General features: G+C 73.8%; 92 protein-coding genes and 2 pseudogenes (1 of these 94 only partly in view). 40 read left to right on the forward strand and 54 right to left on the reverse strand.

The genetic code is table 11. From position 1 onward, the window contains the following. Window positions 1-2,076 carry the 3' portion of a SpoIIE family protein phosphatase gene (locus ACH4TG_RS12780; protein WP_398242236.1) on the forward strand. Its footprint begins 96 nt before the window's first position, so 2,076 of the gene's 2,172 nt are visible here — the last part of the coding sequence; its start codon lies beyond the left edge, outside the window; it ends in the stop codon at window positions 2,074-2,076. 66 nt (window positions 2,077-2,142) lie between these two features. Here ACH4TG_RS12780 and ACH4TG_RS12785 read toward each other — a convergent pair whose 3' ends face one another. Then, window positions 2,143-3,327, reverse strand: a complete 1,185-nt coding sequence (locus tag ACH4TG_RS12785) for a type III polyketide synthase (RefSeq protein WP_398242237.1) — start codon at window positions 3,325-3,327, stop codon at window positions 2,143-2,145. 359 nt (window positions 3,328-3,686) lie between these two features. Beyond that, the gene (locus ACH4TG_RS12790; RefSeq protein WP_398242238.1) at window positions 3,687-5,183 is read right to left on the reverse strand and encodes an MFS transporter; all 1,497 of its coding nucleotides are present in this window, start codon (window positions 5,181-5,183) and stop codon (window positions 3,687-3,689) included. Between the two features lie 174 nt (window positions 5,184-5,357). On the opposite strand from ACH4TG_RS12790, the gene ACH4TG_RS12795 reads away from it, so the two are divergent. The 3 genes from ACH4TG_RS12795 (at window position 5,358) to ACH4TG_RS12805 (ending at window position 8,473) form a co-directional block, all read left to right on the forward strand. Next, on the forward strand, window positions 5,358-5,729 hold the full coding sequence (locus tag ACH4TG_RS12795; protein ID WP_398242239.1) for a YciI family protein: 372 nt from the start codon (window positions 5,358-5,360) through the stop codon (window positions 5,727-5,729). Continuing rightward, a complete protein-coding gene (locus ACH4TG_RS12800) occupies window positions 5,726-6,970 on the forward strand; it encodes an RNA polymerase sigma factor (RefSeq protein WP_398242240.1) in 1,245 nt (414 codons plus the stop codon). Before ACH4TG_RS12795 ends, ACH4TG_RS12800 begins: the two co-directional genes overlap by 4 nt. 282 nt (window positions 6,971-7,252) lie before the next feature. Beyond that, a complete protein-coding gene (locus ACH4TG_RS12805; RefSeq protein WP_398242241.1) occupies window positions 7,253-8,473 on the forward strand; it encodes a 3,4-dihydroxy-2-butanone-4-phosphate synthase in 1,221 nt (406 codons plus the stop codon). 101 nt (window positions 8,474-8,574) lie between these two features. Here the strand turns inward: ACH4TG_RS12805 and ACH4TG_RS12810 are convergent, their stop codons facing one another. The 10 genes and pseudogenes from ACH4TG_RS12810 to ACH4TG_RS12855 form a co-directional block, all read right to left on the reverse strand. After that, a complete protein-coding gene (locus ACH4TG_RS12810; RefSeq protein WP_398242242.1) occupies window positions 8,575-9,918 on the reverse strand; it encodes a ricin-type beta-trefoil lectin domain protein in 1,344 nt (447 codons plus the stop codon). Window positions 9,919-10,256: 338 nt separating this feature from the next. Continuing rightward, on the reverse strand, window positions 10,257-11,027 hold the full coding sequence (locus ACH4TG_RS12815; RefSeq protein WP_398242243.1) for a hypothetical protein: 771 nt from the start codon (window positions 11,025-11,027) through the stop codon (window positions 10,257-10,259). A gap of 37 nt (window positions 11,028-11,064) precedes the next feature. Further along, the gene (locus ACH4TG_RS12820; protein ID WP_398242244.1) at window positions 11,065-13,545 is read right to left on the reverse strand and encodes a PQQ-binding-like beta-propeller repeat protein; all 2,481 of its coding nucleotides are present in this window, start codon (window positions 13,543-13,545) and stop codon (window positions 11,065-11,067) included. 238 nt (window positions 13,546-13,783) lie between these two features. Beyond that, the gene (locus ACH4TG_RS12825; protein ID WP_398242245.1) at window positions 13,784-16,864 is read right to left on the reverse strand and encodes a protein kinase; all 3,081 of its coding nucleotides are present in this window, start codon (window positions 16,862-16,864) and stop codon (window positions 13,784-13,786) included. 157 nt (window positions 16,865-17,021) lie between these two features. Beyond that, window positions 17,022-17,645, reverse strand: coding sequence for an RraA family protein (locus ACH4TG_RS12830; protein WP_398242246.1), 624 nt, complete (start codon window positions 17,643-17,645; stop codon window positions 17,022-17,024). Window positions 17,646-17,825: 180 nt separating this feature from the next. Beyond that, window positions 17,826-18,335 carry a MarR family winged helix-turn-helix transcriptional regulator gene (locus ACH4TG_RS12835; RefSeq protein WP_398242247.1) on the reverse strand — a complete coding sequence of 170 codons (510 nt, stop codon included), beginning with the start codon at window positions 18,333-18,335 and terminating at the stop codon, window positions 17,826-17,828. Between the two features lie 93 nt (window positions 18,336-18,428). Beyond that, window positions 18,429-18,878, reverse strand: a complete 450-nt coding sequence (locus ACH4TG_RS12840) for a winged helix-turn-helix domain-containing protein (protein ID WP_398242248.1) — start codon at window positions 18,876-18,878, stop codon at window positions 18,429-18,431. A gap of 214 nt (window positions 18,879-19,092) precedes the next feature. Continuing rightward, window positions 19,093-19,407, reverse strand: a pseudogene (locus ACH4TG_RS12845) (ABC transporter permease subunit); the annotation flags it as partial. 100 nt (window positions 19,408-19,507) lie between these two features. Further along, window positions 19,508-20,959, reverse strand: coding sequence for an MFS transporter (locus ACH4TG_RS12850; RefSeq protein WP_398242249.1), 1,452 nt, complete (start codon window positions 20,957-20,959; stop codon window positions 19,508-19,510). 140 nt (window positions 20,960-21,099) lie between these two features. Continuing rightward, entirely contained in the window at window positions 21,100-21,501 is a 402-nt protein-coding gene (locus ACH4TG_RS12855; protein ID WP_398242250.1) for a cupin domain-containing protein, read from the reverse strand. 225 nt (window positions 21,502-21,726) lie between these two features. On the opposite strand from ACH4TG_RS12855, the gene ACH4TG_RS12860 reads away from it, so the two are divergent. Beyond that, entirely contained in the window at window positions 21,727-22,665 is a 939-nt protein-coding gene (locus ACH4TG_RS12860; protein ID WP_398242251.1) for a helix-turn-helix transcriptional regulator, read from the forward strand. A gap of 38 nt (window positions 22,666-22,703) precedes the next feature. Here ACH4TG_RS12860 and ACH4TG_RS12865 read toward each other — a convergent pair whose 3' ends face one another. Both ACH4TG_RS12865 and ACH4TG_RS12870 read right to left on the reverse strand, forming a co-directional pair. After that, a complete protein-coding gene (locus ACH4TG_RS12865; protein WP_398242252.1) occupies window positions 22,704-23,177 on the reverse strand; it encodes a PPOX class F420-dependent oxidoreductase in 474 nt (157 codons plus the stop codon). Next, entirely contained in the window at window positions 23,174-23,767 is a 594-nt protein-coding gene (locus ACH4TG_RS12870) for a dihydrofolate reductase family protein (protein WP_398242253.1), read from the reverse strand. The genes ACH4TG_RS12865 and ACH4TG_RS12870 overlap by 4 nt, the downstream gene beginning before the upstream one ends. A gap of 90 nt (window positions 23,768-23,857) precedes the next feature. Here ACH4TG_RS12870 and ACH4TG_RS12875 point away from each other — a divergent pair, with 90 nt between their 5' ends. The 3 genes and pseudogenes from ACH4TG_RS12875 (at window position 23,858) to ACH4TG_RS12885 (ending at window position 26,278) form a co-directional block, all read left to right on the forward strand. Next, entirely contained in the window at window positions 23,858-24,310 is a 453-nt protein-coding gene (locus tag ACH4TG_RS12875; protein WP_398242254.1) for a winged helix-turn-helix transcriptional regulator, read from the forward strand. A 76-nt stretch (window positions 24,311-24,386) separates the two neighbouring features. Then, window positions 24,387-25,040: a CatB-related O-acetyltransferase gene (locus ACH4TG_RS12880; protein ID WP_398242255.1), complete on the forward strand. Its 654-nt coding sequence runs from the start codon at window positions 24,387-24,389 to the stop codon at window positions 25,038-25,040. A gap of 89 nt (window positions 25,041-25,129) precedes the next feature. Next, window positions 25,130-26,278 (forward strand): annotated as a pseudogene (locus ACH4TG_RS12885) (macrolide family glycosyltransferase). A 127-nt stretch (window positions 26,279-26,405) separates the two neighbouring features. Here the strand turns inward: ACH4TG_RS12885 and ACH4TG_RS12890 are convergent. Further along, window positions 26,406-27,989, reverse strand: a complete 1,584-nt coding sequence (locus ACH4TG_RS12890) for an APC family permease (protein WP_398242600.1) — start codon at window positions 27,987-27,989, stop codon at window positions 26,406-26,408. 312 nt (window positions 27,990-28,301) lie between these two features. Between ACH4TG_RS12890 and ACH4TG_RS12895 the strand changes: the two genes are divergently transcribed. After that, entirely contained in the window at window positions 28,302-29,912 is a 1,611-nt protein-coding gene (locus ACH4TG_RS12895; protein ID WP_398242256.1) for an SDR family oxidoreductase, read from the forward strand. 268 nt (window positions 29,913-30,180) lie between these two features. Beyond that, window positions 30,181-31,557, forward strand: coding sequence for a cryptochrome/photolyase family protein (locus tag ACH4TG_RS12900; RefSeq protein ID WP_398242257.1), 1,377 nt, complete (start codon window positions 30,181-30,183; stop codon window positions 31,555-31,557). Between the two features lie 40 nt (window positions 31,558-31,597). Here the strand turns inward: ACH4TG_RS12900 and ACH4TG_RS12905 are convergent, their stop codons facing one another. The 4 genes from ACH4TG_RS12905 to ACH4TG_RS12920 all read right to left on the reverse strand — a co-directional run bounded on the left by ACH4TG_RS12905 (window position 31,598) and on the right by ACH4TG_RS12920 (window position 36,266). Next, on the reverse strand, window positions 31,598-32,767 hold the full coding sequence (locus ACH4TG_RS12905; RefSeq protein WP_398242258.1) for an MFS transporter: 1,170 nt from the start codon (window positions 32,765-32,767) through the stop codon (window positions 31,598-31,600). 45 nt (window positions 32,768-32,812) lie between these two features. Beyond that, complete coding sequence (locus ACH4TG_RS12910; protein WP_398242259.1) at window positions 32,813-33,874, reverse strand: 2-dehydropantoate 2-reductase; 1,062 nt, start codon at window positions 33,872-33,874, stop codon at window positions 32,813-32,815. 154 nt (window positions 33,875-34,028) lie between these two features. After that, entirely contained in the window at window positions 34,029-35,150 is a 1,122-nt protein-coding gene (locus ACH4TG_RS12915; RefSeq protein ID WP_398242260.1) for a lytic polysaccharide monooxygenase, read from the reverse strand. Window positions 35,151-35,318: 168 nt separating this feature from the next. Further along, window positions 35,319-36,266 carry a DUF5996 family protein gene (locus ACH4TG_RS12920; RefSeq protein WP_398242261.1) on the reverse strand — a complete coding sequence of 316 codons (948 nt, stop codon included), beginning with the start codon at window positions 36,264-36,266 and terminating at the stop codon, window positions 35,319-35,321. Window positions 36,267-36,446: 180 nt separating this feature from the next. Between ACH4TG_RS12920 and ACH4TG_RS12925 the strand changes: the two genes are divergently transcribed. Together ACH4TG_RS12925 and ACH4TG_RS12930 are read left to right on the forward strand one after the other, a co-directional pair. Continuing rightward, window positions 36,447-37,235, forward strand: coding sequence for an oxidoreductase (locus tag ACH4TG_RS12925; protein WP_398242262.1), 789 nt, complete (start codon window positions 36,447-36,449; stop codon window positions 37,233-37,235). Between the two features lie 143 nt (window positions 37,236-37,378). Continuing rightward, window positions 37,379-37,921, forward strand: coding sequence for a hypothetical protein (locus ACH4TG_RS12930; RefSeq protein WP_398242263.1), 543 nt, complete (start codon window positions 37,379-37,381; stop codon window positions 37,919-37,921). 60 nt (window positions 37,922-37,981) lie between these two features. Here ACH4TG_RS12930 and ACH4TG_RS12935 read toward each other — a convergent pair whose 3' ends face one another. The 4 genes from ACH4TG_RS12935 to ACH4TG_RS12950 all read right to left on the reverse strand — a co-directional run bounded on the left by ACH4TG_RS12935 (window position 37,982) and on the right by ACH4TG_RS12950 (window position 45,494). Then, complete coding sequence (locus tag ACH4TG_RS12935; RefSeq protein WP_398242264.1) at window positions 37,982-39,238, reverse strand: globin domain-containing protein; 1,257 nt, start codon at window positions 39,236-39,238, stop codon at window positions 37,982-37,984. Window positions 39,239-39,328: 90 nt separating this feature from the next. Beyond that, on the reverse strand, window positions 39,329-39,772 hold the full coding sequence (locus tag ACH4TG_RS12940) for an RrF2 family transcriptional regulator (protein ID WP_398242265.1): 444 nt from the start codon (window positions 39,770-39,772) through the stop codon (window positions 39,329-39,331). 206 nt (window positions 39,773-39,978) lie between these two features. Then, window positions 39,979-42,621: a PA14 domain-containing protein gene (locus ACH4TG_RS12945; protein WP_398242266.1), complete on the reverse strand. Its 2,643-nt coding sequence runs from the start codon at window positions 42,619-42,621 to the stop codon at window positions 39,979-39,981. 338 nt (window positions 42,622-42,959) lie between these two features. Next, window positions 42,960-45,494 (reverse strand): CBM35 domain-containing protein, encoded by a 2,535-nt coding sequence (locus ACH4TG_RS12950; RefSeq protein ID WP_398242267.1) that lies wholly within the window; start codon window positions 45,492-45,494, stop codon window positions 42,960-42,962. Window positions 45,495-46,249: 755 nt separating this feature from the next. Between ACH4TG_RS12950 and ACH4TG_RS12955 the strand changes: the two genes are divergently transcribed. Genes ACH4TG_RS12955 through ACH4TG_RS12965 form a run of 3 tightly spaced genes read left to right on the forward strand, consistent with a single transcriptional unit; the run spans window position 46,250 to window position 49,985 of the window. Further along, a complete protein-coding gene (locus tag ACH4TG_RS12955; protein ID WP_398242268.1) occupies window positions 46,250-47,878 on the forward strand; it encodes a cytochrome bc complex cytochrome b subunit in 1,629 nt (542 codons plus the stop codon). Beyond that, window positions 47,875-49,599, forward strand: a complete 1,725-nt coding sequence (gene ctaD, locus ACH4TG_RS12960) for a cytochrome c oxidase subunit I (RefSeq protein WP_398242269.1) — start codon at window positions 47,875-47,877, stop codon at window positions 49,597-49,599. The genes ACH4TG_RS12955 and ctaD overlap by 4 nt, the downstream gene beginning before the upstream one ends. Further along, window positions 49,596-49,985, forward strand: coding sequence for a cytochrome c oxidase subunit 4 (locus ACH4TG_RS12965; RefSeq protein ID WP_398242270.1), 390 nt, complete (start codon window positions 49,596-49,598; stop codon window positions 49,983-49,985). Before ctaD ends, ACH4TG_RS12965 begins: the two co-directional genes overlap by 4 nt. A gap of 45 nt (window positions 49,986-50,030) precedes the next feature. Here ACH4TG_RS12965 and ACH4TG_RS12970 read toward each other — a convergent pair whose 3' ends face one another. Both ACH4TG_RS12970 and ACH4TG_RS12975 read right to left on the reverse strand, forming a co-directional pair. After that, complete coding sequence (locus tag ACH4TG_RS12970; RefSeq protein ID WP_398242271.1) at window positions 50,031-50,453, reverse strand: SsgA family sporulation/cell division regulator; 423 nt, start codon at window positions 50,451-50,453, stop codon at window positions 50,031-50,033. 882 nt (window positions 50,454-51,335) lie between these two features. Next, entirely contained in the window at window positions 51,336-52,253 is a 918-nt protein-coding gene (locus ACH4TG_RS12975) for an alpha/beta fold hydrolase (RefSeq protein ID WP_398242272.1), read from the reverse strand. Window positions 52,254-52,332: 79 nt separating this feature from the next. Between ACH4TG_RS12975 and ACH4TG_RS12980 the strand changes: the two genes are divergently transcribed. Continuing rightward, the gene (locus ACH4TG_RS12980) at window positions 52,333-53,004 is read left to right on the forward strand and encodes a TetR/AcrR family transcriptional regulator (RefSeq protein WP_398242273.1); all 672 of its coding nucleotides are present in this window, start codon (window positions 52,333-52,335) and stop codon (window positions 53,002-53,004) included. 146 nt (window positions 53,005-53,150) lie between these two features. Here the strand turns inward: ACH4TG_RS12980 and ACH4TG_RS12985 are convergent, their stop codons facing one another. Then, on the reverse strand, window positions 53,151-55,682 hold the full coding sequence (locus tag ACH4TG_RS12985; protein ID WP_398242274.1) for a glycoside hydrolase family 2 protein: 2,532 nt from the start codon (window positions 55,680-55,682) through the stop codon (window positions 53,151-53,153). A gap of 353 nt (window positions 55,683-56,035) precedes the next feature. Here ACH4TG_RS12985 and ACH4TG_RS12990 point away from each other — a divergent pair, with 353 nt between their 5' ends. From ACH4TG_RS12990 to ACH4TG_RS13015, 6 genes are all read left to right on the forward strand, one after another. Beyond that, on the forward strand, window positions 56,036-57,016 hold the full coding sequence (locus tag ACH4TG_RS12990) for an ROK family protein (RefSeq protein WP_398242275.1): 981 nt from the start codon (window positions 56,036-56,038) through the stop codon (window positions 57,014-57,016). A gap of 197 nt (window positions 57,017-57,213) precedes the next feature. Further along, on the forward strand, window positions 57,214-58,536 hold the full coding sequence (locus ACH4TG_RS12995) for an ABC transporter substrate-binding protein (protein WP_398242276.1): 1,323 nt from the start codon (window positions 57,214-57,216) through the stop codon (window positions 58,534-58,536). Window positions 58,537-58,669: 133 nt separating this feature from the next. After that, window positions 58,670-59,644, forward strand: coding sequence for a carbohydrate ABC transporter permease (locus ACH4TG_RS13000; protein WP_398242277.1), 975 nt, complete (start codon window positions 58,670-58,672; stop codon window positions 59,642-59,644). Then, window positions 59,641-60,504, forward strand: coding sequence for a carbohydrate ABC transporter permease (locus tag ACH4TG_RS13005; RefSeq protein ID WP_398242278.1), 864 nt, complete (start codon window positions 59,641-59,643; stop codon window positions 60,502-60,504). The genes ACH4TG_RS13000 and ACH4TG_RS13005 overlap by 4 nt, the downstream gene beginning before the upstream one ends. Window positions 60,505-60,869: 365 nt before the next feature. After that, window positions 60,870-62,453: a cellulose binding domain-containing protein gene (locus ACH4TG_RS13010; protein WP_398242279.1), complete on the forward strand. Its 1,584-nt coding sequence runs from the start codon at window positions 60,870-60,872 to the stop codon at window positions 62,451-62,453. Between the two features lie 282 nt (window positions 62,454-62,735). Further along, entirely contained in the window at window positions 62,736-63,152 is a 417-nt protein-coding gene (locus ACH4TG_RS13015; RefSeq protein WP_398242280.1) for an ATP-binding protein, read from the forward strand. A 101-nt stretch (window positions 63,153-63,253) separates the two neighbouring features. Here the strand turns inward: ACH4TG_RS13015 and ACH4TG_RS13020 are convergent, their stop codons facing one another. Continuing rightward, window positions 63,254-63,883: a TetR/AcrR family transcriptional regulator gene (locus ACH4TG_RS13020; protein ID WP_398242281.1), complete on the reverse strand. Its 630-nt coding sequence runs from the start codon at window positions 63,881-63,883 to the stop codon at window positions 63,254-63,256. A 129-nt stretch (window positions 63,884-64,012) separates the two neighbouring features. Between ACH4TG_RS13020 and ACH4TG_RS13025 the strand changes: the two genes are divergently transcribed. After that, on the forward strand, window positions 64,013-64,987 hold the full coding sequence (locus tag ACH4TG_RS13025) for a zinc-binding dehydrogenase (RefSeq protein WP_398242601.1): 975 nt from the start codon (window positions 64,013-64,015) through the stop codon (window positions 64,985-64,987). A gap of 28 nt (window positions 64,988-65,015) precedes the next feature. On the opposite strand, the gene ACH4TG_RS13030 is transcribed toward ACH4TG_RS13025, so the two are convergent. The 5 genes from ACH4TG_RS13030 to ACH4TG_RS13050 form a co-directional block, all read right to left on the reverse strand. Further along, window positions 65,016-65,288: a DUF6510 family protein gene (locus ACH4TG_RS13030; RefSeq protein ID WP_398242282.1), complete on the reverse strand. Its 273-nt coding sequence runs from the start codon at window positions 65,286-65,288 to the stop codon at window positions 65,016-65,018. 52 nt (window positions 65,289-65,340) lie between these two features. Then, on the reverse strand, window positions 65,341-66,051 hold the full coding sequence (locus ACH4TG_RS13035) for a ferredoxin reductase (protein ID WP_398242283.1): 711 nt from the start codon (window positions 66,049-66,051) through the stop codon (window positions 65,341-65,343). Continuing rightward, the gene (locus tag ACH4TG_RS13040; RefSeq protein WP_398242284.1) at window positions 66,051-66,659 is read right to left on the reverse strand and encodes a molybdopterin-dependent oxidoreductase; all 609 of its coding nucleotides are present in this window, start codon (window positions 66,657-66,659) and stop codon (window positions 66,051-66,053) included. Before ACH4TG_RS13040 ends, ACH4TG_RS13035 begins: the two co-directional genes overlap by 1 nt. A gap of 75 nt (window positions 66,660-66,734) precedes the next feature. Beyond that, window positions 66,735-67,208 carry a hypothetical protein gene (locus tag ACH4TG_RS13045; RefSeq protein ID WP_398242285.1) on the reverse strand — a complete coding sequence of 158 codons (474 nt, stop codon included), beginning with the start codon at window positions 67,206-67,208 and terminating at the stop codon, window positions 66,735-66,737. A 114-nt stretch (window positions 67,209-67,322) separates the two neighbouring features. After that, on the reverse strand, window positions 67,323-67,721 hold the full coding sequence (locus ACH4TG_RS13050) for a VOC family protein (RefSeq protein ID WP_398242286.1): 399 nt from the start codon (window positions 67,719-67,721) through the stop codon (window positions 67,323-67,325). A gap of 94 nt (window positions 67,722-67,815) precedes the next feature. Here ACH4TG_RS13050 and ACH4TG_RS13055 point away from each other — a divergent pair, with 94 nt between their 5' ends. Continuing rightward, window positions 67,816-68,862 (forward strand): helix-turn-helix transcriptional regulator, encoded by a 1,047-nt coding sequence (locus ACH4TG_RS13055; protein WP_398242287.1) that lies wholly within the window; start codon window positions 67,816-67,818, stop codon window positions 68,860-68,862. A 27-nt stretch (window positions 68,863-68,889) separates the two neighbouring features. Here the strand turns inward: ACH4TG_RS13055 and ACH4TG_RS13060 are convergent, their stop codons facing one another. The 4 genes from ACH4TG_RS13060 to ACH4TG_RS13075 form a co-directional block, all read right to left on the reverse strand. Continuing rightward, window positions 68,890-69,096 carry a hypothetical protein gene (locus tag ACH4TG_RS13060; RefSeq protein ID WP_398242288.1) on the reverse strand — a complete coding sequence of 69 codons (207 nt, stop codon included), beginning with the start codon at window positions 69,094-69,096 and terminating at the stop codon, window positions 68,890-68,892. Continuing rightward, entirely contained in the window at window positions 69,093-69,893 is an 801-nt protein-coding gene (locus tag ACH4TG_RS13065; RefSeq protein WP_398242289.1) for a COG4280 domain-containing protein, read from the reverse strand. Before ACH4TG_RS13065 ends, ACH4TG_RS13060 begins: the two co-directional genes overlap by 4 nt. Window positions 69,894-70,051: 158 nt before the next feature. Further along, window positions 70,052-72,019: an FAD-binding protein gene (locus tag ACH4TG_RS13070; protein ID WP_398242290.1), complete on the reverse strand. Its 1,968-nt coding sequence runs from the start codon at window positions 72,017-72,019 to the stop codon at window positions 70,052-70,054. A 3-nt stretch (window positions 72,020-72,022) separates the two neighbouring features. Beyond that, the gene (locus tag ACH4TG_RS13075) at window positions 72,023-72,742 is read right to left on the reverse strand and encodes a VIT1/CCC1 transporter family protein (protein ID WP_398242291.1); all 720 of its coding nucleotides are present in this window, start codon (window positions 72,740-72,742) and stop codon (window positions 72,023-72,025) included. Between the two features lie 252 nt (window positions 72,743-72,994). On the opposite strand from ACH4TG_RS13075, the gene ACH4TG_RS13080 reads away from it, so the two are divergent. Continuing rightward, a complete protein-coding gene (locus ACH4TG_RS13080) occupies window positions 72,995-74,677 on the forward strand; it encodes a M14 family metallopeptidase (RefSeq protein ID WP_398242292.1) in 1,683 nt (560 codons plus the stop codon). A gap of 600 nt (window positions 74,678-75,277) precedes the next feature. Here the strand turns inward: ACH4TG_RS13080 and ACH4TG_RS13085 are convergent. The 3 genes from ACH4TG_RS13085 to ACH4TG_RS13095 form a co-directional block, all read right to left on the reverse strand. Next, window positions 75,278-76,813: an amidohydrolase gene (locus ACH4TG_RS13085; protein WP_398242293.1), complete on the reverse strand. Its 1,536-nt coding sequence runs from the start codon at window positions 76,811-76,813 to the stop codon at window positions 75,278-75,280. Then, window positions 76,806-77,435 carry an FMN-binding negative transcriptional regulator gene (locus ACH4TG_RS13090; RefSeq protein WP_398242294.1) on the reverse strand — a complete coding sequence of 210 codons (630 nt, stop codon included), beginning with the start codon at window positions 77,433-77,435 and terminating at the stop codon, window positions 76,806-76,808. Before ACH4TG_RS13090 ends, ACH4TG_RS13085 begins: the two co-directional genes overlap by 8 nt. A 255-nt stretch (window positions 77,436-77,690) precedes the next feature. Next, on the reverse strand, window positions 77,691-79,337 hold the full coding sequence (locus ACH4TG_RS13095; RefSeq protein ID WP_398242295.1) for a PucR family transcriptional regulator: 1,647 nt from the start codon (window positions 79,335-79,337) through the stop codon (window positions 77,691-77,693). Between the two features lie 262 nt (window positions 79,338-79,599). On the opposite strand from ACH4TG_RS13095, the gene ACH4TG_RS13100 reads away from it, so the two are divergent. The 7 genes from ACH4TG_RS13100 (at window position 79,600) to ACH4TG_RS13130 (ending at window position 87,318) form a co-directional block, all read left to right on the forward strand. Beyond that, a complete protein-coding gene (locus ACH4TG_RS13100; RefSeq protein ID WP_398242296.1) occupies window positions 79,600-81,213 on the forward strand; it encodes an ABC transporter substrate-binding protein in 1,614 nt (537 codons plus the stop codon). A 36-nt stretch (window positions 81,214-81,249) separates the two neighbouring features. Next, window positions 81,250-82,179: an ABC transporter permease gene (locus tag ACH4TG_RS13105; RefSeq protein ID WP_398242297.1), complete on the forward strand. Its 930-nt coding sequence runs from the start codon at window positions 81,250-81,252 to the stop codon at window positions 82,177-82,179. Then, the gene (locus ACH4TG_RS13110) at window positions 82,172-83,101 is read left to right on the forward strand and encodes an ABC transporter permease (protein ID WP_398242298.1); all 930 of its coding nucleotides are present in this window, start codon (window positions 82,172-82,174) and stop codon (window positions 83,099-83,101) included. The genes ACH4TG_RS13105 and ACH4TG_RS13110 overlap by 8 nt, the downstream gene beginning before the upstream one ends. Next, on the forward strand, window positions 83,098-84,156 hold the full coding sequence (locus ACH4TG_RS13115) for an ABC transporter ATP-binding protein (protein WP_398242299.1): 1,059 nt from the start codon (window positions 83,098-83,100) through the stop codon (window positions 84,154-84,156). The genes ACH4TG_RS13110 and ACH4TG_RS13115 overlap by 4 nt, the downstream gene beginning before the upstream one ends. Further along, window positions 84,153-85,166 carry an ABC transporter ATP-binding protein gene (locus tag ACH4TG_RS13120; protein ID WP_398242300.1) on the forward strand — a complete coding sequence of 338 codons (1,014 nt, stop codon included), beginning with the start codon at window positions 84,153-84,155 and terminating at the stop codon, window positions 85,164-85,166. Before ACH4TG_RS13115 ends, ACH4TG_RS13120 begins: the two co-directional genes overlap by 4 nt. A gap of 217 nt (window positions 85,167-85,383) precedes the next feature. Further along, on the forward strand, window positions 85,384-86,667 hold the full coding sequence (locus tag ACH4TG_RS13125; RefSeq protein WP_398242301.1) for an MFS transporter: 1,284 nt from the start codon (window positions 85,384-85,386) through the stop codon (window positions 86,665-86,667). A gap of 237 nt (window positions 86,668-86,904) precedes the next feature. Further along, window positions 86,905-87,318: a VOC family protein gene (locus ACH4TG_RS13130; protein ID WP_398242302.1), complete on the forward strand. Its 414-nt coding sequence runs from the start codon at window positions 86,905-86,907 to the stop codon at window positions 87,316-87,318. Window positions 87,319-87,364: 46 nt separating this feature from the next. On the opposite strand, the gene ACH4TG_RS13135 is transcribed toward ACH4TG_RS13130, so the two are convergent. After that, window positions 87,365-88,402, reverse strand: a complete 1,038-nt coding sequence (locus tag ACH4TG_RS13135; protein WP_398242303.1) for an NAD-dependent epimerase/dehydratase family protein — start codon at window positions 88,400-88,402, stop codon at window positions 87,365-87,367. 26 nt (window positions 88,403-88,428) lie between these two features. Then, window positions 88,429-88,770, reverse strand: coding sequence for a 3-keto-5-aminohexanoate cleavage protein (locus tag ACH4TG_RS13140; RefSeq protein ID WP_398242304.1), 342 nt, complete (start codon window positions 88,768-88,770; stop codon window positions 88,429-88,431). A 205-nt stretch (window positions 88,771-88,975) separates the two neighbouring features. Here ACH4TG_RS13140 and ACH4TG_RS13145 point away from each other — a divergent pair, with 205 nt between their 5' ends. The 3 genes from ACH4TG_RS13145 (at window position 88,976) to ACH4TG_RS13155 (ending at window position 90,711) form a co-directional block, all read left to right on the forward strand. Continuing rightward, complete coding sequence (locus ACH4TG_RS13145; RefSeq protein ID WP_398242305.1) at window positions 88,976-89,425, forward strand: SRPBCC domain-containing protein; 450 nt, start codon at window positions 88,976-88,978, stop codon at window positions 89,423-89,425. Next, entirely contained in the window at window positions 89,422-89,760 is a 339-nt protein-coding gene (locus ACH4TG_RS13150) for an ArsR/SmtB family transcription factor (RefSeq protein ID WP_398242306.1), read from the forward strand. Before ACH4TG_RS13145 ends, ACH4TG_RS13150 begins: the two co-directional genes overlap by 4 nt. A 138-nt stretch (window positions 89,761-89,898) precedes the next feature. Next, window positions 89,899-90,711: an SDR family NAD(P)-dependent oxidoreductase gene (locus ACH4TG_RS13155; RefSeq protein WP_398242307.1), complete on the forward strand. Its 813-nt coding sequence runs from the start codon at window positions 89,899-89,901 to the stop codon at window positions 90,709-90,711. Between the two features lie 34 nt (window positions 90,712-90,745). Here ACH4TG_RS13155 and ACH4TG_RS13160 read toward each other — a convergent pair whose 3' ends face one another. Next, window positions 90,746-91,798 (reverse strand): YihY/virulence factor BrkB family protein, encoded by a 1,053-nt coding sequence (locus tag ACH4TG_RS13160; RefSeq protein WP_398242308.1) that lies wholly within the window; start codon window positions 91,796-91,798, stop codon window positions 90,746-90,748. A gap of 84 nt (window positions 91,799-91,882) precedes the next feature. Next, the gene (locus ACH4TG_RS13165; protein ID WP_398242309.1) at window positions 91,883-92,443 is read right to left on the reverse strand and encodes an NADPH-dependent FMN reductase; all 561 of its coding nucleotides are present in this window, start codon (window positions 92,441-92,443) and stop codon (window positions 91,883-91,885) included. Between the two features lie 132 nt (window positions 92,444-92,575). On the opposite strand from ACH4TG_RS13165, the gene ACH4TG_RS13170 reads away from it, so the two are divergent. Further along, window positions 92,576-93,058, forward strand: coding sequence for a MarR family winged helix-turn-helix transcriptional regulator (locus ACH4TG_RS13170; RefSeq protein ID WP_398242310.1), 483 nt, complete (start codon window positions 92,576-92,578; stop codon window positions 93,056-93,058). 77 nt (window positions 93,059-93,135) lie between these two features. On the opposite strand, the gene ACH4TG_RS13175 is transcribed toward ACH4TG_RS13170, so the two are convergent. The 7 genes from ACH4TG_RS13175 to ACH4TG_RS13205 all read right to left on the reverse strand — a co-directional run bounded on the left by ACH4TG_RS13175 (window position 93,136) and on the right by ACH4TG_RS13205 (window position 103,511). Continuing rightward, complete coding sequence (locus tag ACH4TG_RS13175) at window positions 93,136-94,323, reverse strand: GDSL-type esterase/lipase family protein (protein WP_398242311.1); 1,188 nt, start codon at window positions 94,321-94,323, stop codon at window positions 93,136-93,138. Window positions 94,324-94,626: 303 nt separating this feature from the next. After that, window positions 94,627-95,196 (reverse strand): TetR/AcrR family transcriptional regulator, encoded by a 570-nt coding sequence (locus ACH4TG_RS13180; protein WP_398242312.1) that lies wholly within the window; start codon window positions 95,194-95,196, stop codon window positions 94,627-94,629. Between the two features lie 160 nt (window positions 95,197-95,356). Next, on the reverse strand, window positions 95,357-96,502 hold the full coding sequence (locus ACH4TG_RS13185) for a PP2C family protein-serine/threonine phosphatase (protein ID WP_398242313.1): 1,146 nt from the start codon (window positions 96,500-96,502) through the stop codon (window positions 95,357-95,359). A 231-nt stretch (window positions 96,503-96,733) separates the two neighbouring features. Then, the gene (locus ACH4TG_RS13190) at window positions 96,734-100,123 is read right to left on the reverse strand and encodes a S8 family peptidase (RefSeq protein ID WP_398242314.1); all 3,390 of its coding nucleotides are present in this window, start codon (window positions 100,121-100,123) and stop codon (window positions 96,734-96,736) included. Between the two features lie 133 nt (window positions 100,124-100,256). Then, window positions 100,257-101,279, reverse strand: a complete 1,023-nt coding sequence (locus tag ACH4TG_RS13195) for a TrmB family transcriptional regulator (protein ID WP_398242315.1) — start codon at window positions 101,277-101,279, stop codon at window positions 100,257-100,259. Between the two features lie 149 nt (window positions 101,280-101,428). Continuing rightward, complete coding sequence (locus ACH4TG_RS13200) at window positions 101,429-102,091, reverse strand: zinc ribbon domain-containing protein (RefSeq protein WP_398242316.1); 663 nt, start codon at window positions 102,089-102,091, stop codon at window positions 101,429-101,431. A gap of 319 nt (window positions 102,092-102,410) precedes the next feature. Then, on the reverse strand, window positions 102,411-103,511 hold the full coding sequence (locus ACH4TG_RS13205; protein ID WP_398242317.1) for a metallophosphoesterase family protein: 1,101 nt from the start codon (window positions 103,509-103,511) through the stop codon (window positions 102,411-102,413). A gap of 217 nt (window positions 103,512-103,728) precedes the next feature. On the opposite strand from ACH4TG_RS13205, the gene ACH4TG_RS13210 reads away from it, so the two are divergent. Continuing rightward, window positions 103,729-104,295 carry a GNAT family N-acetyltransferase gene (locus ACH4TG_RS13210; RefSeq protein WP_398242318.1) on the forward strand — a complete coding sequence of 189 codons (567 nt, stop codon included), beginning with the start codon at window positions 103,729-103,731 and terminating at the stop codon, window positions 104,293-104,295. A gap of 186 nt (window positions 104,296-104,481) precedes the next feature. Further along, entirely contained in the window at window positions 104,482-104,889 is a 408-nt protein-coding gene (locus tag ACH4TG_RS13215; RefSeq protein ID WP_398242319.1) for a BlaI/MecI/CopY family transcriptional regulator, read from the forward strand. On the opposite strand, the gene ACH4TG_RS13220 is transcribed toward ACH4TG_RS13215, so the two are convergent. Together ACH4TG_RS13220 and ACH4TG_RS13225 are read right to left on the reverse strand one after the other, a co-directional pair. Then, window positions 104,867-105,688 (reverse strand): polysaccharide deacetylase family protein, encoded by an 822-nt coding sequence (locus ACH4TG_RS13220; RefSeq protein WP_398242320.1) that lies wholly within the window; start codon window positions 105,686-105,688, stop codon window positions 104,867-104,869. The genes ACH4TG_RS13215 and ACH4TG_RS13220 overlap by 23 nt on opposite strands. Further along, entirely contained in the window at window positions 105,688-107,022 is a 1,335-nt protein-coding gene (locus ACH4TG_RS13225) for a glycosyltransferase (RefSeq protein ID WP_398242321.1), read from the reverse strand. The genes ACH4TG_RS13220 and ACH4TG_RS13225 overlap by 1 nt, the downstream gene beginning before the upstream one ends. Before the next feature lie 306 nt (window positions 107,023-107,328). Here ACH4TG_RS13225 and efeU point away from each other — a divergent pair, with 306 nt between their 5' ends. Both efeU and efeB read left to right on the forward strand, forming a co-directional pair. Further along, a complete protein-coding gene (efeU, locus tag ACH4TG_RS13230) occupies window positions 107,329-109,575 on the forward strand; it encodes an iron uptake transporter permease EfeU (RefSeq protein ID WP_398242322.1) in 2,247 nt (748 codons plus the stop codon). Then, a complete protein-coding gene (efeB, locus tag ACH4TG_RS13235; RefSeq protein WP_398242323.1) occupies window positions 109,575-110,867 on the forward strand; it encodes an iron uptake transporter deferrochelatase/peroxidase subunit in 1,293 nt (430 codons plus the stop codon). Before efeU ends, efeB begins: the two co-directional genes overlap by 1 nt. A gap of 141 nt (window positions 110,868-111,008) precedes the next feature. On the opposite strand, the gene ACH4TG_RS13240 is transcribed toward efeB, so the two are convergent. Then, window positions 111,009-113,846 (reverse strand): SCO7613 C-terminal domain-containing membrane protein, encoded by a 2,838-nt coding sequence (locus tag ACH4TG_RS13240; protein WP_398242324.1) that lies wholly within the window; start codon window positions 113,844-113,846, stop codon window positions 111,009-111,011. Between the two features lie 273 nt (window positions 113,847-114,119). Further along, a complete protein-coding gene (locus ACH4TG_RS13245) occupies window positions 114,120-114,257 on the reverse strand; it encodes a hypothetical protein (protein ID WP_398242325.1) in 138 nt (45 codons plus the stop codon). Window positions 114,258-114,350: the final 93 nt, after the last annotated feature.

Raw genomic sequence — 114,350 nt, forward strand, 5'->3', positions numbered from 1 at the left:
GTCAGTGCTGCCGCCGCGCAGAGTGAGAGCGCCGCCCAGCCGCCGAGCGGCACCAGCCTGGTGGCCGGCGACCCGGAGCAGATCCTCGGCGCGGTCAACCTGGACCGGGACCTGAGGGTCACCCGCAGCAACCTGGAGGCCCCGGCCTTCGCGGGGATGACGGCCGAGCCCGGCAGGCTGTTCGCCGACCTGTTGCCCTCCGGCGACGTGCCCACGGTCACCAGGCGGCTGCGGCAGGTCCTGGAGACCGGGGAGGCGCACGTCGCCCGGGTCCAGCGGCTGCGGCGGGACGACGGGACGGAGCTCGTCGTCTCGATGAGCATCCTGCCGGCCGCGGGGCCGCAGGACGCGCTGACCGTCTCCCTGATCGCGATGGCCAAGCGGCTGCACCTGTACGCCTCCGAGACCGCGATCGGCACGTCGCTGGACATCGGCGAGACCGCCCAGTCCCTGGCGCAGTCGCTGATGGCCTGGGGAGACGTGGCCGCGGTGGACCTGGACTACGCCGTGTGGACGGGTGAGGCGGTCACCGAGCAGGCGCAGCAGCGCATCAGGCTGCGGCGGGCCGCCCTGGTGCCGGACCGGGCGTGGCCCGACGGGTACCTGACGCCGGGCGACAACCTGCCGGGCGAAGCGAGCCGCCTGCTGTCCCTGGCGGTCAGGCGCGGCGACGTCGCCCAGGCCGTCGTCATCCCCGACCGCGGGACCATCGAGCGCGTGCTGCGCGATCCGCGGCTGGTGCGCGCCCTGGTGCCCGGCGACCGCCCCGCGAGCGTGGCGTGCATACCGCTGGTCCTGGAGGGCCTGGACGGCGAGCCGCCGGTGGTGCTGGGCATGGCGGAGGTCTGGCGGCGGCCGGACCGCCCGTTCCAGGACGGCGAGCTGCTCGACCTGCAGGAGCTGGTGGCCAGGACCGCCCACCACGTCGACCTGGCCCGCCAGCACCAGCGCGAGCACGCCCAGGTGCTGGCGCTGCAGCGCCGGCTGCTGCCGCGGGCCGGCGGCGACACCATCGAGGTGGCCAGCGTCTACCAGCCCACCACGCCGGACAGCGCGGGCGTCGGCGGTGACTGGGTGAACAGCTTTCCGCTGCCGGGCGGCCGCACGGCGCTCGTCGTCGGCGACGTCGTCGGGCACGGCCTGGGAGCCGCGGCGGCCATGGGCCAGCTGAGCATGGAGGCGCGGGCGCTGCTGTCGGCGGGCCTGGGGCCCGAGGAGGTGCTGGAGCACCTGGACGAGACGGTCACGATCCTCGACGACACGGACTCGGGCCTGGCGGCCGGCTACAGCGCGCTGGGGTCGACCTGCTGCATCGCCGTCTACGATCCCGTCAGCCACCAGGTGGTGGTGTCCAGCGCGGGCCATCTGCCGCCGATCCTCGTCCTCCCCGACGGGACCGGCAGGCCGCTCAGCATTCCGGCCCACCCCGGCCTGGGGGCCGAGTTCGCCCTGCGGGAGCCGTTCGACGTGCACAGCTTCGACGCGCCTCCGGGCTCGCTCCTCGCCCTGTACACCGACGGCCTGGTGGAGGACCCGGCGGTGCCGATCGACGAGGGCATCGGGCGGCTGGCGGCCGCCGTGAGCAGGGTGCATCCCTGGGACGACCTGCCGCAGGCCGCCCGCGGCGTGGTCGCCGACCTCGCCCCGGAGAGCCTGCGCGACGACGTGACCCTGCTGCTGGCCCGGATGGCGGGCTGCCGCCGGCGGGACACCGCGGCCTGGCGGCTGCCGGCCCGCGACGACGCGGCGGTGCGGGCGCGGGCGCTGACCGCCGGGCTGCTGGAGCAGTGGGGCACCAGGGACGACACCCGGTACACCGCGATGCTGCTGGTCAGCGAGCTGGTCACCAACGCCGTCCGGTTCGCCACCGGGCCGGTCACGGTCCGGCTGATCCGGGCCGGCCACAGCCTGCTGTGCGAGGTGGGCGACACCGGCAACGGCCGGCCGCGGCTGGGCCGCGTCGGCCTGCTCGACGACCGGGGGCGCGGCCTGCAGGTGGTGCACCGGCTGACCACGCGCTGGGGCGTTCGGTGGACCGACACCGGAAAGGTCGTCTGGGCCGAGCTCGCCCGCTGACGCCGGGCCGGTCCGGGCCGGCACCGGGCGGCGTGGACGCGGTGCCGGCGGCGGGGTGGTGCGGCCTTAGAGCCACTCCCCCTCGATGGCGGTGGCCGTGAGTCCCGGGGCCGCCGCGTAGAGCACCGCGCGGCTGCCCGGCTTCTGGCCGGCGTCGTGGGCGCGCCGCAGGATGTCGAACACGGCCGCACCGCCGCGGTTGCCCGTGGTGTAGCTCTCGCGGCTGTACGTCAGGAGCCCTTCCGGCCACTCCTGCGGCATGGTCTGCTCCATGTACTCCAGCACGCGGGTGCCGCCGGGGTGCGCGAGCAGCAGGTCCGGGTGCCAGGGCTGGGCGTCGCCCGCGTGGCGGCCCTGGAGCCACTCCCACATCGCGCCGACGGTGTCCTGTACGGCCCGCGGCCCGCGGCGGTCCATCACGAAGTGCGTGCCGTCGGCACGGGTCTCCAGCCGGTGCAGGTCGCGGGTGCCGGGCAGGGTGTGGTTCCAGGACGCGTCCAGCCGCAGCACGGACTCCGGCCGGGGGCGGCCCGTGACCACCGCGGCGACCGCGGTGTCGGCGAACAGCAGCCGGACGATCAGGGACTCCAGGGTGTCGTCGGCGGGCTGGTAGGTGGTGCTCAGCGCCTCGGAGATCACGACCAGGACCACCCGGTCGGGGTCGGCGGCCACCAGGTCGGCGGCCAGCGCGAGGGAGCGGGTGCCCGCTATGCACGCCCACTGCGTGGCGGGCAGCAGCAGCGTGTCCTCGCGCAGGGCGAGCCGGTTGGCCAGGGAGACGTCCAGCCCAGGCAGGGCGGGGGTGGTGGAGTGGCTGGTGATCAGGCAGTCCACGTCGGAGGCGTCCAGCCCGGCGATCTGCAGGGCGCCGCGCGCCGCGCGCTCGCCGTAGGCCTGCACGGCCTCCCAGGCGGGGGCGGTGCGCTCCTGGACCGTCTGCGGGGCCGGGATCGCCTCGAGGGCGGCGATCACGCGCTCCGCGTCCTGCTCGGTGAAGCCGTCGCGGGCCAGTGCCGCGCGGGCCCGGTCGGCGGCCTGCGGCGTCAGGGTGCTGCCGGCGCCGGGGGCCACGGCGTCCTCCAGCGGCACCATCCACCCGCGGGTGTCGATGCCGGTGCTGGCCGCGATGCTGTCGATCCGGGGCAGCCAGGGCACGTCCGGCAGGCGGTCGCGCACCTCCGCCACGATCTGGCTCGTCTCCACGGAGTGCTCGCCGTGGATCACCGCAGGGGGGCACAGGTAAGCGGCCACGATTCGTACCTTTCTACGCAGAACTGGAAGGATGCCCGAACAGTATGAGATAGGTCACTTCATCCGTTCATGGTCAAGTAAGTGACATTGAGCATGAGTTCGGACTTACGCTGGCAATTCGGATCATATGGGCCGACACGAAGCTCGCGCAGTGACGGAGGCCACGCCGAAGGCCACGAAAGGGCCAAAGTGACCGAGCACACACCAGATGCGACATGACGGCACGTCGGCTGACGCCACGTCAGACGGCCCGCTCTCGCACACCGGGCGAGAGCGGGCCATCTGTTCAGGCATATTCCAGTGGCACAGTCCAGTGGATGTGACGCCGTGTCAGCCCGGTCCTCGCCGGGCCCGCGGGGTCAGGAGCGCGTCGTCTCGTACTCGGGGACCGGGGCCGCGGCGGGGCGGGGGGCCGGGCGGCTCAGGACCAGGGTCAGCACGGCCAGGAAGGCGAAGATGGCGGCGGCCACGGCGCCGGTGACGTGCAGGGCGGCGGTGAAGGCGGCCCGAGCGGTGCGGAGCACTTCCGCGCCCTGGCCGGCGGGAAGGCGGTGGCCGGCCGCGACCGCTCCGGCCAGGGAGTCGGAGGTACCGTGCGTCCGGCTGCGGTAGACCACGGCGGCCAGCACGCCCAGCAGCGCGAAGCCGAGCGAGCCGCCGAAGTAGTTGCCGGTCTCGGACATCGACGCCGCCGAGCCGGCCCTCTCCGGCGGCACCGACCCGACGACCAGCCCGGTCCCCAGGGCGAACAGCGGGCCGGTGCCCAGCGCGAGGACGGTGATCCCGCTGATCACCAGGGGCAGCGCGTGCGCCCCGCCCGCGAAGGACAGCAGCAGGCCGCCCACCGCGGACAGCGCCAGGCCGCCGGCGATCGCGGTCGTCTGCCGCATCCGCCCGGCCAGCGAAGGAGCGGCCAGGGTGCCGGCGGCCACGCCCAGTCCCATGGGCGCGAACAGCACGGCGGACGCGGCCGGCGAGTGCCCGAGCACGTCCTGCAGGTACTGCGTCACCAGCAGGCCCGTGCCGGCCATGGCCATGCCGGCGAGGACCAGCCCGACGAGCACGGCGGTGAGCGGTCGGCTGCGCAGCAGCCGCAGGTCCAGCAGGGGCGCCTCCAGCCGCAGCTGCCGGCGGACGAACAGCACGCCGACGCCGGCGCCCGCCGCAAGCGCGATCCCCGGCGCCGCCGGCGCGCTCCCGACCGCCAGCTGCTTGATGCCGTAGATCACCGGCAGCACCGCCGCCAGCGACAGCGCGACGCTCGCCGGGTCCAGCCGGCCGGCCCGCTCGCTGCGGGACTCCGGCAGCAGCACCGGCCCGGCGACGAGCAGCAGCACCATCGCCGGCACCGAGACCAGGAACACCGATCCCCACCAGAAGTACTGCAGCAGGACCCCGGCGAGCACGGGGCCGAGCGCACCGCCGACGAACTGGCACGTCGCCCAGATCGCGATCGCCCTGCCGCGCCGCCGGTCGTCACTGAACAGCCCGGTGATCAGCGCGAGGGTCGAGGGAGCCAGCGTCGCGCCGGCGACGCCCAGCAGGGCCCGGGTGACGATCAGCATCAGCGGGTCGACCGCGAACGCGGCCACCACCGACAGCACCGCGAACGCGCCCGCACCGGTCATCAGCAGCCGGCGCCGGCCGATCCGGTCGCCGAGCGTTCCCATCGTGATGACCAGGCCGGCCACCGTGAAGCCGTAGCCGTCGCTGATCCACAACTGCTCGACGTCGCTCGCCCCCAGGTCGGCGCTCAGCCGCGGGAGCGCGAGCAGCAGCGCCGTGGTGTCCAGTGCGACGAGGAAGGTCGGCAGCATGAGGAGGCCCAGCCCCAGCCACGCCCGGTTGACTCGCATGTCCGCAACTCCTTGTGTTCTCGATGTCCTGCCCGGTGGTCGGAGCGGCGGAGCGGTTCTTGACACCGGATCCGTGCGAGATTTCTCCGCGGACGGTGTCAAGACCGCGGCGCCGGCGCCGACCAAGGGGTGACGGGCCCCCGCCGGGGGTTCGCGGACCACGAGGAGAACGCCATGAAGTTCCTGATCAGCCTGCACATCAACCCGGCCGTGCTGGACGCGCTGACCGACGAGGAGAAAGCCGCCCTCGGCGAGGGCCACGGCCGGTTCATCCAGGCGCTGAAGGAGTCCGGGGAGCTGATCACCACGCAGGCCCTCGCCGACCCGTCGCAGGCCGCCGTGGTGACCGTGCGCAACGGCCAGCCGGTGGTGACCGACGGCCCGTTCCTGGAGGCCAAGGAGCACCTGGGCGGCTTCTACCTGCTGGACTGCGAGGACCGGGCGCGGGCGATCGAGCTGGCCGGGCAGATCCCGGACGCCGCGATCGAGGGCCTGGGCGTCGAGGTGCGGCAGGTGATGTTCGCCGACGGACAATTGGAGGCATGACTCCACCGCACATCGAGGACCTGCTGCGCACCCTGGCCCCGCAGGTCCTCGGTGCGCTGGTCCGGCGCCACGGCTCCTTCGAGGACTGCGAGGACGCGGTGCAGGAGGCGGTGCTCGCCGCCAGCGTGCAGTGGCCGGCCGAGGGGCTGCCGGACCATCCGCGCGGCTGGCTGACGACCGTCGCCTCGCGCCGGCTCATCGACCAGATGCGCAGCGACCGGGCCCGCCGGGAGCGGGAGTCGGCGACCGCCGCGGAGCAGCCTCCCGCCGAGGTGCCGGGCACCGACGACACGCTCGTGCTGCTGTTCCTGTGCTGCCATCCGACGCTGACCGCGGCCTCGCAGACCGCCCTGACGCTGCGGGCGGTCGGCGGCCTGACCACGGCCGAGATCGCCCGCGCGTTCCTGGTGCCGGAGGCCACGATGGCGGCCAGGATCAGCCGGGCCAAGCAGCGCGTCAAAGCGGCCGGCAGCACGTTCGCCCTGCCGGAGGGCGCGGAACTCGACGCGCGCCTGCAGGTCGTCCTCCAGGTGCTCTACCTGATCTTCAACGAGGGCTACACCGCCTCGTCGGGCAGCGCGCTGCACCGCGCCGACCTGGCGCGCGAGGCGATCCGGCTGACCCGGACGGTGCACGCCCAACTGCCGGACGACGACGAGGTGTCGGGCCTGCTGGCGCTGATGCTGCTCACCCATGCCCGCCGCGCGGCGCGCACGACGGCGGCGGGCGACCTCGTCCCCTTGGAGGAGCAGGACCGCACCTTGTGGGACCGCGCGCTGATCGACGAGGGCACCGACCTGGTCAAGGCGTCGCTGGCCGGACCGGCACTGGGGCCGTACCAGTTGCAGGCCGCCATCGCCGCGACGCACGCCGACGCTGCCACGGCCGCGGAGACCGACTGGCGTCAAGTGCACGCCCTTTACCTGATCCTGGAGCGGATCGCGCCCAACCCGATGGTCACCCTCAATCGGGCGATCGCCCTGTCCGAGGCCGAGGGCCCGCGGGCCGGACTGGCCCTGCTGGCCACCCTCGACGGTGACGAACGGATCGCCGGCCACCACCGGTTGCTGTCGGCGCGGGCCCATCTGCTGGAGAAGACCGGCGACTTCGGCGAGGCGTACGCCTGCTACCGGCGTGCCGCGAAGGGCACCGCGAGCCTGGCCGAGCAGCGTTATCTGGAGACCCGCGCGGGCCGGGTGGCCCGGCTCGGCCCCGAGACGCCGCACGGGCGGCAGCCGTGAGAACGATGCGTGCCTCGCGCCCCGCGCCGGCCTGATTCCCCGGCCGTCCGGGCAGCGGGCCGGCGCGTCCCCGCTTGATCCCGCGACGCGCCGCGTGCTAGAAGGGGGCCGGTGCGATTCCAAGGTGCGGCGGTGAAAGCCCGCCGGTTCCGCTGGTGGCAGCGGGACGACCCGGTGTGATTCCGGGGCCACGCGGTGACACCCCGCCACCTCTCGGGCCCGACGGGCCCCTGCGTTCTTGGTGCGGCCGGGCCGTCCGGCCGCCGTCGAGAGGTGGTTGACGTGTTCACCGGACACATCCAGGAGATCGGCACCGTCGTCGAGGCAGGCGGGGACCGGTTCGCGATCCGCGCTCCCCGGGCCGCCGCCCGGACGCCGGGCACCGTCTGCGTGAACGGCGTGGGACTGGCCGTCGCGCCGGCCTCCGCGGCCGAGGGGGTGCTGGCCGCGTGCGTGTCCGCGGACACCCGCCGCAGGTCGACGCTCGGCCTGCTGCAGGCCGGGGCGCGGGTCAACGTCGAGGCGCCGCTCCGGCTCGGCGACCCCGGCGGCGGGCACCTGGTGCAGGGCGACGTCGAGGCCGTGGGCAAGGTGGTGCGGATCGACGACGTCGGGGTCACCCGGCGGATGTGGATCAAGCCGCCCGAGCGGTTCACCGCGCTGATCACCGCGAAGGCCCAGATCGCCGTCGACGGGGTCAGCCTGACCGTCGCCGAGGTGGCCCGCGACCGGTTCGCCGTGGCGCTCGTCCCGCTGACCCTGCAGGCCACCACGCTGGCGGAGCTGGCCGTCGGGGACCGGGTGAACCTCGAACCCGACCTGGTGACACGGCTGATGCGGCGCTGGCCCTGCGACGCGGGGAAGGCTGTGGCCGAGGTGGTCGCGGCGCTGCCGTGGGCCGGCCGGGTCACCGGCGCACGCGGGGTGCAGCAGGCGGTCGCCCAACTGGCCGCCGGCGGCGCCGTGGTGGTCTGGGACCCGGACCGGGAGTGCGAGGGCGACGTGGTGTTCGCGGGGGCCAGGCTGCGGCCGGAGGCGTTCACCTTCCTGCTCACCCAGGTGTGCGGCCATCCGACGGTGCCCTGCGCGCCGGAGGTCCTGGAACGCCTGGAACTCGGCCCCGTTCCCGGGCCGGGCGACCGGCACGGCACCCGGCCGCACATCCCGGTCGACCTGGCTGCGGCCACCGGCACCGGCGTGTCGGCAGCCGAACGTGCGGCCACCGTACGGCGGTTGGCGCATCCCGACGCCCGCCCTGACGACTTCCTGCGCCCCGGGCACGTCTTCCCGCTGGCGGCCCGCCCCGGCGGGCTCGCCGAGCGGGCGGGCCACACCGAGGCCACGGTCGCGCTGTGCGCGGCGGCCGGGCTGCCGCCGGTCGGCGTGTGCTGCGAGGTGATGAACCAGGACGGCACCATGGCCGTGGCCGCGGACCTGGAGGTCGCCGCGCTGCGCTGGGGTCTGCCGCTGCTGGACATCGCCGACCTCACTGCGCACCTGTAACGCCGGACCGGACACGCTTCACGGAACCGCCGGCCGAGCGGTGGCCGGAAGCGTTTCCGGTGGCCCGTGGCGCCCGGTCGGGCTGCCACGGGCCGCGATCGTCAACTCGGGATGCTCCACTGCTGGTTGGCGCTGTCGAAGCAGGTCCAGATCTGCAGGCGCGTGCCGTTGGCGGAGCTGGGACCGGTGGCGTCGAGGCACTTGCCGGAAGTCGGGTTGACCAGCTCGCCGTTGGACTGGTGCTGCCACACCTGCGCGCCGGTGCCGTTGCAGTCGTACAGCTGCACCTGGGTGCCGTCGGCGGTGCCGGCCGCGGTGATGTCCATGCACTTGCCGAGGGCCTTCAGGGTGCCGTCGGACCCGACGGTCCACTGCTGGGCCCCGGTGCCGTTGCAGTCGTACAGCTGCACGGCGGTCCCGTTGGCGCTGCTGGCACCGGCCACGTCCACGCACTTGCCGCCGTAGCCGGTTATCTGGCCGGTCTTGCCGGTACCGCCACCGCCGGTGCTGCCGGTGGTGAGCTGGTTGAAGATCCGGGAGTAGGCGTAGCCCGTGGGCTTGTCGTAGGAGTCGACCTCCCAGAAGGCCAGCTCCTGCACGCCGTTGGAGGCGGCGAATCCCTCCAGCGACTGGGCGTCGGACTGCGAGAAGTACTCGTTGTCGTCGTTCTGGCCCGCGATCGTGGTCAGGCCGATCCGGTTGTACGCGGCCGAGGTGGAGATGCCGTAGAGGCCGGCGAGCTGGCTCGCGGTGCCGCGGGCGGCGGACTCGGCGTCGGCCAGCGCGTTCTGGCCGTCCCCGAAGTCCATGGTCATGATGTTGACCGCGCTGACGTCGACGCCCTTGCTCTTGGCGTCGCTGAGCACCCCGTACTCCTGCGAGGGCAGGCCGCCGGGGTCGACCGCGAGCGTGTACGCCACCTGGACCGACGGGTTCTGCGCCTGGAGTGCGGCGAGCGCCTGGTTGCGGCGCTGGTTGGCGGCGCTGTCGCCCAGGGTGCCGCCCTCGATGTCGAAGTCGAGCCGGGTGATCCCGTAGGTGTTGACGATGTTGGCGTAGGCGGCGGTGAGCGAGGACACCGACGTGCAGGTCTGGGCGAGTTCGCCGCCCTCCGCACCGCCGAAGGAGATGATCGCGGTGCCGCCGGCCGCCTTGAGCGCGTTGATCTGCGAGGCGTACGCGCCGATGCCGTCGCCGCTGGCCTCCCACTGCGCGGTGCAGCCGGACTTCGGGATGAGGAAGGCGAGCGTGTAGTACTTCAGGCCGGTGGCGTTCATGTCGGCCGCCATGTCGTTGGCGGTGTTGCCGTCGATCTGCAGGTAGGGGGCCGCGAAGTGGGCGGGAAGTCCGGTGGCGGCGTGGGCCTGGCCCGCGGTGCCGAGGCAGGCGGCCGCGAGGGCGACGGCCGTCGTGGCGACAGGGGCTATGCCGTTTCTGAAACGCATGGGGGCTCCGTGTGAGGCCGGTGAAGTGGGGGGTGTTTCAGCTGGCCGAGCAGAGCGGAGTCTGCGCGCGTTCATGACATGCCGTCAAGACAAGGGACAGGAAACCTTCCTGATGGATCTTGGCGACCATCACCAGGGGTTCCGTACCCCGGCCCTGACCCGCGCGTTCGCAACTTGGAGACGGATTCAGCCAATCAGCGGGACAGGGTCCCCCTGACTGCAGAAGGTAAAGGTCCGGTCAGCCCAGCGGGGCCGCTGTGCCTCGCACGGCCTGTTTCAGAAACGCTCCGCCGTCCGGGGCCGGGGACGCACCACCGTGCGGGCCGGGCCGCACGGCATCAGGCGTCGAACCAGCTCCAGGGGAACGGGTACTCGCCCAGCGGCATCAGCGTCTGCCGGTCGAGCGTGCCGAAGGCGGCCACGGCTTCGTCGCCGTCGGCGTTGATCAGGGCCAGCAGTCCGGGGGCGACGTAGATGCTCTCTGAGGTGAACATGGGCAGGAACGGGCTGAGCGGGACGGGCCGCAGGACGTCCCGCAGCGGTGCGAGGCGGGATGTCGGCATCACCTTGGTCCACGCCTTGAAGGGCGCGGCCTGCTGGGTCTGGTAGAGGACGTACTGCAGCAGGAACCGGCTCAGCGGCTCCCGCTCCACGACCACCTCCGCGTCCGTGTCCGCGGTGGGCCGGTGGGGATCGAAGGTCATCCATACGGCCGGGTCGGCCTCGTGCGTGCCGTCCGCCGGCCACGGCACGGACCAGTCCCAGGAGCTCTGGGAATCCCCCGCGAAGACCAGCCGCTCACCGAGCGGCCCCGCGGCGCGCCGGGGCAGCCGTTCGAGGGGGGCGTGGAAACCGTGGAGCGCCGGACGCAGGCGGGTCAGGCGGTACAAGGCGCCGAGGGCCTCCGGCATCCCGCCGGAACCGTCGTCCGGGCTTTCCGCCCCGCCCCACACGTCCTCCTGGTCCTCCTCCCCGTCCGGGGCGGGGTACCAGCCGAGGACGAAGGCCGCGAGCGCCCGGATCGGATCGGAGTCCACGAGCGCCACCCACTCCGTACCGGGGAGCGGAACGCGGGCGTCGTCGAGCGGCTGAGCAGGCACGATGGTCACAGCGGCATCGTCGCAGACGGCCCGGCGGCGACCGCACTCAGGTCTGCACGGCGTAGACGAGACCGCTCTTGCTGCCCACGTAGGCGACGCCGTCCGCTACGGCCGGCGACCAGGCACCGCCGTTCGTGGGAAAGGCCCACCGCTGCCTGCCCGTCACGGCGTCCACCGCGTACAGGTGGCTGTCGTCGCTGCCGATGTACACCACGCCGTCCGCCACGGCGGGGCTGGAGTCGACGAGGTCGCCGGTGCGGAAGGCCCAGCGCTTGGCGCCCGTCCTCGCGTCGAGCGCGTACAGGCGCTCGTCGTCGGCACCGAAGTAGACGGCCCCGCCGGCGACCGTGGGCGTGGAGTTGACGCCGTCCACCTCGAACGCCCAGCGCTTGCCGCCCTTGGCGGCGTCGACCGCGTACAGGTGGTGGTCGAGGCTGCCGAAGTAGACCACGCCGTTCGCGACCGTCGCCGACGAGCCGACGACGTCGCCCGTCCAGAAGGTCCAGCGCACCTTGCCGGTGGCGGCGTCCAGGGCGTACAGGAAGTGGTCCAGGGTGGCGGTGTAGACCAGGCCGCCGGCCACGGCGGGCGACACTTCGATCAGGCCGTCCCGCGGGAAATGGCGGCTCCAGCGCTTCTTCCCGGTGAGGGCGTCCACCGCGTACATGTTCGCGTCGGTGCTGCCGAAGTAGAGCAGGCCGTCGACGAGGGCGGGCGAGGAGTCGACGGAGCCGCCGGTGGCGAAGGCCCAGCGCTTCCTGCCCGTTGCGGCGTCCATGGCGTACAGGTTGCCGTCGGTGCTGCCGGCGTAGACCAGGCCGTTGGCGACGACCGCCGTCGACCGCATCAGGCCCTCGCCGGCGAAGGCCCAGCGCTGCTTGCCCGTTGCGGCGTCGACGGCGTAGAAGCTGTGGTCGTTGCTGCCGACGTACACGACCCCGCCGACGACGGTCGGCGTCGTCTCCACCTGATCGCCGGCGTCGAACTCCCAGCGCTTCTGGCCGGGTCGGAACGTCGGCTGCGGTGTGGAGGACGCCGGCCGGGTGGTCGCGGACCCGCCGGCGGCGGGCGAGCCGGCTGAGCGGGAGCCGTCACCGGTGGCCTTCCACAGGGCGATGCCCACTCCCCCGGCCAGCGCGGTGCCGGTCAGGGCGAGGAGGGCGCCGCGCCGGGAGAGGGGGCCGGGAAGGACGCCGGGGTACGCGATCACCGGTGGTGCGGGCTCGGCCGCCGCGTCGTCGGGCAGCGGGTCGGACGGCGCCGGATCGGACGGCGCCGGCGGTGGGACGAGGCCCGGGGTGGCCTGATCGCCGGTCTCGGTGAGGGCCTCGTGCAGGCCGGGGACGGGGGCGAGTGCCGGCGATGCGGCCGGAGCCGGCTGACCGGCGGCGGCGTGCACCGTCGGCGCGTGAGGTAGGTCCGGCGTCGCGGGAGGCGCGACCGGACTCCGCGGTGCCGCGGCGGCGTCGGCAACGGTGGGGGTGGGGCGGGGAGTCGGGGCCGGCGTCGGTGCCAGCACCGGGGCGGGGTTCCGCCCGGGGCCCGCGTTCGGGGCAGGGGTCGCGTTCGGGGCCGTCGCCGGGCCCGGATCGGGAACCGCGGCCGGTTCGGCGGCCGCGTTGCGGGGCAGCCCGGTCGCGGTGCGGTCCCGGACGAGGCGGTTGACCGCCTCCGGCATCCAGCCCTCGGTCAGCAGCAGCGTCGCGTCGGACGCCGCCCTGTCGCCCCGCGTGCCCATCAGGTGGAGCAACTCCCCCACCGACGGCCGCTCTTCAGGCCGCTTCGCCAGGCAGGCCGCCACCAGGTCGCGCACCTCGGCCGGCAGGGCGTCGAGGCCGGGCTCCTCGTACACCGCCCGGAAGTGCAGGGCGTGCGGGGTGCCGGTGCCGAACGGGCCCACGCCGGTGGCGGTGAACGCCAGGACCGCGCCGAGCGCGAAGACGTCGCTGGCCGGGCCGACCGGCGCGCCGGTGAGCTGCTCCGGCGACATGAAGCCGGGGGTGCCGATCGTCATGCCGGTGTGGGTCAGCGCGCTGGCCTCGCTCGCCGACGAGATGCCGAAGTCGATCACCCGCGGGCCGTCGGGCGCCAGCAGCACATTGGACGGTTTCAGGTCGCGGTGGACGACACCGGCCGCGTGGATCGCCTCCAGGGCCTCGGCGAGGCCCGCGCCGAGCGCCAGGACCGGCTCGGCGGGCCAGGGCCCGTGCACGGCCACCGCCTCGCCCAGGGAGACCCCGGCGACGTAGACGGTCGCCAGCCACGCGGGCGCACCGTCGGGGTCCGCGTCGACGACGCCCGCGGTGAAGGCCCCGTTCACGCGCCGGGCAGCCGTCACCTCGCGGGCGAAGCGGCGCCGGAAGTCACCGTCCCCGGCCAGTTCCGGCCGGACGACCTTCACCGCGACGGGGCGCCCGCCGGGCGAGCGCCCCAGGAACACCTGCCCCATGCCGCCCGCGCCGATCCGCGCGACGATCCTGTACCGCCCGACCTGCTCCGGGTCCTCCGGTCCCAGGACGTCGAACACGGCTCGCTCCTCCCTGTGACATCACCGATCTCCCCGGCCACTGACAGCGCATCATGCCAGAACGGCCCTGTGCGCCCGCCCCCACGGCAGTTGGCCGGTGGAACGGGCCGTGGAACCGCCCGCCGCTGCCGCTCGCCCACCGGGCGGGTGCGGTCAAGTGCCGTTCGGAGGCACTGAGTCGGCGGCGGTTCGGTGCCCCGGGACGGGGGGCGCTCATGCACAGGGACCAGGTGCTCCTTCAGCCTGCGGTCCGGGTGTCCTGGGCCAGCAGCGCGAGGAGCGTGCGGGCCTGAACCACCGCGGGGTGGCCCTGGCCCAGCACGGACGCCGCGTCCCGGACGAGGGCGCCTAGCCGGTCCGCGCTGCCGGGATCCGCGCTCAGCAGGGCAGTTGACAGGTCCAGTCGCAGGGTCAGGGGGTGCCGGGCACCGAGCAGGGTGCGCGCCTCGTCGCGGAACGCGGCGCACTCCCGCCGTACCCGGGCGGAGTCGTCGCTGCGGGCGCCGTCCTTCTCCCAGCGCTGGATGCGGACGCCGAGGTCGCGGGCGATCCGGCGGGTCGCCTCGCGCGCGGACTCGGGTGCCGCCCTCAACTCGGCGCTGCCCGGGGCGTCCTGGACGGCGTGCTCCTCCTGCGGCACGGCGTCGCGGATGCCCGCCGGGACGGCGTCGCGCGCGTCCTGCTGAACCTGCTCGTCCTGCTCGTCCTGCCGTTGCTGCGCGGACGCGCCGCGCACCTCCGCCGGGACGGCGTCCCGTACCTCGTGCCCGGAGGCGTCCGGCTGCCCGCCTTCGCCGCCCGCGCTCCGGCCGGCCGTGGCCGCGACCGGGCGGGCGGCGTGCTCGCGGATGAGGCCCCGGGCCCGGTCGGGCAGCGGGGGCGCCGCGATCCGCTCGGCCGGGGTGCCGGGCAGCAGTGCCTGCGCCACTTCGGCGGGCGTGGGCCGCTCGGCGGGGTCCCGCCGCAGGCAACGGCGGACGACGGACGCCAGCCCCGCCGGCATCCCAGCGAGGTCCGGTTCCCCCGAGCAGATCCGCACGATCAGCTCGACCGCCTCCCCGCCGCCCCACGGGTTGCGGCCGAGCGACAGCTGGGCCAGCAGCGTGCCGAGCGAGAACACGTCGCTCGCGGGCGTGAAGTGCTCCTCCTCGCGCAACTGCTCGGGCGAGGCGTACGGGTAGGTGCCGGCAAAACCCTGCCTGGGCGCGGTCAGCCGCGCGATCTGGGCGATGCCGAAGTCGATGACGCGCGGACCGTCCTCCGTCATCAGCACGTTGGCGGGTTTGAGGTCGAGGTGGACGATGCCCTGGGCGTGGACGGCCGTCAGGGCGGTGGCGATGCCGGCACCGACCGCGCGCACGCTCGCCTCATCCAACGGGCCGGTCCGCGCGATGAGTTCGCGCAGCGACGGCGCCGCCACGTAGGGGACCGCCATCCACGGCGTGGCGGCGTCGGTGTCCGCGGCGACCACGGGCACGGTGAACCGCCCTTCCACGCGCCGCGCGGCCCGCACCTCGCGGGCGAAGTCCTCCCGCAGTTCGGGGTCGGCGGCGTACTCGGCATGGAGGGTCTTGACGGCCACCAGGATCCCGTCGCCGTCCTGGCACAGGTGGATCCGCCCGAAGCCGCCCTCGCCCACGAGTTCCATGACCTGGTACGGGCCGAAGGCCGCCGGGTCGTCCGCGGCCCGCGCCGGGAGCGCCCGCCGCACCTCGCGCCACGTACCGATCGCCACCGCACCAGAGTTGAACGGCATGGGGGCGCCGGCGCCGGCCGCGGCCGCCCGCCCGGCACCGCGGTCGGTGCGGGAGCCGGCGCCGCCCGCCCGCCGCGCGGCGGGCCCCCGGCCCGCGCCGGTACCGCCCTCCGCAGGCTCGCCGGACTCGACGACGACGTGCGCGGCGACCGGCTCGGCGCCGTCGAAGGCGTACCCCTCGGCGTGGACCGTGCCGTCCTCCCCGGCGGACGCGTACAGGCCGGGCAGTCCCAGGAGCGCCGCCAGCCGGGCGTCCCCTGGCGCCGGACGGCGGCCGGGCCGGGCCGTGTAGAAGGCGAGCGGCTGCTGCCCGCGGCGGGTGAACTCGCCGACGAGCGCGGCCCATTGATCCGGTCCGAGACCGTCCGGTCCGATGCCGCCGTCGCGGTCGCGCAGCACCTGGACGCGGGTGGTGGACCGGCTGCCCGGCGCGGACAGCAGGATGCCGAACGCGATGCCGGGCGCGGTCCGCACCTGGGCGGCGAGCGCGGCGGCCGCGTCCCGGGTGAGGCGGAGCGCGACCCGCCGCCCGGAGCGGGCCAGCCCGTCCCGCTGGTCGCTCAGCGCCTCGAACTCCGGTGTCCCCGGGCCGTTGCCGCGCAACTCCATGCAGTCCAGCACCCGTTGGAAAACCTCCGCGGCCTCGCCGAGAGCGCCGGAGGAGACAGTCGCCTGCGCCTGCGCGACCCAGGCGTCCAGCGCCTGGGAGCTTCCGACGCCGTACAGGTACTCGGACTTCTCGGCGATCCGCCCGTACATCCGGGCCGCGCGCGGCAGATCGCCGGAGCGTTCGACCTCCCCCGCGGCGGCCCGCAGGTCGCGCAGGCTGTCGTGGCCGCGGTCGTGGCCGAACGGCAGGTCCCCGGCGAGGGCGGCGTACTGCTGGCGCGCGATGGCCGCGGTGCCGTGTGCGGAGCCCAGCGCGCTCTCCGCGCTCTGGAGCATGCGGGTGAACGTGCGCAGGGCGGAGGCGGTGTCGCCGCCCTCCTGCTGCCAGTGGCCGACGTTGCAGAGCAGGTCGAGCGCGGTCTCGGTGCGGCCGGCCTGCTCGGCCTCCGCGTGCATGGCCGTGTAGCGGCGGACCGCTTCGTCGTGGCGGCCGGCCCGGCCGTACCAGTGGGCGAGCTGGTGGCGGGCCAGTTCGGTGTCCGCGTGGTGGGCGCCCTGGTGGGCCTCGCGGTCGGCGAGCAGCGCCGCGAACAGTTCCACGGCGGCGTCGGCCTCGCCGGACTCCCCTACCCAGTGCGCGAGTTGGTGGCGCATCAGGAGGAGCGAGCGGTCGTCCTCCGGCAGCCGGGTGGCAGCGTCCTCGACCAGGGCCCGGTAGCGGTTCGCCGCCTGGGCGGGGTGGCCCGCGCGGCCGAGGTGTTCCGCCTGGGCGGCGGCCGCCGTCAGCTGCTCCCGCAGCGCCTCGTCGGCCGTCCGGCCGTTCCGGCGTGCCGGCTCCCGTACCTGCCCCTGCCGTGGTGCCTGCGCGGGCCGCTGTCCCTGCCCTTGCCGTTGCGGCTGCCGGGGCTCCCGCTCCGGCTTCGCTGCCCGTCCCTTGCCGCGCCACCGCACCACTGCACCCCTACCTGCGGCCCGCCCCGAGCCGCCACCGCTGGTCCGCACTGCCGTCCTCCCCCACCACCACGCACGGCGGTCCCGTTCGGTTGCCGCACCTGCGTGCCCGTGCTGCACGGGACCACGCGAACGCCGAGCGGGGGGGCGGACGGCGGCGTCAGCCGGTCCAGCCGTTCTCCGCCAGGATCCGGTCGATGCGGGCCCGGTGCGCCCGCTCCCAGTCGTCCAGCGACTCGCCGGCCTCCTTGGCGAGCTTGGCCCGGGCGCCGTCGAGCACCTCCGCCGCGCGTGCGGCGGGAACGACGACCACGCCCTCCTCGTCGCCCACCACGACGTCGCCGGCGTCGATGCGCACGCCGCCGCACCGGATCCGGCCGCCCAGCGGCGCGACGACGGACTTCGCACCGGGGATCGGGACCACCCCGCGGGCGAAGACCGGAAAGCCCATCGCGCGCACCTCGGCGAGGTCGCGGATCACCCCGTCGACCACGAGCGCGGCGATCCCCCGGCGCTGCGCGACGGCGCACACGTTCCCGCCGGCGACCGCGTAGTCCACGTCGCCCGCCTCCACCACCAGCACCGAGCCCGGTTCCGCGCGGTGGACGGCGGCGTGCAGCATCAGGTTGTCGCCCGGCGCGCAGCGCACGGTGAACGCCGGCCCGGCGACGCGCGGGACGGGCGTCCACAGCGGGCGGATCCCGATGTCCATGACCTGCTCGCGGCTGAGCAGGTCGGCGAGGGTGGTCGGGGGGATCTCCTGGAACCCGGCGCTGTGGTCCATCGGCATCCTTCGCTCACGCCGCCTCCCCCGCCGGGATGCGGAATTCCGTGACCCGATCATGACGCACCGGCTCCGGCCCCGCAGGACCGGCCGCCCGGGCCGGATCCGCAGGCCCGTTCATGCCGGCCCGAGCCGCGGGCGCCGTCCGCCCGTCCGATGCGCGGGCTCCGTCCGCCGGGCTCAGTCCGCCGTGCCGCCCCCGGGCGGTTCGCCGAGGTACTCGGCCAGGTGGAACAGGGCGGGCAGGGCCGCGGCGACGGCCGCGCGCTCGTCGTCGTCGAGGGCGTGCACGGCCGCGTCCAGGCGGCGTTCGTGCGCCTGCGTCCAGGACGTGAGCTGCTCCCGCCCGGCCTCGGTGAGGGTGACAACCGAGGCGCGGCGGTCGGCGGGGTCGACCTCGCGGGCCACCAGGCCGGACGTGATCATCTGGCCGATCAGCCCGCTGACCGTGCTCGCGGCCAGCCGCTGGCGGGTGGCCAGGTCGCCGATCCGGGCGGGCGAGTGCTCCCCGAGCACCTGGAGCAGCTCCACCTGCGCCATGGGCAGCTTCTCCCACGGGTACTCGCTGCGGATGGACGCGCGCAGGGCGCGGCGCAGCCGGGTGACGGCGTCGGTGAGCAGGCGGGCGTCCGGAACCCGGTCCGCGGGGGCCTCCGGCGCGGAGACCTCGGGATGCGACTGCGAGGGCATGCCCCGAGGGTATCGGGCCGCGCGGTCTGCGCCGACCTGGCCGCAGCACGCCGGGGCAGGCCGCCCGGCGCCGGCGGGAAACCCGCCGGCCGTTCACTCCTGGCGGTCCTCCGGTTCGTCTTCCGCCGCGCGCGGCGGAGCGGCCGGGCGCGGGGGCGCCACGTCGAAGACGTAGCCGTACCCGCGCACTGTGCGCAGCCGGTCGCGGAGGGCCGGGTCGGCCGCGGCCAGGTGCTCGCGCACCCGCTTGATGTGGACCTCCAGGGTCTTGGTGCCGTCGGGATGGCCGACACCCCAGCAGGTGTCGAGGAGTTGGCGGCGGGTGAGGACGCGTCCCGCGTTGTCCATGAGCACCGCCAGCAGCCTGAACTCCTTGAGGGGGACGTGGACGGGCTCGCCGTCCACCCGCAACTGCTTCCCGTCCAGGTCGAGTTGCACCGGGCCGACGGTGAGGAGCCGGAGCCGGCCCTGGGTGCTCGGCGGGACGAGGACGTAGCCGCCGCGGTCCTCGGGGCCGTCGGGAGTCGTGCCGTTCGGGGTCATCGGGGCCTCCTGGGGCGGTCGGCGGGACGACACGCGCGGTCGCGGGCGCAGGCATCTCGGGCGCGGACGGTCCCGGGCCGGGACGGTCCTGGGCCGGGACGGTCTCGGACGGGGACGGTCTCGGGCGCGGGCCGACGCGCCCGCGCCCGGGCTCACGCCCCTCCCGGCCTCTTCCACCAGGCGAGCAGGCGCGCGGCCAGGTCTGCGACAGCACCATCGCCACCGCGATGGTCTCGCCGAGCGCGCGGCCGAAGCCGAGGACGACCGCGCTGATGACGCCGGGCCGCGCGTAGGGCAGCACGGCCAGCCGGATCATCTCCCAGCGCGTGGCGCCGAGGGCGTACGCGGCCTCCTGCGTCTCGCGGGGCGTCTGCAGGAAGATCTCCCGGGACGTCCGCGGGCGAGCCGGAACTGCCGCCAGGCCAGGACGGCCCACAGGCCGGACAGGACCGCAAGCCACACGGCGCGTCCGGCCACGGCACCCGCCGCGCAGACGAGGGCGGCAGCGCCGTCCGCACCGGCCAGCCACCCGTCGCGGTGCGCGAACCCGCGGCCCGCCACCGTCCGCCGTTCCGACGCCGCGCGCCCGTCGTTCACCGCGCGGCGGCCCGGCACCGCCCGCCGTCCTGTCACCCCGTGGCCCGCTGGGGCCGGCGCGGTCCGAGCCAGGCCGCGAGCAGCGCCACGCCCGCCGCGGCCAGGAGCAGCACCGCCCCGCCGCGGGCCGCGGGCGCCCCGCCCCCGGCCGGCGACAGGTGGAGCGCCAGGGTGACCAGCGCGACCCCGAGGGCGGTGCCCAGACCTCTGGTCATGTTCACCAGCCCGCCGCCGGTGCCCGCGGCGGCGGTCGGGACGGCCCGCATCACGAGGGCGTTGTTGGCCGGAGTGAACAGCCCCAGCCCGAGGCCCAGAAGGCCGAGCAGGGCCGCGGACCAGCCGACGCCCACGGGCACGACGAGCATCCCGGCGAGTGCGGCGACCATGACCCACGCCCCGGCCAGGCACCGGTGCCGGTCCGTGGCGGACGGCGGGACCACCCGGTCCGCACCGGCCGCGGCGAGGGCGAATCCGGCGGGCAGCGCGCTGACCGCCAGTCCCGTCGGGAGTTCGGAGACCCCGGCCCGGCCCAGCACCGTCGGCACCAGGACCAGCGGGCCGAACAGAACGAGGTAGCCGCTGAGCGCCCCGACGAGACCGGTCGAGACCGCCCGCGCCCTGAGCAGGGCGAGATCGAGCAGCGGCTCCGCGGCCCTTGCCTGGCGGACGACGAAGGCGACCGCGGCCACCACGGCCGCCGCGAACAGCAGGACGACGCCCCACAGCGGCAGCGGAAGTCCGGACGCGGCGGACACGCCGAGCAGCAGGGCCGTCGTCGCCGTGGACAGCCACAGCAGCCCCCACCAGTCGAAGGCCGGGACGGGACTGCGCTCGCGGGTGCGCGGCAGCAGGAAGTGCCCGGCGACGAGGGCCACCACGCCGATCGGCACGTTGATGCCGAACACCCAGCGCCAGCCGAGGGTGGCGACCAGTGCCGCGCCCACGGTCGGGCCGAGCGCCAGTCCCAGGGCCTGCGCGGCCGCCTGCACACCCAGCGCGGCGCGCATCTTCTCCCGGGGTGCGCTGGTGGTCACCAGCGCCACGCTGTTGGCCTGGAGCATGGCAGCACCCGCGGCCTGCACCACGCGGAAGCCGATCAGGGCGCCCAGCGACGGGGCGAGGCCGCAGGCCGCCGACGCGGCCGTGAACACCACGAACCCGTAGAGGTAGAAGAGCTTGCGGCCGCGTGCGTCCGCCAGCCGGCCCACCGGAACGAGCAGCGCCACCAGCGTCACCAGGTAGGCCAGCGAGACCCATTCCACGGCGGCCAGCGGCGCCCCGAACCCGGTGCGCAGGCTGCCGTAGGTCAGCGTGACGATGCTCGCGTCGAGCTGGCCCATGAACGCCCCGAAGCAGACCGTCGCCACGGCGAAGCGCCAGGCGTCGGGGCGCTTCCGGACGGCGTCGGGACGGCGCCGCTCGTAGAGCAGGACGGCGGGCCATCCCCCGCGGTCCGTTCCGGCATGCGGCACACGCGCGCCCAATGGTCCTCCTCACCATGCGATGGCGAGCGGGGACCGCATCGGACATGCCCGTCGGCCCGGTGCCGCTCGGGCCACCACCTCCCATATTACATCGGACTCAGAACTATTCTGAGTCCGATGCACTGGCTGGCGCGGAGGCGTCAGGCGCGCGTGCGGTCCCGCGGGCCGGCGTACTCGGCGTCGGTGACGTGGTCGAGCCACGTGACGTCGTCGGTCTCCCAGAGCGCGATGTGCGTCATGAAGTGGTCGGGGGCGGCGCCGTGCCAGTGCTCCTCACCGGCCGGGGTCCAGATCACGTCGCCGGGGTGGGCCTCGAGGATCCGCCCGCCGCGGGCCTGGATCAGAGCCACGCCCTCGACGACGTAGAGGGTCTGGCCGAGGCCGTGGGCGTGCCACGCGGTACGGGCTCCCGGGGTGAAGTGCACGGCGTTGGCGCGGGCCCTGGCGGGGTCCTCGCCCCGGTAGATCACGTCGGCGTAGGCGTCGCCGGTGAACCATTCGGCCGGCAGCTTCACGGTCGCCTGCTTCTTCAGCAGTTCCATCTGATGACTCCCTGTGGTGCGACTGGTGCGTCTTCCCGCCACCCTGCCCGCGGGCGGCCCGTCCGGCAGCCCGGGGCGGCCCGAGCGGCGGGCCGGAGCGGCCCGGACATCGCCCGGACCCCTCCCCATCGAGAGAACCGCAGGTCACCGCCGTGCGGAAGGCACTGCCGTACCAGGTACCGGCAGTGCCTCCCACGTCCGCCGGCCCGCTTCTAGCCTGGAGGCATGGACACCGCCCACGAGATCCGCGAGTTCCTCGCGTCGCGCCGCGCCCGGATCACGCCCCGGGAGGCGGGGCTGCCCGCCTTCGGCGGCAACCGCCGGGTCCCGGGGCTCCGCCGCGAGGAGGTCGCCCTGCTGGCCGGTGTGAGCATCGACTACTACGTGCGCCTGGAGCGCGGACGGCTGGCCGGGGCCTCCGACGAGGTCCTGGACTCCCTGGCGCGTGCCCTGCGGCTCGACGACGCGGAACGCGCCCACCTCTACGACCTGGCGGCCGCGCAGCGCTCCCGGCCGGCCCGCAGCACCCGCCAGGTCCGAGGTCCCGTTCCCGCCAGCGTCCGGCGCGTGCTGGACTCGATGACGGACAGCCCCGCGTTCGTCCGCAACGGGCGGCTGGACCTCCTCGCCGTCAACCGGCTCGGCCGCGCCCTGTACGCACCCCTGTTCGCGCCGGACGCACCGCGCCCGGTGAACATCGCCCGCTTCCAGTTCCTGCACCCGTCGGGGCGCGACTTCTTCCCCGACTGGGAGCGCGCACTCAACACCACCGTGTCGCTGCTGCGCACCGAGGCCGGACGCGCCCCGCACGACGCGGACCTGACCGGGCTGATCGGCGAACTCGTCACCCTCAGCGACGAGTTCCGCGTCGCCTGGGCCAAGCACGACGTGCGGCTGCACCATTGCGGCAGCAAGCCGTTCCGCCACCCCGAAGTCGGCGTCCTCACCCTCGACTTCGACGCGATGGCACTGCCCGCCCAGCCCGGGCTGACCCTCACCGCCTACACCGCGGCCCCGGGCACCCCGGCTCACGACGCCCTGCGCCTGCTGTCCGCCTGGGCCGCCACGCAGGACGCCCAGGACGCCCAAGGTGCCGCCGGCTCCGGCGCCGGGGACACCGCCGGCGCCACGGGCGCCGCGCGTCCAGGGGGAACGGCCGGCTGAGCCGACCGGCGCGCATCTGACGCCGCCCCCCGCGCCGTTCAGCCGACGCCCACCGTCTGCCGCTCCGGTGCGATGACGGCGACGACGCGTTCCTGGCCCCGCGGGTACGGCCCGCCCGTGTACTTCACGGCCAGCCCGTCGACGATCGGCCACGCTGCGTCGCCCTCGAGCCACTCGACGACGCGGCCGCGCAGCATCACCGGCCGGAACGGGTCGTCGGCCGCCGTCAGGGACAGCGCGACCCGCGGGTCGCGGCGCAGGTTGCGGGCCTTGCGGCTGCCCGGGCCGGTGAGGATCACGACGTGGTCGCCGTGCGTGCCGACCCAGACGGGGACGGCGTGGGGGCCGCCGTCGGGGAGGACGCTGGCGAGGTGGGCGATCGAGGTGGCGTCCAGCGCGCGGCGCACTTCGGGTTCGAGCATGGTGGTCGTCTCCTTGCGAGGGGTCGTGGCGGGAAGGGTGCGGGCGGGGCGGTGGCCGCCGGTGGGGGCGGTACCGGTGGTGGCGGTCATCGCTCGACCTCGTAGTGGAGGTGGGTGACGCCGGGCGCGGGGACGGCATCGACGAGGCGGAGCCGCACGTGCCCGGGCAACTCCTGGAAGAACGGCCGGCCGCCGCCGAGCAGGATCGGCACCTGATGGAGGATCACCTCGTCGACCAGGCCGGCTTTGAGCGCCTCGGTCGCCACGCCGCCGCCCATGAGGCCGACGTCCTTGCCGCCCGCGGCCTCGCGCGCCGCGGCGACCGCGTCCTCGACGCCGGTGGTGACGAGCGTCTGGCGGTCCGTCATCTCCGGTGCGGGGCGGTGGCTGACCACGAACAGCGGGGCCGTCGGGTGGGGGCCGCCACCGCCGAAACGGCCGGAGTCCTCATAGGTGTTGCGGCCGGCCACGACCGCGCCGACGCGTCCGGCGAGGGCGTCGAAGACCCGCGCGCTGGGCGCGCTCAGCCGGAAGCCGTCGAAGACCCGGCTGGGCGTGTCCCCGCCGAAGTACCAGTCGAAGAGCATCGTGCCGTCGCCGAGTCCGCTCTCGGGGCCGGGGCCCCGGCCGGTGATGTACCCGTCGACCGACACCGCGTGCGCGCTGAAGACCTTGCTCATCTCGACGATCCTTTCGGAGTTCCCTCAAGAGACTCCATGACCGTAGCAGTCGAAGTTCCCTCAGGGAACGTCAATTGCTAGAATCCCTTCATGCAGCGCACGGACTTCAGCCGGATGGCGTGCTCGATCGCCCGCACCCTCGACGTCATCGGGGAGCCGTGGTCGCCGCTGATCCTGCGCGACGTGTGGGTCGGGCTCAGCCGGTTCGAGCAGCTCCAGGCCGACCTCGGGATCTCCCGGAAGGTCCTGACCGAGCGGCTGAACCACCTGGTCGACCACGGCGTGCTCGAACGCCGCCCCTACGACCGGCGGCCGCGCCACGAGTACGTCCTGACGCAGAAGGGCACCGAACTCGTCGACCTGCTCATGGTCATGACGGGCTGGGGCGACAAGTGGCTGTCCGGCGAGGCCGGTCCGCCGGTGCTGTACCGTCACCACACGTGCGGCGAGATCAGCGGCGCCGACCTGCGCTGCGCCCGCTGCGGCGAGCCGATGCACGCGAACGACGTCGACCCGCTGCCGGGTCCGGGCGCGACCGCCTGACCGAACGCGCCGGCGCGAGGCCGAACGTGCCCGGCGCGGCACGACCAGCCCGCCCCGCAGGAAGGAACCACCCGCCATGCCCCTGGTCCCCGCCGATCCGACCGTTCTGCACCCCATGCCCGGCCAGCCGCGGGTGGTGCTCCTCAAGCCCCTGGTCAGCTCACCGCTGATCGAGGTCGGCGAGTTCTCCTACTACGACGACCCCGACGACCCGACCGCGTTCGAGACCCGCAACGTGCTCTACCACTACGGCCCGGAGAAGCTGGTCATCGGGAAGTTCTGCGCGCTGGGCGAAGGCGTGCGGTTCGTGATGAACGGCGCCAACCACCGGATGGACGGGCCCTCCACGTTCCCCTTCCCGATCATGGGCGGATCGTGGGCCGAGCACTTCGACCTCATCACCGGGCTGCCCGGGCGCGGCGACACCGTCGTCGGGCACGACGTGTGGCTGGGGTACCGGTCGATGGTGATGCCCGGGGTGCGGATCGGGCACGGCGCCGTCGTCGCCTCGGGCTCCGTGGTGGTGGAGGACGTGCCGGACTACGGCGTCGTCGGCGGCAATCCGGCCCGTCTCATCCGCCGCCGGTACGACGACGCCGACATCGCCCGGCTCCTGGACATCGGCTGGTGGGACTGGCCGTTGGAGCACCTGACCCGGCATGTGCGCACGGTGATGTCGGGCAGCGTCGACGACCTGGCCGCCGCCGCCCCCGACGCCCCGCAAGGGTGACGGACACCCCTGCCGCACACCGCATCCCGGCCCGTCCCGACCAGCGAAGCGAGTGAACTCCCGTGTCCCGTCGCCGTGCCCATATCGCCATGGTCGGCATCCCCGTCGTCAGCCATGTCCTGCCGAGCCTGGCCGTCATCCGCGAACTGGTCACCCGCGGCCACCGGGTGAGCTACGCCAACGACCCCGAGGTAGCCGACCGGATCACCGCCGCGGGCGCCGACCTCGTGCCCTGCCCGTCCGGACTGCCGGTCGCCGGCGGCGACTGGCCGGCCGACCCGGTCGCCGCGATGGGCCTCTTCCTCGACGACGCCGTCGGCGCCCTCCCCATCCTGCGCGCCGCGTACGACCGCGACCCTGCCGACCTGTACCTGTACGACATCGGCGCGTACGCCGGCCGCGCCCTCGCCGAGGCGCAGAACCGCCCGGTCCTCCAGCTCTCCCCCACCTTCGTGGCGTGGGACGGCTACGAGCAGGACGTCGCGGCGCACGTCCGGCAGCTGCCGGGGCACGCGGCCTACCAGGACAGGTTCGCTCGCTGGCTGGCCGGTTGCGGGGCCACGACCACCGACGTGGACGCCTTCTCCGGGCCTCCCTGACGAGCGCTGGCGCTCATCACGCGGGCGATGCAGCCGCATGCCGACCGGGTGGACCCCGGCAGTGTGACGTTCGTCGGGCCCTGCTTCGACCCCGCGACCGGCGCGGAGGCGTGGACCCGCCCCAAGGACGCGGAGAAGGTGCTGCTGATCTCCCTGGGATCGGCCTTCACCCGCCAACCCGCCTTCTACCGCCGGTGCCTGGCGGCGTTCGGCGACCTGCCCGGCTGGCACGTGGTGCTCCAGATCGGCCGGCACACCGATCCCGCGGAGCTGGGCCGGATCCCGGCCAACGTCGAGGTGCACTCCTGGGTCCCGCAGCGGGCGATCCTGGCGCAGGCGGACGCCTTCGTCACCCACGCCGGGATGGGCGGCTGCGGCGAGGGGCTCCTCGCGGGCGTCCCGATGATCGCCGTGCCCCAGGCCGCCGAGCAGTTCATGAACGCCGACCGGCTGGTGGAGCTGGGCGTGGCCCGCAGGATCGACACCGCGGACGCCACGGCGCAGGCACTGCGCGCGGCACTGGACGAGCTGGTCGCCGACGCGGAGGTCGCCCGCACGTCCGCCAGGCTCCGCGCCGAGGCGCTGGCCGAGGGCGGCACCCGGCGCGCCGCCGACCTCATCGAGGACATGCTGCCCTGAGCATGCCGCCCTGAGCGGTCGTCCCGTTCCGGCCGGACGGGAACGGGAGTTGCGCGCGGCTCCACGAGCGGGCGTCGCGCGCCGCCGGCCCGTCCCGAGCGGTCCAGGCGGCACAGGCAGCCGCCGCCTATTCCGGGGACTGGCCCCGGGCCTGGTGGCGGACGCCCGAGACGACCGCCCAGGCGAAGACGGTGAGGGAGAACACCGCCACCGTCACCGAGTCCCAGGGCTGGGGCAGCCGGCCCGACCCCTTGAATCCGCCGAGCCAGGACAGCAGGGTCAGGCCCGCGAGATAGACCACGAGCCAGGCGCCGTCGCGCAGTTCGGCCGTCAGCGGGTCAGCCGCACGGTCGCGGCGCAGGACCAGGAACAGCGGCAGGGCGGCCAGCACCAGCGGCAGCGCCAGCCGCAGGTTGTGCCAGCCGGACCAGTAGACGAACTCGCCGGAGACGACGAAGGCGATCGGCGCGATCCAGCCCAGCCCCGGGACCACCGCGGGCGCGCGGTCCGCGCCCGCGGCCCGGAACACCGCCGCGGCCACCGTCGACGAGGCATAGATCAGCAGGTACATGTCGCCCATGACGGCGACGATGCTCTGCCACCCGCTGAACGGCAGCAGGAACACCACGATCACCGCGAGGTTCAGCGCCAGCGCCCGGTGCGGGATGCCGAACCGGCCGTCGACCCGCATCGCCTGACGCGGCAGCAGCCCGTTCTTGGCCAGCGCGTACGTGTGCCGCGCGTCGATGGCCACGCCGACGTACGCCGAGCCGCCGGGCGAGACCACCGCGTCCGCGTAGAGCAGCGTGGCCAGCCAGTGCAGGTTGAGCAGCAGCGCGAGCTGCCCGAACGGCGAGTCGAAGTCGACACCGCGCCAGCCGTGGCCCAGCAGCCCCTCGGGCACCGCCAGCAGGAAGGCGAGCTGGAGGCCCAGGTACAGCAGCACGGAGGCGGCGATGCCGCTGAGCACGGACGTCGGCATGGTGCGGCGGGGGTCGCGGGCCTCGCCGGAGAAGTCCAGCGGGGCCTGGAAGCCGTTGACGGAGTAGACGATCCCGCCGGCCGACAGCGCGGTCAGGACGGCCGCCCAGCCGTAGGGGGCGAACCCGCCGTGCCCGGTGAGCCGGCCGGTGCCGTGCGCGCCCGAGGCCAGCAGCGCGGCCACCGTCACGATCGGCATGATCACCTTGAAGACCGTCACCGCGTTGTTGACCCGGGCGAACAGCCGCACCCCGAACCAGTTGAGCACGGTGAGCAGCACGCTCAGCCCGAGCGCCAGGCCGAGCCCGCGGGCGGTCAGGGACGAGCCGCTGTACAGGCCGGGGAGGTAGTGCGCGGCGTACTGCATGATCGCGGTGATCTCCGCGGCGGTCCCGCCCACCGACAGCAGCACCGACCAGCCCACCATCGTGCCCACCAGCTGGCCGCTGGCGTACAGCGGCCAGCGGGCGGTGCCGCCGCCCTCCGGCCGGGTCGCGCCCAGCTCCACCATGACCAGCGCGACCAGCGCGCTGAGCAGGCCGGCCGCCACCCACGAGACCAGCGACGCCGGCCCGGCGGTCTGCGCCGCGTACATGGCCGCGAACAGCCAGCCGGAGCCGAGGATGTTGGAGAAGCCGATCGCGGTCAGGCCCCAGTAGCCCAGGCCCCGCCGCAGCTTGCGCTCCTGCACGGCGGCCGCCGCGGCTCCCTCGGCGGTGAGGGCCGCCATCGGCTCCTCGGGCCCGCCGCCGTCCTGCGCCATCCCCGCTCCTCGCCTCCGCCCGCCGGCCGGCCCCGGACCGGGACGCGGGTCGCGGCCTCCGCCTGCCCCGGGCGCGGGTCCGCGGGCTCCGGCACTGGTCGGGGGCGCCGCCTCCACCGGGAACGAAACCACGAAGGGCCGCCGCGGCACGGGGAACGCGCCGCAGGCCGCGCGCCACCGGCGTCAGCCCCCCACGCACGGGTGCATCCCTCCGCCCGGTCCGCGCCGCGCGGGGGTGGCGCCCGCCATTCCGGCACCGCAGCAGCGATGATCAAAGGGATGGGATCGACGAACAGCGACGACGACGCGCCACGGACCGGGCAGCACGCGAACGGGCGGTCTCTGGTGTGCCTGGTGACGGGGGCGAGCGGCTACATCGGCGGCCGTCTCGTCCCCGAACTCCTGGCCGCCGGGCACGAGGTGCGGTGCCTGGTGCGGACCCCGGAGAAACTGCGCGACCAGGAGTGGGCGGACCGGGTCGACATCGTCCAGGGCGACGTGACCGACTCCGGGGCCGTCGCACGGGCCATGCGGGGCGTGAACGTGGCCTACTACCTGGTGCACTCCCTCGGGACCGGGCGGGACTTCGAGGACACCGACCGCAGGGCGGCCCGGGTCTTCGGCGAGCAGGCGCAGCGGGCCGGCACCGGGCGGCTGGTGTACCTGGGCGGGCTGACCCCGCAGGAGGTGCCCGAGCGGGAGCTGTCGCCGCACCTGCGGTCCCGCGCCGAGGTCGGCCGCATCCTGCTCGCCTCCGGCGTGCCGACCGTCGTGCTGCGCGCCGCGGTCATCATCGGCTCCGGATCCGCCAGCTTCGAGATGCTGCGCTACCTCACCGAGCGGCTGCCGGTGATGGTCACCCCGCGCTGGGTGCACACCAGGATCCAGCCGATCGCCGTACGCGACGTGCTGCGCCTGCTGGCCGGCTGCGCCACCCTGCCCCGCGAGGTCGGCGGCACCTTCGACATCGGCGGTCCCGAGGTACTGACGTACCTCGACATGATGCGGCGGTACGCCGCCGTGGCGGGCCTGCCGCGGCGGCTGATCCTGCCCGTGCCCGTCCTCACCCCCGGTCTGTCGAGCCACTGGGTGGGCCTGGTGACGCCGGTCCCGGCCGCGATCGCCCGGCCGCTCACCGAGTCGCTGCGGCACGAAGTGGTGTGCCGCACCGGCGACATCGAACGGTACGTGCCGAGCCCGCCGGGTCATCCGCTCGGCTTCGACCGCGCCGTGGCGCTCGCCCTGCAGCGGATCCGCGACGCGCAGGTCACCACCCGCTGGTCGTCGGCCGCGACGCCCGGCGCACCCAGCGACCCGCTGCCCACCGATCCGGACTGGGCGGGCGGCAGCCTCTACACCGACGTGCGGACGCGCGAGGCGGAGGTGGACCCGTCGGCGCTGTGGGACGTCATCGAGGGCATCGGCGGGGAGAACGGCTGGTACTCCTTCCCCCTGGCGTGGGGCGTGCGCGGCTGGCTGGACCGGCTCTCCGGCGGCGTCGGACTGCGCCGGGGCCGCCGCGACGCCCGGCGGCTGCGGGTGGGCGACTCGCTGGACTTCTGGCGGGTGGAGGAGATCGTGCGGGGCCGGCTGCTGCGGCTGCGCGCGGAGATGCGGCTGCCGGGTCTGGCGTGGCTGGAGATGCGGGTGGAGACGGCCGGGGACGGCGCCGCCCGCCGGGTCCGCTACCGGCAGCGCGCGGTGTTCCACCCCCGCGGCCTGGCGGGCCACCTGTACTGGTGGAGCATCTCGCCGTTCCACGCCATCGTGTTCGGCGGCATGGCCCGCAACATCGTGCGCGCCGCGGAACGCTCCACCGCGGGGCGCCCGGGTACCCCGGCAGGACACGGCGCCTCCGGCAAGAACGGTACAAGCGGACCGCATACGTGAGGCCGCCCCGTTCCCAAGGGCGGTGCACAGGACGGCCGTTCGGCGCATCGGAACCCGGCATCCCGGCATGCGGGGCCCCGTCGGCCCGCCATCGCGGAGGCCCCCCACAGCCGTTCGAGCGGCCGCGTCCCGACACTTGCGCCGAGCCCGCTCGTTCGACTCACCGGGCCCGAAGGCCCCCGCGTACCGCACCCGTTCCGCCCGCTGCCGCCCATGCCCGCGGCGAGCCGGAGTCGTTGCACCGACCCACCCGCGAAAAGGTGACCCCATGCCTGTCCCCGTCGTCCTGTTCACCGCGGACCTGCGGCTGACCGACCATCCGCCGCTGCGCGCCGCCCTGGAGGGCGCCGACGCGGTGGTGCCGCTGTTCGTACGGGACCGCGCCGTGGAGGCCGCCGGGTTCGCCGCGCCCAACCGCCGCGCCTACCTCGACGGCTGCCTGGCCGATCTGGACGCGGAGTTGCGGGAACGCGGCGGCCGGCTGGTGGTGCGCTCGGGCGACCTGGTGCAGGAGGTGTGCCGGGTGGTGACCGAGGTGGACGCCGGCGAGGTGCACATGTCCGCGGGGCACAGCCGGTTCGCCGCGCGCCGGGAGGAGTCGCTGCGGTCGGCACTCGAAGGGCTGGGCCGCCGGCTCGTCGTCCATGACGCGGTCACCGTCGCGGTGCCGCCCGGCCTGGTCACGCCCGCGTCCTCCGACCACTTCGCCGTCTTCACCCCGTACTTCCGGCACTGGGCCCAGGTCCGGCTGCGTCCGGTGGTGCCCGCCCCGCGCCGGGTGCCCGTGCCGGACGGCCCGAAGGGCGGGCCGGTGACCGCCGGTGACGCAACGGGCGACGTGTCCCCCGGCCTGCCGCCGGGCGGTGAGCGCGCGGCGCGCCGGCAGGTGACCGGCTACTGGCGCGGCGGCCTCGACGGTTACGACACCGCGCACGACGACATGGCGGCCGACGCCACCTCGCGGTTCTCCGCGGCCCTGCACTTCGGCACGCTCTCCCCGGTGGAACTCGTGCACCGCGCCCGCGAGCACGGCGGGCCCGGTGCCGACGCGTTCGTCCGGCAGCTGGCGTGGCGCGACTTCCACCGCCAGGTGCTCGCCGCGCGGCCGGAGTGCGCGCACGCCGACTACCGCGGCAAGAACGACCGTTGGCGCACCGAGCGCACCGCGGGCGACGACATCGACGCGTGGCGCGAGGGACGCACCGGCTACCCGGTCGTCGACGCGGGCATGCGGCAGCTGCGCGCAGAGGGCTGGATGCACAACCGGGCGCGGCTGCTCACCGCGAGCTTCCTGACCAAGACCCTCTACGTCGACTGGCGGATCGGCGCCGCGCACTTCCTGCGCTGGCTGGTCGACGGGGACGTGGCCAACAACCAGCTCAACTGGCAGTGGATGGCCGGCACCGGGACCGACACCCGCCCCAACCGGGTCCTCAACCCGGTGGCCCAGGGCCGGAAGTACGACCCCGAGGGCGCGTACGTCACGCGCTGGGTACCCGAACTCGCCGGGCTCCCGGCGCGGTTGGTGCACGAGCCGTGGAAGCTGCCCGACGCCGACCGGGAGGCCCTCGATTACCCCGCCCCCGTCGTCGACCTGTCCAGCGGGCTCGCCCGCTTCCGCCGGGCCCGCGGCAAGCAGCCCTAGCCGCGTCCGGCACGCAGCGGGGCGTCACGGCCGTGACGGGTCACGGCACGGGGACGGGGCGGCGCAGCAGGTAGGCCGAGACCGCGGCGGCGAGGGCGATGACGCAGGCGACGAAGAGCAGCCCCGCGGCGCGCAGTCCCGGCCCCTGGGCCACGGCGCCGATCCCGACCACCGGGATGGACAGCCCGACGTAGCCGGCGACGAACAGGGCGGACAGCGTCGCGGCGCGCTGCTCCTCGGGGGCGACCCGGCTCACCGTGGCCACGCTGCTGCGGAAGGACAGTCCCTGTCCCGTGCCGCTCACCAGGGCCCCGGCGACGAGCAGGCCCAGCTCCTTGGTGAGCAGCGACGTGCCGATCAGCACCAGCCCGGCCATGAGGACGACGCAGCCGAGGACCAGCGAGCGCGCCACGCCGAACCTCCCCATGAGGAACTGGCCCACCAGCGAGGCCAGGAACGCGGACATCACGACCGCGCCGGACGCCGCGATGTCGTCCACGCCGAGGTACTCCGCCAGGAAGGCCGGTGCGACGGCGGTGAACAGCCCGAGGACGGAGAATCCGGCGAACACCGCAATGGCCGCCGGGGTGAACGCCGTTCGCACCTGGGCGGGCACCACCATCCCCTGGACCCGCAGCGGCGGTCGCGGCACCTTCCGCGGTACGGTCTCCGGCGCCGCGACGAGCACGGCGGCGGAGACGGCGAGCAGGGCCAGGTGCACCACGTACGTCAGCCGCAGCGGGTAGGGGGCGTACCGGCCGAGGAGCCCGGCGAGCAGCGGCCCGCAGCCGAGGCCGCCCATGTTGGCCACGGTCGCCGTCAGCGTGGCGCGGCCGCGCCGGTCCGGGGCGGCCAGCTCCGTGACGGCCGCGGTGGCCGCGCCGCTGAAGAGCCCGGCGGAGAATCCCGAGAACACGCGCCCGACGAACAGCAGGGGCAGGGCGTGCGCGGCGAGGAAGCACACCGCGCTGAGCATCGCGAAGCCGACGCCCACCAGGAGCACGGGACGGCGCCCGAGCACGTCGGAGAACGATCCCGCGATCAGCAGCGCCGCGATCACACCGCAGGCGTAGACGGCGTAGACCACCGTCACGACGAACTCGGAGAAGCCGAACTGCGCGCGGTAGAGGCCGTACAGCGGTGTCGGCAGCGTCGTCCCGAGCATCACCACGGCGAACACCAGCGCCACCAGCACGTACCACGGGGGCACCGGACGGGGACGCCTCCCCTGGCCGGAAGAAGTCACGGGCCCACCCTAACCAGTGGAATCCGGCTGTTCGGGCTGATTCGCCCGCTGATGTCCGGGCGTGGTGCGGTGGGCCGCACGCAGTTCGGCGTACAGCTCCGGCCCGGTCCAGGTCCGCGGGGCCGCCTCCGCCTCGTGGACGAGGGCGGCGAGCCGGGCGTTGGCGGGGGCGCCGCGCCCGTGGGCGGCGGCGAGGGCGACGATCTCGCCCTGCAGCGAGTCGACTTCGGTGGGCCTGCCGCGCTGCAGGTCCTCCCACATCGAGGAGCGCGCGTGGGCGTCGATCCGCAGCGACGCCGCCGCCACCCGCCGGAACAGGGCGTCGGGCAGCGCGAGGACGTAGGGCGTGACGGCGGGCGCGGCGGGCCCGAGCCGGGCGGGCGCGACCCCGGCCGCCCGGTACGCGGCCAGCGCCTCGCGCTGGCACAGGGCCAGGCAGCGCCGGTACGCCCGCCGCCCGAGCTGGTCGCGCAGCGGCAGGCCGGACAGCGCGTTGACGGCGTTGTTGAGGTTCATCAGCAGCTTGGCGTGCTGCACTTCGGCCATGTCGGTCCGGGCCTCGACGGCCAGCCCCGCCGCGCACAGCGCGGTGACGAGGGTGTCGTCGGGTTCGGTCATGAGGGTGCCCGGCATGCCCTGGTGGACGGTGCCCGGCACGGTCTGCACCACGTTGTAGGGCACCATTCCGGCCAGCACGGCGCGTCCGGGGAGTGCGGCGCGCAGGGTCGCCGGGTTGCGCAGGCCGTTCTGGAAGCTGACCACGACGGCGCCGGGGGCGAGGCGGGGCGCCAGGTCCGCGGCCGCGCCCGCGGTGGCCGCGGTCTTCACGGTGACCAGCACGTAGTCGGCGCCGGCCGCCGCCTCGGGGCCGGTGGCGAGCGTCAGCCTCTCCGGGGCGAGGTGGACGGCCGGTCCCGCCGAGGTGCTGAGGGTGAGACCGCGTTGCCGCAGCACGTCCATCGCGGCGGGCCGGCCGACGAAGGCCACGTCGTACCCGGCGGCGGCGAGCCGACCACCGAGGTGGCAGCCGATGCTGCCGGCACCGAGGACGGCGAAGCGGGGCGTGGTCATGGGCGGCTCCTGCGGACGGGCGCCGGCGGCACCGGGGACGCGACAGGCCCACGATCACACGGCAGGCGCGCTCGCGGGACCCCCGCGCACCCGCGGGCGGGCGGAGCCGCCCCGCACGGCCGGAGGCGTGCGGGGCGGCCGCGGGCCCGGCCCGTCAGGAGAACGTGCAGGTGATGGAGCCCTTGGGGAGGTTGACGCCGGTTGATGTCGCCGTGAAGCCGAACGTCGTGTTGCCGTCCGGCGCGATGGTGCCGTTGTAGCTGGCGTTCGTCACCTTCGCGGCTCCGCCGCTGACCGTCAGGTTGCCGTTCCACAAGGTGGTGATCGTCGTGCCGTCACCCGGCGTCCAGTCGACGGTCCACCGGCTCGTGGGCGAGGTGCCGTGGTTCATCACCTCGACCTCGCCCTGGAAGCCGCCGCTCCAGGCGTTGGTCACCGAGTACATGGCCATGCAGGAGTCCGAGCCGCCGGTGGGAGGCGTGGTCGGGGGCGTCGTCGGCGGGGTGGTGGGCGGCGTGGTCGGCGGCGTCGTGGGGGGTGTGGTCGGCGGCGTGGTGGTGCCGCCGTTGTGGATGCCGGTGACCTCGCCGTTGCCGCCGTCGAAGGCGATGTCGGAGCAGGAGAAGAAGTTCTCGTTGCTGTCCGAGCGGACCCACTGGATGAAGACCAGGGCGTCACCCGAGCGGCCCGAGGGCAGCGCCTGGTCCCAGTAGTAGTGGCCGCCGTCGGTGCCCGGCGAGCCCACCGAGGCAGGGTTGGTGACGCTGCCGATCTGGTCCAGGTCGGCCCAGGCCAGCGGGGTGGTCGGCGACCAGCCCTGCTTGGTGACGTACACCCGGAACGTGCCCGGGTGCGCCGCCCAGTTGCTGTACTGGAGCTGGATCGTCGACCCGGACGTCAGGTGGGTGCGCGGCCAGTCCTCGCGGGCCGCGCTGTAGGCGGAGAAGTCGTACGGCGACTTGTTGCCCGCACTGCAGAGAGTGCCGTCGGGCACGTAACCGTCGCCGCGGCCGGCCGCGTTGGAGTCCAGCACGGCGAACCAGTTGTACAGCGGGGTCGTGCCGCTCTGCGCGACCGCGGCCGCGCAGGCGGGGTTGGTGGGGTCGAGTGCGCCGGTGGCGGTCTGGGCGTCCTCGTAGCAGAGGTACGTACGGGAGCCGGGCATCATCGCGACGCCGTGCGCCTGGGCGGAGTTCTGGCCGAGCACGACCAGGCCGAGGGCCGCGACCAGCGTGGCGAGCCCTGCGAGCAGGGAGAGTGTCCTTCGCCTCTTCAAGGTGGGTGACCTTTCGGGCAGCGTCCCGAGGCCGTGGGCCACCGCGGCCGGGACCCCGGGGCGTGGTGGGGGGATGACAACATGGGAGCGCTCCCACATCTGACGCGAACATAACAGCCCGTCAGCAGCGTGTAAACAGGCCCCGCCAGGGCCGGACTCCGCGGGCCGCTAGCGGTGGCGGCTCCACCGCCCTGGGTCCTCCTCGAGGTTCGCCCGGTCCCACCGGCCGCACTCGGCGGCCGCGTCATAGGTGCTCTGCAGGAACTCCAGCACCATGGCGTCCGGGTCGGCGGCGGTGCGGACGGTCTCGTACGGCAGCAGGAACTCGCCCTCGTCACGGCTGTAGCGCGCCTCGCCCGCGGGGCGTACCGGGTAGTCGGCGAAGCCGTCCGGCTCGGGGTAGGCGTAGGAGTAGAAGAACCCCTCGGCGCCGGCGCTCGGCCAGAAGCCGCAGCTGCTCAGCTCGCGCGAGTAGGCCTCCTCCATCACCCAGGCGCCGACGTTCGGCGCGCCGCCGGGGTGGGGCGGCGCGGGGCGCCCGGAGAAGCGGGTGCAGGCCAGGTCCATCGCGCCCCAGAACAGGTGCACGGGGCTGGCCTTGCCGACGAAGCCCGCCCGGAACTCACCCAGGACCCGGTTGGCCTCCAGGAGCTGGCGCCAGAACAGGTGGGCGGCGCGGGCGTCGTAGGAGGCGTGCCGCTCGTCGTCGGCGAACGGGATCGCCGGCTCGACCTCGTTGGGGCTCGGCTGGAACTCCGACTCGATGCCGAGTTCGTCGAGCGCGCGCAGGGTCTCGCCGTAGAAGCGGGCCACCGCCTTGGGCTCCAGGCGCACGCTGCGGACGCCGCCGCCGTCCTCGCGGATGACCAACCGGTGGTCGATGAAGTCGAATTCGAGGTCGAAGGCGCCCGACCGGTACGGGATGGCCGAGGTGGTCAGGCCGCGCGGGCTGACGTACAGCGGAACCTGCCACCAGTGGTTGATCAGCGGTGCGTGGCTGAGGCGGACCTTGCCGACGATCTGCGCCCACATGTGCAGGGTGTCCCGGGTGTCGGACCAGTCGTCGACCCGCAGACTCGGCCATGCTGCCGCCGCGCGGCTGGACTGCTGTACCACCGAGCACCTCCCGGCCGATCACATAGCGAACATAACGGACATGATACCGGCCATGCGCCTCCCGCTCCCCCCGCGCGGCCCCCGGGACCGGGCGCTACGTTGAGGAGGCGGCCCACCGCCGGGCCGCCCGCCGTCGAACCACCCGAGGGTGCCCGCGGGCAGGAGGAGGCACGTACGGCCATGGACATGGAACTCGACGGCAGGACCGCCGTGGTGACCGGCGCGGGCAAGGGCATCGGCCTGGCGACGACGCGCGCCCTGGTGGACGCGGGCGCGCACGTCGTCGGCGGATCGCGCTCGCCCAGTCCGGAGTTCGAGGAACTGGTCGCGGCGGGTGACGCCACGTTCGTCCAGGGCGACCTGAGCGTGCCGGCAGGACCGGCCGCCCTGGTCGCGGCGGCGCTGGAACGCGGCGGGGTGGACGTCCTCGTCAACAGCGTCGGCGCGGTCACGCCCCGGCCGGACGGCTTCCTCGCCATCGGCGACGACGACTGGGACAGCGCGTGGACGCTCGGCCTCATGGCCGCCGTCCGCACGACGCGCGCGGCGGTCCCTGCCATGGTGGAACAGGGCCGCGGCGTGATCGTCATGATGGGTTCGGTGAACGCGTTCCTGCCCGATCCGCTGGTGCTGGACTACTCCGTGGTGAAGGCGGCGCTGACCAACCTCGCCAAGGGCCTGTCGAAGGAACTGGGCCCCCGGGGCATCCGCGTGCTCTCGGTGAGCCCCGGCCCGGTGGAGACGGACCTGTGGCTCGGGGAGAGCGGCGTCGCCAGGACGATGGCGCACCGCACCGGCGGGCAGCCCGAGGACATCGCCGCCTCGGCCGTGGCCGACACGCCCCTGGGCCGTTTCAGCACCCCGCGCGAGGTCGCCGACCTGGTCACCTTCCTGGCGAGCGGCCGCGCGGCGAACATCACCGGCGTGGACGTGACCGTCGACGGCGGGATGATCGCGACCATGCGCTGACCTGCAACGACGGTCCAGGCCCCGGTCGCCCGGATCACTCTGGTGGCCGGATGGCCGGGTTGGTCTTGTAATGGAACGTGCGGCCTGCGGGCGGGGAGGCCGCGGTCCACCCTCCGAGGCGAAACGGATCTGGAGGACTTCTCGTGAAGCACCGCACCCGCGCGTTCATCGCGATGACCGGAACCGCATTCCTCCTCTCGACCGCCGGCGCGGCGTACGCCGCCGGCGGCAGCCAGAGTGCGCTGAGCGCACACACACCGCAGTCCGTGGCGGCCACCTCCACCTCCAGTGCGACGGTGTCCACCAAGTCCGGCCCGCTGGGCACGGTCCTGGTCAACAGCAAGGGCGACACGCTCTACCTGTTCCAGGCGGACAAGACGAGCACTTCCACCTGCAACGGCAACTGCGCCAAGCAGTGGCCGCCGCTGACGACGACCGGCACGCCGACCGCCGGAGGCGGCGTCAACAGCAGCAAGCTGTCGACCACCACCCGCAGCGACGGCACGAAGCAGGTGACCTACAACGGCCACCCGCTCTACACGTTCACCGGTGACTCCAAGGCCGGCCAGATGAACGGGCAGGGTCTCACCCTGTTCGGCGCCAAGTGGTACGTCGTCGGCACCAACGGCAACGCCGTCACCAAGGCACCGTCCTCGACGTCGTCGCCGGGCACCGGCGGCTACTGATCCGCCCCTTCCCCGCGGGGGCCGCCCCGGCCGTGCGCCGGGGCGGCCCCCGTCGCCCGCTCAGGCGTCCGCGGGCAGCCCCGAGGTGCGCCACAGGTCGGGGCCGAAGACCTCGTAGTGGACGGCCGCCGGATCCAGCCCCTTGGCGAGCAACTGGCCGCGCACCGCGCGCATGAAGGGCAGCGGCCCGCACAGGTAGGCGGTGGTCCCCGGCGGCAGGTCGAGGCCGGCCAGGTCGGCGCGGCCCTCGTGCACCGGATGGCCGGCCCACCCCTCGGGCCGGTCGCCGTCCGCACCGGGCGCCGTGCCGTCCAGGTCCTCGTACCACACGTGCAGCGTGGCGTTGGGCAGGTGGAGGACGCGCTCGGCCTGCTCGACGCGGTGCGCGTGGTCGGCGGGCGAGCGGTCGGCGTGCACGACGGTGACGGACCTGCGTGAGGACGTCAGGGCGAGCCGGTCGAGCATGGACAGCATCGGGGTGACACCGATACCGGCGGAGGCCAGCAGCACCGGGCCGTCGCCGTCGGGCAGCACGAGGTCGCCGAAGGGCCGCGAGACCCGCAGCAGTCCGCCCTCGCGGGCGTGCGCGTGCAGCCAGCCGGATACCTCGCCGTCGGGCAGCGTGTCTCCGGTCGCGCGCTCGCGCTTCACGGTGATCCGCCAGGTCTTGCGGTCGGGCGCGGACGAGAGGCTGTACTGACGGATCTGGCGTGCGCCGTCCGGCAGTTCGACCTGCACGCCGACGTACTGGCCGGGCAGGAACGCCTCGGTGGGCAGCCCGTCGAGCCGGCGCAGCGTGAGGGAGACCGCGTCGGCGGACTCGGCGGTCCGTTCGGCGACCTCCATGTCGCGCCAGACGTCGCCGTCCGCGACCTCGGCCCGCGCGTACAGCTGGGACTCGCGGGCGATGAGCGCGTTCGCCATCAGCCAATACACCTCCTGCCAGGCCGCCGCCACCTGCGAGGTCACGGCGTCGCCCAGCACCTCGGCCACCGCGTCCAGCAGATGGCGGCCCACCAGCGCGTACTGGTCGGCGGTGACGCCGAGGGAGGCGTGCTTGTGGGCGATGCGGCCGAGGATCGCGTCGGGACGCTCGCCGGGCCGGCCGACCAGGAGCGAGGCGAACCCGGCGACGGCGCCGGCCAGCGCCTGGCGCTGCGTGCCGCTCGCCTGGTTGGCCCGGTTGAAGAGGTCGCGCAGCAGCTCGGGCCGCTCGTCGAACAGGCGGCGGTAGAACGCCTCGGTGACGGCGTCGAGCGACCCGGCCACGGCCGGGAGGGTGGCGCGGACGACCGGCAGGGACTCTGCGGACAGCACAGAGGACTCCTTATCTGCATCTGAGATGCCAATTAAAGGGCGCGGGCAGTCCGGAGCGCGGTGGGGCGTGCCACCAGGGGACCGCCGCGGTCAGGGGTGGTGCGGGCCGGTGAGGGACAGCAGGACGGGGCCGGTCGGGGAGGCGACCAGGTCCTGGACGGTGAATCTGTCCAGCGAGGCGTAGAAGGCCCGCTGGGCCTCCCTGAAGGCGTGTCGCAGCCGGCAGCCGCCGGCCAGCGGGCACGGGTTCGCACCCTCGCAGGCGACCGCCTCCCGGTCGCCCTCCAGCTCTCTGATCAGCTCACCGACCCGGGCCGACCGACCGCGGTCGGTCAGCGAGAGACCGCCGCCGCGGCCGCGTCGCGACTCGACGACTCCCAGGTGCTGCAGGTGGGCGATCGCCTTCGCGGTGTGCGTGTACGGCACGCGCATCGCCTCCGCGATCTCCCGGGTCGTCAGCAGTGCGCGGCCGTCGGTGACCGCCAGGCGCATCACGGCGCGCAGTGCCAGATCGGTGTACTTGGTCAGCTGCACGCACAGCAGGTTATCGAATGCACATCTGAGATGCATATTCAGGAGGGGTGACTCCCGCCACGCGCGCGGCCCGCCGCCGCGCGACACCGCCGCCCGGCCGACGGCCCGCGGACGCGCCAGGTCCGGCGGCACCGAGGGTGCCGCCGGACCTGGAGGGTGCCGCCCCGGACGGGGCGGTCAGGGTCTCGCGCCCTGCCGGAACAGGGCTAGGACTGGCCCGCCGCGGAACCTGCCGCGATGAGCTTGAGGTTGATGTCCCGGACCGGGCCGGGCTGGACCTTCACGACCGCGCGGTCGTACGTCACCAGCCCGTTCAGCTCGCCCTCGACATCGCTGATCTGCGTGTACACCGAGCCGGACAGGCTGCCGGCCGCGCCGGGCAGCAGCTGGCTGGTGTTGGCGACGTAGTCCTGCGTCAGCTCCTCGATGGTCGAGGCGTCACCGCCGTAGTTCTGGCCGCCGGAGACGCCCAGGATGTGGCCGGGGATGTTCAGCGAGTACCCGCCGTGCTCACCGTCCACGGCCGCCCGTGTCGCGTCCGGGGACGGCGACGCGGGTCCGTGGTACAGGTGGTAGTCGATCAGGTCACCGCGTCCCGAATCCCCCTTCGAGGCACAGCAGTTGACGCCGGACGCCGGGTCGACGAGCCGGCTCGGGTCCTGCTGCTTGACCGCGTCCGCCAGCGCCCCGGTGGCCGCCTTGGTCTTCTCGCCCCAACCCTCGTTCGTCATGGTCCAGATGACGATGGACGGGGTGCTGATGTGCTGGTCGACGATCTCGTGGACCTGATCGGTGAACGCCTGGTCGCTCGCCGCGGTCGCGTTCCCGGCCGCATTGCGGCTCGGCATGTCCTGCCAGACCATCAGGCCGAGCTTGTCGGCCCAGTAGTACCAGCGCGCGGGTTCGACCTTGATGTGCTTGCGCACCGCGTTGAAGCCGAGCTGCTTGTGCAGTTCCAGGTCGGACTTCAGGGCCGCGTCGGTCGGGGCGGTGTAGATGCCGTCGGGCCAGAAGCCCTGGTCGAGCGTGGCCAGCACGTACGTGGGCTTGCCGTTCAGCTCGATCTTGTTGACACCGCCGACCTTGCCGACCGAGATCGAGCGCATGCCGAAGTAGGAGCCGACCTCGTCGTGCCAGCGCCCCTGCCCCACCATGACCTTGAGGTCGTACAGGAAGGGGTGGTCAGGGCTCCACAGCTCCGGATGCGGGATGGCCAGCCGCAACTGGGTCCCGACGGTGCCGATGACGGTGCCCACGGGCTTGTGGTCCGCGTACGCGGTGGCGACCACCCGGGTCGAGGCGGGCGTGCCGGCCGACGGGCGGACGGTCACCGCCAGGGACTGGTCCGCGACGTTCGGCGTGAGCACCAGGGAGTCGACGCTCGCCTCGGGCACCGGCTCCAGCCACACGGTCTGCCAGATGCCGGAGGTCGGGGTGTACCAGATGCCGCTCGGGCTGCGCGACTGCTTGCCGGTCGGCGTCTGGTCGTCCGTGGTGTCCTTCACCTTCAGCAGCACGGTCTGCGGGCCGGTCTGCGTGACGGCGTCGGTGACGTCGGCGGTGAACGCCTCGTACCCGCCGACGTGGTGGGCGACCTGCTTGCCGTTGACGTAGACCCAGGTCTCGTAGTCCACGGCACCGAAGTTCAGGTGCAGCCGGTTGCCCGAGCCGATCTGCCAGTTGGCGGGCACGGTGAAGGTGCGCTGGTACAGCGACCAGTCGTGGTGCGCGGCGACGCCGGACAGCGGCGCCTCCATCGGGTACGGCACCAGGATCTTGCCGCTCAGCGCTCCGCTGGGCAGCGCGGCGTTCTCGTCGGTGGCCTGGAACTGCCAGGTCCCGTTGAGGTTCTGCCACTTCTCACGCGTCAACTGCGGCCGCGGGTAGTCGGGCAGCGCGTTCGTGGGGCTGACGTCCTTGGCCCACTTGGTGGCGAAGTACCAGGTGGAGTTGTTGGTCGCCAGACCGGAGAACAGCGGGACGGGACCGGCGGCCGTGGTCAGCCCGCCCAGCCCGTCGTAGCTGATCCGCACCTTCGAGTGCAGCGAGGCGGGGATGTCGGAGTCCCCTGCGGTCAGCAGCAGTTGGGAGGAGTTGGCGGGGTTCACGGACACCCCGGGCGTCCACCGGCTGCTGCCGGCGATGACGGCCAGGTGCTTGCCGATGTCCGAGGGCACCGAGGTGACCGCACCGGGCAGCTGCACGGTCGCCGTCTTGCCCGAGGAGTTGACCGTGGCGTCGACGGTGGGCGGCGTGAAGCCGGCCGGCAGGTGCAGGGCGGAGTCGGGGATCGCCTGCCGGGTGATCCCGGGGCCCGTCCACTCGGTCTTGATGTACGCCCCGCCGTTGCCCTGGTTGTAGTCGAACGCCAGGGAGTGCATGCCGGCGGTCAGCGTGATCGGCTGGGACGTCGTCTGCACGTCCCAGTCGGTCGTCCAGTGGTCGATCACGCTGGAGCCGTCGAGCGACATCCGGAACCCGTTGTCGCCCTTGATGTAGAACGTGTACGTCCCGTCCGCCGGGACGTCGAGCTGGCCCGTCCAGTGCGCGGCGACGTTCAGGGTGGAACCCGCGTAGTCGCGCAGGGTCGGGAGCAGATCGGGGACGTTCAGGGACGGTTCGACACCGGTGCTGCTGTACTGGGCGAAGTCCAGTGACGTGGCGTCGGAACTCAGGTAGTAGTCCCCGCGCAGGCCCTGGGGGGTGTCGGCGGCTGCGGCCGCGGACCCGGCGGACGACGCCTGAAGGGCGCCGGCGGTTGACGGGGTGAGCAGTGCCGCGCCCAGCAGCAGGGGCACCAGGGCGGCCAGTCGGCGTCGTTGCAGTAGGCGGATTCTGCCTGATCTCACTGCGGATACACCTCTCCGTGGGAGAACTCGGCGTCCAGGAACAGCGGAGGTGTGTGTGCCTCCGCCATCTTTCTAACGTTGGAAAAGCTGGACCGGAAGAATGAAACCAGGGCCGTGGAGCGGCGTCTACCCCCTGTGCAAGGCCTGTGTGGAGATGACCGCGCCGGATTCTGCCGTGGATGTGTGAGTGCTGCTCACCCCATGCAGTACGGGGTGACCTGCCGTCAAGTCCCGGTGACCGACGCGCCGATCGGTCCGCTCCACGGCGCATGGTTTTCTCTTCATCGTTGGAAATTACCGGCGGGTCAGGCCCTTCGTCCCGCCGGGCGGGACGGCGCTCAGGGCTTGATCGTCACGACCGCGCGGTCGCCCGCGCCCGCGCTGACGGTGACACTGAACAGCTTGGTCGCCGCGTCGTAGCCGACGGTCCCGACACTGCCGTTGGTGGCGGCGGCGCTGGGCTTGCGCGGCGCGTAGCCGTGCAGGGTGACCGGCCCCTCCCCCGCGGCGAACGCGACGGTGGCGTGCACGGTGCCGTCGTCGCTCAGGTGCTCCAGGCGCTTGCCGCCGTGCGCCACGAACTTGCCCTTGTCGCCGAGGAAGGCGATGCCCGACGGGCCGACCGGGGCGACCACCCAGTACGTTCCCTCGGTGACCCCGGCGCTGACCTGGCCGCCCTTCTTGACCAGGGTGCCGTTGCCGGCGAAGTAGTCGTAGACGTAGGCCGATCCGGTCTCGCCGATCTCGGCGAGGGTGAACGAGGCGTTCTGGGACATCCCGGTGGGCACCGTGCCCTGGGTGACGCCGAGCCAGTCGATGTTGCCGCCGCTGGCCCCGGTGGCGGTCGCCCGCACGGTGTTGCTGCCGGCGTCGAGGGTGGCGGTCAGGCCGACGACGCTCCACTTGTTCCACCAGCCGGTCGAGGGGAACGACAGGTTGCCGGAGTCGCCGCCGTTGACGGAGATCGCCAGCGGGCGGTCGGTGAACGAGGCGTTGGCGTACCGGAACTGCAGCGTGTAGGTGCCCGCTGCGGGCGCGTCCACGGTCCACTCGACGTAGTCGCCGTCCGCGTGCTGGTAGTCGGCGAATCCGGTGCCGGTGTACCCGCCGTTGTCCTTGCCGACGACGACCCCCGACAGCGTGGCGTTCTCGGCCTGGTAGACCTTCTGCGGCGCGGCGAACTGCCGTGCGTAGGCGAAGACGTAGCGGTACGTCAGCCCCGGGTGCGCGGCGTGCGTGGAGGCCACCATCGCCGGCATCGTCCCGGCGCCCTCGCCGACGTAGGTCGAGTCGGTCGGCACGATCGGCACGTCCGGCTTGACGATGATCCCGTCGGGGCGCACCGCCTGGAACAGATGGCCGGCGTTGACCTTGCCGAGCGCGTCGCCGACGCCGACCGGTCCGGCCGAAAGCGTCGCCAGCAGGAGGTTGTCGAGCTCGCCGCTCATGAACACGTCCACCCACGGCCACACGCCCAGCGCGCCGGCGAACTGCGAGTCGTAGAGGAACATGTCCCACTTCGGCTTGTCGAAGCGGTCGTCGCTGACCCGGATGGTCGTGAGGTTGGGGTAGCGGACGGTCTGCAGGTAGTCGCGCGGCAGTGCCATGCAGTACTGCATGTCCATACCGCCGACCGCGGCGTGGTGCGCCATGTTGTCGAAGAACTGGTCGGCGTCGGTGAGGTTCTCGGCGGGCTTGGCGTTGTTGCACAGCCAGTCCTGCTCGTAGACGACGACCCCGCCGTCCTTGAGGTAGTCCATGACGCTCTGCCAGTACGCCGGGTCGATGACAACGTTGTTGGAGAACTGGTACTGGCCGTGGTACGGGCTGGACTTGTCCATCCAGCGGGCATGGGTGACCAGCGGCATCCCCAACTGCTTCTGGAATGCGGACAGTCCGTCCGGGAACAGCTGCTTGTCCGCCTCGTACAGGGACGTTCCGTCGGGCAGGTCGTTCCAGTCGGCGTTCGGGCCCTTGGGGTACCACCAGCTGTCGAGCTGCATGTAGCCCATCGGGATCTGCTGGGACGCCCACTCGTCGCGGACCGCCAGCAGCGTGCCGGTGTAGCCCTTGGACTGGTCGAACTTGTAGTAGTAGTCCGCGCCGTTGTCGGTCCAGTAGCCGAGGGTGCTGAGGATGACACCCGCGTCGTTGGCCGGCAGCGGCTTGCCCGCGAGCCGGGTCAGCACGGAGCCCCACGCGCGGTGGGCGGCGCCGACGCCGGCCTTGGCCGACAGGATCGTCTGCCGGGTGTAGCCGGCCGGCAGGGTGGCCACCGAGCTGATCACGCCCGCGGTGATCGAGCCGTCCGACGCCTGCGAGGTCTGCGCCTCCTGGAAGTGGTTCGCCGCCGACAGGATGAAGGTGCCGCCCTGGTCGTCGAAGAACACCCACGGGCTGTCCGAGGCACCGGCGAAGGTGTTGAACTGGAACCGGCCGAAGCAGTCGCTGTGGCTCAGCTGGTGCGCGAGCTTCGGGTAGGCGGTGAAGGTCGGGAACGGGCTCCCGTTCGCACCGGCCTTGACGTAGGTGTCGGTGAAGACGATGGAGGACGCGCCGTTGTACACGCGGATGCCGCCCTTGCGCGCGCCGGACTGGAAGGTGAACGTGGTCTCGGTGTACGAGCCCACCGCGTCGCTTCCCGAACCGGTGGTGATGCCGGTGGCCGCGGAACCGACCGATCCGCTGAAGGTCCAGCCCAGCACGCTCGCCTTCACCTGCCAGGCGCCCGACGCGTTCACCGTTGCCTTCAGGTCCTTGGGCCCGGTCGAGTTCGCGCTCGCCTGGCCGGCCGCTCCGGCCAGGGGCAGGGCCAGGGCCGCGGATCCGACGCCGGCGACCCGGAGGAAGTCGCGGCGGTTGAGTCCGGTCATGAGTGGTGCTCCTCGTCTCGTTGCGGCGCAGCGGAACCGGCAGTGCTCCGCTGACGTGTCGTCGAAGCCGCGGCCGCGGGCGCGTCGCGCCGGGGCGGCGGCAGGAGGCGGTGCTCGTCACGGAAGAGCCGGAAGAACGTTGGAACGGGCGGTCGGCCGTGCCCGGCGTGCCTGTCCGGCGCACGGAGATGCCCTTCGCCCAGCGAGGGGGATGTGGGGCACAGTGTGCTGTCGTGTTTCTTTTGGGGTCAAGCCTCATGACAAAAGAACAGTTCTCAACATTCCGGTTCCAACGACAAGCCGCAGGCCGGGGGCCCTTCACGGCCTGAAGGGTCGTGGCGGATCCCTCCGGCGGTTCATCCATCTGAACCGTTCAATGGGTAACTCTGGGCGCCGCCATGGGCGTTGCCGCGGGGCAGCAGGGTTGACCGTCACGCCCCGCCGCGACTAGCGTCACCTCCCGTCACGGTTCACAGTGCCGATTCAAATTCACGTACATGACCGTCGGGAGGGTCCCGGATGCCTTCGCCGCACTCGCGGAGGCACGTGCCGTCCGGGGCCCCGCCCGTCCGACTCGCCGGCGCCGGTCGCACGAGGGGGTGGGCTTCCCGCGACCCGGTGCGGATGTCGGCCTATTGGAGTGTTCCGGTGAATGTCTCCGGCGCGGCGCCCCGATCTCCCCCCGCTGGGGGCCCGTTGACGATGGTGTCGGTCCACATGGTCGCCGGTGGGCTGGAGGCGGGTAGCGCGTGGCGGTGCTGTTCAGGAGGCGCAGGGAACAGGCGCACCGGGTCGCGCGTGAGGCCGCGTCGACCGGGTTCGACGTCCTCGACCGCCGGCTGCCGCTCGCCGAGGCCGTCAAGCAGCTGCTGCGCAAGGCCTTCCCCGACCACTGGTCGTTCCTGCTCGGCGAGATCGCGCTGTACAGCTTCGTCGTGCTGCTGCTCACCGGGTCGTGGCTGACGCTGTTCTTCGAGCCCGGCACCCACCAGGTCGTGTACGAGGGCGGTTACGTCCCCCTCCAGGGGGTGCGGATGTCGCAGGCGTACGCGTCCACCCTGCACATCAGCTTCGGTGTGCGCGGCGGGCTGCTGATGCGGCAGATGCACCACTGGGCGGCGGTCGTCTTCGTCGCCGCGATCGGCGTACACATGCTGCGGGTCTTCTTCACCGGGGCGTTCCGGCGGCCGCGCGAGGGCAACTGGATGACCGGCATCACGCTGCTCATCCTGGCCCTGCTGGAGGGCTTCGCCGGCTACTCGCTGCCCGACGACCTGCTGTCGGGGACGGGCCTGCGCACCGCCAACACGATCGTGGAGTCGATCCCGGTGGTGGGCACGTACCTGGCGTTCTTCCTCTGGGGCGGCGCCTTCCCGGGGACGCTGCTCAACAGCCGGCTGTACATCGTGCACGTGCTGTTCGTGCCCGGGCTGCTGATCGCCCTGGTGACGGTGCACCTGTTCCTGGTGGTGTACCTCAAGCACACGCAGTGGGCCGGGCGCGGCCGCACCAACCGCAACGCCGTCGGCCAGCCGATGTTCCCGCAGTTCACCGCGAAGACGACCGGCCTGTTCCTGAGCGTGTTCGGGGTGCTCACCGTGCTGGGCACCCTGGCGCAGGTCAACCCGGTGTGGCTGTACGGCCCGTTCCGCGCCGACCAGGCGAGCACGGACGCCCAGCCGGACTGGTACGTGGGGTTCCTGGAGGGCGCGCTGCGGCTGATGCCGCCCTGGGAGACCAGCGTCGCCGGCCACACCGTCAGCTGGAACGTCCTGCTGCCGGCGGTGGTCCTGCCCGGGGTGCTCTTCGGGCTGCTGTTCCTCTACCCGGTGTTCGAGCGCTGGCTGACCGGGGACGTCGGCGAGCACCACCTGTGCGACCGGCCGCGGGACAAACCCGTCCGCACGGCCTTCGGCGTCGCCGGCATCGTCTGGTACGGGGTGCTGCTGCTGGCCGGCGGCAACGACGTCGCCGCCTTCGCCTTCCACGCGTCGGTGAACGCGCTGACCTGGATCCTGCGGGTGGCCCTCTTCGTCGCCCCGGTGCTGGCGTTCATGGTGACCAAGCGGTTCTGCCTGGCCCTGCAGGCGCACGAGCGGCGGCTGCTGACCCGGGGGCGGGAGACCGGTGAGGTGCGGCAGACCGTCTACGGCGGGATCGAGCCGGGCCACGCCCCCGTCTCCACCGGGCGCCTGTACCGCTTCCTGGTCCGCGACCTGCCGCGGCCGATCCCGGCGCCCCGCGGCGAGGCGCCGCGCCATGTCCGGCTGCGCTCCGCGCTGTCCCGGTGGTACTTCGGCCGCCGGGTCACGCTCGCCCCCACGCTCAACGAGTCGGAGCACGTCAAGGAGATCCAGGCACAACCGGATCGGAGATCGTCATGACCGACGTCCGCCCGCAGGCCCCCGCAGCCACCGAGGAGGAGCCCGAGGGCGTCGACCACGGCAGCCGGTTCGGGAACCGCCTGCTGGGCTGGGTGACCACCACCGACCACAAGGTGATCGGGAACCTGTACCTGGTGACGGCGTTCTGCTTCTTCCTGTTCGCCGGGCTGCTGGCGATGGGGATGAGGGCCGAACTCGCCCGGCCCGGGCTGCAGTTCTGGAGCGAGTCCCAGTACAACCAGCTGGTCACCATCCACGGCACGGTCATGATGCTGCTGTTCGCCACACCGATGTTCGCCGGCTTTGCCAACGCGGTGATGCCCCTGCAGATCGGCGCACCGGACGTGGCCTTCCCCCGGCTGAACGCGCTGACGTACTGGCTGTTCCTCTTCGGTGCGCTGATGGTCGTCTCCGGATTCGTGGTGCCCGGTGGCGCGGCGTCGTTCGGCTGGTTCGCGTACGCGCCGCTCAACAGCGCCGTCTTCTCCCCGGGTTCGGGCGGCGACCTGTGGGCCATGGGCCTGGTCCTCGCGGGCCTGAGCACCACGCTCGGGTCGGTCAACTTCGTCAGCACCATCGTGTGCCTGCGCGCGCCGGGGATGACGATGTTCCGGATGCCGATCTTCACCTGGAACGTCCTGTTCACCTCGATCCTGGCGCTGCTGGCCTTCCCGGTACTGGCCGCCTCGCTGCTCTGCCTGGAGGCCGACCGGCGGTTCGGCGCGCACATCTTCGACGCGGCCAACGGCGGCGCGATCCTGTGGCAGCACCTGTTCTGGTTCTTCGGGCACCCCGAGGTCTACATCGTGGCCCTGCCGTTCTTCGGCGTGGTCAGCGAGATCATCCCGGTGTTCAGCCGCAAGCCGATGTTCGGGTACATGGGCATGGTCGGCGCCACCATCGCCATCACCATGCTGTCGGCCACCGTGTGGGCGCACCACATGTTCGCCACCGGCATGGTCCTGCTGCCGTTCTTCTCCCTGATGTCGTTCCTGATCGCGGTGCCGACCGGGGTGAAGTTCTTCAACTGGATCGGCACGATGTGGCACGGCAGCCTGTCCTTCGAGACGCCCATGCTGTGGTCGGCCGGCTTCCTCGTCACCTTCCTGCTCGGCGGGCTCAGCGGCGTGCTGGTGGCGTCGCCGCCGCTGGACTTCCAGGTCACCGACACCTACTTCGTCGTGGCCCACCTGCACTACGTGCTCTTCGGGACCGTGGTGTTCGCGATGTTCGGCGGCTTCTACTTCTGGTGGCCCAAGTGGACCGGGCGGATGCTCGACGAGCGCCTGGGCAGGATCCACTTCTGGACGCTCTTCGTCGGCTTCCAGACCACGTTCCTGGTCCAGCACTGGCTCGGCGAGGAGGGGATGCCGCGCCGGTACGCCAACTACCTGGTGGCCGACGGCTTCACCACGCTCAACACCATCTCCACCATCGGCGCGTTCCTGCTGGGGCTGTCCACCCTGCCGTTCCTCTACAACGTGGCGAAGACCGCACGGCAGGCGCCGATGGTCGGGGTCGACGACCCGTGGGGCTTCGGCCGCTCGCTGGAGTGGGCCACCTCGTGCCCGCCGCCGCGGCACAACTTCACCTCGCTGCCGCGGGTGCGCTCCGACTCCCCCGCCTTCGACCTGCACCACCCCGAGACGGCGCGGATCCCGCTGCCGCAGACCCCGCCGGGGCAGGCCACCCCGGACACCTACGGAGAGGCCCGCCCGTGAAGACCGAGGCGTACCTGTTCGCCGGAGTGGCGGTGTTCTTCCTCGTCACCGGCGCGATCTACGGGGCGTGGTCGCGCGAACCGGCGGGCAGCGCGGCGCTCGCCGTGGCGTTCCTGATGGCGTCGGTCATCAGCTTCTTCTTCACCCAGAACTACCGGCGGCGCGGCGCCCGGCCCGAGGACGACCGGTCGGGCGAGATCGCCGACCGCAGCGGCCCGCTGGGCTTCTTCCCCGCCAGCAGCCCCTATCCGCCGCTCACCGGCCTGGGCGCCGCGGTCACCGCGCTCGGCGTCGTCTTCGGCCTGTGGCTGTTCCTGCTGGGCTTCGGCCTGCTCGGCTCCGGCGTCGGCGGCATGGTCTTCCAGTACATCCACCGCGGGGAGTAGCCCGGGCCGCCGGCCGGACGCCCCGGGCCGGTTCACCGGGTTCGTTCAGGCGCCGGTCATGATCTCCGCGAGCGCCGCGTCGAGGGCGGCCCCGACCCGGTCCGCGTCGCACCCCTGCCGACCCCGCAGGGCGCGGACGAAGGCCGCCACCTCCTGCCTCGGCAGCCGGACGCGGACGCCGAACGACGGCGCGAGCGCGACCTCGACCCCGTGGAACCCCTCGGTGGCCGGGCTCACCCGGACCTCGCCCTCCCCGGTGGGGGCCACCAGGCCGGCGGTCAGCAGGTCCCAGGCGAAGGTCCAGCGCACCTCCTCGCCGTCGGGGCCCATCAGCACCATCGTGACGGCGAGCGGGTCCGACGCGCGGTAGACGAACTCGACGGGGAGGAACGCCATCGACTCGCCGGTGACGTCCACCAGTCCGACCGTGCTCAGCCGCACGGGCTCTGACTCGTCGGCAGGGAACATCCGCCGCTCCTCTCCCACGCTTCCGCCCGGCGGTCCTTCCGGACGCGGTACGGAGTCCGGAACTCCAGCCACTTTCGCGAGGCGGCTTGCCACTCAACCGGCTTTCAAACCAACGGATTTGCCCGAGCGGACGGCGCCGGTCAGGGTCAGGGGCCCCGGGCGGCACGGTCACGTCCGAAAGATCCCCTTCCGGTGGATCGGGCATGCCGACACGCCCAGGCGTGCGGGGAGGGGCCGCGGGAGGGTCGCCCTCGCGCGCCGGTTGCCGGTGCCGGATCCGTCACGGAGCGGTGTCACCTCCGGACGGGGATCCGGTGGGGACCGCGCCTGCGAGTGCGGCCGCGGTGGCGGTGGCGGTGGCGGTGGCGGTCGACTCGATCATGTGCCGCTCCCGTCGCGCGCGCTGCCGCCCGACCGTGGGCGCCGGGTCGTGCGCCGAGGCGGCCCCGGCGTGGCGGACGCCGAACCTGGCGCAGGGCGGCGCCGAGCCCGGGCCCGCACCCGCGGCCGGCACCGGCCTCACCACCCGGTGGGCGGTCGCTGTGCGCGCGGTCGGCGTTGCGGCGACTGCCCGCCCCGGCCGGTCCTTGCCGGTCGGCTGACGCCACGCCGGCCGGCGGCTGAGCGCATCTGCCACATTCACCTGGTGCCTCCTGGTCTGCGCCGTGCCGCGCGTGCTCGTGCAAGCACCCTGCGGGCGGCGGCGCCCCCGGTCGACGGTGCCCCGGCTGCCCGGCGTCACGCGGTGGGGGTGCGCCCGCGCGCGGGACGGCCGCCCGGCGTGCGGTCCGGCGGGCCCGTTCCCGCCTTCCACCCCACCCCGGACCCGGACCCGCGGCCAGCCGTGGGCCCCCATCGGAGGTCCCGGTCCCCGCGGGGGCCTCAGCCGAGGGCGGGCCCGGCGGCGTGCTGCTCGTCCACGCGGTCGGCGAGGTCGCGCAGCCGGTCGGCGTAGGCGGTCCAGACGTCGCCGAGAAGCAGGTGGCCGACGCCCGGCATGACGCTCAGCCGGGCTCCGGGGACGGCGGCGGCGATGGCGCGGGCTGCCGCCACCCGCAGCAGCGGGTCCTGATCGCCGTGCAGCACCAAGGTGGGCGCCGTGACATCGGCGAGCGGGCCGCCGTGCCACTTCGCGCCGACCTGCCGGCTCTGCGCCCTGGCGTCGCGGAAGCCGGTGACGTGGTGCGCGGCTTCCCGGTCCACGAAGTCCCGCACGTCCTCGGCGCCGACCTGGCGGCCGGGCGCTACCAGGAGGCGGGCGACGGCCAGCGCCAGGTCGAGGTTGCCCTGCGGGGTGTCGGGGTGGTGCAGCATCGCGAAGCGGGGCAGCCGCCCGAGCCGCAGGTAGCGCAGGACCTTCAGGCCACGGGCGTCGCTGGGCACGGCCGAGGAGGTGGCGAGGGTCAGGACGCGTTCCGGGTGGCGGATCGCGGTGCGCTGGGCGACCAGGCCGCCGAGCGAGTGGCCGAAGAGATGGGCGCGCTGCCAGCCGAGGGCGTCGAGCACCGCGACGGCGTCGTCGGTGAGGTCCTCCGCGCTGTACGCCGGGGCCGTCCGGCGCAGCAGCGCCCGGAACGGCGCGCCCTCGCGCCGGTCCGGCAGGTGGGTGGACTGGCCGGCGTCGCGCTGGTCGTAGGCGACGACGTGGAAGCCGCGGCGCACGAACTCCGCCACCAGTCCGGCCGGCCACCAGAACCGGGTGGTGCCCAGGCCCATCACCAGCAGCAGCGGGTCGCCGCCCGCCCCGCCCAGGTCCTCGAAGGCGATCCGTATGTCTCCGTTGTGCGCGAACCGTGGCATCGCACGCCCTTCCTTTCGCAAACGTCGTTCGCGAACACCGTATGCGAAAGTTAGGGTGGCGGCAACGAAGGAGGTGGCCGTGGCCGGACAGCAGGACCCGGTGATCTGGCTGCGGCCGGAGCATGCGCCCGTGGGCCGCCCGGCCGAGCGCAGCCGTGCCGAGATCACCGCCGCGGCGGTGGAACTCGCCGACCGCGAGGGCCTGGCGGCCGTCTCCATGCGCCGGGTCGCCGGGGCCCTCGGCACCGGAGCGGCCTCGCTCTACCGCTACGTGGCCACCCGCGACGACCTGCTCGACCTGATGACCGACAGCACGGCGGGCGAGTACGAGCTGCCCGCGCCGAGCGGCGACTGGCAGGCCGACCTGCTGCAACTCGCCCACCAGACACGGCGGATCATGCAGCGCCACCCGTGGCTGCCGGCCCAGGTCATCTCCCGCCCGGCCCTCGGCCCGCACGGGATCGACGTCCTCGAGCACGTCCTCGGCGTGCTCGCCGGCCACCCGGCCGCACCCTCCCGCAAGCTCGAGGCGTTCGCCCTGCTCAACGCCCTGACCGCGTCCTACGTCCAGAACGAGCAGGCCGCCGCCGACCCCGGGGCGCAGCGCTCCCTGGCCTACCTGCACCATGTGGCCGCCGCCGGCAGCCACCCGCGGATCGCCGCGCTGCTGACCGCGGCCCCGCCCGAGGGCGACTCCGGCGACCGCTTCGCCGCCGTCCTCACCCGAGCCGTCGCCGGGGTCCTCGGGTGACGTCCGCCGCGGTCCTGGGCTGACGCCTGGTCAGCGGGCCCGGACGCGCGGGATCCCGGCGGAGCCGCGCAGGCGGAGGACCGGCACGGCGCCAGGCCGTTGGCGCGGGGCCCGGTCCGGCTGCCCGCGCGGCCCGGCCCGGTCGGTCATGAGACCGTCCGCCCCGCAGCCGTGCCCGTCGCGGCCTCATCGGGGGCCGCCGGCACCGCCGTTGCCGCACCCGGGCCTGCGTTCACGCAGAACAGCGCGCCGGGCACGGCCTGCGCGTCGGGCGCCGGCCAGCCGGTCACGGTGTGGGTGACCTGCTCGCCGGGCAGCAGGGTGGCCCGGCCCTGGTCGGTGACCGCCGACGGATGGAGCCGGTCGGCCTGCAGCACCAGGTCGCGCACCAGGGTCCGCGCCGTCACGGTGATCCGCGCCGTGCCGTCGTCGGCCGTCACGTCGATGCGGTAGTCCGCGGCCGGGTAGGCGAAGTCCTTGTCCACCGCGGCGAAGTGGACGGCGCGCAGGCCCTGGCAGTCGGCGATCCAGAACTCCTTGCCCGGGTCCGCGTCCCGCACCAGGTCCTCGGGAACGCGGGCGCGCGCCACCGCGCGGGGCCCGGCGGCCAGCAGCACGCCGGCTCGGGCGGCCACCGTCCCGTCGGCCCGCACCCGCAGCAGGTCGACGGGCGCCTGCCACGCGGAGGCGGACTGGTTGACCGCCGCGACCTCCAGGCCCTCGGGCGTGTCCTGCAGCGTGAGGAGGCGGTCGGCGTACAGGCGGCGCAGCTCGAACCACAGCGGCTTGAGGCGCCCGTCGCCATCGACAGCGGCCCAGGACGTCACCGGCCAGCAGTCGTTGAGCTGCCAGACCACGGTCCCCGCGCACAGCGGCCAGTGGGCCCGCCAGTGCTCGATGCCGGTGGCGACCGCCCGCGCCTGGGTGAGCTGGGTCAGGTAGTGCCAGCTGTCGAACGACTCCGGTGCGGCGAAGTACGGTGCCAGGCCGCGGTCCAGCTTGCCGTTGCCGTCCTCGGCCTTCTGGTGGTGCCGCATGCCGGGCGAGTCGGGTGCCAGCGGGCGGTCGCCGACCGCCCGCAGGAGGGTGGCGAGTGCGGGCGGCGCCTGCCAGCCGAACTCCGCGACGAAGCGCGGGACGCCGGCCAGATAGTCGGTGTAGGGGCGGCGGTTCCACTCCTCCCACAGATGAGTGGTGCCGTGCCGCGGGTCGTTGGGGTGCAGGTCCTCGCGTCCCGACCAGGGAGAGCCGGGCCAGTACGGGCGGGTCGGGTCGAGTTCCGCGACGATCCGCGGCAGCAGGTCGAGGTAGTAGCCGCGGCCCCAACTGGCGCCCGCCAGCTCGTCCTTCCATCCCCAGTCCTCGTGGCCCCACAGGTTCTCGTTGTTGCCGTTCCACAGCACCAGGGACGGGTGCGGCATCAGCCGCACCACGTTCTCCCGCGCCTCGGCCTCGACCTCGGCGGGCAACGGCCCCTCCTCCGGATAGGCGGCGCAGGCGAACGGGAAGTCCTGCCAGACCATCATGCCCAGCTCGTCGCAGGCGTCGTAGAACGCCTCGTCCTCGTAGATCCCGCCGCCCCACACCCGCACCAGGTCGACGTTGGCCGCCTTGGCCTGCTCCAGCCGGGCGCGGTACCGCTCGGGGGTGACCCGCGAGACGAGCGCGTCGTCGGGGATCCAGTTCACCCCGCGGGCGAAGACCGGCACGCCGTTGACGACGAACCGGAACGCGGAGCCCGACTCGTCGGCCGCGGTGTCGAGTTCGACCGTGCGGAAGCCCACGGTCCGCCGGCGGCGGTCGAGCGGCTGCGCGGACGCCGCGTCGTCCAGCGTCACGTCGAGCGGGTAGGTGTCCTGGGCGCCGAGGGTGTGCGGCCACCAGAGCTTCGGGGCGGGGACGGTGACGGAGACGTCGACGGTGTCCTGGCCGGCCGGCAGCACGGCCTCGGCCCGGCGGCCGGCGATCGCGGCGGCGACGCGCAGGTCCCGGTCGCGGCCGCCCGCGGTGCGCTCGACGGTCACGCGCGCGGTGACCGTGCCGTCGCCGTCCACCACGCGGACCTGGGGGGCCACCGCGGCCAGCCGGGCGGTGCTCCAGTGCTCCAGGCGCACGGGGCGCCAGATGCCGGCGGTGACCAGGGTGGGTCCCCAGTCCCAGCCGAAGCTGCTGGCCATCTTCCGCACGTAGTTGAAGGGTTCGGGGTAGGCGTTGGGCCGCGGCCCGAGCTTCTCCCGCAGCGCCTCGGCCTCGGTGTACGCGGAGGTGAAGGCCACGTCCAGCCGCGCCTCTCCCCCGGACAGCGGCGCGGTGACGTCGAAGCGGTAGCCGCGGTGCATGTTCCGCGTGGCGCCGATCCGGGTCCCGTCGAGCGTGATCTCGGCGACCGTGTCCAGGCCGTCGAAGACGAGGTCGGTGCGCTCGTGCGCGCCACCGGCCGGCGGGAGGCGCGTGCTGTAGGCCCAGTCGGTGCGCCCCACCCAGGCCACCTGCTCCTCGTTGGCGTCCAGGTAGGGGTCCGGCAGGGCCCGGGCCGCCATCAGGTCGGTGTGCACGCAGCCCGGCACCTGTGCGGCGAAGACCCGGCCGGCCACCTGCGCCGGCACCTGCTCGGGGCGGTCGGGCGAGGGCAGCGCCCGCAGCGTCCACGGTTGGGGCAGGGCAGATGCGACCAGCATGAAGACTCCCGAAGTACGGCGAACAGCGCTCGACGGCGCCCCTGTTCCCATCCGCTGCCGGTCCGCACCGGGTCCTGCCGGGGCGTCCCGGTCGCGGTGCGGGCCGTGCGGACGCCCGCGGCGGCTGCTCGGCCGAGCCCGCGGGCCGGGTCCGGTGGGCGGCCTGCCGTCAATGTAGGCGGTCGGACCCTCGCTGTCCATTAACCGGTCAAGTTATGCTGGGCCGCCCTGCCCGTCACCGGGTGGCACCGGCCGGTTGCCGACGCATGGCACGGCCGGCCCCACCGGCACTCCCGCCCACCTGGCCGCATCCGGCTGCGAGGCCGCTGACGGCCCCCGAGAAAGGCCCCGACATGCCATCGCACTCCCCCGCAGCGAGCCCTGCCGCCCACTCCGTCACCAGCACCGCCGGCCCGCTCACCGCGGCCCTGGACATCGGCGGGACGAAGATCGCCGCCGCTCTGGTGGCCGCCGACGGGCAGGTCCTCGCCAGGGCCCGGCGGTCCACCCCGCAGACCACCCGCGCCGAGACCGTGCAGGCCGCCGTCACCGCCTGCCTCGCCGAACTCGCGGACCACTCCGGCTGGGGGTACGTCCGGGCCCTCGGTGTCTGCAGCGCCGGCCCCGTCGACTGCGCCGCGGGCACCGTCAGCCCCGTCAACATCCCCGCCTGGCGGGAGTATCCGCTGGTCAAGACGCTGCGTCAGCTGCCCGCCGCGGCCGGGCTGCACACCGTCCTGTGCGGCGACGCCGTCGCCATGACCGCGGCCGAGCACCGGTACGGGGCCGCGAAGGGCCGCGTCAACGCGCTGTGCATGGTGGTGTCCACCGGCGTCGGCGCGGGGCTGGTGCTGGACGGCGCGGTGCGGCCGGGCCCCACCGGCAACGCGGGCCATCTCGGGCACGTCAGCGTGGACCTTCACGGGGAGGTCTGCCCGTGTGGCGGCCGCGGGTGCCTGGAGCGGCTGGCCTCCGGCGGGGCGATCACCCGCCACGCCCTGGCCGCGGGATGGCTTCCGCCGCAGGGCCGCACCCCGGCGACCGCCGACGTCGCCGGCGCCGCACGGGCCGGCGACCCCGCGGCGCTGGCCGCCTTCGACCGGGCCGCCCGCGCCCTGGCCGCGGGCATCGCCGGCTGCGCCACCCTGCTGGAACTGGAGGTCGCGGTGCTCGGCGGCGGCGTCATGTCCGCCTCCGACCTGCTCGTTCCCGCCGTCCAGCGGCATCTGACGCGGTATGCGGCCCTGCCGTTCGCCCGTACCGAGATCAGGACCGCGGCCCTGGGCGGCGACGCGGGCCTGGTCGGGGCGGCGGCACTCGCCCGGCCCAACTGAAGCGTTACAGGTCAGAAAGCCACAGGTCAGATCCCCACAACAGGAGTCAAGAGGCTCGCACTTCATGTAACGGTTGGATATCGAGGCCGATTCCAAGCCTTTACGCCCCCAAAGGCCCATGCCAGGGTTCCCGTCAACTGAAGCGATTAAGCGCTCGGGTCAGGGCCCGCGGTCGCGGGCGGGGACAGGAGAAGCACATGCGGACAAGAGTTCTGCCGGTGGCGGCGCTTGCGGTGGCCCTGGCGGTCGCGGGCACGGCGTGTTCCTCGTCGGGCGGTGGAGGGTCCACCTCCGCGGCCGCCACCGCGGCCTCGGATCCCTCGGCGGTGTCCGGCAGCATCACCGTCCTCACCAACCGGACCGACCTCATCGGCGACGGAACGATGAAGAGGTACGCCGCCGCGTTCAAGAAGGCCTATCCGAAGGTGGACGTCAGGTTCCAGGGCCTCACCGACTACGAGGGCGAGGTCAAGATCCGGCTCAACACCAAGAACTACGGCGACGTGCTGCTCATCCCCGCCGCCGTCGCCCGCACCGACTACCCCAAGTTCTTCGCCCCGCTCGGCGACGCGGCCGACCTGTCGTCGAAGTACCAGTTCACGGACTCCGGCACGGTCGACGGCAAGGTCTACGGGCTGGTGTCCTTCGCCTCGGCCAACGGGTTCGTCTACAACAAGAAGGTCTGGCGGCAGGCCGGCATCACCTCCTGGCCCGCCACGCCCGCGCAGTTCCTGGCCGACCTCCAGCAGATCAAGGACAGGACCAAGGCCACGCCGTACTACACCAACTACAAGGACGGCTGGCCGCTGACCGCGTGGACCAACGTCCTGGGCTCGGCGACCTGCGACCCGGAGGCGAACGACAAGCTCACGACCGAGGACCCGTGGAAGGCCGGCGGCGACCTGCGGACCGGCGACGGCCTGCTGTACGACATCGTCCACAAGAAGCTCTCCGAGGACGATCCGACCACCACCAACTGGGAGAACTCCAAGAACCTGCTGGCCACCGGGAAGGCCGCGACCATGTGGCTGGGCACCTGGTCGGTGCCGCAGATGCAACTGGCCGCGAAGAAGGCCGGGGTGGATCCCTCGGACATCGGCTACATGCCCTTCCCCGACAAGGTCGGCGGCGCGTACTGCTCGGTCGAGGCGCCGGACTACCAGTACGGGGTCAACGTGCACTCCGCTCACAAGGCGGCGGCCCGGGCCTGGATCGACTGGATCGAGAACACGTCCGGTTTCGCCGCGTCGGTCTCCGGCGTCCCCAGTCTCAAGGGCTCGCCGCTGCCCGAGATCCTGAAGCCCTTCACCGCCGCGGGAGTGAAGCTGATCATCGAGAACCAGGCGAAGACCCCGCAGGTCAACGACATCGACAAGGCGTCGGAGGTCGGCCTGCAGACCCCGGACTACCGCCAGAAGCTCATCGACGCGGCCCGCGGCGCCGGCGGCGGCAGCCTCGACTCGATCCTGTCGGACCTGTCCGGGAAGTGGAAGTCCGGGCAGCGGACGGCCGGCCTGTAGCCGGCAGCGCCGACGACGGGTGCGGGGGACGGCCGCGGCGGCCGCTCCCCCCCACGCCCGCGACCCGAGAGCCGAGTCCGATCGACCGGCGCATGCCCGAGGACCGGCGCATGCGCAGAGAGCAGTGAGGTCCATGAGCGACACCCGAACGCCCGCCCCGCCGGCGGGCCGGGCCACGTCCCGCGCGGCGCGGCCGCCGCAATCGTCACGCCGGCGCAGGCCCGGCTCCCGGCAGCCGGGCGCCACCTGGCGCACCCGCCTGACGCCCTGGCTGTTCCTCGTGGTGCCCGTCGGGTTCCTGGCGGTCTTCACCTACGTGCCGATCGTCACCATGATCGAGTACGGGTTCACCGACTGGGACGGCGTCAGTCCTGACCGCTCCTGGGTCGGGATGAGGAACTACACCGAGATCTTCACCCGCTCCGAGCTGTTCCAGGTCTTCTACGTCAGCATCTACTACCTGGCCGCCTCGGTCGTGCAGCTGGTGCTCGCGCTGTACTTCGCGACCGTGCTGAGCTTCAACACCCGGCTGCGCAACCTGTTCAAGGGGATCCTGTTCTTCCCCTACCTGGTCAACGGCGTGGCGATCGGCTTCGTCTTCCTGTACTTCTTCCAGTCCGGCGGGACCCTGGACACGGTCCTGTCCGCGTTCGGCGTCCACGGCAGGCACTACTGGCTCGGCAACCCCGACCTCGTCAACATCTCTCTGTCCGGGGTGTCGGTCTGGCGCTACATGGGCCTGAACTTCGTGCTCTTCCTCGGCGGCATCCAGTCCGTCCCCGGCGAGCTGTACGAGGCCGCGTCCCTGGACGGCGCCAACAGGTGGGCGCAGTTCCGCTACATCATCGCCCCCAGCCTGCGGCCGCTGATCAGCCTGAGCGTGATCCTGGCGATCTCCGGCTCGCTGGCGGTCTTCGAGATCCCGTACATCATGACCGGCGGCTCGGGGAAGAGCGAGACCTTCGTCATCGAGACGATCAAGATGAACTTCGAGTTCAACAAGACCGGACTCGCGTCGGCCATGGCCGTCGTCCTGCTCGGTTTCGTCCTGCTGGTGACCTGGGTGCAGCGGCGCCTGGTCCCCGAAGAGAGGTCCGAACCGGCATGAGCGACGTCCCCGTTCCCGTCCCGCGGCGCCCGGCGGCCGCCCGGATCGCACCGGCGCTGACCTACCTGTCCCTGGTCGTGGCGTCCCTCGTGGTGCTGCTGCCGCTGGTGGCCGTGTTCCTCACCTCGCTGAAGACGCACAAGGAGATCGCCAACGGCAGCGGTGCGCTCACCCCGCCGGACGACTGGTTCAACCTGTCCAACTACAGGACGGCGTTCCAGCAGGGCCACATGCTGCGCGGCCTGTTCAACACCGCGTTCATCCTGGTCTTCTCGGTCGCCGGCAGCATCCTCATCGGCTCCATGGCCGCCTACGCGATCGACCGCTACCGCTTCCGGTTCCGCCGCGCGATCCTGGCCGCGTTCCTGGTCGCCACGCTCGTACCCTCGGTGACCACGCAGGTCGGCACCTTCCAGGTGATCAACAACTTCGGCCTGTTCGACACCCGTTGGGCGCCGATCCTGCTCTACACCGGCACCGACATCGTGTCGATCTACGTGTTCCTCCAGTTCATGCGGTCGATCCCGACATCGCTCGACGAGGCCGCAAGGATCGACGGCGCCGGACCGCTGCGCATCTACTGGACGATCATCATGCCGCTGCTCAAGCCGGCGATCGCGACGGTGGTGATCATCAAGGGCATCCTGGTCTACAACGACTTCTACTACCCGTTCCTCTACATGCCGTCCGACGACCTGGGCACCATCTCGACCTCGCTGTTCCGCTTCAAGGGGCCGTTCGGCGCCGAGTGGCAGGACATCTGCGCCGGGGCCGTCCTCGTCATCGTCCCCACGCTGGTGATCTTCCTGTTCCTGCAGCGCTGGATCTACAACGGGCTCACCCAGGGGGCCACCAAGTGACCGCGGCGAGGCACCCCCAGCTGGTTCCCGGTTGCCCGGGCTGTCCATGAACCGTTTGAGTCACGACAGCCCGCAGCCGGGGACGCGCACCCGGCCGACTCGGCCGCCGCCTGGTGCCGCTTCCCGGACATCGGGACAGGAGACACATTCCCGCACGTCAGTCGGGGCACGCCGCTGAGCCCTCGGCGCATCGCGGAGTGCACCCACACGCCATCCGTGCGCAACCTCTTGACATCCCCTCACACTCCCGGCACCTTGCTGGTGACTTAACCGGTAAAGGTCCCGTCTCGCCGCCGCAGCAGGACCGCGGGCGCCGTGCGGGGCGCCCCTCGTCATGTCCCCACGTGCCGTGCGAAGGAGCACACATGACACCCAGAGCAAGACGAGCACCGCTGGCCGCCGCGGCCGCGGCCCTCACCGTCCTGATCGCGGGCCTGCTGGCCCTGGCCGGCCCCGGAAAGGCCGGAGCGGCCGCCGCGGGCTTCGTGCAGCGCTGCGGAACCCACTTCTGCGTCGACGGCAGGACCGCGTACTTCGCCGGAGCCAACTCCTACGACCTGTTCACCTACGGCAGCGGCTCGGGTGACACTGAGACGCAGTACATGGACAAGGCCGCGATCGACCAGCAGATGGCGAACATGGCCGCCGACGGCGTCACCGTCGTCAGGACCTGGATGTTCGACCACGAGTCCTGGCACGGTTTCGAGCCGGCCAAGAACACCATGAACGAGCAGGAGTGGGCCGAGTTCGACTACATCCTCTACTCGGCGAACCAGCACGGGCTGCGGGTCATCCCCACCCTCGAGAACTACTGGACCGCCTACGGAGGCGTGAACACCGTCCTGGGCTGGGAAGGGGCGAGCACCGGCAACTCCGGCAACTTCTTCGACCCCGCCAAGTGCGCCGGCTGCCTGGCCGACTACGAGTTCTCCGTCAACTACGCGCTCAACCGGGTCAACCACTACACCGGCGTCGCCTACAAGAACGATCCGACCATCTTCTCCTGGGAGTTGATGAACGAGCCGCGCTACCAGGACGTGGACCCGGCCGACAACACCGTCGGCGCGACGTTCCGCGCCTGGGAGGACAGGGTCGGCGCGTACGTCAAGGGCATCGACCCCAACCACATGATCGACAACGGCATCGAGGGGCAGGGCAGTTCGTACGGCTACGGCAGCGACAACGGCGTGCCCTACACCTACGAGTGCCAGTCGCCGTCCATCGACTTCTGCTCGGCGCACATCTACCCGACCGAGTCCTGGGCGAACCTGTCCGCCGCGCAGACGCAGTCGCTGGTCGCCAGGTACATCTCCGACGCCCACACCGGCGCGGGAAAGCCTTTCTTCCTCGGCGAGTTCAACACCTCGGCGTCGACGCGCCAGCAGTACTGGCAGGCCGTCTACTCCACCATGGAGAGCAACGGCGGTGACGCCGACGCCTTCTGGTGGTACGAGAACAGCGGCAAGGACGGGACGTACGGCGTCCTGCACGGCGATCCGGTGCTGTCGGTCTTCACCGCCCACTCGAACGCCGACAAGGCCAAGAGCGGCGACACCACTCCGCCGACCACTCCCCCCACGACCCCGCCGACGACACCCCCCACGACTCCTCCGACCACGCCGCCGGCCGGCGGCTGCACGGTCCACTACGCCCTCTCGGACTGGGGCTCCTCGTTCAACGGGGACGTGACCATCACCGACAACGGCTCCGCGCCCGTCAACGGCTGGACGCTCGTCTTCAGCTTCCCGGGCGGGCAGACCATCAACTCCATGTGGAACGCGGTCTACACCCAGTCCGGCAAGCAGGTCACCGTGCAGAACGCCGGCTGGGACGCGACCATCGCCGCCGGCGGGAGCGTGAACTTCGGCCTCAACGGCAGCTCGACGGCCGGCACCAACGGCGTCCCGGCCGGATTCACGCTCAACGGCACGGCCTGCAGCACCAGTTGACCCTCCGCCGGTCGCCGCGTGGAGAAGCGCGCGACCGGGGCCGCCATCGGGCCCCGCACCCCGTCAGCCGGGGCTGCGGGGCCCACCGGCACATCCCGCGGCGCATCGGAGGCCGCGGTCCCGGCAAGGAGGGAGCGGCAGGTTCACCCCGTGCAAGGAAGCGGCACCGTACCCGTGTGGCCAGGGCCTTGCCCGGGCAACCGATCTCTTGAGGGCGGCACCGGCGAGCCGCCCCCGCTGCGTCCGATTCGCTCGCCGGCGGACACGTCTCGAGGTCACCGTATGACCACGCAACCGTACCGGCCATGGACACTTCCTCCCGTCGGGGGCGACGACGCGCACCCGGCCACGGAGGCCAGACGGACCGTCATGCGCCTGCTCGACGACGCGCAGTGCGCCACCGAGCGCGCGCGGATCGACGCCGGCCTGGTGGTGACCGAACTGGTCGGCAACGCGTTGCGGCACGGCGGGGGCCTGGCCGCCTTCCGTGCGGAGATCGACCCGGGCGGTGCGCTGCTGCGCCTGCGGGTGGACGACACGAGCGACGCCCTGCCGGTCGCCCGGCGGGCGCTGGGGCCCGCCCCGGAGCGGCCCGGCGGGTTCGGGTGGCCGATCGTCGAAAGCCTGGCGGCCTCCGTCGAGGTGGCCAGGCTGCCGCGCGGCGGCAAGCGGATCGTCGTGGTCCTCGCACTGGTCTGACGGCCGGTCGCACCGGGGTGTCGCCGGCGTCGGCGAGGAGCACGCGATCAGGACGGCGTACCAGGGCAAGGACGGGGTTCGGCCGGCTCGCCCGTGCGGGGTCAGGCGCCGCCCTGCACCGCGGACGCCAGCCGTACCGCCGGCGGTAGCGGCGCCTGCCGGGGGCCGGCTTCGAACGCCTGGACCACCAGCCCCGCGAAGCGCCGGGAGGCCATGACCTGGGTGGTGGCCGACCGGGTGTGGATCCCCTTGTTCGCCATGAGGACGAGGATGAGGTCGTCCAGGACGAAGTCGGGCCGCAGGCGCCCCGCGTCCTTGGCCCGCTGGGCCAGGCCGGCGACCGCCTTCACCGTGTACGCGCGTCCCGCGACGTCCGGCGCTCCCGGGAAGGTCGACAGGAAGGCCTCGGTGAAGCCCCGGTCGCGTGCGTGCAGTTCGCAGATCCTCTCGATCACCAGGCACAGGCCGCGCCATGGGTCAGGATCCGCGCACCCCTCGTCGACGATGGCGCGACAGGCGTGCAGCTGGTCCGCGAAGGCCTCGGCGACGAGCGTCTGCTTGGTCGGGAAGCGGCGGTACAAGGTGGCGGGTCCCACCCCTGCGCGCCGTGCGATCTCCCGCATCGGCACGTCCAGGCCGCCGGCCGAGAACAGCGCCCGGGCCGCGTCCAGGATGCGGTCGCGGTTGTCCCTGGCGTCGGAGCGCAGCTTGTGAGGCGGATGCTCGGTCACGCTCTCAGTTTATCCAAACGGACGGGGGCGTCCGTTACCGTCCGGGACACGGGAAGCGCGCCGAGGCCGGCCGCGCGGAGATCATCGAGGCGCCCGGCGACCGGGACGTCCGTGCACGTGGGAGAGACAGTGAAGGCGATAGCGATCCAGGCGTTCGGAGGTCCTGAAGGTCTGGCCGTGGTCGACCTGCCGGTGCCCGCGCCGGCTGCCGGGCAGGTGCTGATCGCCACCGAGGCGGCGGGCGTCGGTGGCGTCGACACCGTGATCCGGAGCGGGGCGCTGGCGGCTTACGGCTTCACGGAGGGCTTCGTCCCGGGAAGCGAGGTGGCGGGCACCGTGACGGCGGCCGGTGACGGCGTCGACGCCTCGTGGGTCGGCCGGCGGGTGTGGGCCTTCACCGGCACCGGCGGAGGATACGTCGAACAGGCCGTCGCGCCGATCGAGCAGGTCCTCCCGCTGCCCGCCGGCCTGTCCCCCGCCGCGGCGGTGACACTGGGCAGCGCCGGCGCGGTCGCCCACTTCGGGCTGCGCCACGCTCACTTCGCACCCGGCGAGACGGTCCTGGTGCGCGGCGCGGCCGGCAGCATCGGGATCATGGCGGTGCAGCTCGCGGCCCGCGGTGGCGCCGCGGCGGTGGCGGTCACGGCATCGTCGCCCGAGCGCGGCGAGCGGCTGCGCCGTCTCGGCGCGACGCACGTGCTCGACCGCTCCGGCGAGAGCGGGGAAGAGGCGCCCGCGGGCTACGACGTCATCATCGACATCGTGGCCGGTGCGGACATGCCGGCGTTTCTCGACCGGCTCCATCCCAACGGCCGCATGGTCGCCGTGGGCGCGGTCGCGGGCCGGCCACCGGCGGACTTCGGCGCGAAGATCATGGCGGCGTTCCAGAAGTCGCTGTCCTTCGCCGCTTTCAGCGCGGCCACCGTCCCCCCGGCCGATCTGGCGGCCGTGCGCGGCCGGCAGTTCGCCGCAGCCGCCCGGGGCGAGCTCGAAGCGGTGGTGCACGAACTGCTGCCCCTGGACCAGGCCGTACTGGCCCACCGGAAGATGGACGCGGGCGAGGTCTTCGGCAGGATCGTGCTCGAGACCGCCTCCGCCGCGTAGCGCCGTCCGCCCGCGAGGGCGGGGCGGCCTAGGCCGTGCGGAAGCGGAACGCCCCGGTGCCGCTGCCGAGGGTGAGCCAGAGGTGGTCGTGCTCCTTGACCAGGCGCAGGGCGATGTGGGCGCAGGACGGGCACCGGGCGGTGAGGCCGGGTTCGGGCCCGTAGACCTGGAGTTGGGCCATCGGCCCCGAGCGGGCGCAGTGCGGGCAGCGCCACCAGGCCGCGGTGGGTTCGACGGCGAGGATCTCCGACAGCGGGCCGGCGAGGCAGTTGCCGTCGCGAGGGGCGGTGGGGTGCGTCATCGCGTTCTCCCGGGAGGGGTGGCAGGGACGGTTGGTGGACGGAGGATCCGCGTCATCCGAAGCGTTCGGTGCGGACCGTGGCGGGGTCGCGTCCGAGGTCGACCAGCGCGTCGCTGACGGCCTCGACGAATCCGGTGGGACCGCAGACGTAGACGGGGCTGGCCGGGGTGAGTCCCGCGAGCGGCCGGTCCAGGTCGGCGGGTGTGACACGGCCGGCGGGGCGGGCCGTGCCGGGCGGGGCCTGCCGGGTGTAGGCGAGCCGGACGTCGAGCCCGGGGTCGCCGTCGGCCAGGTCGCCGCGGTACCAGACGTCGTCCGGGGTCCGCACCGAGTACAGCAGGGTGAACGGCTTGCCGCCGCCGGCGCTTCGGTGGCCGCGGATCATGGCGACCAGCGGCACGACGCCGGAGCCGCCCGCCACCAGCAGGACGGGTTCGGCCTGTTCGGCCCGCCAGACGAACCAGTTGCCGAGCGGCCCGCGCACCTCGACGTCGGCGCCCACGGGCAGCTCGTCGGCCAGGTACGGCGAGACCTCGCCGTCCGCGACGGTCTGCACGCCCAGTTCGATGCGGTCGCCGTCGGCCGGTGCCGCGAGGGAGTAGCTGCGGACCGCCTGGTAGCCGTCGTCGGCGGTGAGGCGGACGTCCACGTGCTGGCCGGGCAGATGCCCCGGCCAGTCCTGGACCGTGAACAGCAGGGAGCGGGCGGTCGCGGTCTGGGGCCGGCGCTCGGCGAGCCGGGCGCTGCGCCAGGCGAGGCGCATCAGTCGCCCCAGTTGCGCTGCTCGCGCCAGGGATCGCCGTAGTCGTGGTAGCCGACCGACTCCCAGAACCCCGGCTCGTCCTCCGTGGTGAGCCGCAGCCCGCTGACCCACTTGGCGGACTTCCACAGGTACAGGTGCGGCACGAGCAGGCGGGCGGGCCCGCCGTGCTCCGGCGACAGCGCGAAGCCGTCGTAGCCGTGCACGAGCCAGGCCTTGCCGCCGCGCAGGTCCGCCAGGGGCATGTTGGTGGTGTAGCCGCCGTGGCTGCTGACGACCACGTGGCCGGCGCGCGTCTCGACGTCCTCCAGGAAGGCGTCGAGGGGCACCCCGCGCCATCGGGTGTCGAACTTGGACCAGCGGGTGACGCAGTGGATGTCCTGGACGGTGTCCTCCTGCGGGAGGGCCATCATCTGGTCCCAGGTCCAGCTGCGGGTCTCGCCGAGTTCGGTGGTCACGGTGAACAGCCACGTGTCGGTCGCGACGCGCGGCGTCGGTCCCGCGGACAGCACCGGGAACGACTCGGTCGGGTACTGCCCGGGCGGCAGCCGGTCGGTGAGCGCGCGGGCGCGGCCGTGGAAGCCGGGCGAGAAGGAGTTCACGAGCGCCATCTCCCTCCGGGGGATCCCTCCCAGTTTCAACGAGGCGGCAGCACCCGACCAGTCGGGGCGGCGGGGGCCGCGCCGTCACTCGACGCGGTGCCTGCCGTGGCCCTTCCTGGCAGGGATCAGCCCGGCGCCGCCGGTCCTCGGCACGAGCAGCAGGTAGAGGGACGCCACCGCCGCGACCGCCTGGGCCACCGCGGTGAGCCATTTCCTGCCGTACCAGAGGGGCTCGTACATGTCGGGGAACGGGCCGAACGCCCCCACATTGTGGTAGCGGTAGATCAGCAGCAGGGCCAGGCCGCCCGCGGAGACGAGGAACGCGAACGCCGCGCTGAGCCGTCCCCGCCAGATGATCAGCAGCAGGGCGGCCAGCGCCGCCATGGCGGCCTCCAGCCGGAACAGGGTGCCCTGGCTGACGTTGGCGCTGATCACGTCGTAGCGCGACGCCAGGTCGGCGTGCACCCAGGCGTCCACCGCCAGCCCGGCGACGGCGAGGACGAGGACGCCCAGGTCAAGGGCGCGAGCGCGGGTCGGCAGAGGTTCTGTCGTGGTCATCGGCTGCCTCCATTCCCGGCGGAACGCTTCCGCTCGGCGGCACGTGCCGGCACTTCCAGTGTCGGTCGCCGGCGCCCGATGGCCGACCCGAACGGGGCCGAAACGGGACCCGTGTCAGCGGGCGAACCGTGCGCGTGCCTCCGGGCTGACCGGCGTGAAGACGTTGACCAGGTTGCCGTCGGGGTCGCGGAACAGCAGTGACCGGTTGCCCCACGGCATCGTGGCCGGCCCGGCCACGACGTCCGTGACGAGGCCGGACAGGTTCTCGTGCACGCGGTCCACGTCGTCCACCAGGAACTCGATGACGACGCTGCGATTGGCGGCGGGCTGCGCGGCGCCGGGGGCGAACAGCGGGACGGTGCGGGTGCCGGCGACGGCCAGGGTGGCGCCCGCGGTCCTCAGCTCCGCGAAGTCCTGGTTCCCCCAGGCCGCCCGCACCCCGGTGGCCTTCTCGTAGAAGCCGACGAGGCGCGCGACGTCGGCGGTGATGATGCGGATCGAGACGAGGTCCATGGTGTTCTCCCATCGGAAGTGCGGTGTTCTCCGCCGCCCACCGTAGGAGCAATAGGGGACAGAACCCGTCCACTATCGCCGTTATCCTCGGCTCATGTCCGGACCCACCAGCCGCGTGCTCACCCTGCTGGAACTGCTGCAGTCCGGGGGCACCCGGACCCTGGCCGAACTCGCCGACCGGCTGGGCGTCGACCCGCGGACCGTCCGGCGGTACGTGGACCACCTGACGGATCTCGGCGTGCCCGTGGAGGCCGTGCGGGGCCGCTACGGCGGCTACCGGCTGGGCCGGGGCCACCGCCTGCCGCCGCTCGCGCTGACCGACGACGAGGCGCTCGCCGTGCTGCTCGCGCTGGCCGCCGGGCGCCGGGCCGGGCTCCCCGCCACGGCGTCCGTGGCGGGCGAGACGGCGGCGGCCAAGATCCGGCGGGTGCTCCCCGAACGGGTGGCCTGCCGGCTCGCGGCCCTGCTGGACACCGTCGCGTTCACAGGCCCCGAGCGGGACGCCGGCGCCCCCGACGCGGACACCCTGCTCACCGTCGCGGACGCCGCCCGCCACCACCGGCCGCTGGCGTTCGGCTACGCGGACCGGCACGGCCGGCGCACCCACCGGGTCCTGCATCCGCGCGGGATCGTGGCCCACGCGGGCCGCTGGTACCTCACCGGCGTCGACCCGGCGCTCGGCGAGGAGCGGACGTTCCGGCTGGACCGGGTCGGCGGCGCCCGGGTCCTGCCCGGCGCGTTCGCGCCGCTGCCGGACGGCGACCCGGCGGAGCGGCTGGTGGCCGGGTTCGCGACGGCCGCCTACCGGCACGAGGTGCGTCTGCGGATCCACGGGACGGTCGCCCAGATCCGCGCCGGGCTCCCGGCGAGCGTCGCCCGCATCGACGACGCGGCGCAGGGCGCCGACGCGGGCACAGCACCGGGCGAGGGGGGCGCGGACGAGCGCTGGCGGCACGTCCGGATCCGGGCCGAGCGGCTGGACTGGCTGCCCCCGGTCCTGGCCTCCCTCGACCGGCCGTTCGTCGTCGAGAGCCCGGCCGAACTCCGCGAGCGCGTCGCCGCGTTCGCCGACCGCCTCGCCGGGTACGCCCGCACGACCGGCCCGACCGAGCCGGTGCCGCCGCGGCCCGAGGAGGGATGACCTCCGCCGGGACGCAGGCGCAAGAGGTCAGCGGGACGCCGTCACCGCGCGGCGCAGGGACAGCCCGAGCAGGACGACCACCGCGACGGGCAGCAGCCACCAGGCGTTCAGGCCCGCGGCGTGGACCAGGGCCGCGGTCGCGCCCAGCGCCACCGCCACCCCGGCCGCGACCCGCCAGTCGTCGCCGACGACGAAGTCGTACCAGAACAGCAGGAACGAGCGGATCCACTTCACGGTGTGCTTCCCTTCGCCGTCGGGGCGGCCGGGGCCGCGGGGGCGGACGGACCGCCGGCGGGACCGCCGGGGGTGTGCGAGCGGCGCAGCAGCGCGGCGGCGCCGAGCCCGAGCAGGGCGGTGGCCGGGATCAGGACCAGCAGGGCGGCGTCGGCGCCGGGCCAGTCGACGCCGGCTCCCTCCGCGGCCCAGAAGGTGCCGAAGGCGGTCAGCATGATGCCGACGGCGAACTTCATCGAGTTCTCCGGCACCCGGGCCAGCGGGGCGCGGACCGCGATGCCCACGCCGGTGACCGCGACGATCGCGGCCAGCGCGCCGACCACCGCGAGCGGCACGCTGCCCTGGTTGTTGCCGAAGGTCACGACGATGAACGCAACTTCCAGCCCTTCCAGGAACACGCCCTTGAACGACAGCGTGAACGCGTACCAGTCCGTGACGAAGCCGCGCCCGCCGCCGGCCGCGGCGTTCGCCGCCGCGACCTGCTTGGCGTAGGAGCCGGCCTCGTCGTGCAGCGCCTTATACCCCGAGGCCCGCAGGATCGCCTTGCGCAGCCACTGGAGCCCGAAGACCAGCAGCAGCGCGCCGACGACCAGGCGCAGCGCCTGGATCGGGATCAGGCCGATGGCGGGGCCGAGCGCGCCGACGGTCACCGCGAGAACCACCAGGGCCGCGCCGGTGCCCTGCAGGGCCGAGCGCCAGTTCCGGCTGGTGCCGGCGGCCAGCACGATGGTCAGGGCCTCGACGGCTTCCACGCAGCAGGCGAGGAAGACGGTCAGGACCAGGACGAGGCCGGTCATGGGCAGCCACCTCCTCGTCGGTCACTGTCCATGGTGGACGTGCAGGGCGTCACGGTGCACTCCAGGGTCGTTGCCCCGGCGGGGCGGCGGACGGCAGAAACAGGTGCGGGCGGCTTCGGGCGGCGTGGGCGCGGTGTGCGGGCACCGGGCGTTCCCTTTCAGCGTGCGCCTGCCACGGCGGGCGCGGGCCGCAGGACGCGGCGGAAGGCGCCGGTCAGGGCGGGGAGCACGTCCTGCCAGTCGGCGACGATGCCGATGTCGCAGTGGGCGAAGACCGCGGCGTCCGGATCGCTGTTGACCGCGACGACGGTGTGGGCGCGCTCGACTCCCGCGAGATGGTGCGGGCTGCCGGAGATCCCGATCGCCAGGTAGAGGCGGGGAGCGACGGCCCGTCCGGTGACCCCGAGCTGGCGGCAGTGCGCGAGCGCCCCGGTGTCGGTCACCTTGCGGGTCGCCGCGAGCTCCGCGCCGAGCAGGGCGCGCAGCGGCTCGACGTCCCCGTACCGGGCCGGGTCGACGCCCGCGCCGAGACCGATCACCGTCGCGGCGCGTTCCAGAGCGTCGAAGTCGTCCTCGACGCGCCGGTCCCAGCGCCGCAGATGCGGGTCGGCGGCCACGTCGAGCGTCCCGACGGGGATCGGCGCGCGGACGGTACGCGGGGCCGGCGCGGCCAGCGTCCCGGTGCGCAGGGTGGCGATCTGCGGCCATCCGGAGCTGCTGACGTCGGCGAACGTGCCGTTGCCCGCGGGCTTGCCGCCGGCCAGCCGCAGCCCGCCACGGCCGTCCGGTCCGGCCTCGGCGCTGGTCAGGTCGGAGAGCAGACCGGCGTCCAGGAGCACGGCGAGCCGGGCCAGCACCTCGCGGTCCCAGGGGGTCGCGCCGCCCAGCACCGCCCAGGGCGGTGCGGCGGCGCCGCGGGCCAGGGCGGCGAGGGCCGCCGCGGCCGGCCGGGGGTCGGTACCGGTGAGCCGCACCGCCGCGTCCGCGCCCCAGGCGGCGAGCGCCCCGGGGTCCGCGGGCGGGGTGACGGCCACGACGTGGCCGCCGATGCGTGCGGCGATCCGGGCGGCCTCGCCGAGCAGGGCGCGGCCGCCTTCGTGCGGGCTGCCGGTCACGGCGAGGACGGCGGGGCCGGTGAGGTCCGCCCGGTGCGGTGCGGGGACACCCGGTGTGGGGGCAGGCCGCGCCGCGTCGTGCGCCGCGCCACCCGCTCCCGGCACGGTCGGGGCGGCCGCGGGGCCGCACGCGCCGGAGGCGGTGGCGGCCGGTCCGGTGACGGCCGCGAGGGGGCCGGAGCCACCGTCCGATGCCCGTGCGGTGACCAGTGCGACGGCCCGGGCGGCCTGCTCGGCGGGAGTGCCGGAGAGCAGGACCGGGCGGCGGGTGGCCGCGGCGTGCCGGACGCGGTCCACCCGGGTGGGGCTGGTGGCGCCCGGCCGGGCGCCGCTGAGCCGGTCCGCCGTCAGGGTGCGGATCGGCGCCGGATCGGGCCAAGTGCCGGGCGCGGCCTTCGCCGGGCGGCAGGAGCGCTCCGCGACCGCGAGGACCGCGGGGAGGGCGAGCGCGGCGGTCTCGGTGACGCCGTCGAGCTGGAGCACGGTACGCAGTTCCCGCGCGCCGGTTGTCTCGACGGTCAGGGCGGGCCCGGCGAACGGGAGCCCGAGGAGTTCGGCGACCATCGGCCCGACCGTGCCGGTGCCGCCGTCCACCGTGCTGCGCCCCACCAGCACCAGGTCCACGGGCCCCAGCGTCCGGACCGCGGCGGCCAGCGCTCTGGCGGTCACCAGGCAGTCCGCGCCGGCGAGTTCGGGGTCGCACACATGCAGGCCCTCGTCCGCCCCGCAGGCCAGCGCCTCCCGGAGCACGTCGGCGGCGGACGGCGGGCCCATCGTGACGACCGTGGTCCGGCCCCCGGCGGCGTGGCCCAGCTCGACGGCCCGGGTCACCGCACGGCGGCACCAGGGGTTCAGCTCCGCGGCGAACCCGTCCCTGCGCAGCCGGCCCCGGTCGTCCAGGGTGCCGGGGTGGTCGCCGAGCGGCACCTGCTTGACCAGCGCGACCGTGTGCAGCGGCCGCCGTGGCCCGGCCGGACCGCCCGTCGGATCCGGTGTGACCGTCGTCGCCATCGGTCAGGACACCCCCGTGCCGACGAGCAGCCCCACCCCGAAGGTCACCGCGGCCGACAGGCCGCCGAGCACCAGCTGGCGGCTCGCGCCGAACCAGCCGGAGCGGGCGGTCAGCTTCGCGGTCAGGCCACCGGTGAGCACCAGCGCGGCCGAGCTGGCGATCAGCGCCGGCACCAGGCTGGACGCGCCGGCGACGAACGGCAGCAGCGGCACCAGGGCGCCGAGCGCGAACGCGGCGAACGAGGAGGCCGCCGCCGACCATCCCGAGGGCAGGTCGTCGGGGTCGACGCCCAGTTCCTCGCGGACGTGCACCCGCAAGGCGACCTCGGGGTCCGCGGTCAGCTCGCGGGCGATCTCCGCGGCAAGTTCGGGACGTACGCCCTTGGCCTGGTAGGTGAGCGTCAGCTCGCGCAGCTCCTCCTCCGGGTTGGTGGCCAGCTCCCGCCGCTCGCGGGCGATCTCGGCCTGCGCCAGCTCGTTCTGGGACGACACGGAGATGAACTCGCCGGTGGCCATCGAGCAGGCGCCGGCGGTGAGGCCGGCCAGTCCGGTGAGGACGACGGTGTGCGCGCCGGCTCCGCCGCCGACCACGCCGGCGACCAGGGCGAAGTTCGACACCAGGCCGTCCACCACGCCGAAGGTCGCCGGCCGCAGCCAGCCGCCGGTCACATCGCGGTGCTGGTGGTGGATCTCGGGCGTGCCGAGGTCCGCTGTGGCAGTCATGCTCGGGTCCAATCTCGGTCGGGGCGGAGGCGCCGCTCCCGGCCCGGCAGGCAATCAGGTAGGAATGACCTCGGTCATGCGCGTTCTCGGGTCAGGGAGCACTGTGGCCGCCGGGCCGGCCCCGCGTGATTGGCGGCGGGCGAGAACTCGGCAGGGAAAGATTGGCCGCACGCCCAAAGCACCGTGTGCGCACCCCGCGCAGACTGGCCGCGCTTGCCAGGCTGCCGCCGTGCGATTGCGAGGACACACCGCATGATCCGCCCGTTGACCTTCGACCGGTTCTACGTTCACGACGAACTGACCGCGCTGCTGCGCGACTGGGCGGCCGGCCGTCCGGATCTCGCCGCCCTGGAGAGCGTGGGACGCTCGTGGGAAGGCCGTGACATCTGGCTGGTCACGCTGACCAACACCGCGACCGGCCCGGCCGCGGACAAGCCCGCCTTCTTCGTCGAGGCGGGCATCCACGGCACCGAGTGGTCGTCCTGCTTCGCGGCCCTGCACCTGGTGCACCGCCTGCTGTCCGGGTACGGAACGGACGAGAAGGTGACCCGGCTGCTGGACACCCGCGCGGTCTACGTCGTCCCGCGGCTCAACCCGGACGGGCACGAGCACGCCATGGCCGAGGGCCGCTTCATCCGCTCCAGCGTGCGCCCGCACCCGAGCCCCGACGCCGACCCCGGCCTGCAGCTGCGGGACGTCGACGGCGACGGCCGGGCGCTGTTCATGCGGGTGCGGGACGCGGACGGGCCGTGGAAGACGCACCCGGACGAGCCCCGGCTGCTGGTGCCGCGCGAGCCGGACGAGGCCGGCGGCGACTACTTCCGGCTCTTCCAGGAGGGCGACGTCACCGGCTACCGCGGCGACGTCGTGGAGGTCGCGGAGCCCGTCGAGGGCCTGGACCTGGGCCAGAACCTGCCGACCGACTGGGAGGCGGCGCCGCTGCTGCCCCGCAACGCCGGGCCGTTCCCGGGCTCGGAGCCCGAGACGCAGGCCGTGCTGCGGGCCGTCACCGACCGGCCGAACATCACCGGCTACATCACCTGCCACACCTTCGGCGGCCTGCACCTGTGCCCGCCGATGAACATCGACGTCCGGCTGCCGGGCGCCGACCAGCACGTCTACGACGTCGTCGGCGCCAAGGCGGCCGAGCTCACCGGCTACGACGTGATGTCCTTCCAGGACCTCAAGCACGACTCCTGGGCGGTCTTCCGCGGCGGGCAACTTGGCTGGTACTACCACCAGTTGGGCATCTTCGCCTGGATCACGGAGTTCTGGAGCCCGCAGCGGGCGGCCGGCATCGAGTCGTACCACGCGTCGCGCTGGCTGATCGACCACCCGGTCGAGGACGACCTCCGGATGATCAAGTGGAGCGACACCGAACTCGACGGCAAGGGCTTCGTCGACTGGTACCCGTACGAGCACCCGCAGCTCGGCCCGGTGGAGCTGGGCGGCTGGGACATGATCAACTACTGGTACAACCCGCCGATGGACCGGATCGAGGCGGAAGTGGCCCCGCACACCGAGTGGGTGATCTTCCAGACGCTGGCCTCGCCGAAGGTCGAGGTGCGGCGGCTGACGTCCACCGAGGTGGCGCCGGGCGTGCACCGGATCCGGCTGGTCGTCGGCAACACCGGCTGGCTGCCCACGTACGTCACCAGTACCGCGCTCGCCCGCGAGGTGGCCGGCGAGCTGTCCGCGGAGCTGGAGCTGCCGGCCGGCGCCGAGCTGATCACCGGCGAACGGGTGGAGCGCCTCGGCCAGTTGGAGGGCAGGAGCGGGACCCTGTCGTCCACCACGTGGTGGGGCCACGACCCGGGCACCCCCGACCTGACCGCGGTGGAGTGGACGGTCCGCGCCCCCGCCGGCACCGTCGCCTTCGTCACCGCCCGCCACCCGCGCGGCGGTACCGCCCGCGCCGAGGTCGGCCTCGGCTGAACCCGGCTGCCGCCGCACGCACGAGGGGCCACGGGACACCCGTCCCGTGGCCCCTCACCACACCCACCCGCACCTCTCCCCCACCAAGCCGGCGGGTACGCCCCGGCACCCGCAGCCCACTCGCGCCGCAGGCCGGTTGCCCCTCGACCATTCGGCGCCCCACCGCGACAGCGAGGAACTGGCGCCCGCGACAAGGCGGCTCCCCAACCCCGGCCGAGCCACACGCCTGTTGCGGCTTCGACCACCCAACTGACCCGCCGCAAGGCCGAGAAGCCCATGGCCGCGGCGCGGCGGTGCCGAACTGCTCCAGCTCCGCGACGGGTTGCCCCCCGCTATCCATCTCGACCGTCGCGAGGCGAGACCCACGGGCGCGGTCCCGCCCTCCCCAACCCGCGCCAGCCACACGCCGGTTGCCCCCGCCCAAGCGCCGCATCCAGTTGTCCCCTCGACCGCCGCGGCGGCGGGAAGCCCGTGGCCGCGGACCGGCGGTGCCGAACTCGGGGGGCCCGAAGGTCCGTTGTCACTCCGCGGGGAAGCGGTGAAGCAGCGGCCGGCCGGTGGGGGGCCACGGGCCGGCCGCTGTTCGGGGGTGGCTGGAGGCTAAGGTGCGGCCTGGTCCGCGCGGTGGGTGAAGCGGCCGGCGAGCATCGTGCAGAACACCGGCATGCCCGGCAGGTCGTGCGGGGCGAGCACCGCCGGGTCGTGCTCGGTGACGACGAGGTCCGCGCGGTCGCCGACGCGCAGCGTGCGCCGTCCCGCCGAGGCCGCGGCGAGCGCGTCGGCCAGGCCGATCGCCTGCTCGGGGTGCCACTCGGGCCGCCCGTCCGTGCCGGTGCGGTGCACGGCCGCGGCGATGCCCGGCCACGGGTCGAGCGGCGCCACCGGCGCGTCCGAGCCGATCTGCAACTGCCCGCCGGCCCGCGCCAGGTCGGCGTAGGCGAAGGAGCGGTCGGTGCGGCCGGCCCAGTGGTGGTCGGCGATGTCGCGGTCGTCGGTGGCGTGTGCGGGCTGGACGCCGAGCACCAGTCCCGGCCGGGCGAACCGCGGCAGGTCGGCCCGGTCGATCAGCTGGACGTGCTCGATCCGGCCGGGGCAGCCGACCTTCTCGAAGGCGTCCAGCGCGATGGTGTTGGCGCGGTCGCCGATGGCGTGCACGGCGCTGTGGATGCCGTGCCGTGCCGCGTACGCCATCAGCCGTTCCAGCTCGGCCGGTTCGGTCTGCAGGATGCCGTACTCCTGCCCGGACTCCGGCAATCCGGGATAGGGCTCGTTGCACAGCGCGGTGCGGGTGTTGAGCGAGCCGTCGACGAAGAGCTTGAGCGGTCCCACCCGCACCAGCCCGCCGGTGCCGGGCAGCACGTCGCCGGTCCGCAGTCCCTGGGCCACGGCCTCGTCCAGGTGGGCCGGGTAGACGGCGCAGGTGACCCGGGCCTCCAGTGGTGCGTGGCCGGCCCGGCGGGTCCAGTCGGCGAGGTTGTCGGCGTACTCGAAGTCGAGGAATCCGACCACGCCGCGCGCCGCCGCGGCCGTGACCGCGTCGGCGACCCAGCGGTCGACGACCGCGGAGTCGGCCGCGCCGAGCCGGGCCACCGCGTCCAGGCACTCGGCCTCCAGCAGCACCCCGGTCGGATGGTCGTGCTGTCCGAGGCGGTCCAGGGCGGCCCGGTTGAGCCAGGCGGTGTGCAGGTCGTTGCTGACGAGCGCGACGGCCTGGCCCGAGGCGTCCGACCAGGCGAGCAGGGCGGGTTCCGGGCGGTCGGCCCACAGGCCGTCGCGGAAGCCGAAGCCCATCAGCGGCTCGTCGTGCGGGTGCCGGCCGGCGCGGGCTGCCTCGGCCATCAGCTCCGCCGCGGCCGCGGCGGAACGGGCGCCGGACAGGTCCACGCGGCGCCGCGCGCTGGCCCACTGGACCATGTGCACGTGCGCGTCCCACAGTCCGGGCAGGACGGTGCGGCCGCCGGCGTCCACGACCTCGCACGGTGGGTGCGGGGGCGCGTCCGGGGTGATGGCGGCGATCCGGCCGCCGTCGACCGTCAGGTGCGCGAGCGGTCCGCCGGAGCCGAGCCTGACGTTGCGCAGCAGCACGGGGGCGGCCTGCTCGGCGGCCGGGCCGGTGGCGGTCTGCGGGCTAGTCACCGGGCACCAGCACCCGTCGCATGGCCGCGGCCAGGGCGCGGTTGCCGTGCGGGCCGTCGCCGTCGAGGGCGTCGGCCGCCCGTGTCGCGACCTCGTACGGCTTGTCCTGGCTGAGCTTGTGCTTGCCGGCGACCCGGGCGGGCCGCAGCCGGAAGCCGGTGGTGTAGGGGGCGATCTCGCGCGCGTAGTCCTCGACGGTCCCCAGCCGCCACGGCTCGGGCCTGCCCGCCTCGAACTGCTCCACGGTGCGCTCCAGGACGCGGTAGGTCCGCTCCGCGTCCAGGACGTCGGGCCGGCCGTGCAGGTGGGCGACGACGAAGTTCCACGTCGGCACGTACGGCCCGGCGCGGTAGGTGCTCGGGGACATGTAGCCGTTGGGGCCCTCGACGATCACCACCACGTCGTGGTCGCCCAGTTCGTGGAGTTCGGCGTCGGCGCGGGCCAGGTGCCCGAGGATCGTCAGGTCGTCCGCGTCCCCCTCCGGGTCGGGGATCACGGGCAGATGGGAGACCACCGGGCCGCCCCGGCCCGTCGCGCTGACCAGGGTCGCCCAGCCGTGGGAGGCGACCAGTTCACGTAGTCGCACCGGGTCGGTCAGGGCGTAGATCGGTTGCTCCAGCATGGGTTCCCCCATCGGCTCGGCTGTGTTGTCCGGGCGACGGTAAGCGGGAGGAGGGGGGCCGGTGTTCGTGGAGCCCACGCAATTGGGCCGGGCGGCGTTGTCGGAACGCACAGCGGCCCTCGCCGCTCCGGGCGGCCCTCGCCGCTCCGGGCGGCCCTCGCCGCTCCGGGCGGCCCTCGCCGCTCCGGGCGGCCCTCGCCGCTCCGGGCGGCCGGCGCCGCACGAGGGCGGCACCGGCCGGGCCGTGCCGGTCGCCTAGCCGGCGATCTGGTGCAGCCGCAGCTGGAGCCAGGCCACCAGCCGGGTGTCCGGGTCGTCCAGGTCGAGGTCGAAGAGCTCCTGGATGCGGCGGATCCGGTAGCGCAGGGTGTTCTCGTGCACCGCCAGCCGGGCCGCCGCCGGGATCGCCTCGCCGAACGCGTCCAGGTAGGCCAGCAGCGACTGGGCGTAGGTGGTGCCGTGCTCGGCGTCGTGCTCGACGATCCGCTGCACCGGGCCGGGCGGCAGGTCCACCGACGAGGTGCCGCGTTCGGTGAACTCCATCAGCGTCACCCGGCTGCGCACGTCGGAGACGGTGGCGACGGTGGGCGCCTGCGGGTCGCCGGCCAGCGCCCGCAGCACCCGGTCGGCGGTGCGCCGGCCGTTGGGCACCTCGTCCAGCCGGGCCGCGGGCACGCCGATGCCGGCCTGCAGGGCCAGTCCCGCGCTGCGCTGCACGGTGGTGACGACGTTCTCCGCGAACTTCACCACCCGCCGCTCGGCGCCCGGGTCGGTCCTGGTCGGCAGCAGGGCGTAGACCAGCCCGCCGGTGGTCGTGCACAGCGCCTGCGGGTGCCATGCCTCGCAGTACAGCCCGACGAGGTCCACGATGCGGGCGCCGCCGAGGCCTGGCATCTCCTCGGGGGCCGCCTGCGCGAACGCGACGACCGTGGTCGCGGTGTCCCCGGCGATGCCCAGTTGCGCGGCCGCGGTGCGCCCCGACACCGCGCCGTCCAGCAGGGAGGCGAGCGCCTCGCCGCGGCTCCACCGGTCGGGGTCCCGGTGGCTGCGGGCCCGCAGCAGGTGCAGCGCGGTCACCTTGGCGGCCTCCTCCAGCGCCGCCTCGGCGCCGTCGCCGAGCGCCGGGTTGCCGTCCAGCGCCCACAGCAGGCCGAGCAGTTGCGGCCCGGCGCGCACCGCGACCGCGAGCCGGTTGATGTGCTTGGTGTCGGGGATGTCGAACCGCACGGGGCCGTCGGCGCGGATCACCCGCTGGTACTCGTCGAGGTTGGTCGGCCGGTCGGGGGTCTGCCGGCCGAGGATGCCCTGCCGGCGGATCTCGTCGATCTCCTGGTGCGGCAGGTTGGAGTAGGCGAGCACGTGGCCGAGCGGGTCCTCGATGGTGATCGCCCCGCCCACCTGGTAGGCGATGGCGTTGGCCAGAGGGAACAGGTCGCCCATGCCGATGGAGGTGTAGGTGTCCTGGGCCGGGCCCGAGGCGCTGGTGGCGGCGGTGACCAGTGCGTCGAGGTGCCGCCACGGCATGTCGTCGGGGATGACCAGCAGCGCCACGCCGGCCGCGCGGGCCGCCGCGGAGGCGGCGGCGAGGTCGCGGCCGCGGGCCTTGACGACGACGGCGCTGTAGCGGGCGGCGCCGGCCTGGCGCACGGCTTCCAAGAAGTCCTCGCGCTCGGGCGAGGCGCCGACCGCCAGCAGCACGCCGTCGGCCTGCGCCGGTACCGGCTCGCACGGATCGTGGATGACCTGCCGCCCGATCAGCACGTCCTCACTCTGCGGTGCGCACTCGACCTGGAGGACCAGGGGCCCCAGGTGGTCGCGGAGGCGGCGCAGCGTCGTCCCCCCCGCGTCCTCGGACGACGACGTGTCGGTGACCTGCGGGGCGGGGCGGGAAGTGCTCGGCATCGGCACATCATAGGCACCCCCGGGAACCCCCTACCGGCCGTTCGCCCGGTGACGTACGGTAGTCGCCTCCGGGGCGCGGAACAGGGTGCGCCGGACTCTTCGGCCTGCCCGGCGGAGCAGGGGAACGGTGCGTCGCGAGACCCGCATGTGCGCCGACACAAAGCAGCCGCGGTGTTTTTGCCCGGACCGCTAAAGCTGCCGCATCCGTACTGGGCCAGTCTCGGCTCACTCGAAATTCCGACCGCCCCTGGAGGTACCCGAGATGACTCCGCCACAACCAGGACGTGTCAGCCGCAGAACCGCGGTGGCCCTGTGTGCGGCAGGCGCGCTGGCCGCCGTGAGCGCCTGCGGCGGGGGCGGCACGCAGTCCGGCGGCACGAGCGCCTCCGGCGGCTCGTACTCGATCGGCGTGCCGACCTGGTACATCGCCCATCTCACCCCGGGCAAAGCCGGGTTCAGCGGTGTCGCGGACGCCATATGGACCCCGCTGACCCAGGTCGACCGGAGCGGCAAGGTCGTCGACGCCGTGGCGCAGTCGGTGGAGTCCACCGACCAGAAGCACTGGACCATCACGCTCAAGAGCGGGTGGAAGTTCCAGAACGGCGAGCCGGTCACCGCCCAGTCCTTCGCCGACTCCTGGAACGCCGCCGCCTACGCGCCGAACGCCATGACCAACGGCTACCTGTTCGCGAACATCGACGGCTACGCGGCGCTCAACCCGACGAGCGGCAAGCCCACCACCGACAAGCTCTCCGGTGTGCAGGTGGTCGGCACGAACACGCTCAAGGTCACCCTCGTCAAGCCGCTGTCGATGTTCCCCTACGTGCTGGCGGGCACGGCGTTCGCGCCGATGCCCAAGGCCGCGTTCAAGGACCTCGCCGCCTACGACCGGCTGCCGATCGGCAACGGCCCCTACCAGGTGGCGTCGCCCGGTCTGACGCCCGGCGGCCAGCAGATCACCCTCAAGCGGTTCGACGGCTACCCGGGGGCGAAGGGCAAGGCCGCCCAGATCACCGTCAAGACCTACCAGACGGACGCGACCGCGTTCACCAGCTTCCGGTCCGGCGCCGTCGACATCGCCACGGCCAGCGGCAACGACCTGTCGACCGCGAGCCGGATGTACTCCTCGCAGCTCGTCACCTCGCCCACAGCCGCCGTGGTCTACCTGGGCTTCCCGCTGTGGGACAAGCGGTTCACCGACGTGCGGGTGCGCCAGGCGTTCTCGCTGGCCATCGACCGCAAGTCGATCGTGGCGTCGCTGCTGCAGGGCCACGCGCAGACCGCGGCGGGCGTCGCGCCGAACGTGATCGCGGGCGGCGGCGGCACCGACTGCGCGGCCTGCTCCTACGACCCGGCGAAGGCGAAGCAGTTGCTGGCCGCCGCGGGCGGCTGGAACGGCTCGCTGACGCTGTGGACCAAGCAGGACCCGGACATGCAGACGGTGCTGGAGGCGATCGTCAACCAGCTGCGCACCAACCTCGGCATCACCTCCGTCTCGCTGAAGGTCCAGCCGACCGACCAGATCTACCCCAACCTGCTGGCGCACAAGACCACCGGGCCGTTCCTGCTCTACATGGGCGCGTCCTTCCCGAACATCTACTCCCAGGCCGACCAGCTCTTCGGCAGCACCTCGGGCACCAACGTGACCGGCTACCGGAACAGCGGCTTCGACGCCCTGATGAACCAGGCGGCGGCCGCCACGTCGACCAGCGCGGGCATGCAGTTCGCCCAGCAGGCCACCCGCACCGCCATGGCGGACCTGCCGCTCGCGCCGCTCTACTACCCGGTCAGCGGGGCCGTCCACGCCAAGAAGCTCTCCGGCCTCCAGCTCGGCTACCTCGGGGACGTGGACCTGTCCTCGATCACGGTCCGATGACCGCCGCCCGCCCCCGCGCCCACCGAGGAGGCCCGTGTGGCTAGTTACGTCCTGCGGCGGGTGCTGTTGATGGTCCCGGTGCTCCTGGGCACGACGTTCGTCATCTATGCGGCGGTGTACGCCCTGCCCGGCGACCCCGTACAGGCGCTGGCCGGCCCAGACCACGTGGTCACGCCGGCCACCGCCGCGGCGATCAAGGAGCACTACCACCTCGGCGACCCGTTCCTGGTGCAGTACTGGCACTACCTCACCGGGCTGCTGCACGGCGACTTCGGGATCGATCTCAACAACACCCCGGTGTCTGCGGTCATCGCCGGGAGCTGGCCGGTCACGGTCAAGCTCGCGGTGATGACCTGGATCATCGAGGCGGTCGTGGGGGTGGGCCTGGGCTACCTCGCCGCGCTGCGCGCCGGGCGGTTCGCCGACCTGGCGGTGCTGAGCGGCTCCAGCCTGGTCCTGGGCGTGCCGTACTTCATCACCGCGTACGTCGCGCAGATCGTGCTGGGCGTCAAGCTGCACTGGTTCCCGGTCTCCGGGACCGACGACGGCTGGCCGCTGAGCTATCTGGTCCCCGCGCTGTGCCTGGCGCTGCTCGGGGTACCGGAGATCGCCCGGCTGACCAGGGCGAGCGTCCTGGAGAACCTGGGCGCGGACTTCGTCGACACCGCGACCGCCAAGGGGCTCAGCCGCTCCCGGGTCCTGGTCCGGCACGTGCTGCGCACCTCGCTGGTCCCGGTGGTGTCCATGCTGGGGACGAATCTGGGCTACCTGCTGTCCGGCACGATCCTCATCGAGGGCATCTTCAACCTGCCGGGGCTGGGCTTCCAGGTCTTCCAGAGCGTGCAGCAGCACGACGGCCCGACCGTCGTCGGCATCAGCACCCTGCTCGTGCTGGTGTTCCTCCTTGTCAACCTGGTCGTGGACCTGCTCTACGGCGTACTGGACCCGAGGATCCGCCTTGACTAGTGCCCTGCAGCCGACCACGCCCGCCGCGCCGGACGCGGGCGACGCGGGCCCGGCCGCCGCCGGGCCCGCCCGCCCCGCCGAACCCGGCACGTTCAGCCGCCTGGTGCGCCGTCCGCGCTTCTTCCTGCCGCTCGCCATGGTGGTGCTGCTGTGCGCCATGGCGGCGGTGCCGTCCGCGTTCGCCGGCTGGTTCGGGCACGGCGACCCGCACCAGTGCTCCCTGGAGCACAGCGGCCAGGGGCCCACCTCGGGCCATCCGTTCGGGTTCGACGTGCAGGGCTGCGACCTGTACAGCAACGTCGTGCACGGCGCCCGCGACTCGCTCAGCATCGGTCTGCTCACCACCGCGCTCACCCTGGTCGTCGCCGTCGTCCTGGGCTCGCTCGCCGGGTTCTTCGGCGGCGTCACGGACATGGCGATCAGCCGGCTGATGGACGTCTTCTTCGGCTTCCCCATGCTGGTCGGGATGATCGTGGTGCTGGAGACCTTCAGCGTGCACAGCATCCTGAGCGTGTCGCTGGTCCTGGCGCTGTTCTCCTGGCCGGTGCTCACCCGGATCATGCGCTCCTCGGTGCTCGCCACCCGCGGCCTGGACTACGTCACCGCCGCCCGCGAGCTGGGCGCCGGACCGCTGCGGATCCTGCTCCGCCACGTCATCCCGAACGCGATCATGCCCGTCGCGGTGCTGACCAGCATCACCATCGGCGGCGTGATCACCGCGGAGGCGTCACTGACCTTCATCGGCGTCGGCCTCACCGCCCCCGCCATCTCCTGGGGCGTGCAACTGAACTCCGCGCAGCAGTACTTCACCGTCCACCCCGGGCTGCTGCTGTTCCCCGCCCTGTTCCTGTCCCTGGCGGTGCTCAGCTTCGTCCTGCTGGGCGACTGCCTCCGCGACGCCTTCGATCCGAGGCTGCGATGACCACCACCACCGGCAACGCGCCCAGCGCCAAGGGCCGCCCGCTGTCCCGCTTCCCGGGGTACGACCCCGGCGCTCCCCCGCTGGAGATCACCGACCTGCGGGTGGCGTTCGCCGACCGGGCCGGCCGGCCGGGCGCCGGCAGCGTCGTCGTCGACGGCGTCAGCTACCGCACGGCGCCCGGCCGCACCCTGGCCGTGGTCGGCGAGTCCGGCTGCGGCAAGAGCCTCACCGCCCGGGCGGTGATGGGCATCCTGCCGCGCGGCGCGCGCGTCACCGGCGGGACGATCCGGCTGCACGGCATCGACCTGCTGGGACTGGACCAGCGCGCGCTGGCGCAGATCCGCGGCCGGCACATCTCGATGATCTTCCAGGACGCGCTGTCCGCGCTGAACCCGGTGCTGCCCGTCGGCTTCCAGATCGCCGAGGTGTTCCGCGCCCACGGCGAGCTGACCCGCCGCCAGGCCGACCGGGCGGCGGTGGAGATGCTCGACCGGGTGCGCATCCCCGAGGCCGCCCGCCGGTCCGGCCACTACCCGCACCAGTTCTCCGGCGGCATGCGGCAGCGGGTGATGATCGCCATGGCGCTGGCACTCACCCCCGAGGTCGTCATCGCCGACGAGCCCACCACCGCGCTCGACGTCACGGTGCAGGCGCAGATCATGGAGCTGCTCGCCGACCTCCAGGCCGAGCACGCCATCAGCCTCGTCCTGATCAGCCACGACATGGGCATCGTCGCCAACGCGGCGGACAGCGTCGCGGTGATGTACGCCGGCCGGGTGGCCGAACAGGCGTCCGCCGAGGACCTGTACGGCCGGCCGGCGCACCCCTACACCCGGGCGCTGCTCGACGCGATCCCCCGCCGCGGCTCGCGCGGCCGGGCGCTCAACGTGCTGCAGGGCGCGCCTCCGGACCCGGCGGACCTGCCGGACGGCTGCACCTTCCGGCCCCGCTGCCCGCTCGCGGGCGACGCGTGCCGGACGGCGCCGCCGCACCACGCGGTCGGCCCGCGGCACACCAGCGGCTGCCACAACTGGAAGGAGGTGGTGGGCGGATGACCGCCTCACCGTCGATCCTCGAGGTCTGCGACCTCGTCAAGCACGTCCCGGTCGGCGGTGGCGGCGTGCTGCGGCGCGGCGCGGGACGGCTCAGGACCGTGGACGGCGTCAGTCTGGAGCTGCGCCGCGGCGAGACCCTCGGCCTGGTCGGCGAGTCCGGCTGCGGCAAGTCCAGCCTGGCCCGGCTGCTCACCGCCGTCGACCGGCCCACGTCCGGCGAGATCCGGCTGTTCGGGGAGCGCTTCGACCAGTTGCGGGGCCGCCGGCTGCGGGCCGCCCGCCGCCACATCAAACTGGTCTTCCAGGACCCGTACGCCTCCCTCGACCCGCGGATGACGGTGGAGGCGCTGGTCCGCGAGCCGTTCCTGATCCACCGGGAGGTGGCGCCGCGCGGCGAGCACCGGCGGATGGTGGGCGAGCTCCTCGAACTCGTCGGCCTCAACCCGGACCACGCCCGGCGCTACCCGCACCAGTTCTCCGGCGGCCAGCGGCAACGCATCGCCATCGCGCGGGCGCTGGCGCTGCGGCCCGAGATCCTGGTGTGCGACGAGCCGGTGTCGGCGCTCGACGTCTCCGTGCAGGCTCAGATCGTCAACCTGTTCGGCTCGCTGCAACGGGAGTTGGGGATCGCGTACGTCTTCATCGCGCACGACCTGTCCGTGGTCGAGCACATCGCCGACCGGGTCGCGGTGATGTACCTGGGCAGGATCGTCGAGGAGGGCACCGTCGAGGACGTCTACGACCGGCCCCGGCACCCGTACACCGACGCGCTGCTGTCCGCCGTCCCGGTGCCGGCGCCCGATCCGGCCCGTAAGTCGGCGCGCGTGCGGTTGCACGGGGACGTGCCCAGCCCGCTCGACCCGCCGTCCGGCTGCCGGTTCCGCACGCGCTGCCCGCACGCGGTCGAGGAGTGCGCGTCGCGCGAGCCGGAGTTGCGGGGGCCGTCGGCCGCGGCCGGTCACGCAGCCGCCTGCCACTTTCCGCTGCAGCCGCCCGTCGCGGCGACATGACGGGAGCCCGGCCCGGCCACCCGCCGGGCCGGGCCTCGTGCCGGCGGGCGAGCGCGCCGGCACCCCACGGAGAACCGTCTGCTCCGAAAACCGGTTGCGGTGCGCGACGGGACCTGACAACCTTCCGTGCGTGACCGCCGCACCCCGTGTCTCTTAGCTCGGACACCAGCTTCCACGCCACCCTTGTGTCCACGAGCTGTCACGGAGCGTCACCATCATGTCTTCCTCTCGCAGTTCCGGCGTGTTCCGGAACCGGGATTTCTCGCTGCTGCTGAGCGGCCAGCTGGTCTCCGCCATCGGCGACCAGGCCCACTTCATGGCTCTGCCCCTCATCGTGCTGGCCCTCACCGGCTCGGCGGCCGACGCCGGGTTCGTCCTCGGCCTCGGCACCGTCTCCTTCCTCGCGTTCGGCCTGGTCGCCGGCGCGCTCGTCGACCGGTGGGACCGGAAGGCCACCATGATCTGGTGCGAGGTCGGCCGGGCCGCCCTCACCGCCGGGGTCGCCGTCGCACTGTGGCTGGGCCGGCTCACCATGCCGCAGCTGTGCGCGACGGCCGTGCTCACCGGGATCCTGACCACGGTCTTCCAGGTGGCCAACACCGCGGCGCTGCCGAGCGTCGTCGGCCCGGAGCACCTGTCCACCGCGCTGGGCTACACGCAGTCCGCGACCGGCGCGGTCGGGGTCGTCGGCGGTTCGCTCGCCGGCGCGCTCTACGCCCTCGGGCGGACCGTGCCGTTCGTCGTCAACGCCGTGTCCTTCGCGGTGTCGGCGGCATCGCTGCGCCTGATGCGGGTCCGGTTCCAGACGCACGACAAGTCCGCGCGGACCGGCGGCGGGCTCGCCACCGAGATCCGCGAGGGGCTCGGCTGGCTGTGGCGCCAGCCCGTCATCCGCTTCCTGACGCTGGTGTCGGCCGCGGACAAGGTGCGCTACGGCGCCGGGTACCTGCTGATCATCACGCTCGCACGGCAGTTGGGCGCGTCGCCGCTGTGGATCGGCGTCATCTTCAGCGGTGCCGCGGTCGGCGCGATGGCGGGTTCGCTGGTCTCGGACCGGGCCACGCGCCGCTTCCCGCTCGGGCGCATCGCCGTGGTCATGCTCTGGCTGGAGGCGCTGATGTTCCCGCTGTACGCCCTCGCGCCCGGCCCGCTCCTGCTGGCCGCGGTGGCGGCCGCCGAGTCGCTGGTCGCGCCGATCTACACGGTCGCCATGACCACGCACCAACTGGCCATCACTCCGGATGAGTTGCGCGGCCGCGCCACCAGCGCGACGGCGACCCTCACCACCGGGGCCCTGTCCGCCGGCACCCTCGCCGGCGGCGTCCTGATCACCGCGTGCGGTGCCAAGCCCCTGGTCTGGATCTGCGGCGCGTGGCTGCTCGCCCTGGCCCTCCTCACCACCGCCAACCGCGCCGTCCGCCAGGCCCCGCCGGCCGGCACCGTCACCCCGCCCCGCACGGCCCCCCACACCACCGAGCCGGTGGCGGACATGCCCGGCTGACACCCCGTCGGCTGATGGGGATTCGCCCATACGGCCGGCCCGGCCCGGTGTCCCGTCCCTATCCTGGACGGGACACCGACAGCCGTGCCGCCGGCATCCAAGAGGACCCGTGCGAGAGAACAACCAGTCCCATCCCCCCGGGTGGGGCGCGACGCCCGCGCCCCGCCCGGCCCCCACGCGCCACCGCGACGCCGCTGCCGACGGCCAACCGCACCGCACACCGTCGGTGGCGGTGGCGTGACGCCGACCGGCCACGGGGCGCTGCACCACGTCGAGTTGTGGGTCCCCGACCTCCCACGGGCGGTCGCCTCCTTCGGCTGGCTGCTGGAGGTCCTCGGCTACACGCCGTTCCAGACCTGGGACAACGGGCGCAGCTGGCGGCTCGGGCCGACGTATCTGGTCGTCGAGCAGTCCCCCGCCCTCACCGCGGCCGAGCACGACCGGTGCAGGCCGGGGCTGAACCATCTCGCGTTCCGGATGGCCGACACAGGAGCGCTGGACGCGCTGGTCTTCGAGGCGCCGCGGCACGGCTGGAGGTTGCTGTTCCCCGACCGCCACCCTCATGCCGGCGGCGCTCACACCTACGCCGCCTACCTGGAGAACTCCGACGGCTTCGAGGTCGAACTCGTCGCCCCCTCACCCACGGGATGACGCGGGCGGGCAGCTACGGCGCGAGGGTTCCGACGTCCTGTCGATCTCAGGGGGTGCGGGCGGCAAGGAAGGTGTCCTCGGCCGCGTAGTCGAAGAACCATCCGAAGTACGGGTGGTCCGCGTCGGGCAGGATTCCCGCGGGGTCGCCGGCCCGGGCGGCGTCGGCGAGCCAGTCGACCTCGGCGGCGACCGTCGCCGCGTAGTCCCCGGCCGGCTGGTACCCGAGTTCTTCGGCCGCGGACATGTCGAGCACGACCGGGTGGGGCGAGTCCCAGGGCGTCCGCCCCAGCTCTTCCGCGGCCGTCCCGTCGAGCAGGACTTCTTCCCAGGCGTGCCCGAGGCGCCCAGCGACGATGCGCGCGATGTCCCGCGCGTTCGGCGCGTCGGGGTCCGCGCAGTTGAGGATGCGCGCGCCGGGTCGGCCGGCGACCGTTTCGAGGAGAGCGGCGAGGTTGGCCGCGGCCGTGGGGTGGACCACTCCGGAGCCTCGGTGGGCGAGCAGCACGGCGCCGCGCCGGTCCAGGGCGCGTTTCACGAACACCCATTCGCGCGGAGTGGCCGCGCCCGCGCCGTGGATGAGGGAAGGACGCACCACGGTGATGGGCAGGCCGCTGTCCAGGGCGACGTGCTCGGCAGCGACCTTGTTGGGGCCGTAGCCCTCCCCGGACCTGTAGTCCATGTCGCCGGGGGCCAGGGTGGGTTGGGCCTCGGTGATCGGGCCGTCGAAGCGGGGCGGGGTGCCGGAGTTGGCATGGTTCCCGTCCGCGTCGACATAGACGGCCCGGCTGGAGATCAGCACCGTGGAGGTCGCGTTCCCGGCGAGCGGAAGCAGCAGCCGCGCGTCGGCGGCGGTGTAGCAGAGGCAGTCGACGAGCAGGTCCGCCCCGTCTCCCATCGCTGCCCGCAGTTGCCTCTCCTCGCCCCGATCCGCCGCGACGAACCGCGCCCCCGCGGCGGCGATCTCGTGCGGCATGCGGGCCGGGTCCCGCCCGGTGACGTCCACCTGCCATCCGGCGTCCAGCAGTCGCAGCGCGGCGGCCCGGCCGATCAGGCCGGTACCGCCGAGGATCAGGGCACGGGGCATGGGGTGATCCTAACGACCTTCGCAGCTCAGTCCTCGTGCGGCGGGACGGTCTCCCGCAGCGCCAGCGCGGCGCGTACGAGGTCGGCGTTGTGGTCGGCCACGCGGCCGTCGGGCAGCAGGACGGAGTCCTCGAATCCCACGCGCGTGTCGTGGCCGCGGCGGAAGGCGTCCTCGACGAGCGGCCATGTCCAGTCGTTCATCCCGTGTGTGAGCCGGGGGCAGTGCGAACCGGCGGCGTCCAGCGCCTCGCTGGCCCGCTGGGCCAGCGCCCGCGGCGTGCCCTGGAGGAAGTACGGCTCGCCCGCGTCGAGTTCGATGCTGACCCGCTGCGCGGCGGGCAGGTAACCGGACGCGATCAGCAGGTCCACCTCCCGGGGCGCCCACAGGCCGACGTCGATGCCGGCCCCGGCGTCGAGCAGGGCCTGCGCGGATCCTCGCGAAGGACACGGTCATGGGTCCCCATCGTGCCGGACCGGGCCGCCCGATGAGCCGCATTGCGCAACCACAGGTTGCGGATTGCCGGAGCGGCCACTAAGGTCACACGCAACCGATGGTTGCTCATGGGAGGTCCTGATGGAGTTCGGAGAACTGGCGCGCGAGATCCGGGTCGACGCGGCACCGGAGATCGTGTTCGACGTGGTGAGCCGTCCCGAGCACATGAAGATGTGGTGGCCCGACGACGCGTCGTTCGAGCCCGAGCCGGGATCGGCCGGCGAGCTGGTGTGGGGCGACCGCGCCGCCGTCGAGGCGATCACCGTGGTCGAGGTGGACCCGCCCCGCAGGTTCGCGCTCCGCTGGGTCGCCCCCGCGGGCGAGGTGCCCGGCGAGGGCAACTCCCTCCTGGTCACCTTCGAGCTCGAGCCCTCCGGCGACGGCACGATCCTGCGGATGACGGAGAGCGGCTGGCGCGAGCGCGGCTGGGAGGCCGCCGTGCTCGAGGAGGCCTTCCACGACCACGAGCGCGGCTGGGACATGTTCCTGCCGAGGCTGCGGAGCTACGCCCCGTCCGTGGTGGCGCGATGACGGCCGCGGTCGACGACGACCTCTGGTCGGCGGTCGGCGACCCTACCAGGCGCCGGCTGCTCGACCTGCTGCTCGCGGAGGGCGTCGGCACGCCGACCAGCCTGAGCGATCGCCTGCCCATCTCGCGCCAGGCGGTCACCAAGCACCTGGGCGTCCTCGATCGCGCGGGCCTCGTGCACGCGACGCCGGCCGGCCGCGAACGGCGCTACGAGGTCGACGAGGCCCAACTCGCCCGCGCCGTCCGCCAGCTCAACGAGGTCGGCAGGACGTGGGACGCGCGCCTGAACCGCATCAAGCGCATCGCGGAGCAGATCCAGCGCCAGCAACGCGACTGAACCGGCGCGACCGCGGCCCCTCGGCCGGCGGCGGCCGACCCGGGCGGGCGGCCGGCGCCGCACCGCCGCTCCCCAACCGCCGGCGCGGTCATCGCGCGGGCCCACGAGGAAGAACCCGACAGCTCGGTGAGGACAGTGATGAGTGGACTGCTGCTCGACGGCAGGAACGCCGTGATCTACGGGGGCGGAGGCGCCATCGGCGGCGCCGTCGCACGGGTCTTCGCCCGGGAGGGCGCGAGGGTCTTCCTCGCCGGCCGGACCCGGGCGAAGCTCGACGCCGTGGCGCGGGACATCGCCGCCGCAGGCGGCACTGCCGAGACCGCGCAGGTCGACGTCCTCGACCAGCAGGCGGTCGACGAGCACGCCGCCGAGGTCGCGGCGGCGGCCGGCGGCATCGACGTCGCCCTCGACGCGGTGAGCGTGATGCACGACCAGGGGACGCCGCTGGCGGACCTCTCGCTGGAGGAGTTCATGCGGCCGATCGACGGGTTCCTGCGGGCGCTGTTCATCACGAGCAAGGCCGTGGCACGGCACATGGGCGGCGAGCGCCCCGGCGTCATCCTGACCCTGTCCGAACCGGGGTCCAAGCTGGCCGTGGGGGGCATCCTGGGGCACAGCGTGAGCGCGGCGGGCAAGGAGGCGTTCTCGAGGGTTCTGGCCGCCGAGCTGGCCCCCCGCGACATCCGGGTGGTCTGCATCCGCCCGCACGCGGTCGCCGACGCGCCGGCAGCCGGTTCGTACACCCGCGACCTCTTCGAGCCGATGGCGGCAGCGGCCGGTCAGTCGGTCCAGGAGATGCTCGACGGCGGCGGGATGGCGCAGGGGACGCTGCTGAAGCGGCTGCCCGCCCTCGCCGAGGTCGCGGAGACCGCCGCGTTCCTGGCGTCGGACCGGGCGGGAGCCATGACGGGGACGGTCGCCAACCTGTCCGCCGGCGCCCTCGTCGACTGACGTCGCGGGCGCCCGGCCCGCCCGGCGGTTCCCGTCACAGCGCGTCGCTGTGCAGCCTGCCCGAGCCGTGCGGCCCGCCGGTGCTCCGCAGCGGCATGAACGGTTCCTGGTCGGCCGGATGCCCCCTCTCGATGGCGCGCTGCCGGTCCATCTCCGAGTTCACCTCGGCTCCCAGCAGCAGCGCCAGGTTGGACAGCCACAGCCAGATGAAGAAGGTGATGACCGCGGCCAGCCCGCCGTAGACGCGGTGGTACGACGCGAAGTGGCCGGTGTAGAGCGCGAACCCGGCGGAGGTGGCGCCCAGCAGCAGGACCGCGGCCAGCCCGCCGGCCGTGCCCCAGCGGAACGGCTGCCGGGCGTTGGGCGCCGCCCAGTACAGCAGGGCGAACAGCAGGCTCAGCAGGGCGCACAGCACCGGCCACTTGACCCACTGCCAGGTCGTGACGGCGGCGTGGCCCATGCCCAGGGCGGTGCCGATCCGGTCGGCCATGGCGCGGCTGACCGCGATCAGGACGGTCAGGACCGTCAGCAGGGCGAGCGTCAGCACGGTCAGCCCGAGGCGCAGCGGCAGCAGGGTCCGCAACGACCGCCCCTCCGGGACGTCGTACACCGCGTTCATCGCGCGGATGAACGCCGCCGCGTAGGCGGAGGCCGACCAGAGCAGGGCGAGGATCCCGAAGACGCCCGCGGCGACGTGCTGCCGCTGGAGGTTGGCGAGGATCTCGGTGACGAGGTCGCGGGCCGGCCCGGGCGCCAGCCTGCGCACGTTGCGGATCAGCGGATCGGTCGCCGACGGGCCGATGGCACCGAGCGTCGAGACGACCACCAGGAGCGCGGGCACGATCGACAGGACCGCGTAGTACGTCAGCGCCGCCGCCCGGTCCGACAGGTTGTCGTCCCGCAGTTCGGCCACCGCCCGGCGCAGCGCCAGGCGCCGGCCGCCGCGGCTGGGCCGCCCGCCGTCCGCCGGAACGGCCGCCCCCGGTACGGCGGTTGCCCCTTCGCCTCTCGGCCCTGGCACCGGTCCGGCAGCCGGCTCGGCCTCCCCCTCGGCGGCGGGCTCCGGCCCCTCGTACGACGACTTCATGAGCAGGCACTTTGTCCGCCCCACGCCGCCCGGCGCAAGTCCGGCGCCGTCCCCGGGCCACCCCCGACGATCGCGCGCGCCCTCCTACTGGGCGCGCAGCGGCGCGAGGGCCTTGCTCCAGGCGATGACCTGGTCGAGGGTGGCGTTCAGCGCGTCGTTCTGGAAGGCGCCGGGCTTGAACTCGCTGAAGTTCACGAAGTCGTGGAACAGCGACAGGGCCACCTGCGCGCGGACGTCGGCCATCTGCAGCTCGCCGGCGATGAGCCGCAGGTGCTCGACGGCCCGGGTGCCGCCGGCGCTGCCGTAACTGACGAAGCCGACGGCCTTGTTGTTCCACTCCGCGTAGAGGAAGTCGATGGCGTTCTTCAGGGCGCCGGACGTCGAGTGGTTGTACTCGGGGGTCACCATGACGAAGCCGTCGAACGAGTCGATGGTGCGGGCCCACTCCTGGGTGTGCGGCTGGCTGTACTGGCCGAGCGACGGCGGGACCGCCTCGTCGAGGTGCGGCAGCCGGTAGTCCAGCAGGTCGATCAGGGTGAACTCGGCGTCGTCGCGCTGCCGGGCCACGTCCAGCACCCAGCGGGCCACCGCCTCGCCGTTCCGTCCCGGACGGGTACTGCCGAGGATGATGCCGATCTTGGTCATGACAGAGCCTTTCGGTTCGGGCCGGGCCGGCCCGAGACGTCTGCTTGCACGGTCAAGTAAACGTCGGTGTATTTGCTACGTCAAGCAATCACTTCTGGTTGCTTGACGTAGCAAGGTCCTACGATGGGTGGCATGACCAGCAGGAGCGGAAGCGCGAGCAGGAGCGGGACGGCCGGGCGGCCGATGACCGCGACCGAGGAGGACTTCGTCCGGACCCTGGGCCAGGTCATGTCGGCGCTCCCCCGCGGCGTCGAGCAGGACATGGCCCGCGCGGGCCGGCTCCCGCTCAGCGAGTACACCGCGTTGATGCACCTGTCCGAGGCAGAGGGCCGGACGATGCGGATGAGCGAGCTCGCCCTGGCCTCGAACCTGTCGCTCAGCGGCATGACCCGCATCGTCCAGCGGCTGGAGAAGCGGGAGTTGGTCGCGCGCGCCAAGTGCGACGCGGACGGCCGCGGCTGGAACGCCGTGCTCACCGACGCGGGTCTGGCCGCCCTGGAGGACTCCTGGCCGGTCCACCTCGCCAGCGTCCGCCGCCGCGTCCTCGACCACCTCCCCGACGAGGACCTCCCCCGCCTCACCGAGGTCCTCAAGCGGATCGCGGACACCGCCTGACGCGCCCGCGGCCCCGGCGCCGCGCCGGCGTGCGCGGTACCGGGGATGCTCAGGGCGTGGCCGCGGTGCCGGGGCGCTCAGGCGCGCGCGGTGCCCGGTGCGAAGGCCGCGTCCGGGCCGAAGGCCAGCGCGGCGAAGCGCTCGCCCATGCGGCGGTGGGTGGCGGCGTCCGGGTGGAGCGCGTCGGGCAGCGGCAGTTCCACCGCGTCGGCCTCCCCGTAGAGGCCGCGGCCGTCGAGGTAGTGCAGGTGCGGGTCGTCGGCCGCGCGCTGCGCCACGATCCGGGCCAGCTCGTCCCGGATGACACCAAGGGTGAGCTTGCCGGCCGCGCGTTCCGCCGGATCGCCCGCGGCCGCGAAGCGGATCCTTCCCTCGGCGAGGGCGGACAGGTCGGGGAGGCTGGGCCCGGGCGTGTCCTCGTGGATCGGGCAGAGGATCGGCGAGATCACCAGCAGCGGCGTGGACGGGTGCCCCTCCCGGATGGTGTCGAGGAATCCGTGGACGGCCGGGGTGAAGGCGCGCAGCCGCATCACGTCGGTGTTCACCAGGTTGATGCCGATCTTGACGCTGATCAGGTCCGCCGGGGTGTCCCGCAGGGTGCGGGCCACGAACGGGTCGAGCAGGGCGCTGCCGCCCAGCCCCAGGTTGACCAGTTCCACGCCGCTCAGGGAGGCGGCGAGGGCGGGCCAGGTGCTGGTGGGGCCCGCAGCGTCCGAACCGTGGCTGATGGAGCTGCCGTGGTGCAGCCACACCGGGCGGTCAGGGGCCGGCGCGGGCTCGGCCGGAGCGTCGGCGCGCAGCGCGACGAGTTCGGTGGTCTCGTTGTGCGGCAGCCAGATCTGCACCTCCTTCGGACCGGCGGGCAGCCCGGAAAAGCGCAGGGTCGCGGGAGCGCCCTGCGTGAACGCGAAGGTTCCGGCCGTCATGTCGACGGTCAGCGTGTGGCCGCCTTCGGCCGTGGCCTGCCCTACCGGCCGGCCGTCGACCAGCAGCTCGTACACGCCGTCCGGGCGGGGCGGCGCGCCGGTGTAGACGCGCTTGGTGGGCAGCACGTCCAGTTCGACGGTGGTGGCGCGGGTGAGGAAGGCCAGCCGCACGCCGGAGGGCTGGGACTCGGCCATGGCCAATTGCCCGTCGGTGTTCTGGGCGCGGGCCCAGGCGGGCAGCCGGTGCGGCAGCAGGCCGTGCGCGGTGCGCTCCACGTCGAGGGCGCCGCGCAGGAAGCCGGGGGTGAGGGGTGTCGTGATCAGGCTGTCGGTGTGCATGGTTCTCCGCCTGGTTCAGGGGTGGGGGTACGTCAGGGTTCTGGGGATGGAGGGTGCGCGGGCACGCGCGGGCGACGGGGGTCCGTTGCCGGATCCGGGGCCGCCGCAGGGCAGGGCGGCACGTCACGCGGCGCGGGCATCCCGCGGCGTGGGACTGGGCTGATTGCCTTGAGATGGTGGGCAGTTGGGCGGCCGGCGCGGGTCCCGGCCCCCGAGGGGCTGCCGGCAGGATGCCCCTCGCGGTCGGGCCGCAGTGGTCGGGTCGGGGTCGGTGGTCAGGTGCCGGGGGCGGTCGGACGGGGGTCAGGCCGCGGGCCAGTTGCGCAGCAGCGCGTCCAGCGCGTCGATGATCCGCGACCAGCTCTCCTGGGAGTCCGGTGCGCTGTGGCTGAACCCGCCGGCCAGTTCCAGGTCGACGTAGCCGTGGAAGGTGCTGCCGAGCAGCCGGACCGCGTGCGTGCTCTCCGGCTCCGCCAGGTCGTAGCCGCGCAGGACCGCGCGGGCCATCATGGCGTGCCGGCCGCCCGCGCTCGCCGCCGCCGTCGCCGGGTCGAGCCGGAGCCGGGAGGCCGCGTACCGGCCCGGGTGCTCCCCGGCGTAGTCGCGGTAGACGTTTCCGAGCGCCGCCAGCGCGTCCTTGCCGGCCCGCCCGGCGAGCGCGGCGTCCCCGCGGTCCGCCATCTCCTCCAGGGCGAGCAGCGCGATCGCCGTCTTGAGCTCGTGGGAGCTCTTGACGTGCGAGTACAGGCTCGCGACCTGGACGCCGAAGCGCCGGGCCAGCGCCGACACGGTGACCTGCTCGAAGCCGGCCTCGTCGGCCAGCTCCGCGCCGGCCCGCACCAGCCGCTCCGTGTTCAGTCCCACCCGCACCATGTCCGCCTCACTCCCTCCACTCGCTACACCCACTATGCACTTACCTAATACCTTTAGGCAAATGCTATGACCTCATAGCCGCACGGGGAGGAGGAGCGGGCGTGAAGGTGCGGTACCAGGGGGCGGCGGCTGGGGCGGTTGCGGCCGCGGTCATCGCGCGTTAGGGGGCGTGGTGGGGGGAGCGGCGGACGGCGAGGACCGCGAGGTCGTCCTGCTGGGCCCCGGCGGTGAAGGCACGGGCGTCTGCGACGAGTTCGGTCGTGAGCCGGTCGGCGGTGATGTCGGCGCGGCCGGCGAGGCGCGCTTCCAGCGGATAGAAGGCGCCGTCGGGCGACCGGGCCTCGGTCAGGCCGTCGGTGCACAGCAGCAGCGTCGCCCCGGCGGGGAACGCGAACCACGCCACGGTGCGCGGCTCGTCGACCAGGTTCGCCAGCCCGAGCGGCACGTGCTCCTCCCCCACGCCGACGGCGCTGACACCGCCGGCGTGCAGCAGATAGGGCGGGATGTGGCCGCACGAGACGACCTGGGCCTCGACACCCCGGTCCACCCCCAGGACGACCGCGGTGACGAACCGTGCCGGCTCGCCGCGCCGCGCGGCGTCGTCGTTGTGGCGGACGACCGCCGCTTCGAGGGCGTCGATGAGCGAGGTCACCGTCGGCTCGTGGTGGGCGGCTTCGCGGAACGCGCCCACCACGTCGATGGCCATGCCGATGGCCGGCAGCCCCTTCCCCTGCACGTCCCCGATCAGTACCCGGGTCCCCCAGGGGGTGGCCGCCACGTCGTAGATGTCGCCCCCGACGAGCTTGTCCTGCTGGATCGGCTCGTACACGCCGTCCACCAGGACGTCGTCGGTGAGCAGCGGCAGCGGCCGCAGGATCTGGCGCTGCATCGCGGCCGCGGTCGACCGCAGCCGGACCAGGGCCGTCTCGCGCGCGATCCGAATCCGGGAGGCGTAGACGGCCACCACGCCGAAGCAGACGGCGAACAGCCCCAGGATCACCCGGTCGACGACCCGGTCCCCGGACTGGAAGACCTCGGGAAGGATGACGATGACGCAGACCCATGCGGAGACCAGCGCCGTCTGGCCCGGGCTGCACCACGCGGCGGCGAACGCCGGCAGGAACACCAGCAGCCCGAGCAGGAGCACCGCGGTCCCGGTCGTGAGGACGAGGGCGAGCGCGACCGCCGTCGTCAGCACCGTCGCGATGACGACGGTGCGGGTGCGGGGCGTGGCGGTGGCGGTGATCTCGTCGCTGTCCGTCACGTCGGGGGCCGAAGGAAGCCAAGCGCGCGACAGACGGGGCATGCGGGCTTCCTCCAGCGGCTGTTGTGGCGAGCCGGGGGGCGAGTGCCGCACGGCAGCAGACGGGCCGCCTTGATCATTCACCGCCATCGGGGGTACGGCGGGAGGCTGGCCGCGACCCTGCCGAAGTAGGCCCGTTCGAGTGGCGCCGGAGGATGCCGCAGGGATGGTCCAGACATGGTGCGGCCGGACGGTCTCGCTGTCGCGGGTGACCGTCCGGCCGGGCTCGGGTGGTTACCTGATGTCGTAGGCGCGGGTGATGGTCTGGGTGACGGTGTTGTGGTTCGAGTCGGTGAGGCCGACCTTCAGCGTGACCTGGCTGCCGGCGGCACCGGTGGTGTCGAGGACGGCCGTCCACTTGCCGTCCCGCTGCGCGGTCGGTGCCTGGGTCCAGGTCGTGCCGCCGTCGTAGGAGTACGACAGGGACGCCGCGGTGATCGCGCCCGGCGTGTACCCGGCGTGGCCCTCGGCCGACAGGCCGACAGTGATGCCGCTCTGCGCGGGCAGCGTGTTCATGGCGTCCACCGGCAGGTCGTACGCCGGGAAGAGGAGCGGCAGGCCGCGGGAGTAGACGTCCGGCTCCAGGTGCGAGCGGAAGCCCCAGGTGGTGGTGACCGCGGTCGAGCGCAGCCAGTTCCGGTCCGAGCTGGGGATCTTGTTCAGGTACTGGGTGAGTTCGTACGCGGAGTCCTCGGCCGGAACCGTGAACACGTCGTACGGGTACGCGCTGCTGCCGATCAGCTCGCCGTCGCGCTTCAGCTCCAGGCGGCCGAGGTCGCCGAAGGAGCCGCCGGCGGACCAGTGGTCACCGGAGGCGTCGAGCCAGAGCGCGTCCTGGAAGCCCATCAGATCGCCCTGCCGCTCGGCGGTCAGCACCAGGTTGCCGTCCGCGTCGCGCGGTGCCGCCGGGCGCAGGGCGCCGCGGTACCACTCCTCGGTGCGCCGCTCCCCGGCCTGGTAGGTGCGGTTCCGGTCACCCATGTACGCGGCCCACGGGAAACTGGTCATCGCGCCGTGGGACCAGGCGTCGTCGCCGGTCGTGTAGTAGGCGGTACGGGTGCCGGGCACGTGCACCGGGTCGAACGGGGCCACCGTGATGCTGGTGGCGGGGTTCCAGGAGGGGATGATGAACAGCCCGTCGATGTAGTCGGCCTCCTTGCCGAGGGCGTACCACTTCTCCGTGACCTGGGCCAGCTTGGTGTCCTTCGGCTGGTAGACCTGGTCGGACTGCAGCGGGCCCTGCGTCGGGAACGACAGGTTGTAGACGTAGGACGAGCCGTCCTGGGAGCCGGTCGCGCGCCAGGTCGGCCGGAACTCGAAGGTGCCGTGCTGGGCGCGCCCGTCGACGGAGGCGTAGAACTCCTTCACGGCGCTGCCGGCCATGAGCGATCCGCTCAGCTGCCAGGTGTCGTCCCAGGTGCGGGCGTAGCTGAAGGTGGTGTGTCCCACCGTCGAGGGCCGGTCGGTGTGCACGCTCAGCCGGTGGGCCTGGCGGGCGTCGAGGACGACGGTGGCGTCCTTGGTGATCCGCAGCTGCGGGCGCGCCAGGTAGCCGATGGACTGGGCGGCGTTGTTCGCGTCGTAGGTGGCCACGAAGGCGGAGAGGGCGTAGTCGCCGGGGCGCACGCTGTAGGTCTGCTCGGCCGCGCCGCCGTTGCTGCGGCGCTCGCCCTTGTCGGTGTCGAGGCCGACCAGGTCCAGCGAGGAGGCGCCCGTCGCGGGCATGCCGTTGCGGTCGATGACCTTGACCTTGAGGGTGACGGTCTCCGGCTGGACGTAGAGCGTGACCGGCACGGAGACGTGCTCGGCGCCGCCGGTGGCCGTGATCCGCCCGGTGACGGCGCCGTACTGGGCGGCCGTCAGGTGGGCGGTGGGGTCGATCCGCACCGGCACCTGGACGGTGGCCCCCGCGGGCACGGTCGCCTTGACCTGCTCGAGCTTGATGACGCCGGAGTTGACGTCGCTGCCGTCGTTGCCGTGCACACCGCTGACCTTGAGGCTCAGGGTGACGTCAGCGGTGCCGGTGTTGGTGAAGGGCACCTGCACGGTGGTGCGGTCCGAGGTGTCCTGCGGCCAGTCGAAGCTGCCGCCCTGGACGGCCGGCGCGGAGAGCACCTTCTGGTGCACCGCCGCGTCCACGTCCAGGACGCCGGCTCCGGTCTCGTCGGCGCCCGCGACCTTGCCGCCGGTGCGGGCGGAGGAGACCAGGGCGTCCTTGATCTGCTGGGCGGTCCAGTCCGGGTGGGCCTCGCGGACGATGGCCGCGGCCCCGGCGACGTGCGGCGTCGCCATCGAGGTGCCCGACATCGTCTGGTAGGCGTAGATGCCGCGCCCGCCCGCCTTGGCCGCCAGGATGTCGACGCCGGGGGCGGCGATCTCGGGCTTGAGGGTGTGGGTGACGGCCACCGGGCCGCGGCTGGAGAACCACGCGGTGCTGTCGTCGGGGCCGACGGCGCCGACGGTCAGCACGCCGGGCGCGCAGCCGGGCGAGGAGACGGTCTCGGTGCCGGAGCCGGCGTTGCCCGCGGCGACGACGAACAGGGTGTGGGTGTTCTGCGAGAGCTGCTTCGCGGCCTCGGCCAGCGGGTCGGTGCAGTCGCCGATCTCGGGGTTGCCGAGGCTCATGGAGACGACGTCGGCCCCCTGGTCGACGGCCCACTGCATGCCGGCGATGATCCACGAGCTGTCGCCGGAGCCGCTGTCGTTGAGGACCTTGCCGATGAGCAGGGACGTCCCGGGGGCGACGCCCTTCTCCCGGCCGTCGCTGGCTGCTCCGGAGCCGCCGACCGTGGAGGCGGTGTGGGTGCCGTGCCCGTGCCGGTCGTCGGTGCTGTCGGAGTCCGTGAAGTTCTTGGACTCGGCAACGCGGTTCACCAGGTCCGGGTGCTCGGCGTCCACGCCGGTGTCGAGCACGGCGACCTTGGTGCCCTTGCCGTCGTAGCCCTCGGCCCAGGCCTCCGGCGCGTGCACCTGCTGGGTGGACTGCTGCAGGGTCGCCTTGACCTTACTGTCCAGCCACAGCTTCTTCAGCGTGGAGCCGGAGCGCGAGCGCGGGCTGGTGACGTCCTGCCAGAACGTCGCGGCGGTGTCCTTGTCGGTCTTGAGCGCGACGCCGTCCACCGCCGGGAGGCTCAGGCCGCGCTCGGCGCCGCGGGGGGCGGCCAGCGCGCCGGCGGCGACGTTCACACCGCTGCGGTAGGTGGCGATGAGCGGCAGCGTGCTGCTGTGGGCGTCGTCGTAGCCCTGGCGGATGAGCCCGCTGACGTTGAACAGCTGGTCGTCGACCTTGCCCTCGGCGATCGCCTGGGAGGCGTCCTCCGGGTAGACGTAGAGGTCCTTGCCGAGCTGGTAGGTCTGCACGAGGGGCTGCGTGCCGTCCGCGCGGGGCAGCACGGCCGCCGAGCTGTGGCCCGACGGGTCCGTGGTGACCACCACCTTGTCGCCGGTCACGAGGGTGACGGTGACCTGCTTGCCGCCCGAGGCCGACGTCCCGCTGCCGACGACGGGACGCTTCCCCGAGGCGCCGTCAGGCGGTGTCTCCGCCGCCCCGGACGGCGCGACGGCTGTGACGGCCAGGACGGCGGCGGTGGCCGCGCCCAGGGCCAAGCGCGCTATCGGATGCATGATTCTCCCTGCTCGAATGCGTGAACATGCCATGCTGCGGCTGCATCCTGGCAGGGATGGGGACCGCCGAGGGGTGGTGCGCGTGGCGGGTTTCCCCCATGGCGGTATTCCGTCACGGGTCAGGTCCTCAAGGTCAGAGCCAGCCCGCACGCGCGGCGTGCCATCCGAGTTGGAGGCGGGTACCGCCTCCGGCGAGGTCGGTCAGCCGGCGCACCCGCCGCTCCACCGTGCGGATGGAGAGGCCGAGTTGGGACGCCGCCCGCCGGTCGGAGATGCCGGCCAGCAGCAGGGCGAGGACCTCCAGCTCCTCCTTGGTGGGCTGCTGGTCGTCTGCCGGCTCCTCGGCCGCGTCCCCGGTGCTGGTGTACATCGGCCGGGCGTGCGCCCATTCCCGCTCGAAGAGATGGACCAGGGCCGTGAGCAGGCCGCTGCGGTGCACCACGATCGCGCTCGGCTCGCCGCCGGAGTCCGACATGTCCAGGGGCACCATGGCGCGTTCGCGGTCCGCGACGATCATCTTCAGCGGCAGCGAGTCGGCGAGCCGGAGTTCGACGCCCGCCGTGACGGCCGTGCGCACCTCCTGCACGATGTCGTGGCTGTCGAGGTAGTCCTTGGCGGCCACGACCCGGAAGTCGACCCCGCGGTTCAGGGCGGAGCTCTCCGACGCGTCGCTGTCCTCACGCGGCACCGCGACGGGCGCGCCGACCATGAAGAACAGCAGCTCCCGCTGGGCGCCGCACTGGAGTTGGTGGAACCGGTGGGCGACCTGCTCCACGCCGACGACCACCTCCACGACGCCGCCGGCGGTCTGCGCGGCGGTGTTGCGGTACTGCTCGCTCAGCTGGGCGTACGCGGTCTCCGCCAGGTGCATGGCGTTGCGCTGCTCGACGAGGAGGGGCGCGAGGGCCACGGACGGCGGCGTGAGCCGGTAGCGCACCGGCGGGCGGCCGGGGCCGGGTTCGGCCGGTCCGGGCATCCCGGCCTCGGTGGCGACGGCCACCAGGCCGCGCGCCGCGAGGTCACGCAGGATCCGGTCGCTCTCAGCATCATCGAGCCCGGTCTGCACGGCGAGCTCCTGCGCGGAGGCCGGCGGGTGCGCCAACAAGGCGGTGTAGACAGCCTCTTCGGACCCACCCAGACCCAGCGCCTCCAGCATCGGTCCCCCTCGCGCGGCCAGCGTCTCCGTCCCCGGCACGACGGCGAGCGCGCGGGCCGGCTTTCTTCCCGGCCGAACCCTATCCCCCGGTCAGCGCGTCGCCCCCGCGGCGGCCGGGGAGTCAGGTGCCCCGGCCGGGGCGACAGGGGTCAGCGGCGGGTGCCGCAGGTCGGGCAGAAGGCGGCGCCCTGGGGGACGGCGGTCTGGCAGGACGAGCAGCTGTCGTCCTGGGCCATGCGATGGCCGCAGCCGGGGCAGAACGGGGTGCCGTGGGTCTCGGCGCGGCACTGCGGGCACACCAGTTGGCGCGGCGCGGCGGCGTCGAATCCCGTGCCCGCCTGCTGTCCGGCGGCGTACGCCTGCTCGGAGACCATGTCGTTCAGGCCGCGCTGGCGGGCGGCGACGGCCTCGGCGGCCGTGTCGGGCGCACAGGTCAGGCAGATGCCCTGGCCGGCGTTCCAGCAGCGGTTGCAGACGTAGTGGGTGCAGCGGGGGCAACGGTTGAAGTGGCCCTCGGCGTTGCTGATCGCCCGCTGGAAGGCGGCGTCGCGGGCGCTTCCGTATCCGGCGCCGGCCAGGCCGTCGGCGGCGCTGGACACGCCGCTTCCGGTGCGGCCCAGCATCCCCCAGGCGGCGCTGACGCCCTTGTTGACCCAACTGGCCATCCGGGCACCGGTGTAGGGCTCGAACGGCGAGCGCCAGGTGTCGTAGCAGCGGCCGCAGGAGAACTCGAACTGGAACCCCGCACCCGTTCCGTTCTGCTCGCACAGGTCACGGTAGTTGTTGCTGAAGTAGATCTCCGCACCACTCATGCCACGCCTCCCCTGGCGCCGGGACGGGGCCCGTGCCCCGCCGTCTCCACCGTCGCGGACGTCACCCGCGTCCTTCCGGTTCCCGCCGGCGCGGCGGCCGGTCGAGCGGCCGCGGCGGTGGGCAGCACCACTGTGACACACGCGAAACGCCGTCCTGCACAAGGGTGTTGACCGTGAGCACGGTGGAATCCGTGGGGCGACTGGGACACGTCGTGCTGCCGCATGGCGCCCCCACCAGGCAGGCGGGGGCGGCTGCCGGCGGCGGGGCGGGACTCGGGGGGCCGGCCCCGCTTCGCCGATCCGGAAGGGGCGGAGTGGGTCAGTTGGCGGGGCCGTGGCAGTGGGCGCTGCCGGTGTCGGTGTAGCCGGTGCCGTTGGCGGCCTGGTAGTCCCAGGAGTAGCCGGCGGGCTTGAGGGTGAAGCGGCTCACGCCGTAGGAAGTGTCGTTGCCGGTCACGCGGTTGGGGGCCTGGTCGGCCGGGGCCAGGGTGTCGAGGCCCTCTCCGCCGGTGCCGATGACGAACTGCGCGATGCCCTTGTGCGGGTCCGCCTGGCCGCTCGGGTTCTGCGGCGCGAACCGCGCGTACAGGTGCTCGTGGCCGTTGAGGACGACGTCGACGCCGGCCTTGTAGAGCAGCGGCCACCAGGCGCTCTGCGACATCCGGCCCTCGTCGGACGGCGAGGCGCTGGCACTGAACGCGGGCTGGTGCCAGTACGCCAGCGTGCAGGCGGCGTGGTCGGTGGACAGGTCGTCACGCAGCCATGCGGTCTGCTCCTTCGCCCAGGCTCCGTCCGGCGAGCAACCGCCGGCCTGCACGGCGCACTCGGCGTTCAGCGAGATGATGTGCCAGGACCCCAGGTCGTAGGAGTACCAGCCCTGCCCGGAGGTGCCGGCCTGCCCGTGGGCGCGGGGCACGGGCTGCCCCTGGGCGTCGGCGAGCGGGCTGCCGGCCGTGTCCAGGCTGCGGCCGTTGTAGTACGAGTAGTAGCCGGAGCCGTCGACGCCCTTCTCCCCGTCCTTGTAGTCGTAGAACTCGTGGTTGCCGGGCGCCGGGCGCTGCAGGTACTTGAACGCTCCGTAGGTCCGGTCGAACGAGCCCATGAAGTCGTTGTAGCGGCCCACCTGGTACTGCTCGTCGCCCAGCAGGGCCACCAGGTCCGGCTGCATGGCCTCGATCTGGTTCGCGGTCAGCGTCTGGGCGCTGTCGCGCGTGCTGTCGCACAGGTACTTGGCGTCGACGCCGGGTTCGTCCCCGTCGGGCTCGCACGCGATGTCGCCGACCGCCGCGAGGACGGCCGTCCGGCCCGAACCCGCCTGGTACGGCCAGGGGTTGTGCTCGGTGTCGGCGGTCGCCGCGGTCGCGGTGAGCAGCAGCGCGCCCGTGGCGGCGGCCAGGGCGGCGACGGTACGACGTCTCATTCCAGCGGCTCCTTCCCCGCTCCGTCCGATCGGAGCGGACGGGCCGACATGCTTGCCCCCGCCGGCGCACGCCACCGCACCGCGAGGCGAACGGCCGGGGGCGCGCAGATGTCCATCCGGTGCCGGCCGATGTCCGACGGGCGTCAGCAGGGCGCCGGACCGGGCGAGTCGGCGTGGAGCCGGGGCCGCCGCGCACCGGGTGTGCGATCATGCCGCCATGCCTGAGGCCTTGCGGGTGCCGGTGCTGCCGGCCGGGGACTTCGTGCTGCGACCGTGGCAGGTGGAGGACCTGCCGCTGGTGCGCGAGGCGTCGTCCGACCCCTACATCCCGCTGCTGACCACCGTTCCTGCGGACTACTCGGACGAGGCGGGCGAGGAGTTCATCAGGCGGCAGTGGCAGCGCGCCGCGGAAGGCGCCGGCTATCCCTTCGTCATCGCCGGCGAGGGCGGACGGCGGCCCCTGGGCGTGGTCTCGCTCCGGATGAAGGACGCGGCCGAGGGGCGGGCGTCCGTGGGCTACTGGATCGTGGACTCGGCGCGCGGGCGGGGCGCCGCTGCGGCGGCCCTGCGGGCGGTCACGGCCTGGGCGTTCGACCACCTGCGGATGGACCGCCTCGAGCTCTACGTCGAGCCGTGGAACACCGCGTCGGCGCGCACCGCGGAGCGGGCCGGCTTCCGGCGCGAGGGCCTGCTGCGCAGCTGGCAGCGCATCGGCGGCGAGCGCCGCGACATGACCATGTACGCGCTGCTGCCCACCGACGGCAGAGGCGAGGGTGAGGGGTGAGGGGTGAGGGGTGAGGGGTGAGGGGTGAGGGGTGAGGGGTGAGGGGTGAGGGGTGAGGGGTGAGACCGTCCAGGCAGCCGGCCGCGCGGCAACCGGACGCCCCGCCCGCTCGCTCCGACAAGGCGTAGTAGTTTAGTAATGAATCGGCAAACCAGACGACGCCTCGTCAGTGGGGAGGGAATCCGCGTGAGCGGCGATCAAGGCCCGGCAGACCGGGCAGGACAGGCAGGGGCCGCCGGCCGCCGTGCCCGCGGCGAGCTGGAGAGCGCCGTCCTGGCGGCCCTGTGGTCGGCGACCGGCCCGTTGACGTCCGCGCAGGTCAACGAGCGCATCGCCGGCGACCTGGCCTACACCACCGTGCTCACCATCCTGTCCCGGCTGTACGACAAGGGGATACTGACGCGCGAGCGCAGCGGGCGCGGTTACGCCTACGCGCCGGTACAGGACGAGGCGGCCCACACCGCCGAGCAGATGCGCTCGCTCCTGGAGGGCGGCCACGATCGGGCCGCCGTGCTCTCCCGGTTCGTCTCCGAGCTGTCCAGCTCCGACGAGCAGCTCCTGCTGCGGCTGCTCAGCGAGCACCCCGCCCCGTAGCCGCCCCGGCCGCCTCGGCCGCGCGCGGCGCGGGAACGTCCGCGGGCGCCGCGAGGGGCACCTGGTCCGGCGTCCCGTGGTCGCGGAGCGGGCCGACGCTCAGACCGCGGTTCCGGCACGCCTCCAGGATCGGCGGCACCGCGGCGAGCGTGGTGCGCCAGGAACCGGTGGCCGAGGTGCAGTCCGAGTCGTGCAGCAGGATCGTGCCGCCGCCGCGCAGGTCGGCGGTGACCGTGCGGTACACGGACTTCGGGGTGGCGCGCCGGCGCCAGTCCTCGCCCCAGCAGGTCCACAGCACGGGGGTGAGGCCGAGGCGGCGGCAGGCGGCGTGCGTCGCGCCGCTCATCACGCCGTACGGCGGCCGGAACAGCGTCGGCGGCCGGCCGACCGTGTCGGCGACCAGGTCGCGGGCGCGCGCCAGGTCGTCGTAGGTGGCCCGCGGTCCGCGCAGCAGCAGCGGCCGGTGCTCCCAGCCGTGGATGCCGATCTCGTGTCCCGCCGCCGCCATCTCCGCGCCGAGGGCCGGGTCGCGCCGGAGCATCGACCCGAGGAGGAAGAACGTGGCGCGCAGGTCGTGGGCGTCCAGCAGGCGCAGGAAGTGCGGCGTGGACAGGTGGTCGGGGCCGTCGTCAAAGGTGAGCGCCACGTGGTCGGGGCGGCCCTTCCCGGCCAGTTGCGGCATGAGCCGGTTGCGGAGCGGCCCGAACGTGGAGATCACGGGTGCCGTGTGGACGGCGACGGCGGTCAGGCCCGCCGCTCCGGCTCCCCAGGCGGCACGGGCGAGTCGGTGCGCGGTCATCAGCGGCCTCCTTGGACCTGGTGGGTGGCGAGGTGCACCGGCGCGTCGCTGTAGGCGTCGGCGACGGGTATCCCGATGGCCAGGGTGACGGTGACGGCCAGGGCGGCGGCCGCGAGGCCGAGCCTGCGCCGGGTCATATAGGCGGCCGGTGTCGCCCGGTCCGGCCGCGCCGTGCCGGCCGGGCGCCCGGACGCGGCCGCGATCGCGGCGGCCGGGCCGGGGCCCGCAGTGGAGAGGGACAAGCCGAGGTGGCGCTGCCGTCTGCCGAGGGGGCCGGACATGAGGGCACGCAGGACGGGGCCGAGCTCGTCGGGCCGTCTGATCCACGCGGCGAGTCCGGCCTGCTCCAGTGCCGCCGCGTTCGTCTGGCCGTGGCCGGGGATGCAGCGGTAGCTGGCCACGGGCAGGCCGCTCGCGAACGCCTCCAGGCTGGTCAGCCCGCCGGCGTTCTGCACGAGGACGTCGGCGGCGCGCATCAGGTCCGGCATGTCGGCGACCCAGCCGTGGGCGTGCTCGATGCCCAGCCGGCGCAGCCGCTGGACCAGCGCGTCGTTGCGTCCGCACACCACGACGGGTACGGCGGCGCCGCTGTCCCGGATCTCCGTGGCCGCCTCCTCCACGCTGCCCACGCCCCACGAGCCGGCGACGAGCAGCGCCACCTTGTCCTCGTCGGGGAGCCCGAAGCGCCTGCGGGCGGCCTCGCGCTCGGCGGGGCCGCCGGGCGTGAACCGCGGGTCGACGACCGGACCGGTGACCGCCACGTCCGCCGCGCCGAGCGCGCGGGCCTGCCCGGCGGGCACGTCGTGCGCGGCCAGATGGCCGTCGATACCGGGGGCGATCCACAGCGGGTGAACGGAGAAGTCGGTGAGGTACGTCAGGGCCGGCACCGCCAGCCGTCCGTTCAGCCGCATCCGGCCCAGGACCTGGCTCGCCCCGGGATAGGTCGACACCACCGCGCAGGTGCCGGGGGCCAGGGCGCGCAGCACCCGTCCTTCGGTGCAGCGCAGCAGCGCGCCGACCAGGGCACCGGGGCGCCCGCACTCCTCGGTGTTGGCGTACAGGTGCTGGTAGCTGCCGGGGGCCAGCGTGAGCATGCGGTGGTAGGTGCCGCGGATCACCGAGCCGGCGCGGGCGGGCAGCAGGTCGAGGAAGTCGTGCCGGTCCACCCCGTACCCGGCGGCCGTCAGGCGGCGGGCGAGTTCGGTGGCCGCGCCGTCGTGGCCCGCGCCGACGCTCGCCGAGACGATCGCGATCCGCCGGGTCCCGGAAGCGGTGAGCGGGAGGCGGGCCGCCGGGCCGCCCTGTCCGGTGGCGGGGCCGTACGGGTGGTGCACTGCTGATCGTCTCCTGACGGCGCTTCGACCACTGGGCGTGCGTCGGCGCACGGCCGCGCGACGCGGGTGAGGGCGACCTGCCGGGCCCGTGACCGGCGAAACGGTGACGTGCGGAGGTCCCGCCGGGAAACTACTACACGATGTAGGAGTTGGATAGCCGCGACCGCCGTCTCACAGGAACGCCAGAGGAAGGGGCCAGACCCCACCCGAAGACCCGTCCACGGGAACACACTCAGGGCACTGCTAAGGTTTGCCTAAGCTAAATTGCGTCGGCGTGACCGGCCGGTCCCGGGGAGGGGCATCCTGATGTGGGACAACGTGTTCCCCAATTTTCTGATCGGCCTGCGGGAGGGACTCGAGGCCGGCCTCGTCGTCTCGATCCTCGTGGCGACCCTGGTCCGCGGCGGCAACAAGGAGCGGCTGCCCCAGGTCTGGACGGGTGTGGCCGCCGCGATCGGACTGTCCCTCAGCTTCGGCGCGGTGCTGACCTTCAGCTCGCAGCAGATGCCGACCACCGCCCAGGAGGCCTTCGGCGGCTTCCTGTCGGTGATCGCGGTGGGCTTCGTCACCGCGATGGTCTTCTGGATGCGCAAGAACGCGCGCAACCTCTCCGGTGAGATCAAGGAGAAGGTGACCGCCGCGCTCACCATGGGCGCCGGCGCCCTGATCATCACCAGCTTCCTCGCGGTGGGCCGCGAGGGACTGGAGACCGCGCTCTTCCTGTGGACCAACGCGCAGACCGCGCACGGCTCCAGCGCGGGCCCGCTGACCGGCGGCGCCATCGGCCTGGTGCTGGCCGCGGTGCTGTGCTGGGCGCTGTACAAGCGCGTGCTGAAGATCAACCTGACCAAGTTCTTCACCTGGACGGGCTTCGGCCTCATCGTCATCGCGGCGGGCGTGCTCGGCTACGGCCTGCGCGACCTCCAGGAGGGCAACGTCCTTCCGGGCGGCGGCGCCTACCTGGTCGACCTGTCCGGACACGTCGACGCCAACTCCTGGTACGCGCAGCTGGTCCAGGGCGTGCTCAACCTCACCACGCAGATGACCTGGCTCCAGGTCGTGGCCTATGTCGCCTACCTCGCCGTGGTGATGACCCTGTTCGTCCGCGGCCTGGCCGCCCCCAAGCCGCCGCCGGCCGCCCGGCCCGCGGCAGCCGTCAGCGGCACCGCGAGCGCCGGGTCCGCCGCGTCCGCCACGCAGCAGGCCGCGGCCGCTTCGGCCGGCGAGACCGCGGCGGCCGCCGAGGGCGGCGCCAAGTCCGGGGTCGCCACCGCGACCGCGGAGGCCGCCGACGCCCCCGCGCCCGCCGCCCGGCAGGCCGCGGCCGCCGAGGCCGCGGAGCCGTCCGGGCCGACGTCCCCCGCCCAGCCGTCCGGGCCGGGGAGGCGCGGCGGCGTGCCGCGCTGGGCCGTACCGGTCGCCGTCATCGCCGTCCCGGCCGTCGTGGCCGGGGTGATGATCGCCGCGTCCGGCGGCAAGAAGGCCGCGGCCGCCACCGTGAGCGTCTCCCCGACCGAGTGCGGCAAGGGCTTCACCGGCCCGCAGCCGGGCCGGCAGACCTTCGAGATGCACAACACCGGCTCGCAGACTTCCGAGGTCTACCTGATCGACCCGGCCAGCAACGCCGTGTACGGCGAGATCGAGGGCCTGGCCCCCGGCACCACCCGCTCGCTGACCGCCACCCTCGGCGCCGGCTCGTACGCCTGGCGCTGCGTCCCCACCGGCGGAAAGGCCGTCACCTCCGCGGCGGTCCGGGTCAGCGGCGGCGGCTCGGTGCACGCCGTGCTGCCCGTCGCGGAGTCCGACCTGGCCGGCCCGCTCGCCTCCTACCGGACCTACGTCGACGCGGGCCTGGCCACGCTGCAGACCGACACCGCGAAGCTCGCCGCCGACCTGCACGCGGGCAACCTGGCCCAGGCGAAGCAGGACTGGCTGACCGCGCACACCCGGTACGCCTCCCTCGGCGCCGCCTACGGCACCTTCGCCGACTTCGACAGCAAGATCAACGGGCGGGCCGACGGCCTCCCGGACGGCGTGCACGACAAGGACTTCACCGGCTTCCTGCGCCTGGAGTACGGCCTGTGGCACGGCGAGTCCGCCGCGTCCCTGGCCGGCACCGCCGACCAGCTCGCCACCGACGTCACCGGGCTGCGGAAGGCCTTCCCCACACAGGACTTCGACCCGGGCGACCTGCCGCTGCGCACCCACGAGATCCTGGAGAACACCCTCCAGTTCGAGCTCACCGGCGACACCGACGAGGGCAGCGGCACGAACCTGGCCACCGCGCAGGCCAACCTGGCCGGCACCCGGGAACTGCTCGGCGTGCTCCGCCCGCTGATCGCCAAGCGCAGCCCCGAACTGCTCGGCACCGTCGACGCCGACATCGCCCGGGTCGCCGGCCTCCTGCAGCAGGCCCAGCGCCCCGGCAACGGCTGGACGCCGGTCGAGCAGCTCGACGCGAAGACCCGCACCACCCTCAACGGCGCGGTCGGCCAGCTGTTGGAAGACCTCGCTCCTGTCCCCGACCTGCTCGAGATCCGGAAGTCCGCCTGATGACCAGCGTCGACCCCCAGCCTTCCCGCGCCACCGGCTCCTGCCCCTTCGGTTTCGGCGGCTCGCGGCGTGACTTCGTCAAGACCGCCCTGGGCGCCGGTGCCGCGGGCGCGGCGCTGGCCTCCGGCGCGCTGGCCCTGACCGGCGCGTCACCGGCCGCAGCCGACAGCCCGGACCCGGCCGACGCCGGCACCGTCTCCTTCGAGGGCGCCCACCAGGCGGGCGTGATCACGCCGCCCCAGGAGCACGGGGTGTTCCTGTCGATGGACGTCATCGCCCAGGACCGCAAGGGCCTGCAGCAGCTGTTCCAGACGCTGACCGAGCGGATCCGCTTCCTCACTTCCGGGGGCACTCCCCCGGACCTCGGCGTCGGCGCGCCGCCGTCGGACAACGGCATCCTCGGCCCGGTCGTCCCCGCCGACAACCTGACCGTGACGGTCGGCGTGGGCGCGAGCCTGTTCGACGACCGGTACGGGCTGGCCGCGCGGCGGCCGACGAAGCTCACGCCGATGCGGACGTTCCCCAACGACAACCTGACGCCGGCCGAGTGCCACGGCGACCTCAGCCTGCAGATCTGCGCCTCGCACCAGGACACCGTGCTGCACGCGATGCGCGACATCGCCCGGCACACCCGCGGCCTGATGCAGGTGAAGTGGCGGATCGACGGCTTCCAGTCGCCGTCCCGGCCCACCGGAGCCCAGCGCAACCTGCTCGGTTTCAAGGACGGCATCGCCAACCCGGACACCTCCTCGGGCCGCGAGATGGACCGGCTGATCTGGGTCACCCCCACGACCGGCGAGCCCGCCTGGGCGGTGGGCGGCAGCTACCAGGTGATCCGCATCATCCGGATGCTCGTGGAGTTCTGGGACCGGGTCTCGCTCACCGAGCAGGAGAAGATGTTCGGCCGCCGCAAGGACACCGGGGCGCCCCTGGACGGCGCGGTGGAGACCGACATCCCCGACTACGCCAAGGACCCGCAGGGCACCGCGATCCCGCTGGACTCCCACATCCGCCTGGCCAACCCACGCACCGCGAAGACCGACGACTCCCGGATCCTGCGCCGCGGCTACAACTACGACCGCGGCATCGACGCGGTGGGCAACCTCGACATGGGCCTGGTCTTCGCCTGCTACCAGCAGGACGTGGTGCGCCAGTTCGAGGCCACACAGACCCGGCTGATCGACGAGCCCCTGGTGGACTACATCTCCCCGACCGGCGGCGGGTACTTCTTCGTCCTGCCCGGCGTGAAGGGTGCCGGCGACTGGCTCGGCAAGGGGCTGCTCGCGGCCTGACCGCCAGCATCCGCTCCGCCAAAACGCCCCTCGTGCCTCTTGCACGAGGGGCGTCCGGGTTCCGGGGACGGACCGGGCCGGGCCGGGCCGGGCGGCCATGCGAGGCCAGATCAGGCCCTGGCCAGGCCAGATCAGATCAGGTCAGGTCAGGCGGCGGAGGCGGTCGCGCAGCCGGCGGCCGTCGGCGAGGCGCTGCTCGTAGGTGGCGCCGAGGAAGAGCAGCAGCAGGCCCGCCGCGGCCAGCGGCGCCCAGCGCGGCAGCAGGCCGAGGGACTGGGCGATGGCCGGGGCCAGTTCGTGCACGGCGTCGGCGGTCAGGACCGCCCCGCCCAGCATCAGCGGCGCCCGCAGCCGGTGCCGGGCACCGGCCAGCGTCACGGCGAGCGCGACGACCCCCAGCAGCAGCGGGCGCAGCCAGTGCACGTCGGCCCAGGCGGCGCCGAGCCCCGGCAGCAGGCCGAAGCCGAGCCCGGGACCGTACGCCGGCCACGAGCCGGCCTGCGGGAACCTGCGGCGGTGCAGGTGCCCGAGGAGCAGGGCGGCGACGGCGACCGGCGCGACGTACGGCTCGGGTGCGGTGACGCCCGCCGCGGACAGGCGCAGCCAGGACGCCAGGGTGAGCAGCACGACGGCGGCCGGGACGGCCGCCCCGCGGCGCTCGGCGCGCAGCGCCACCCCGAGCGCGGCAGCGCCCGCGACGGCCAGGGCGACGCTCGCCGCGTCGCGGTGCGGGATCGTCATCAGCAGCGCGGCGGCGGCGACCCCGTAGCCGGCGGCCTCGACGGCCGTGCTGCGCAGCCGTGCCGCCACCGGCACGGCTGCGACGGCCGCCCCCAGGACCGCGAACGCCGCCAGGTGTGCGGGCAGTCCCGCGGTGACACCGGCGCGTGCCGCCTCCACGCCGAGCGCGATCACGCTGAACGCGGCGGCGCCCTCGGCGATCCAGCGCGGCCCGGGCCCGTGCAGCCCCGCGGCGAGTCCCGCCCCGAGGGCGGCAGTGGCTCCCCAGACGGCGAGCGCGGCGGTGTCGTGCGGCAGCGACCAGACGAGCGCGAGGGCCACCGGGGTGACCACGGCGCACAGCTTGGGCACGAGGCCGGCGTCCGGCCTGCGCACCAGGAAGGCCGCGGCAACGGGCGCCGGCAGCCAGGCCGCCGCGAGCGCGACCCCGTACGGAAGCCCCGCGGCGACCGGCGCCAGCGCGAACGCCGCCACCGCGGCCACCACCGCGACCACGACGGCCGCACCCCAGGCCAACAACCGTGCTTCGTCCGCCGGTTGGACGGGATGGGCGGGCGGGGCGGAGTGCCCGGACGGAAGCGAGCGCCCGGGCCCCGCGGTCGAGGCGGACCCGGCGGACTGCGCCGGCCCGGTGGAGGCAGCACCAGGCGTACGCGGAACCGCGGGAGCGGGTTCGCCCGGCGGGACAGGCTGGCCGGGCTGGGCGGGCTTCGCCGCTTCGGCGGCCTGCGCCGGGGCGAGGGGACCGCCGGTGGGCGGCACTTGGGGGGCACCGGGCAGGCCGTTGCCCGAAAGTCCCGCGCCGGCAAGGCGGTTGCCGGAGAGGAGGAACGCCGCCGTGCCGGCGGTGACCGCGAGCAGTACCGCGACGGCGGGGACCGCGCCGCCGACGTGCCAGCGTGCGTCGGCTCCCGCGGTGGTCAACGTCTGCCGGAGCGGCTCGCCCAGAGCCCGCAGCAGTTCGGGCAGCACCTGGAGGACCGCCGCGCCCAGCACGACGGCGCCGGCCACGGCCGCCCCCGCCCACAGCGGGTGGCGACGCGCCCCGGGCCCGGATGCGGCGAGACGGCCGAGGGCCAGTACCGCGAGAGCGGCTGCGGGGACCGCGTGCGCGGTGACCGTCCACTCGGCGGGCAGGCCCACCCGGGGCCCGCCGGCCACCACCGCGACCAGCGCGACGCCGGCCACCGCACCGGCCAACACCCTTATCGAGTGCGGCAGTTCACCGTGGCGCGCGGCGCTCGTGCCGAGCAGCGCCAGCACGGCCAGCGGCACGCACGCGTCGAGCACCGGCCCGTACGCGTCCCCCGGGCCGGCGCCCAGCAGGACCGTGCCGGCGACGGCCCCGCCCGCGACGGCCCACACCGCGCCGGCCACCGAGGCGGCGCGCGCCAGCGCGGGGCCCGGCCGGGCCGTACCGCGCAGGACGAGGGCCGACGCCAGGTCGAGAGCCGCGCCCGCGACCAGGAACATCCCCCATCCGGCTCGGCCCGCGTCGGCGGTCGCGGCGGCCAGCACCACGGTTCCCTGCGCGAGCAGCAGCGCCCCCCACTGAAGGGCCGTCGAACGCAACCCCCGCCCGTAGGCCCAGGCCGCCGCGCCGGCGAGCGCCGCGACCGCGGTGAAGTAGCCGTCCGCGGGGAGGCGGTCCAGACCGGCGAGGCCCGCGGCGCGGGCGGCGTAGCAGTCCAGCAGCACCAGCGCGAGGCCGACGGAGGCGGCCGTCTCGGCGGTCGCGGCGAGGCGCCGCCGCAGCGTCAGGTGGGCGGTGAAGGCCAGGCCGGTGAGCACGGTCAGCACCGCGGCCCGCCCCGCGACGCCCAGATGGCCCCAGTTGACGACGGTGAACACCAGTCCCGCGACGGAGGTGAGCACGCCACCGAGGACGAGCAGCACGGTCTGCACGGACAGGGCGGGCGCGTCCGGCCGCGGCATGGCCCAGGGCACGCCGGGAGGCGCGCCGTGCGGTGCGGCGAGCGGTCCGCCGTGAGGGGCGGGCGCAGGGTTCGCGGGTGCGCCCGGCGCGGTCCGCCGCGCCCGCAGTGCCGCGATCAGGACGCCGCGGCGGTGCAGCAGGGCGGTCCGGCGCGCGGCCAGGTCGGCCAGGGTGCGGTCCAGATGCCACAGTTCCACGGCCTGCGGCCCGGTCAGCGGCAGCCCGCAGCGCGGGCAGCGGGGACCGGGGGCGATGCCCAGCGGTGAACCGCAGTCCGGGCAGCGGTTCTGGCGTGTGTCCATACCCGCGAGTCTCGGACCGGCGGACGGGCGCCACATGAGTACGCCTACTCAACTGCCGCTGAGCGAACGGCCCGGCCCCCTTCAGCCGCGGGGTTGCCGGGCGAGCGCGACGGCGTCCGGGTCGAGATCGCCCGATGCGCGCCTCGGACGCCCACAGCCGCGTCGAGCCGACGAAGTTCCACGCTCCTGCGATGATCGGCCCCGAGCCGCGGTGACCCGGGCCGGGGGGGAGCGCGGCGAACTCCCCCGCCGGACCGGGCGGTACGAGGACGGCTACCGGCTCTGCTCCGTGCGCGTCCCGGCGGGCCGGCGACCCTCGGCCGGCATCCTGCCCCTCGGTTCCATGCCGACGGCGTGGAAGCAGGACGTCGCGGTGTCGGGGTCGTCGACGGCGAGGCCGGCGTCGTCCATGCGCCGGAGCGTCCTAGCGGGTCTCCCGGGCAGGCGGGCGCGGTGGCCGCAACCGGACCGGCGACGGCGCCGGCCGGCCGTTCTCGTCATCCA

This window comes from Streptomyces sp. NPDC020917 (genome assembly GCF_044333795.1).
Classification (GTDB): domain Bacteria; phylum Actinomycetota; class Actinomycetes; order Streptomycetales; family Streptomycetaceae; genus Actinacidiphila.

Excerpts from the sequence above, each read along its gene's own strand:
- ACH4TG_RS13170 (WP_398242310.1), top strand. The coding sequence starts at position 92,576 with ATGACCAGCAGGAGCGGAAGCGCGAGCAGGAGCGGGACGGCCGGGCGG.
- ACH4TG_RS12810 (WP_398242242.1), bottom strand. The coding sequence starts at position 9,918 with ATGCGTTTCAGAAACGGCATAGCCCCTGTCGCCACGACGGCCGTCGCC.
- efeU (WP_398242322.1), top strand. The coding sequence starts at position 107,329 with ATGTGGGACAACGTGTTCCCCAATTTTCTGATCGGCCTGCGGGAGGGA.
- ACH4TG_RS13185 (WP_398242313.1), bottom strand. The coding sequence starts at position 96,502 with ATGCCCCGTCTGTCGCGCGCTTGGCTTCCTTCGGCCCCCGACGTGACG.
- ACH4TG_RS13005 (WP_398242278.1), top strand. The coding sequence starts at position 59,641 with ATGAGCGACGTCCCCGTTCCCGTCCCGCGGCGCCCGGCGGCCGCCCGG.
- ACH4TG_RS12880 (WP_398242255.1), top strand. The coding sequence starts at position 24,387 with ATGCCCCTGGTCCCCGCCGATCCGACCGTTCTGCACCCCATGCCCGGC.
- ACH4TG_RS13240 (WP_398242324.1), bottom strand. The coding sequence starts at position 113,846 with ATGGACACACGCCAGAACCGCTGCCCGGACTGCGGTTCACCGCTGGGC.
- ACH4TG_RS12840 (WP_398242248.1), bottom strand. The coding sequence starts at position 18,878 with ATGACCCCGAACGGCACGACTCCCGACGGCCCCGAGGACCGCGGCGGC.
- ACH4TG_RS13245 (WP_398242325.1), bottom strand. The coding sequence starts at position 114,257 with ATGGACGACGCCGGCCTCGCCGTCGACGACCCCGACACCGCGACGTCC.
- ACH4TG_RS13175 (WP_398242311.1), bottom strand. The coding sequence starts at position 94,323 with ATGCACACCGACAGCCTGATCACGACACCCCTCACCCCCGGCTTCCTG.
- ACH4TG_RS13095 (WP_398242295.1), bottom strand. The coding sequence starts at position 79,337 with ATGCCGAGCACTTCCCGCCCCGCCCCGCAGGTCACCGACACGTCGTCG.
- ACH4TG_RS13000 (WP_398242277.1), top strand. The coding sequence starts at position 58,670 with ATGAGCGACACCCGAACGCCCGCCCCGCCGGCGGGCCGGGCCACGTCC.
- ACH4TG_RS13050 (WP_398242286.1), bottom strand. The coding sequence starts at position 67,721 with ATGGACCTCGTCTCGATCCGCATCATCACCGCCGACGTCGCGCGCCTC.
- ACH4TG_RS13220 (WP_398242320.1), bottom strand. The coding sequence starts at position 105,688 with ATGACCGCGCACCGACTCGCCCGTGCCGCCTGGGGAGCCGGAGCGGCG.
- ACH4TG_RS12835 (WP_398242247.1), bottom strand. The coding sequence starts at position 18,335 with ATGCCCTCGCAGTCGCATCCCGAGGTCTCCGCGCCGGAGGCCCCCGCG.
- ACH4TG_RS12990 (WP_398242275.1), top strand. The coding sequence starts at position 56,036 with ATGCCATCGCACTCCCCCGCAGCGAGCCCTGCCGCCCACTCCGTCACC.
- ACH4TG_RS12950 (WP_398242267.1), bottom strand. The coding sequence starts at position 45,494 with ATGACCGGACTCAACCGCCGCGACTTCCTCCGGGTCGCCGGCGTCGGA.
- ACH4TG_RS13045 (WP_398242285.1), bottom strand. The coding sequence starts at position 67,208 with ATGACCACGACAGAACCTCTGCCGACCCGCGCTCGCGCCCTTGACCTG.
- ACH4TG_RS13015 (WP_398242280.1), top strand. The coding sequence starts at position 62,736 with ATGACCACGCAACCGTACCGGCCATGGACACTTCCTCCCGTCGGGGGC.
- ACH4TG_RS13065 (WP_398242289.1), bottom strand. The coding sequence starts at position 69,893 with ATGACCGGCCTCGTCCTGGTCCTGACCGTCTTCCTCGCCTGCTGCGTG.
- ACH4TG_RS13115 (WP_398242299.1), top strand. The coding sequence starts at position 83,098 with ATGACCACCACCACCGGCAACGCGCCCAGCGCCAAGGGCCGCCCGCTG.
- ACH4TG_RS13160 (WP_398242308.1), bottom strand. The coding sequence starts at position 91,798 with ATGAAGTCGTCGTACGAGGGGCCGGAGCCCGCCGCCGAGGGGGAGGCC.
- ctaD (WP_398242269.1), top strand. The coding sequence starts at position 47,875 with ATGACCGACGTCCGCCCGCAGGCCCCCGCAGCCACCGAGGAGGAGCCC.
- ACH4TG_RS12830 (WP_398242246.1), bottom strand. The coding sequence starts at position 17,645 with ATGGACCACAGCGCCGGGTTCCAGGAGATCCCCCCGACCACCCTCGCC.
- ACH4TG_RS12900 (WP_398242257.1), top strand. The coding sequence starts at position 30,181 with ATGCCTGTCCCCGTCGTCCTGTTCACCGCGGACCTGCGGCTGACCGAC.
- ACH4TG_RS13200 (WP_398242316.1), bottom strand. The coding sequence starts at position 102,091 with ATGAGTGGTGCGGAGATCTACTTCAGCAACAACTACCGTGACCTGTGC.
- ACH4TG_RS13090 (WP_398242294.1), bottom strand. The coding sequence starts at position 77,435 with ATGCTGGAGCAACCGATCTACGCCCTGACCGACCCGGTGCGACTACGT.
- ACH4TG_RS12895 (WP_398242256.1), top strand. The coding sequence starts at position 28,302 with ATGGGATCGACGAACAGCGACGACGACGCGCCACGGACCGGGCAGCAC.
- ACH4TG_RS12860 (WP_398242251.1), top strand. The coding sequence starts at position 21,727 with ATGGACACCGCCCACGAGATCCGCGAGTTCCTCGCGTCGCGCCGCGCC.
- ACH4TG_RS13100 (WP_398242296.1), top strand. The coding sequence starts at position 79,600 with ATGACTCCGCCACAACCAGGACGTGTCAGCCGCAGAACCGCGGTGGCC.
- ACH4TG_RS13195 (WP_398242315.1), bottom strand. The coding sequence starts at position 101,279 with ATGCTGGAGGCGCTGGGTCTGGGTGGGTCCGAAGAGGCTGTCTACACC.
- ACH4TG_RS12910 (WP_398242259.1), bottom strand. The coding sequence starts at position 33,874 with ATGACCACGCCCCGCTTCGCCGTCCTCGGTGCCGGCAGCATCGGCTGC.
- ACH4TG_RS13205 (WP_398242317.1), bottom strand. The coding sequence starts at position 103,511 with ATGAGACGTCGTACCGTCGCCGCCCTGGCCGCCGCCACGGGCGCGCTG.
- ACH4TG_RS13180 (WP_398242312.1), bottom strand. The coding sequence starts at position 95,196 with ATGGTGCGGGTGGGACTGAACACGGAGCGGCTGGTGCGGGCCGGCGCG.
- efeB (WP_398242323.1), top strand. The coding sequence starts at position 109,575 with ATGACCAGCGTCGACCCCCAGCCTTCCCGCGCCACCGGCTCCTGCCCC.
- ACH4TG_RS13035 (WP_398242283.1), bottom strand. The coding sequence starts at position 66,051 with ATGCGCCTCGCCTGGCGCAGCGCCCGGCTCGCCGAGCGCCGGCCCCAG.
- ACH4TG_RS12790 (WP_398242238.1), bottom strand. The coding sequence starts at position 5,183 with ATGCGAGTCAACCGGGCGTGGCTGGGGCTGGGCCTCCTCATGCTGCCG.
- ACH4TG_RS12800 (WP_398242240.1), top strand. The coding sequence starts at position 5,726 with ATGACTCCACCGCACATCGAGGACCTGCTGCGCACCCTGGCCCCGCAG.
- ACH4TG_RS13125 (WP_398242301.1), top strand. The coding sequence starts at position 85,384 with ATGTCTTCCTCTCGCAGTTCCGGCGTGTTCCGGAACCGGGATTTCTCG.
- ACH4TG_RS12855 (WP_398242250.1), bottom strand. The coding sequence starts at position 21,501 with ATGGAACTGCTGAAGAAGCAGGCGACCGTGAAGCTGCCGGCCGAATGG.
- ACH4TG_RS13030 (WP_398242282.1), bottom strand. The coding sequence starts at position 65,288 with ATGACGCACCCCACCGCCCCTCGCGACGGCAACTGCCTCGCCGGCCCG.
- ACH4TG_RS13080 (WP_398242292.1), top strand. The coding sequence starts at position 72,995 with ATGATCCGCCCGTTGACCTTCGACCGGTTCTACGTTCACGACGAACTG.
- ACH4TG_RS12875 (WP_398242254.1), top strand. The coding sequence starts at position 23,858 with ATGCAGCGCACGGACTTCAGCCGGATGGCGTGCTCGATCGCCCGCACC.
- ACH4TG_RS12865 (WP_398242252.1), bottom strand. The coding sequence starts at position 23,177 with ATGACCGCCACCACCGGTACCGCCCCCACCGGCGGCCACCGCCCCGCC.
- ACH4TG_RS13055 (WP_398242287.1), top strand. The coding sequence starts at position 67,816 with ATGTCCGGACCCACCAGCCGCGTGCTCACCCTGCTGGAACTGCTGCAG.
- ACH4TG_RS13210 (WP_398242318.1), top strand. The coding sequence starts at position 103,729 with ATGCCTGAGGCCTTGCGGGTGCCGGTGCTGCCGGCCGGGGACTTCGTG.
- ACH4TG_RS12970 (WP_398242271.1), bottom strand. The coding sequence starts at position 50,453 with ATGTTCCCTGCCGACGAGTCAGAGCCCGTGCGGCTGAGCACGGTCGGA.
- ACH4TG_RS13150 (WP_398242306.1), top strand. The coding sequence starts at position 89,422 with ATGACGGCCGCGGTCGACGACGACCTCTGGTCGGCGGTCGGCGACCCT.
- ACH4TG_RS13010 (WP_398242279.1), top strand. The coding sequence starts at position 60,870 with ATGACACCCAGAGCAAGACGAGCACCGCTGGCCGCCGCGGCCGCGGCC.
- ACH4TG_RS12925 (WP_398242262.1), top strand. The coding sequence starts at position 36,447 with ATGGACATGGAACTCGACGGCAGGACCGCCGTGGTGACCGGCGCGGGC.
- ACH4TG_RS12985 (WP_398242274.1), bottom strand. The coding sequence starts at position 55,682 with ATGCTGGTCGCATCTGCCCTGCCCCAACCGTGGACGCTGCGGGCGCTG.
- ACH4TG_RS12890 (WP_398242600.1), bottom strand. The coding sequence starts at position 27,989 with ATGGCGGCCCTCACCGCCGAGGGAGCCGCGGCGGCCGCCGTGCAGGAG.
- ACH4TG_RS12975 (WP_398242272.1), bottom strand. The coding sequence starts at position 52,253 with ATGCCACGGTTCGCGCACAACGGAGACATACGGATCGCCTTCGAGGAC.
- ACH4TG_RS13155 (WP_398242307.1), top strand. The coding sequence starts at position 89,899 with ATGAGTGGACTGCTGCTCGACGGCAGGAACGCCGTGATCTACGGGGGC.
- ACH4TG_RS12870 (WP_398242253.1), bottom strand. The coding sequence starts at position 23,767 with ATGAGCAAGGTCTTCAGCGCGCACGCGGTGTCGGTCGACGGGTACATC.
- ACH4TG_RS13040 (WP_398242284.1), bottom strand. The coding sequence starts at position 66,659 with ATGGCGCTCGTGAACTCCTTCTCGCCCGGCTTCCACGGCCGCGCCCGC.
- ACH4TG_RS12795 (WP_398242239.1), top strand. The coding sequence starts at position 5,358 with ATGAAGTTCCTGATCAGCCTGCACATCAACCCGGCCGTGCTGGACGCG.
- ACH4TG_RS13145 (WP_398242305.1), top strand. The coding sequence starts at position 88,976 with ATGGAGTTCGGAGAACTGGCGCGCGAGATCCGGGTCGACGCGGCACCG.
- ACH4TG_RS13190 (WP_398242314.1), bottom strand. The coding sequence starts at position 100,123 with ATGCATCCGATAGCGCGCTTGGCCCTGGGCGCGGCCACCGCCGCCGTC.
- ACH4TG_RS13120 (WP_398242300.1), top strand. The coding sequence starts at position 84,153 with ATGACCGCCTCACCGTCGATCCTCGAGGTCTGCGACCTCGTCAAGCAC.
- ACH4TG_RS13165 (WP_398242309.1), bottom strand. The coding sequence starts at position 92,443 with ATGACCAAGATCGGCATCATCCTCGGCAGTACCCGTCCGGGACGGAAC.
- ACH4TG_RS13075 (WP_398242291.1), bottom strand. The coding sequence starts at position 72,742 with ATGACTGCCACAGCGGACCTCGGCACGCCCGAGATCCACCACCAGCAC.
- ACH4TG_RS12995 (WP_398242276.1), top strand. The coding sequence starts at position 57,214 with ATGCGGACAAGAGTTCTGCCGGTGGCGGCGCTTGCGGTGGCCCTGGCG.
- ACH4TG_RS13135 (WP_398242303.1), bottom strand. The coding sequence starts at position 88,402 with ATGCCCCGTGCCCTGATCCTCGGCGGTACCGGCCTGATCGGCCGGGCC.
- ACH4TG_RS13070 (WP_398242290.1), bottom strand. The coding sequence starts at position 72,019 with ATGGCGACGACGGTCACACCGGATCCGACGGGCGGTCCGGCCGGGCCA.